The 115,343-nt window shown below is 44.0% G+C and carries 102 protein-coding genes, 5 tRNA genes and 1 pseudogene (1 of these 108 only partly in view); 51 read left to right on the forward strand and 57 right to left on the reverse strand.

Translation table 11 applies throughout. The features are described 5' to 3' along the window. Positions 1-354 precede the first annotated feature (354 nt). The gene (locus tag BK026_RS01525) at positions 355-1,155 is read left to right on the forward strand and encodes an SDR family NAD(P)-dependent oxidoreductase (RefSeq protein WP_071814198.1); all 801 of its coding nucleotides are present in this window, start codon (positions 355-357) and stop codon (positions 1,153-1,155) included. A 209-nt stretch (positions 1,156-1,364) separates the two neighbouring features. Then, complete coding sequence (locus BK026_RS01530) at positions 1,365-1,931, forward strand: cytochrome b (RefSeq protein ID WP_071814201.1); 567 nt, start codon at positions 1,365-1,367, stop codon at positions 1,929-1,931. Positions 1,932-2,203: 272 nt separating this feature from the next. Here BK026_RS01530 and BK026_RS01535 read toward each other — a convergent pair whose 3' ends face one another. From BK026_RS01535 to BK026_RS01550, 4 genes are all read right to left on the reverse strand, one after another. Beyond that, on the reverse strand, positions 2,204-3,808 hold the full coding sequence (locus BK026_RS01535) for a diguanylate cyclase domain-containing protein (RefSeq protein ID WP_071814207.1): 1,605 nt from the start codon (positions 3,806-3,808) through the stop codon (positions 2,204-2,206). Continuing rightward, the gene (locus tag BK026_RS01540; RefSeq protein ID WP_071814216.1) at positions 3,801-4,241 is read right to left on the reverse strand and encodes a hypothetical protein; all 441 of its coding nucleotides are present in this window, start codon (positions 4,239-4,241) and stop codon (positions 3,801-3,803) included. Before BK026_RS01540 ends, BK026_RS01535 begins: the two co-directional genes overlap by 8 nt. An 11-nt stretch (positions 4,242-4,252) precedes the next feature. Next, positions 4,253-5,455: a hypothetical protein gene (locus BK026_RS01545; RefSeq protein ID WP_256253923.1), complete on the reverse strand. Its 1,203-nt coding sequence runs from the start codon at positions 5,453-5,455 to the stop codon at positions 4,253-4,255. Positions 5,456-5,709: 254 nt separating this feature from the next. Continuing rightward, entirely contained in the window at positions 5,710-6,624 is a 915-nt protein-coding gene (locus BK026_RS01550) for a LysR family transcriptional regulator (protein ID WP_071814229.1), read from the reverse strand. A 213-nt stretch (positions 6,625-6,837) separates the two neighbouring features. Here BK026_RS01550 and BK026_RS01555 point away from each other — a divergent pair, with 213 nt between their 5' ends. Further along, positions 6,838-7,335, forward strand: a complete 498-nt coding sequence (locus tag BK026_RS01555) for a M48 family metallopeptidase (RefSeq protein WP_071817435.1) — start codon at positions 6,838-6,840, stop codon at positions 7,333-7,335. A gap of 135 nt (positions 7,336-7,470) precedes the next feature. After that, the gene (locus BK026_RS01560) at positions 7,471-7,890 is read left to right on the forward strand and encodes a CBS domain-containing protein (RefSeq protein ID WP_071814234.1); all 420 of its coding nucleotides are present in this window, start codon (positions 7,471-7,473) and stop codon (positions 7,888-7,890) included. A gap of 92 nt (positions 7,891-7,982) precedes the next feature. On the opposite strand, the gene BK026_RS01565 is transcribed toward BK026_RS01560, so the two are convergent. Both BK026_RS01565 and BK026_RS01570 read right to left on the reverse strand, forming a co-directional pair. Beyond that, complete coding sequence (locus tag BK026_RS01565; protein WP_071814238.1) at positions 7,983-11,030, reverse strand: efflux RND transporter permease subunit; 3,048 nt, start codon at positions 11,028-11,030, stop codon at positions 7,983-7,985. A gap of 3 nt (positions 11,031-11,033) precedes the next feature. Further along, positions 11,034-12,122, reverse strand: coding sequence for an efflux RND transporter periplasmic adaptor subunit (locus tag BK026_RS01570; protein WP_071817436.1), 1,089 nt, complete (start codon positions 12,120-12,122; stop codon positions 11,034-11,036). Positions 12,123-12,320: 198 nt separating this feature from the next. Between BK026_RS01570 and BK026_RS01575 the strand changes: the two genes are divergently transcribed. Beyond that, a complete protein-coding gene (locus BK026_RS01575; protein ID WP_071814239.1) occupies positions 12,321-12,935 on the forward strand; it encodes a TetR/AcrR family transcriptional regulator in 615 nt (204 codons plus the stop codon). Positions 12,936-13,542: 607 nt separating this feature from the next. Continuing rightward, complete coding sequence (locus BK026_RS01580) at positions 13,543-15,618, forward strand: TonB-dependent siderophore receptor (protein ID WP_071814240.1); 2,076 nt, start codon at positions 13,543-13,545, stop codon at positions 15,616-15,618. Positions 15,619-15,784: 166 nt separating this feature from the next. Here the strand turns inward: BK026_RS01580 and BK026_RS01585 are convergent, their stop codons facing one another. The 7 genes from BK026_RS01585 to BK026_RS01615 all read right to left on the reverse strand — a co-directional run bounded on the left by BK026_RS01585 (position 15,785) and on the right by BK026_RS01615 (position 25,455). Further along, complete coding sequence (locus tag BK026_RS01585; RefSeq protein ID WP_071814241.1) at positions 15,785-16,273, reverse strand: GNAT family N-acetyltransferase; 489 nt, start codon at positions 16,271-16,273, stop codon at positions 15,785-15,787. 108 nt (positions 16,274-16,381) lie between these two features. Further along, positions 16,382-19,561: an efflux RND transporter permease subunit gene (locus BK026_RS01590; RefSeq protein WP_071814242.1), complete on the reverse strand. Its 3,180-nt coding sequence runs from the start codon at positions 19,559-19,561 to the stop codon at positions 16,382-16,384. A gap of 9 nt (positions 19,562-19,570) precedes the next feature. After that, on the reverse strand, positions 19,571-20,719 hold the full coding sequence (locus BK026_RS01595; protein WP_071814243.1) for an efflux RND transporter periplasmic adaptor subunit: 1,149 nt from the start codon (positions 20,717-20,719) through the stop codon (positions 19,571-19,573). Between the two features lie 178 nt (positions 20,720-20,897). Further along, complete coding sequence (locus BK026_RS01600; protein ID WP_071814244.1) at positions 20,898-22,001, reverse strand: GGDEF domain-containing protein; 1,104 nt, start codon at positions 21,999-22,001, stop codon at positions 20,898-20,900. Between the two features lie 3 nt (positions 22,002-22,004). Then, a complete protein-coding gene (locus tag BK026_RS01605) occupies positions 22,005-22,619 on the reverse strand; it encodes a membrane integrity-associated transporter subunit PqiC (RefSeq protein ID WP_256253592.1) in 615 nt (204 codons plus the stop codon). A gap of 38 nt (positions 22,620-22,657) precedes the next feature. After that, positions 22,658-24,316 carry an intermembrane transport protein PqiB gene (gene pqiB, locus BK026_RS01610; RefSeq protein ID WP_071817438.1) on the reverse strand — a complete coding sequence of 553 codons (1,659 nt, stop codon included), beginning with the start codon at positions 24,314-24,316 and terminating at the stop codon, positions 22,658-22,660. Beyond that, complete coding sequence (locus tag BK026_RS01615; RefSeq protein ID WP_143142069.1) at positions 24,313-25,455, reverse strand: paraquat-inducible protein A; 1,143 nt, start codon at positions 25,453-25,455, stop codon at positions 24,313-24,315. The genes pqiB and BK026_RS01615 overlap by 4 nt, the downstream gene beginning before the upstream one ends. Positions 25,456-25,587: 132 nt before the next feature. Here BK026_RS01615 and BK026_RS01620 point away from each other — a divergent pair, with 132 nt between their 5' ends. Beyond that, positions 25,588-26,610, forward strand: a complete 1,023-nt coding sequence (locus BK026_RS01620; protein WP_071817440.1) for a hypothetical protein — start codon at positions 25,588-25,590, stop codon at positions 26,608-26,610. Between the two features lie 16 nt (positions 26,611-26,626). Here the strand turns inward: BK026_RS01620 and BK026_RS01625 are convergent, their stop codons facing one another. From BK026_RS01625 to BK026_RS01635, 3 genes are all read right to left on the reverse strand, one after another. Next, entirely contained in the window at positions 26,627-27,229 is a 603-nt protein-coding gene (locus tag BK026_RS01625; RefSeq protein ID WP_071814245.1) for a GNAT family N-acetyltransferase, read from the reverse strand. A 75-nt stretch (positions 27,230-27,304) separates the two neighbouring features. Further along, positions 27,305-28,015, reverse strand: coding sequence for a fibrobacter succinogenes major paralogous domain-containing protein (locus tag BK026_RS01630; protein WP_256253593.1), 711 nt, complete (start codon positions 28,013-28,015; stop codon positions 27,305-27,307). Between the two features lie 23 nt (positions 28,016-28,038). Further along, positions 28,039-28,989: an SDR family oxidoreductase gene (locus BK026_RS01635; RefSeq protein ID WP_071814246.1), complete on the reverse strand. Its 951-nt coding sequence runs from the start codon at positions 28,987-28,989 to the stop codon at positions 28,039-28,041. 200 nt (positions 28,990-29,189) lie between these two features. Here BK026_RS01635 and BK026_RS01640 point away from each other — a divergent pair, with 200 nt between their 5' ends. Next, the gene (locus BK026_RS01640; protein ID WP_071814247.1) at positions 29,190-30,089 is read left to right on the forward strand and encodes an AraC family transcriptional regulator; all 900 of its coding nucleotides are present in this window, start codon (positions 29,190-29,192) and stop codon (positions 30,087-30,089) included. A 221-nt stretch (positions 30,090-30,310) separates the two neighbouring features. On the opposite strand, the gene BK026_RS01645 is transcribed toward BK026_RS01640, so the two are convergent. Both BK026_RS01645 and asnS read right to left on the reverse strand, forming a co-directional pair. After that, complete coding sequence (locus BK026_RS01645; RefSeq protein WP_071814248.1) at positions 30,311-31,000, reverse strand: PEP-CTERM sorting domain-containing protein; 690 nt, start codon at positions 30,998-31,000, stop codon at positions 30,311-30,313. Positions 31,001-31,330: 330 nt separating this feature from the next. After that, positions 31,331-32,728: an asparagine--tRNA ligase gene (gene asnS / locus BK026_RS01650; protein WP_014948897.1), complete on the reverse strand. Its 1,398-nt coding sequence runs from the start codon at positions 32,726-32,728 to the stop codon at positions 31,331-31,333. Positions 32,729-33,045: 317 nt separating this feature from the next. Between asnS and BK026_RS01655 the strand changes: the two genes are divergently transcribed. Next, complete coding sequence (locus BK026_RS01655) at positions 33,046-33,477, forward strand: hypothetical protein (RefSeq protein ID WP_071814249.1); 432 nt, start codon at positions 33,046-33,048, stop codon at positions 33,475-33,477. 99 nt (positions 33,478-33,576) lie between these two features. Here BK026_RS01655 and BK026_RS01660 read toward each other — a convergent pair whose 3' ends face one another. Then, positions 33,577-34,545: a calcium/sodium antiporter gene (locus BK026_RS01660; protein WP_071814250.1), complete on the reverse strand. Its 969-nt coding sequence runs from the start codon at positions 34,543-34,545 to the stop codon at positions 33,577-33,579. Between the two features lie 260 nt (positions 34,546-34,805). On the opposite strand from BK026_RS01660, the gene BK026_RS01665 reads away from it, so the two are divergent. Then, complete coding sequence (locus BK026_RS01665) at positions 34,806-36,293, forward strand: RimK family protein (protein WP_071814251.1); 1,488 nt, start codon at positions 34,806-34,808, stop codon at positions 36,291-36,293. Next, on the forward strand, positions 36,290-37,564 hold the full coding sequence (locus BK026_RS01670; protein ID WP_071814252.1) for a GNAT family N-acetyltransferase/peptidase C39 family protein: 1,275 nt from the start codon (positions 36,290-36,292) through the stop codon (positions 37,562-37,564). The genes BK026_RS01665 and BK026_RS01670 overlap by 4 nt, the downstream gene beginning before the upstream one ends. A 122-nt stretch (positions 37,565-37,686) precedes the next feature. Here the strand turns inward: BK026_RS01670 and BK026_RS01675 are convergent, their stop codons facing one another. The 3 genes from BK026_RS01675 to bioA all read right to left on the reverse strand — a co-directional run bounded on the left by BK026_RS01675 (position 37,687) and on the right by bioA (position 40,362). Continuing rightward, positions 37,687-37,968, reverse strand: coding sequence for a hypothetical protein (locus BK026_RS01675; protein ID WP_170870494.1), 282 nt, complete (start codon positions 37,966-37,968; stop codon positions 37,687-37,689). A gap of 440 nt (positions 37,969-38,408) precedes the next feature. Beyond that, positions 38,409-38,930, reverse strand: a complete 522-nt coding sequence (locus tag BK026_RS01680) for a DUF2937 family protein (RefSeq protein WP_071814254.1) — start codon at positions 38,928-38,930, stop codon at positions 38,409-38,411. A gap of 166 nt (positions 38,931-39,096) precedes the next feature. Next, positions 39,097-40,362 carry an adenosylmethionine--8-amino-7-oxononanoate transaminase gene (bioA, locus tag BK026_RS01685; protein WP_071814255.1) on the reverse strand — a complete coding sequence of 422 codons (1,266 nt, stop codon included), beginning with the start codon at positions 40,360-40,362 and terminating at the stop codon, positions 39,097-39,099. A gap of 98 nt (positions 40,363-40,460) precedes the next feature. On the opposite strand from bioA, the gene bioB reads away from it, so the two are divergent. Genes bioB through bioD form a run of 4 tightly spaced genes read left to right on the forward strand, consistent with a single transcriptional unit; the run spans position 40,461 to position 44,744 of the window. Further along, complete coding sequence (bioB, locus tag BK026_RS01690) at positions 40,461-41,585, forward strand: biotin synthase BioB (protein ID WP_071814256.1); 1,125 nt, start codon at positions 40,461-40,463, stop codon at positions 41,583-41,585. Beyond that, positions 41,585-42,946 (forward strand): 8-amino-7-oxononanoate synthase, encoded by a 1,362-nt coding sequence (locus BK026_RS01695; RefSeq protein ID WP_071814257.1) that lies wholly within the window; start codon positions 41,585-41,587, stop codon positions 42,944-42,946. Before bioB ends, BK026_RS01695 begins: the two co-directional genes overlap by 1 nt. A 2-nt stretch (positions 42,947-42,948) precedes the next feature. Beyond that, positions 42,949-43,977 carry a methyltransferase domain-containing protein gene (locus BK026_RS01700; RefSeq protein ID WP_071814258.1) on the forward strand — a complete coding sequence of 343 codons (1,029 nt, stop codon included), beginning with the start codon at positions 42,949-42,951 and terminating at the stop codon, positions 43,975-43,977. After that, the gene (gene bioD / locus BK026_RS01705; protein ID WP_071814259.1) at positions 43,974-44,744 is read left to right on the forward strand and encodes a dethiobiotin synthase; all 771 of its coding nucleotides are present in this window, start codon (positions 43,974-43,976) and stop codon (positions 44,742-44,744) included. The genes BK026_RS01700 and bioD overlap by 4 nt, the downstream gene beginning before the upstream one ends. Here the strand turns inward: bioD and pepE are convergent. Then, a complete protein-coding gene (gene pepE, locus BK026_RS01710) occupies positions 44,715-45,437 on the reverse strand; it encodes a dipeptidase PepE (RefSeq protein WP_071814260.1) in 723 nt (240 codons plus the stop codon). The two genes, bioD and pepE, sit on opposite strands and share 30 nt — an antisense overlap. Positions 45,438-45,530: 93 nt before the next feature. Here pepE and BK026_RS01715 point away from each other — a divergent pair, with 93 nt between their 5' ends. Together BK026_RS01715 and BK026_RS01720 are read left to right on the forward strand one after the other, a co-directional pair. After that, entirely contained in the window at positions 45,531-46,001 is a 471-nt protein-coding gene (locus tag BK026_RS01715) for a low molecular weight protein-tyrosine-phosphatase (RefSeq protein ID WP_071814261.1), read from the forward strand. 275 nt (positions 46,002-46,276) lie between these two features. Then, positions 46,277-47,620 carry a class II 3-deoxy-7-phosphoheptulonate synthase gene (locus BK026_RS01720; protein ID WP_071814262.1) on the forward strand — a complete coding sequence of 448 codons (1,344 nt, stop codon included), beginning with the start codon at positions 46,277-46,279 and terminating at the stop codon, positions 47,618-47,620. Positions 47,621-47,695: 75 nt separating this feature from the next. On the opposite strand, the gene BK026_RS01725 is transcribed toward BK026_RS01720, so the two are convergent. The 3 genes from BK026_RS01725 to BK026_RS01735 form a co-directional block, all read right to left on the reverse strand. Continuing rightward, the gene (locus BK026_RS01725) at positions 47,696-48,013 is read right to left on the reverse strand and encodes a hypothetical protein (RefSeq protein WP_071814263.1); all 318 of its coding nucleotides are present in this window, start codon (positions 48,011-48,013) and stop codon (positions 47,696-47,698) included. A 182-nt stretch (positions 48,014-48,195) separates the two neighbouring features. Further along, on the reverse strand, positions 48,196-48,411 hold the full coding sequence (locus BK026_RS01730) for a DUF3820 family protein (RefSeq protein ID WP_071814264.1): 216 nt from the start codon (positions 48,409-48,411) through the stop codon (positions 48,196-48,198). Then, a complete protein-coding gene (locus tag BK026_RS01735; RefSeq protein WP_071814265.1) occupies positions 48,412-50,232 on the reverse strand; it encodes an ABC transporter ATP-binding protein/permease in 1,821 nt (606 codons plus the stop codon). A 301-nt stretch (positions 50,233-50,533) separates the two neighbouring features. Between BK026_RS01735 and moaA the strand changes: the two genes are divergently transcribed. Together moaA and BK026_RS01745 are read left to right on the forward strand one after the other, a co-directional pair. After that, positions 50,534-51,502: a GTP 3',8-cyclase MoaA gene (moaA, locus tag BK026_RS01740; protein ID WP_071814266.1), complete on the forward strand. Its 969-nt coding sequence runs from the start codon at positions 50,534-50,536 to the stop codon at positions 51,500-51,502. Positions 51,503-51,583: 81 nt separating this feature from the next. Continuing rightward, positions 51,584-52,114, forward strand: a complete 531-nt coding sequence (locus BK026_RS01745) for a GNAT family N-acetyltransferase (protein WP_071814267.1) — start codon at positions 51,584-51,586, stop codon at positions 52,112-52,114. A gap of 27 nt (positions 52,115-52,141) precedes the next feature. Here the strand turns inward: BK026_RS01745 and BK026_RS01750 are convergent, their stop codons facing one another. From BK026_RS01750 to BK026_RS01760, 3 genes are all read right to left on the reverse strand, one after another. Next, complete coding sequence (locus tag BK026_RS01750) at positions 52,142-53,773, reverse strand: response regulator (RefSeq protein WP_071814268.1); 1,632 nt, start codon at positions 53,771-53,773, stop codon at positions 52,142-52,144. Between the two features lie 157 nt (positions 53,774-53,930). Further along, a tRNA-Val gene (locus BK026_RS01755) sits at positions 53,931-54,006 on the reverse strand. A gap of 38 nt (positions 54,007-54,044) precedes the next feature. Then, a tRNA-Val gene (locus BK026_RS01760) sits at positions 54,045-54,120 on the reverse strand. Between the two features lie 769 nt (positions 54,121-54,889). On the opposite strand from BK026_RS01760, the gene gltX reads away from it, so the two are divergent. The 8 genes from gltX to dusC all read left to right on the forward strand — a co-directional run bounded on the left by gltX (position 54,890) and on the right by dusC (position 59,867). Further along, on the forward strand, positions 54,890-56,299 hold the full coding sequence (gltX, locus tag BK026_RS01765) for a glutamate--tRNA ligase (protein WP_071814269.1): 1,410 nt from the start codon (positions 54,890-54,892) through the stop codon (positions 56,297-56,299). Between the two features lie 85 nt (positions 56,300-56,384). After that, positions 56,385-56,460, forward strand: a tRNA-Ala gene (locus BK026_RS01770). A 92-nt stretch (positions 56,461-56,552) separates the two neighbouring features. After that, positions 56,553-56,628 (forward strand) — tRNA-Glu (locus tag BK026_RS01775). Positions 56,629-56,780: 152 nt separating this feature from the next. Further along, positions 56,781-56,856 (forward strand) — tRNA-Glu (locus BK026_RS01780). A gap of 339 nt (positions 56,857-57,195) precedes the next feature. Then, positions 57,196-58,101 carry a M14 family metallocarboxypeptidase gene (locus tag BK026_RS01785; protein WP_071814270.1) on the forward strand — a complete coding sequence of 302 codons (906 nt, stop codon included), beginning with the start codon at positions 57,196-57,198 and terminating at the stop codon, positions 58,099-58,101. A gap of 59 nt (positions 58,102-58,160) precedes the next feature. After that, complete coding sequence (locus BK026_RS01790) at positions 58,161-58,367, forward strand: hypothetical protein (protein ID WP_071814271.1); 207 nt, start codon at positions 58,161-58,163, stop codon at positions 58,365-58,367. A gap of 10 nt (positions 58,368-58,377) precedes the next feature. Further along, positions 58,378-58,554 (forward strand): DUF1289 domain-containing protein, encoded by a 177-nt coding sequence (locus BK026_RS01795; RefSeq protein WP_071814272.1) that lies wholly within the window; start codon positions 58,378-58,380, stop codon positions 58,552-58,554. 374 nt (positions 58,555-58,928) lie between these two features. Continuing rightward, entirely contained in the window at positions 58,929-59,867 is a 939-nt protein-coding gene (gene dusC / locus BK026_RS01800; protein WP_071817442.1) for a tRNA dihydrouridine(16) synthase DusC, read from the forward strand. Positions 59,868-59,898: 31 nt separating this feature from the next. Here the strand turns inward: dusC and BK026_RS01805 are convergent, their stop codons facing one another. Next, a complete protein-coding gene (locus BK026_RS01805; RefSeq protein ID WP_071814273.1) occupies positions 59,899-60,867 on the reverse strand; it encodes a transposase in 969 nt (322 codons plus the stop codon). 454 nt (positions 60,868-61,321) lie between these two features. Then, on the reverse strand, positions 61,322-61,978 hold the full coding sequence (locus BK026_RS01815; protein WP_071814275.1) for an arylesterase: 657 nt from the start codon (positions 61,976-61,978) through the stop codon (positions 61,322-61,324). A gap of 16 nt (positions 61,979-61,994) precedes the next feature. Here BK026_RS01815 and BK026_RS01820 point away from each other — a divergent pair, with 16 nt between their 5' ends. Beyond that, complete coding sequence (locus tag BK026_RS01820) at positions 61,995-62,693, forward strand: ABC transporter ATP-binding protein (RefSeq protein ID WP_071814276.1); 699 nt, start codon at positions 61,995-61,997, stop codon at positions 62,691-62,693. After that, entirely contained in the window at positions 62,694-65,216 is a 2,523-nt protein-coding gene (locus tag BK026_RS01825; RefSeq protein WP_071814277.1) for an ABC transporter permease, read from the forward strand. It begins immediately after the preceding gene. A gap of 210 nt (positions 65,217-65,426) precedes the next feature. Here BK026_RS01825 and BK026_RS01830 read toward each other — a convergent pair whose 3' ends face one another. Both BK026_RS01830 and folX read right to left on the reverse strand, forming a co-directional pair. Continuing rightward, complete coding sequence (locus tag BK026_RS01830; RefSeq protein WP_071814278.1) at positions 65,427-66,323, reverse strand: TIGR01777 family oxidoreductase; 897 nt, start codon at positions 66,321-66,323, stop codon at positions 65,427-65,429. Between the two features lie 20 nt (positions 66,324-66,343). Continuing rightward, positions 66,344-66,712, reverse strand: coding sequence for a dihydroneopterin triphosphate 2'-epimerase (gene folX, locus BK026_RS01835; RefSeq protein WP_071814279.1), 369 nt, complete (start codon positions 66,710-66,712; stop codon positions 66,344-66,346). 73 nt (positions 66,713-66,785) lie between these two features. On the opposite strand from folX, the gene BK026_RS01840 reads away from it, so the two are divergent. Further along, positions 66,786-67,817 (forward strand): AI-2E family transporter, encoded by a 1,032-nt coding sequence (locus BK026_RS01840; protein WP_071814280.1) that lies wholly within the window; start codon positions 66,786-66,788, stop codon positions 67,815-67,817. A gap of 100 nt (positions 67,818-67,917) precedes the next feature. Here BK026_RS01840 and BK026_RS19935 read toward each other — a convergent pair. After that, positions 67,918-67,989 (reverse strand): annotated as a pseudogene (locus BK026_RS19935) (IS3 family transposase); the annotation flags it as partial. Between the two features lie 802 nt (positions 67,990-68,791). Here BK026_RS19935 and BK026_RS01845 point away from each other — a divergent pair. Genes BK026_RS01845 through BK026_RS01875 form a run of 7 tightly spaced genes read left to right on the forward strand, consistent with a single transcriptional unit; the run spans position 68,792 to position 72,754 of the window. Beyond that, positions 68,792-70,288: a hypothetical protein gene (locus tag BK026_RS01845; RefSeq protein WP_071814281.1), complete on the forward strand. Its 1,497-nt coding sequence runs from the start codon at positions 68,792-68,794 to the stop codon at positions 70,286-70,288. A gap of 1 nt (position 70,289) precedes the next feature. Continuing rightward, positions 70,290-70,592 (forward strand): hypothetical protein, encoded by a 303-nt coding sequence (locus tag BK026_RS01850; protein ID WP_071814282.1) that lies wholly within the window; start codon positions 70,290-70,292, stop codon positions 70,590-70,592. 40 nt (positions 70,593-70,632) lie between these two features. Then, entirely contained in the window at positions 70,633-71,100 is a 468-nt protein-coding gene (locus BK026_RS01855) for a hypothetical protein (protein WP_071814283.1), read from the forward strand. Next, positions 71,081-71,455, forward strand: a complete 375-nt coding sequence (locus tag BK026_RS01860; RefSeq protein WP_071814284.1) for a hypothetical protein — start codon at positions 71,081-71,083, stop codon at positions 71,453-71,455. The genes BK026_RS01855 and BK026_RS01860 overlap by 20 nt, the downstream gene beginning before the upstream one ends. Before the next feature lie 29 nt (positions 71,456-71,484). Next, positions 71,485-71,730: a hypothetical protein gene (locus tag BK026_RS01865; protein WP_071814285.1), complete on the forward strand. Its 246-nt coding sequence runs from the start codon at positions 71,485-71,487 to the stop codon at positions 71,728-71,730. Positions 71,731-71,739: 9 nt separating this feature from the next. Then, entirely contained in the window at positions 71,740-72,345 is a 606-nt protein-coding gene (locus BK026_RS01870) for a cysteine peptidase family C39 domain-containing protein (protein ID WP_083574968.1), read from the forward strand. Positions 72,346-72,400: 55 nt separating this feature from the next. Then, positions 72,401-72,754: a hypothetical protein gene (locus BK026_RS01875; RefSeq protein WP_071814287.1), complete on the forward strand. Its 354-nt coding sequence runs from the start codon at positions 72,401-72,403 to the stop codon at positions 72,752-72,754. Between the two features lie 741 nt (positions 72,755-73,495). Here BK026_RS01875 and BK026_RS01880 read toward each other — a convergent pair. The 10 genes from BK026_RS01880 to BK026_RS01925 all read right to left on the reverse strand — a co-directional run bounded on the left by BK026_RS01880 (position 73,496) and on the right by BK026_RS01925 (position 83,200). Next, the gene (locus BK026_RS01880; RefSeq protein ID WP_071814288.1) at positions 73,496-74,839 is read right to left on the reverse strand and encodes an ATP-binding protein; all 1,344 of its coding nucleotides are present in this window, start codon (positions 74,837-74,839) and stop codon (positions 73,496-73,498) included. Continuing rightward, the gene (locus BK026_RS01885) at positions 74,836-75,510 is read right to left on the reverse strand and encodes a response regulator transcription factor (RefSeq protein ID WP_071814289.1); all 675 of its coding nucleotides are present in this window, start codon (positions 75,508-75,510) and stop codon (positions 74,836-74,838) included. The genes BK026_RS01880 and BK026_RS01885 overlap by 4 nt, the downstream gene beginning before the upstream one ends. A 1-nt stretch (position 75,511) precedes the next feature. Beyond that, complete coding sequence (locus tag BK026_RS01890) at positions 75,512-75,781, reverse strand: PepSY domain-containing protein (protein ID WP_071814290.1); 270 nt, start codon at positions 75,779-75,781, stop codon at positions 75,512-75,514. 372 nt (positions 75,782-76,153) lie between these two features. Further along, positions 76,154-76,453, reverse strand: coding sequence for a YciI family protein (locus BK026_RS01895; protein WP_071814291.1), 300 nt, complete (start codon positions 76,451-76,453; stop codon positions 76,154-76,156). A 4-nt stretch (positions 76,454-76,457) separates the two neighbouring features. Beyond that, positions 76,458-77,267 (reverse strand): tryptophan synthase subunit alpha, encoded by an 810-nt coding sequence (trpA, locus tag BK026_RS01900; RefSeq protein WP_071814292.1) that lies wholly within the window; start codon positions 77,265-77,267, stop codon positions 76,458-76,460. Then, positions 77,267-78,448 carry a tryptophan synthase subunit beta gene (gene trpB, locus BK026_RS01905; protein WP_014976090.1) on the reverse strand — a complete coding sequence of 394 codons (1,182 nt, stop codon included), beginning with the start codon at positions 78,446-78,448 and terminating at the stop codon, positions 77,267-77,269. The genes trpA and trpB overlap by 1 nt, the downstream gene beginning before the upstream one ends. Before the next feature lie 20 nt (positions 78,449-78,468). Beyond that, a complete protein-coding gene (trpCF, locus tag BK026_RS01910; RefSeq protein WP_071814293.1) occupies positions 78,469-79,878 on the reverse strand; it encodes a bifunctional indole-3-glycerol-phosphate synthase TrpC/phosphoribosylanthranilate isomerase TrpF in 1,410 nt (469 codons plus the stop codon). Further along, the gene (gene trpD / locus BK026_RS01915) at positions 79,871-80,902 is read right to left on the reverse strand and encodes an anthranilate phosphoribosyltransferase (RefSeq protein WP_071814294.1); all 1,032 of its coding nucleotides are present in this window, start codon (positions 80,900-80,902) and stop codon (positions 79,871-79,873) included. Before trpD ends, trpCF begins: the two co-directional genes overlap by 8 nt. After that, complete coding sequence (locus tag BK026_RS01920; protein WP_071814295.1) at positions 80,895-81,527, reverse strand: aminodeoxychorismate/anthranilate synthase component II; 633 nt, start codon at positions 81,525-81,527, stop codon at positions 80,895-80,897. The genes trpD and BK026_RS01920 overlap by 8 nt, the downstream gene beginning before the upstream one ends. Next, entirely contained in the window at positions 81,524-83,200 is a 1,677-nt protein-coding gene (locus BK026_RS01925) for an anthranilate synthase component 1 (protein ID WP_071814297.1), read from the reverse strand. The genes BK026_RS01920 and BK026_RS01925 overlap by 4 nt, the downstream gene beginning before the upstream one ends. A 279-nt stretch (positions 83,201-83,479) precedes the next feature. Here BK026_RS01925 and BK026_RS01930 point away from each other — a divergent pair, with 279 nt between their 5' ends. The 6 genes from BK026_RS01930 (at position 83,480) to dkgB (ending at position 88,854) form a co-directional block, all read left to right on the forward strand. Then, positions 83,480-84,337, forward strand: coding sequence for a PHP domain-containing protein (locus tag BK026_RS01930; protein ID WP_071814299.1), 858 nt, complete (start codon positions 83,480-83,482; stop codon positions 84,335-84,337). Between the two features lie 259 nt (positions 84,338-84,596). After that, complete coding sequence (locus BK026_RS01935) at positions 84,597-85,217, forward strand: L-threonylcarbamoyladenylate synthase (RefSeq protein ID WP_071814301.1); 621 nt, start codon at positions 84,597-84,599, stop codon at positions 85,215-85,217. A 224-nt stretch (positions 85,218-85,441) separates the two neighbouring features. After that, a complete protein-coding gene (locus tag BK026_RS01940; protein ID WP_071814302.1) occupies positions 85,442-86,305 on the forward strand; it encodes a ScpA family protein in 864 nt (287 codons plus the stop codon). Continuing rightward, complete coding sequence (gene scpB, locus BK026_RS01945) at positions 86,292-86,885, forward strand: SMC-Scp complex subunit ScpB (RefSeq protein ID WP_071814303.1); 594 nt, start codon at positions 86,292-86,294, stop codon at positions 86,883-86,885. The genes BK026_RS01940 and scpB overlap by 14 nt, the downstream gene beginning before the upstream one ends. 40 nt (positions 86,886-86,925) lie before the next feature. After that, positions 86,926-87,822 carry a 23S rRNA pseudouridine(2605) synthase RluB gene (gene rluB, locus BK026_RS01950; RefSeq protein WP_071814304.1) on the forward strand — a complete coding sequence of 299 codons (897 nt, stop codon included), beginning with the start codon at positions 86,926-86,928 and terminating at the stop codon, positions 87,820-87,822. Between the two features lie 228 nt (positions 87,823-88,050). Then, entirely contained in the window at positions 88,051-88,854 is an 804-nt protein-coding gene (dkgB, locus tag BK026_RS01955) for a 2,5-didehydrogluconate reductase DkgB (protein ID WP_071814305.1), read from the forward strand. 228 nt (positions 88,855-89,082) lie between these two features. On the opposite strand, the gene BK026_RS01960 is transcribed toward dkgB, so the two are convergent. Further along, positions 89,083-89,655 carry a sugar O-acetyltransferase gene (locus BK026_RS01960; RefSeq protein WP_071814306.1) on the reverse strand — a complete coding sequence of 191 codons (573 nt, stop codon included), beginning with the start codon at positions 89,653-89,655 and terminating at the stop codon, positions 89,083-89,085. 41 nt (positions 89,656-89,696) lie between these two features. Beyond that, positions 89,697-90,368, reverse strand: a complete 672-nt coding sequence (locus tag BK026_RS01965) for a hypothetical protein (protein WP_071814307.1) — start codon at positions 90,366-90,368, stop codon at positions 89,697-89,699. A 521-nt stretch (positions 90,369-90,889) separates the two neighbouring features. Here BK026_RS01965 and BK026_RS01970 point away from each other — a divergent pair. Together BK026_RS01970 and BK026_RS01975 are read left to right on the forward strand one after the other, a co-directional pair. After that, a complete protein-coding gene (locus tag BK026_RS01970; protein ID WP_071814308.1) occupies positions 90,890-91,384 on the forward strand; it encodes an arsenate reductase family protein in 495 nt (164 codons plus the stop codon). 11 nt (positions 91,385-91,395) lie between these two features. After that, positions 91,396-92,682, forward strand: coding sequence for a DUF445 domain-containing protein (locus tag BK026_RS01975; RefSeq protein ID WP_071814309.1), 1,287 nt, complete (start codon positions 91,396-91,398; stop codon positions 92,680-92,682). 115 nt (positions 92,683-92,797) lie between these two features. Here BK026_RS01975 and tmpT read toward each other — a convergent pair whose 3' ends face one another. From tmpT to BK026_RS02005, 6 genes are all read right to left on the reverse strand, one after another. Then, the gene (gene tmpT, locus BK026_RS01980; protein WP_071814310.1) at positions 92,798-93,451 is read right to left on the reverse strand and encodes a thiopurine S-methyltransferase; all 654 of its coding nucleotides are present in this window, start codon (positions 93,449-93,451) and stop codon (positions 92,798-92,800) included. A 101-nt stretch (positions 93,452-93,552) separates the two neighbouring features. Continuing rightward, on the reverse strand, positions 93,553-93,909 hold the full coding sequence (locus tag BK026_RS01985) for an outer membrane protein assembly factor BamE (RefSeq protein ID WP_071814311.1): 357 nt from the start codon (positions 93,907-93,909) through the stop codon (positions 93,553-93,555). A gap of 124 nt (positions 93,910-94,033) precedes the next feature. Beyond that, the gene (gene recN, locus BK026_RS01990; RefSeq protein ID WP_071814312.1) at positions 94,034-95,719 is read right to left on the reverse strand and encodes a DNA repair protein RecN; all 1,686 of its coding nucleotides are present in this window, start codon (positions 95,717-95,719) and stop codon (positions 94,034-94,036) included. Between the two features lie 426 nt (positions 95,720-96,145). Continuing rightward, positions 96,146-96,655, reverse strand: coding sequence for a DNA starvation/stationary phase protection protein Dps (gene dps / locus BK026_RS01995; protein WP_014976104.1), 510 nt, complete (start codon positions 96,653-96,655; stop codon positions 96,146-96,148). Between the two features lie 261 nt (positions 96,656-96,916). Beyond that, a complete protein-coding gene (gene nadK / locus BK026_RS02000; protein WP_071814313.1) occupies positions 96,917-97,792 on the reverse strand; it encodes an NAD(+) kinase in 876 nt (291 codons plus the stop codon). Between the two features lie 90 nt (positions 97,793-97,882). Next, positions 97,883-100,225, reverse strand: coding sequence for a fatty acid cis/trans isomerase (locus tag BK026_RS02005; protein ID WP_071817443.1), 2,343 nt, complete (start codon positions 100,223-100,225; stop codon positions 97,883-97,885). 192 nt (positions 100,226-100,417) lie between these two features. On the opposite strand from BK026_RS02005, the gene BK026_RS02010 reads away from it, so the two are divergent. Next, positions 100,418-101,605, forward strand: coding sequence for an iron-containing alcohol dehydrogenase (locus tag BK026_RS02010; protein WP_256253609.1), 1,188 nt, complete (start codon positions 100,418-100,420; stop codon positions 101,603-101,605). A 102-nt stretch (positions 101,606-101,707) separates the two neighbouring features. Here the strand turns inward: BK026_RS02010 and BK026_RS02015 are convergent, their stop codons facing one another. The 4 genes from BK026_RS02015 to BK026_RS02030 form a co-directional block, all read right to left on the reverse strand. Continuing rightward, positions 101,708-102,475, reverse strand: a complete 768-nt coding sequence (locus tag BK026_RS02015) for a 3-hydroxybutyrate dehydrogenase (RefSeq protein ID WP_071814314.1) — start codon at positions 102,473-102,475, stop codon at positions 101,708-101,710. Further along, complete coding sequence (locus tag BK026_RS02020) at positions 102,468-103,520, reverse strand: prolyl oligopeptidase family serine peptidase (protein WP_071814315.1); 1,053 nt, start codon at positions 103,518-103,520, stop codon at positions 102,468-102,470. The genes BK026_RS02015 and BK026_RS02020 overlap by 8 nt, the downstream gene beginning before the upstream one ends. After that, positions 103,517-104,776: a homoserine O-acetyltransferase gene (locus BK026_RS02025; RefSeq protein ID WP_071814316.1), complete on the reverse strand. Its 1,260-nt coding sequence runs from the start codon at positions 104,774-104,776 to the stop codon at positions 103,517-103,519. The genes BK026_RS02020 and BK026_RS02025 overlap by 4 nt, the downstream gene beginning before the upstream one ends. A 233-nt stretch (positions 104,777-105,009) precedes the next feature. After that, positions 105,010-106,305 carry a GntP family permease gene (locus tag BK026_RS02030; RefSeq protein ID WP_071814317.1) on the reverse strand — a complete coding sequence of 432 codons (1,296 nt, stop codon included), beginning with the start codon at positions 106,303-106,305 and terminating at the stop codon, positions 105,010-105,012. A gap of 264 nt (positions 106,306-106,569) precedes the next feature. On the opposite strand from BK026_RS02030, the gene BK026_RS02035 reads away from it, so the two are divergent. The 3 genes from BK026_RS02035 (at position 106,570) to BK026_RS02045 (ending at position 110,432) form a co-directional block, all read left to right on the forward strand. Continuing rightward, the gene (locus BK026_RS02035; RefSeq protein WP_083574970.1) at positions 106,570-108,945 is read left to right on the forward strand and encodes a TonB-dependent receptor; all 2,376 of its coding nucleotides are present in this window, start codon (positions 106,570-106,572) and stop codon (positions 108,943-108,945) included. Between the two features lie 112 nt (positions 108,946-109,057). Continuing rightward, positions 109,058-109,699 (forward strand): response regulator transcription factor, encoded by a 642-nt coding sequence (locus BK026_RS02040; protein ID WP_071814318.1) that lies wholly within the window; start codon positions 109,058-109,060, stop codon positions 109,697-109,699. A gap of 61 nt (positions 109,700-109,760) precedes the next feature. Beyond that, positions 109,761-110,432: a hypothetical protein gene (locus BK026_RS02045; RefSeq protein ID WP_071814319.1), complete on the forward strand. Its 672-nt coding sequence runs from the start codon at positions 109,761-109,763 to the stop codon at positions 110,430-110,432. A gap of 9 nt (positions 110,433-110,441) precedes the next feature. On the opposite strand, the gene BK026_RS02050 is transcribed toward BK026_RS02045, so the two are convergent. Continuing rightward, the gene (locus BK026_RS02050) at positions 110,442-113,942 is read right to left on the reverse strand and encodes a PAS-domain containing protein (RefSeq protein WP_071814320.1); all 3,501 of its coding nucleotides are present in this window, start codon (positions 113,940-113,942) and stop codon (positions 110,442-110,444) included. Between the two features lie 253 nt (positions 113,943-114,195). Here BK026_RS02050 and grpE point away from each other — a divergent pair, with 253 nt between their 5' ends. Together grpE and dnaK are read left to right on the forward strand one after the other, a co-directional pair. Further along, complete coding sequence (gene grpE, locus BK026_RS02055) at positions 114,196-114,819, forward strand: nucleotide exchange factor GrpE (protein ID WP_071814321.1); 624 nt, start codon at positions 114,196-114,198, stop codon at positions 114,817-114,819. Between the two features lie 119 nt (positions 114,820-114,938). Beyond that, a protein-coding gene (gene dnaK, locus BK026_RS02060) for a molecular chaperone DnaK (RefSeq protein WP_071814322.1) crosses the window boundary here: on the forward strand, positions 114,939-115,343 show its 5' end (the start). It continues 1,524 nt past the right edge of the window; only the first 405 of its 1,929 coding nucleotides appear in the window; its start codon is at positions 114,939-114,941; its stop codon lies off the right edge, out of view.

The following is a 115,343-nucleotide window of genomic DNA, read 5'->3' on the forward strand; positions in this document are numbered from 1 at the left end:
GCGTGGCACACCACTATTCAAAAGTGGTTACGAGCACCAGCGTATCCTGCATATAATGGCGAACGCCGCGATAGAATGCGAACGTAATACCTGTCGTTTCTTTTTTTTGTTCCCGCAGTCTAAGTGTTATTGAAGTCGCTGGCTAGATGGTTTTTATAAATTATCTATCGCTGATATAAGCATTTTAAACAGGATGAAAAATAAAGCTGTTGATTATATAGATTACATTGAAACTGCTTTAAGCAATCACACTATTATCAGTTTTATACTTCACTGATAATGTAACTTAAAGCAAGTTGTTCGAAATAAGCCACTTGCACTGAATTTGGGGCTTTATTAACGGCAGAGTATGAGATGAAGACGATATTGATAACTGGGGCGACTGACGGCATCGGTCTAGAAACAGCGAAAATGTTAGCCAAAGAAGGACATAAGCTTTTTTTGCACGGCAGAAGCCAAGGTAAATTGGATAATGTTAAAGGCGCATTAGAAGCACAATTTCCTAAAAGCAGCATTACTGCTTTACAGGCTGATTTATCGTTGTTCGACGACGTTAAAAAACTAGCCGTAGAGTTAAAAGAAAAAACCGATCGCTTAGACATACTTATCAATAACGCGGGTGTTTTTACCATAGAAAACCCTATTACTTCTGCAGGGCTGGATGCTCGATTCATGGTCAACACTATCGCGCCCTTTATGCTAACGGTGTCGCTTGTAGATGTCATGGATGAGCACAGTCGCGTGATAAACGTCTCTTCTGCGGCACAAGCGCCGGTGAACTTCGCTGCGCTAAGAGGAGAAACTCAACTTTCAGACGGTGCAGCTTATGCGCAGAGTAAGTTGGGTATTACCATGTGGACGGCTTATCTCGGGGAAAAGTATCAGTTAAACGGACCTAAGATGGTTTCAGTGAACCCCAAGTCTTTATTAGGGAGTAAAATGGTTAAAGATGCCTATGGCATTGCTGGTGGTGACTTAAAAGAAGGCGCTAAGATTTTAGTTGAAGCCGCGCTCTCTGACCGTTTTAATAGTGTGGCAGGAGACTATTTTGATAATGACCATGACACGTTCGCTGCTCCTCATCCGTTTGCTGGCTATTCCACTAATAAGGAAGCGTTGGTTATAGAGATGGAAGAAATCATTTCTGCTCACTGATAGAAATATTGTGTTCAAATTTGCGGTACTTCATGCACATTTTTAACGTCATTTTTATTTCGCGAGAAATTTGTCAGTTTTTAATGATCGGCCCTAAACTTGCTTGTTTTTCTATTATCATCCCTCACTAATGTAAGGGGTGTTGAATTGCCGAGATGCTGTTTATGGAAAACGTAGTTCTTGGTAAGAAAAAATAAAGTGAGGAAAGCATGCATTACGATAGCCATAAAAAATTTGCTACCACTACGGTAATTCTGCATTGGCTGGTGGGGTTAACCATTATAGGGTTACTTGCTACCGGTATTTACATGACCGAGAACAATGTCTACGAGCTATTTAGTTGGCATAAGGCATTTGGTTTTCTTGTGCTAATAGTCGCGATAGCCCGCGTTTTCTGGCGAATGAAAAATGGTTGGCCCAGCCCTGCATCGAACTATAAGCGAATTGAACATAACCTTGCATCTATCGTCCATTGGGTTTTGATCATCGCTACCTTATTGATGCCTATTTCAGGGTTGATGACATCGGTATTGGGTGGTCACGGCCTATCCGTATTCGGATTAGAAGTATTTGCTCAAAACTTTAGCGTAGATGACCCAGAAAAAACCTTACCGATTAATTATGAGTTATCGAAGTTAGGAGGCACTATTCACTTCTATCTTGGCTACACTGTTATTGTTGCTTTATTGCTACACATTGCTGGCGCACTTAAGCACCACATTATTGATAAAGACGGTACGTTAAAGCGTATGCTGGGCAAAACAATTAATGAATAAAGTGTCACGCGCTCAAATTCTTCTTTATAGCGCAGCATTGAGTTAGAAACTTGAAGCGAAAAGGAAAGCCGGGTTAATAAGCAACTCGGCTTTTTTCGTATTAGAAAGGTGCAAAACCATCTTTAGGCGTGTTGGGAACTGTCCACCTCGATTTAGCATCAGCTTTCGACGTTGGCAATACGTCTCGTGGTATTTGCATACTATCGCCGTATAGCTATAGCACCATGTTAGTTCTACTGCCGCCAGTAATGGGCTGCGCGGCGTGGGGTAAGCTAGCTCATATCTTCATCATCTAGCCTGCATTGGTCAGCAAAAATAAGGTAGTCGTCTGGTGCCGATACTTTATTTTGTTTCGCTTTATACATGGCAATGTCAGCTTGCTTGACCAGAGCATGCAAATTGCGACTTGTCTCAGGATAAAACGCCACGCCGACACTCATTGAAACCACTGTCGGCTTTGTCTCGTTGTTGAAGTAAAAAGGTTGCTTAACTCCTGTATTTACTTTTTCTACCACTCTTTGCACAGATTTTTCGTCATCGGCTTGAAGTAGCAACATAAATTCGTCGCCGCCCCAACGTATAGCGACATCGTTTTTCCGTATTTTTTCTCTCAACTGGTCAGCAACAAAAACGAGAACTTCGTCGCCCGCATCATGACCGTAAATATCGTTTACTGCCTTGAATCCGTTAAGATCGATTAGTGCCAAAGCAAACTGATGTTCTTTTCTCATAAGCTTAGCGATGAGCTTTTCACCGCCATTTCTATTATAAATGCCCGTTAACGCATCAAAGTCTGCTTGTAACGCAAGCTTTTGTAACTCTTGTCTACGACTTGATATATCATTTAACGTTAGTTGATAATACCGTTCGCCTTCCTCGGTTAATAAAGGGCTAGCGATAAGTTGGATCCATACAGTATTGCCATCTGTTTTGCCCTTCAGTTGATATTCTCCCGTGGCAAATTCATTTCTCGCAAACGCTTCTGTGATGGCAGACTTCATCGCAGCTGGTGTTTCGAATAGTTCTTCTAATAGCTCTCCGTAGCCTTGCTTTATTCCAATTCCAATTTTTTCAACTAAATCATTAAAAGCTTTATTTCTAAGCTCAATAGTGCCATTTTCTGCCATTAACACAGTGGCCGACTTAGCGTTCTCGAACAACATTCTAAATCGCTTTTCCAAGAACTCGATTTCTTCTCTAAGCTGGCGCTCTTGAGTGAATTGCTCTTCAACTTTGTTTAGCAGTTGATTGGTATCATTTACCAATGCGCCAATCTCACTTTTAGTGTGGTATTCGGGTATATCAATCCGCTCATTCGTTCCCGGCGTGATCTTGTGCAGCGAGCGCCCAACTCGTAGCATTGGTGCAATAATAATGTAGTAAGTGATAATTAAAGCGACGGTGCCAACAACCAGGGCTTCAACGTAAAGAGAGTAGTTATTATCGGTACTGATTTTTTCTGCTTGATTTATGATATGGTCAAAGTTGGGGTACACCTTAACCTCGGCAAGCGACTCTTCTGGTATAAACGGGTGCCTGACAACAAATATGCGCGGCGTTGTACTCTTGTTTATCGCATTTTCTACGTTTACTTGGTAATACAATGCTTCACTTTTTATCGACGCTGCGAGAATTTTTTCAGTTTTAACTAATCCGTTAATCGCTTCTTTAGCAAGGTCCTCATCTTCCAAAAAGGCCGCTATCGAGGCGGTAGCTGCCACTGTTTGATAGAGTTCTTGAATATCATTATTCGCTTCACTAATTTCATTCTCATACGTTGCGCGATAAAAAAACTCAGCGGTAGTAAACACCACTAGCACTGAGGCAGCGATTAGAAATAACGAAAAGCGAAAACCCAGACCATAAATGTTAATCAAAACGATACACTACCTTCATATTCTCAGTAACACTGGTTGCATAGACATAGGCTAATGCAGAACTATCATTTTCAATCCTCTGCTTTACGTCATCTAGCGTTTGTTCAACTGCGGGCGGCTTTGCTCGTCCAGAGAATTTAAGCCGAGACCAATACGCGTTAACGCGCGCAAGTGGCAGGCCTACTAAAGCTTTGTAAAATTGTGCCCGGAGATCTGTGTTTGTTGCAACATCGATAGGTGTTGCTTGTTGTCCGTTAGGGAATGCTGAATATTTGCCCATATACAGGTCAATTAACCCTTTTTTATCGATAACGTTTATTTCATTATTGAGACTTGTAACAACAACGAGTTGTTCAGTGGCGAATGCCCCAATTGGCACACCACAGCACATCATCAAAAACAAAACATAAATGGTAGAGCGTCTAAAATTCATTATCCGCCCCCTTAAAAGCTGAAGCTCAAAGCAAGGAACAGTGTATGTGCTGTACCGTCTTCAGAAGTGGCTATTAATCCGTCTCTTGCTCTAAGGCCACCACCGCGCGCTTCAATGTCCGTGCGTTCTAACTGTACTTTGAAAGCCAGGTTCTCTTTTAAGTCCCAGCGCCAACCAACGGACACGGTTTGCTGATTATGCGCAAGCGAGTTTGCAACCTCATCAACAAACAAGGCTAATTCAGCAGTTGCAGCATTGATGGGAAAGCCCGGTTCCTCTTGTGCAAGAAAATAAGCATCTGCGTTGGCAAAGGAATACATCGCGTAGAAGGTGTGCGCGCCGTAGAAGTAGCTTGCATTTAGAAAACCGTTGATGGAGTGACGAAGAGCGATGGAATTTGAGTCTATATGGGCTACTTCCCCGGAAAACTCCCAGTCGTGCCATAAGCGGTTAAAATAGAAAGATGTATAATGGATATCAGCACCACGCAGCGTGATCTTATCTGCGAATGCACTGGCGCCGCTCCAGAGTGGCTGCAGTTGGGCTACTGCGGGAGCGATAAAGGCCGCGTCCGGACTGTCATCACTTGCTTCTGTTTGGGTGTGTTTAAGCGAGACACTCCAGTCAAACGAAACTAATTCAACACCGATAGTGCTTAGGTTTTTAAAGGTGATGGGGCGGTAAGCATTACTGGTAAAATCACTTTCCCCCTGGCCCCAAAAGCCTTTGATTGAAAGGTTGAAATTTTCAAATGGCTTCAAATAGCTTACGTCAGTTCCATCAAAGCTTCTCGCTGGTACAATGCCGTATACTTCAGTGGGGACTTTCACCCATGGATAGGCGATGGAAACGTCTCTCGTGTCGCTGAAGTGAAAAATGTCGGCTGCAACACGGCCCGCTCTTAACTGCCAAGAGGGGGATATTTCATACCGCAAAAACGCCATTTGCGTGACGGAATCGATATTCTGCCTATCTTGCTCCCGATAGACAAATTGCCCTACGAAATCAAGCCGATCGGTAAAACGATAATCAACCTGAAGGCCTAATAAACTTAGTGGTTTAAATGCAAATCCATCTTTTTTAGCGAGTGCCGCTTGTGAGCGGTCGGTTCTAAATTGATAAGTGCTTGTATCGGCAGTGGCTGTTGCTAGCGTTCCAAAACCACTCACTTTTAATTTGTCTTGCTTTGCTGATGCGGTATTGTGCAAAAGCACGCTTACGAGGGCGACCAAAACACACATCGATTTACACATATTACAGGTATACCTAAGTCCAGTCATAAATTTTGCGAAATAAAAAAATTCAAATCTTGTCGATAGTTACTATGATAGTAAATAAAATTAAAAACGACTGAAAAAACTGTCATTTTTTGTATGTGGGCGAGTACGGCGTAGCGTGAAAATGGCTTTCGGTAAATGTCGCCATTATTTACATGTCTTGTATGCCATAGAGACCGCAGGTAGAGCCTTTAAGCCAAAATATTGCAGAGTTTTTTGTCCCAGTAGGGCGTGCCACTGAAGCGCTTGGCTAAAAAATCAATAAAGGCGCGAACCTTGGGTGCCAGTAAACGATTGCTGGGGTATACTGCCCATAGTGCACAGTCTGTGGCTAAGGGATAGTCTTGTAGTATTTGAACTAGTTCGCCGCTTTCTAGGTGAGGGTAGCTGCACCAGGTAGCAGTCAAGGTAATGCCACAGCCTTGAATACAGGCATCGCGCACCGCTTCGCCGTTATCCATTCGCAAATAGTTAGGCGTTTTTACTGAAGTAACCCCATGAGACCCTTTGAATTCCCATACCTCTAGTCCGGTAAGATTAACTACCTTGTGATTTTTTAGGTCGGATGGTGTTTCAGGGGCGCCGTATTTGTTGATGTAACTTTTAGAAGCGACAATGATGCGTCTGTCATCAGCAAGTTTTTTTGCATGTAGATTGGAGTCTTTCAATTCTGCATCGCGAATGGCGACGTCGAATCCTCCTTCTACCACATCTAAAATACTGTCGCTAAACCTGAAATCGATGTTCAGTTTTGGGAATTGCTCTAAAAATTCAGGGAGCGCAGGAATTAAATGCATTCGACCAAATGAAGCCGGGGCTGTTACTCGCAATGTGCCCTGCGGCGTTTGAGCAGCGCTGCCAACAGCAGCTTGTGCCGTTTCGATGCTGTCTAACACTTCTTGAGCATGGGGGAGAAACAGCTTTCCATCATCGGTAAGCGATACTTTCCGAGTGGTTCTATGAATTAACCGCACACCTAGTGTTTCTTCTAGTTTACTAATATGTGCGCTGGCAACAGCGGGCGAAATGTTGAGCTCACGGCCAGCTAAACTAATGTTCGTAGTGCTGGCAATACGCACAAAAAGTTTAAGGTGTTCTATGTTCATTTCGATTATCAACAAAAACTAAAAACTGTATGCCTTTATACTCTAATTTTCATCTGAAGTCCTAGTGTTTATACAACTTCCCGTAGTGCTTCCCTTAGCTCGTTTTTGGCGCGGTAACCTTCGTTATTGCACTGGAACTGATTATATAGAAAAGACAGCGCTGTCTACACCATTCAAATGTTTTATAATTCTTCGCGCAGAGGAGAAATAAACGTGAATGAATATGCTCGATATTTTAATGGCTACCCCTCAACCATTGTAGAACAGGCCCTTCAGCTCATCTCGAATAACCGGCTGCAAAGCTACTTGTTAAAGAAATACCCAGAGGCCCATGAAATTACAAACGACAAATTGTTGTATCAGTATGCGACCGAATTAAAAAAGCAATATTTAAAAAATGCGCCACCATTTGGGCGGGCTGCGTTTAGAAAACAAGGGGACATGATAACCAACGCGTTAGGTACGCATACTTACCGTATGCAGGGAAAAACCCGTAAACACGATTTAGCTATTAACAACGATTTACTCTATGCGCCGGAGCCTTTGCTTAAAGCGCTGGTAGTACATGAATTAGCGCACTTTAAAGAGAAAGAGCACAACAAAGCCTTTTACAAACTTTGCTGTTATATGGAGCCTGACTACCATCAGCTTGAATTGGATTTACGGCTGTTCTGTGTAGCCGTTGCTATGGGAGATAATCCATACGTTTAGCGCTAATTCACGACTGCTGACGAGTTAAAATGATAAAGGGCTAATGTCTATAGTTGGGGTGTCTTCTATAGTAGTTAAATCAATACTGTCAATTAGTGGCTAAAACGAAAAATATTGAGTGAATAAGGAGTATGGATGAGCATTGCGAAAATTATGTCTACGCGGGTGGTTAGCGTGCACATGGATGACAGCCTACAGTCATTACGCGAGCTCTTTGCTGCCACGGGCTTTCATCACTTAGTTGTTGTTCACGACAACAAACTGCAAGGCATTATATCTGACAGAGACTTATTGAAATCGATTAGCCCTTTTGTAGATACCCTAAGCGAACGGAAGCTTGATCGCGCTACATTGGATAGAAAAGCGCACCAAATCATGACCCGTGAGGTCATCACACTTAACCCAAGTGACTCTGTTTATTCGGCCATTGAGCTTTTTAATACCCACAAAATTTCCTGCATTCCTATTATCGACACGAATAGGCACCCGGTAGGCGTGGTATCGTGGCGCGATGTAATGAAATTTATGCAAAGTAGGGTAGAGGCAAAGCGTTAGTTTTGCGCACTTTAATCGTATTAAACCGGCGAAAGACAAGAGACGTCTCTACCAGATTCCATAGGTCTTCTGGTAGAGCGCTTTTTGACATATCAGTGCTGAGCGTTGCGATAGCTCACTTTAAACAATAGGCTGTAAAGTACGGGTACTGCAATAAGTGTTAGTACTGTGGCAAATGCCAATCCACCCATAATAGTCACTGCCATGTCAGCGAAGAAAGGGTCGAACAGTAGCGGCGCCATGCCTAAAATGGTAGTAACCGCAGCAAGTGAGACAGGGCGAACACGACTGATAGTGGCGTCAACGATTGCTTGTCGAATGGCTAAGCCTTCCTCTATTTGAAGATCAATTTCTTCAATAAGCACAATGGCATTCTTTATAAGCATACCGAACAGGCTTAAAAAGCCCAAAAGCGACATAAAGCCAAACGGCATATCGGTACTTAATAAACCAGTGACTACACCCACGATAGCCATAGGTACCACAAGCCAGATAATTAATGGCTGGCGAGCATGACCGAATAGCAATACTGAAATAATGAACATTACTAAAAAGCCTGCAGGTAAGCCTGCCCCAAGCGCTTTTTGCGCATCGCTAGAGCTTTCAAACTCGCCGCCCCACTCTAATGCGTAACCGGCTGGTAGTTCGATTTCTTCAATAAGCGGGCGTATTCTCGCCAATGCTTTTGCGGCGGTCTCACTATCACCAGGCTCTGCTTCAACAGTAATGGTGCGTACGCGGTCGCGACGGTGGATACGCGTTTCTTCGGTCATTAACTCTAAGCCTTGAGATACCTGTGTGAAAGGCACGTACTGGCGCTGTTGTGTAGACCAAACTTGTGATTCGCGTATCGATTGAAGCTCGGTATCTTCTGCCTTGCCCATCTTGGCAATAATGTTGTAGGCGTAATCACCATCTTGCACCGTACCTAGCTGAACGCCGCTACTGGCATACTGTATGGTTTGGCTAAAGTCACTGTGCGACACGCCAGCTATGCCTGCGTTGTAGTTGTCAAACTGCGTATTAATGGCAAAGCCTTTTTCACGCCAGTTGTGCCGTATGTCTTTCACTTGTCCGTCAGCAAAAAGCAGTGCTTTAGCCTTTTCTGCCAGTTCGCGAAGCACTTCGGTGTCTGGGCCAGAAAAACGCGCCTCGAGCTTTGCGCCAGAGCCAGGACCAAACTGCATTCGCTCCATATAAAAGCTAGCGTCAAAGTCTAGATCGGTGAGCTTTTCTGCAAGTGCGCTTTGAATAGCAGGAATATTGTCTAGTTCATTAGCGCGAACCATGAAAAAGGCATAGTTTTCATTGGCGCTTTTAGGCGCATATGTGAGCGTAAAGCGGTCTGCACCTTGGCCAATAAAGGTGGTAACAGCTGTCACGTTATCCATGCCTAAAATCCGTGCCTCCGTTTCTTTTGCGATAACTTCCGTGGCGCGAATATCTCTGTCTTGCGGGCCCCAATAATGAACAAAGAAAAGCGGTGCGTTTGAAGGAGGGAAGAACCCTTGTTTTACCATGCCAAAGCTGCCATACGCCACAATAGTGATGACGAAAAGTGCACCAATAGTAACCCATCGTTGTTTAAGTGCACCAACTAATATGCCTTTGAACCAACGTTGAGAGTTAGACAGTTCGTTACCCGCAGCGTTGCCAATACCTTTGCGGTAGAAATAGGCCCCTAGTACTGGTACCAAGGTCACTGCTAACACCCAGCTGATCATTAGCGAGACTAGAACAACGGCAAACAGAGAGTAAAGAAACTCACCGGTGGCATCATTTGAAAGCCCAATACCTGAAAACGCTGCAATTCCTATCACCGTAGCGCCAAGTAGAGGCCATTGGGTACGTTTAACAATGAAGCTGGCTGACGCCTTTGCTGTTGAGCCTGTAGCCATGCGAAGCATCATGCCCTCGGCAACGACAATTGCATTGTCTACCAGCATACCCATAGCAATAACCATGGCGCCAAGTGATATCCGCTGAAGCTGAATGTTCATCAGCCACATAATGAGGATTGTCCCAAGAACGGTAACAAGCAGCACAGAGCCAACCACCACACCCGAGCGCCACCCCATAAACAAACAAAGCGTTAACGTAACTACAGCTACGGACATAACGAGATTATTAATAAAGCCAGTTACCGACTCATCAACAACCGTAGCTTGATCGTATATAGGTGTAAGCGTAATACCCACTGGCAATTCTTGAAGCAGCTTTTCCACCTTCGCGTTAACTTTTTCGCCCACATCAACTATGTTAACGTCGGTCAACGCTGATACAGAAAGCGTCAGTGCCTCTTCGCCGTTATAGCGTACGTAAACTGGCTGAATGTCGGCGGGTTCTAATTTTAACGTTGCAATATCGGCTACCCTTAGTGAACGATTAGTTCCTGGGACCACGACAGACAGATTAGATATTTCTTCAAGTCTGTCTGGTGCACGCTCTACAATTAGCCGTACATTTTTTTCATCGACCTTAACACGGCCGCCATTAAACGGACGAAGATTATCCTCAAAAAGGGCGGCGAGATCGGGAAATGAAATGCCTAATCCGGCCAGCTGGTAGGGGTTGATATACGCCACTATTTGCTCTTTTTGAATCCCAGTGACATTAACTTTGGCAACGCCTTCTGTGGTAAGCAGGTCACGACGAATAATACGTGCAAATTCTCGCAACTCCCGCGTATCAAAATCAGGTGCACTTAGCGCATAATAAAGTCCGAATACGTCTCCAAAGTCGTCAAAGACAATGGGGGCTTGTGCGCCGGTGGGTAATGAGTTTGCTGTGTCGCGAAGTCGCTTTCTTAACTCATCCCAAATCTGGGGCAAGAGATCACTATCGTACGTACTTTTTACTTCAACAGTTATTTCAGAAAGGCCAGGCGATGAAACTGAGGTGACTTTTTTCAACTGGGGCATCTGCTGTATCGCAATTTCTAAGCGCTCGGTGACTTCTCGTTCTACCTTTTCAGCACTTGCGCCGGGATAATTGGTGTATACCTTTACCTGTTTAATGGTAAATGCAGGGTCTTCTAAACGGCCAATTTTGCTCATCGCTAAAATGCCGCCTAAAAGCAATATGACAACCATTAGCCAAATATTGACGGGTTTATCAATTGAATAGCGTGCAATATCCATAAATTATTTCTCTCCCTTGTATGGGAGTACTTTCATGCCAGCACGCATTTGTGTTGCGCCAGCAGCAACGACTTGTTGGCCAAGTGAAATGTCGCCTTGGCGTTTTCCTTCAATAATCGCTAAATTGTTTTCGATGTGCTTTACATCGACAGACTGCATGCTTACCGAACTTGTTTCGCTATCATACAGCCACACCGCAAAACCGGAGTCTTTGTCGCCAACCAGTGATCTGACAGGCACGACAAACCCATCGGTATACACGCTGCCCTGTAGGCTTACTTTAACCACTGCGCGCGCTCCTGGCGTAAGCGGCAGTTCTTTACGAGGCGCCATGGCGAACACCACTTCATAGGTTTGGGAGACAGGGTCGGGTTGAGTAGAGTGCTCTACATAATTAACGGGATACCATTCACTGCGGTTGGTGGCTAACGTAGCGCTGGCTTGCTTTATTCCACGGCCAATATTAGCAGTAAGCAAACGCTCAGGTACATTAATGTTGAAGTAAATTTTAGACACGTCTTGCAGTCTGGCAATGGGGGTGCCAGCAGCTACAAAGCTATTGTTTTCAACAAGGCGTTGAGACACTTTTGCGTTAAAAGGCGCATATAGTTGGGTATAGCTTAAATCTTGCTCTGCATTCTTTAAGTCGATAACGGCGAGTTCGTAAGACGTTTTTGCAGTATCCAGTGAACTTTGTGCAACTAACTTTTGCTCAAACATTCTTTCGATTCTGTCGAGTTCACGTTTGGCTTGATCTAAGCGTGTTTTTGATTCTTCAACGCGACGTTCAAATGGCGTTCGATCGATTGTGGCGAGCAGTTTTCCCTTATTGATGTCGCTACCCGTGGTCAAGTCGGTTTGAATAAGCCGGCCTGACACTTCAAAACTCAAATCTACCGTTTTAACGGCCGACACAACGGCAGGAAAGGTGAACTCGTCAAAATCCGGAATGTTACTGACAGTGGCTAATTTAACGTAACGAGGTTGTACGCTTGACTGCTGTTCGACAGCCTCTTCCGAAGAACATGCACTCAGGGTTAAAACTGATAAAGCGCTTAAAAATAGAATGTGAGTAAATCGCATTACGGACATAGGTGTGTAATCCATTGTCAAGGTAAATAAAGTAGGAATGTGTGAATTTTAGGTAGCGTGTTCGTTTAATGCCAATAAGAAATGGCCGCCTAAAGTAAACTGGTGAGTGCATTTTAGTGTGGTCACATTGAAAAGTAAACTGTTCGGTGTAAAATGATTAGAGTAATGTAATGGGTAACTAATTTCGAGAAATTCCCTATGGTAAGCAATACACGTACGCGTAGTGATATAAAACGCGAAGCTATTATTCAGGCGGCAACACAAGCTTTTCAAGAGTTTGGCGTAAAGGGCACAAGTATGGATAAGCTGGCTGAACTAGCAAATGTGTCTAAACGCACCGTGTACAACCACTTTTCTACGAAAGAAGAGTTGGTGATGCATTTAGTTACGCAGCAATGGCAATCTGCAATGCTTGGAAAAAACAAAGCCTACGATGATGCGCTTGAGTTAGATGGGCAACTTGAAGACCTGATTTTACAAGACATTGAGTTTATGATGAGTGAATCGCACCTCGATTTAGCGCGCGTAGCCATCGGGCACTTCTTTTACGAACCAGAAAAACTTAAAGATGAAGTTGCGCAGCTAAAAGCTCAAGAAACGGCAATGCACCGCTTTTTAAAAGATGCTAAAGCCGCTAACAAACTTGCCTTTGATGATGTAGACCGAGTTGTTGAGGAAATCGATAGCCTTGTCAAAGGGCAGTGCTTTTGGCCTCAGCTTTTTAAAATCGAAGATGCGCTCAGCAATAAAGAGAAAAAATGCTTGGCGAAAAACACTGCTGCGCTCATCCTTAGTCGTTATGCAGCTGTCTGATCGGCTCGCTATCGATTAAAACGCGCTCTAGCTTATATGTGTATTAAATGCATGTGTTCGCTGCTGTTAGTTTTTCTAACAGCTTGTCATCCTTCCTCCTCACAGCATTAGCCGCCTGTCATGTGCTGATAGGTGCGTTCTAATAGTTCTATCGCAAAGTCAATAATCGGCACGCGAGCTCACTCACATTTTCATTTATCGAACACGCCAACATCTTTTCTATATAAAAGGATACATGTTGATTTCTTCACATTATGTTGCCTTTCCCCACCTTTTATAGAACGAGAACAACAGGTAGTAACACCTTAAACCAACATAGGTATGGAACCTCCCAAATCATCATCTATGTGGGCTGATGTCACTTGGTTGTTTAAAAAATGTTCTGATCGGCTGTTTTTTGCAAGATTGATTAAGAAAATTTATAAAGAGTTTTCAAATTTTACTGTTTTGGGTCTCGTCATCTCGCCATTTTTTCTATATTATCCAAACCATAAATAACAACTATTATTATTTGCAATTGCATGAGGCTCTCAGTCAGAGGCTGAGAAGCAAATGTGAATAGTTGAAAAATATCCACACCACATAAAAGAACACTTGGAGAGCAATTTTGAAATTCAAACTTACGAGTATTGCTACTGCGATAATGTTAAGTCCAGTTGTAGTTGCTGCTGATATGGAAGATATTGAGAGATTGACGGTAGAGGGCAAGTACCTTTCTGTTAATCAGTCGAACTCAATTAAGAGCCCAACACCAATTATTGACGTGCCACAAAGTCTATCGATTATCACAGCAGAAGAAATTACCGCTCGCGGTATCACAAGTGTTGGTCAAATTATCGATTACACGCCAGGTGTTAATACGTCTCAAGGCGAAGGTCACCGTGACTCTGTGGTATTCCGTGGTGTACGTTCAACTGCTGATTTCTATTTAGACGGCAACCGTGATGATGTTCAATACTACCGCGCACTTTATAATGTGGAGCAAGTTGAGATCCTTCGCGGCCCCAACGCACTACTTTTCGGCCGAGGCGGTACAGGCGGTATTTTAAACCGTGTATCTAAAAAGGCGAAAACGGGCGAAAAATTCGTAAACTATAACGTATCTGCTAACACCTTTGGTGCCTATAACCTTCAATTAGACACAAACGTTGATACAGGCGACAAATCTGCACTTCGTATTAATGCAATGTACGAAAGCTTAGATAACCATCGTGATTTCTTCTACGGCGATCGCTATGGCTTTAACCCAACGGCACGTTTTGAAGTGAGCGACGATACTATTGTTGATGTGTCATACGAATATATCGATCACGAGCGCTTCATTGACCGTGGTGTGCCAACGGCAAACGGCGAGCCTGTTGAAGCATTCGAAAACATCGTATTTGGCGATCCTGACAGCAATTACCAAACGCTAGGCGCTGACGTGTTCCGTGCAAACGTAGAGCACACCTTCTCTGATAACTTAAAAGGTAACTTCAATGCTTTTTACGGTGATTATGACAAGGTTTATTCAAACTTCTATGCGGCGGCTTACAACGCCGACACTGAAGTAGTAACTCTCGATGGTTATGTAGATACTACGCAGCGTGAAAACCTGATTTTGTCTTCAAACTTAGTTGGCGAGTTCGCGACGGGCAGCATTGAGCATACGGTTATTTTTGGTGGCGAAGTTATCAATACAAAGTCTAACCAAGATCGTTTTAACCCAGTTTTTGATTCTACAGACGGCGATAGAGAAGCATTCAACATATCTCGCCCTCTGAGTTTTAGAGGCCTAACCGGCACTAACGCAGACGGTGAAACGGTAACGGCAACATTCACTGATATTAACGACGATACCCATGTAGACCTCGATGTTTACTCTTTCTATGTGCAAGACGAAATTGCACTATCAGAGAATTTCGACTTGGTATTAGGTGCGCGCTTTGACAGCTTCGATATTGAGGTGTTTAACGTTGTTGCGGCTGAGACGCGCAACAGAAAAGATGAAGAAGTGTCGCCGCGAGCTGGTCTTGTGTACAAGCCACAAGAAAATATCTCAATTTATGCAAGCTACAGCGAGTCATTCCTACCGCGCAGTGGCGAGCAATATGCAAATATAAACGGTGATGCCGACGCTCTTGACCCAGACACCTTTACTAACCAAGAAATTGGTATTAAATGGGATTTCAATGACAGCATGAGTTTTACCGCTGCCATCTTTGAAAATGAGCAAACATCGCTTGATAACGATCCTAACGACATTGAAAGCTTCATAGAAGTGGATTCAGATGTATCTGGTTTTGAGCTTCAGCTGCAAGGTTATATTACGGATAAATGGTATATCACGGCTAACTACAGCAATCTTGACGGTGAAGATGCAAGCGGTGTTGAGTTACGCGAATTACCTGAAAACACCATGTCGGTATGGACAACATATGATGTGAATGATGTATTTGGTTTCGGTATTGGCGCAACATACCAAGACGAAAGCAAAGTATCGACAAGTGCTTCATCACCAGTACTACCTAGCTATACCCGAGTTGATGCATCAGCATACTATACATTGAGCGACAAAATGCGTCTTCAGCTTAATGTAGAAAACCTGACTGATACGCTTTACTTCCCTAATGCACACTCTACGCATCAGGTAACAGTCGGTGCACCAATTAACGCTCGTTTATCTTTAATTGGTTCTTTCTAGACAAAGAAAAAACTTTTAATTAATGTTCAAAAGCCATTCGTGACAGCGAATGGCTTTTTTTGTTTATGATACCGTATAGTGTATGAGGTAGTTTGTGACAAACAAAGTTAGTGGTGTTGGTGTAATACCTACTATTAGCGCTTTATTAATACTGAGTAAGTCAGTGTTACCCCTGGTTGGCAAAGTCTAGTAGTGTCTGTCCATCCATGCGATAGCCCAGCCATTCAGTTTTCGGTTTAGCGCCGAGTGATTCATAGAAATCGATAGCAGGCTTGTTCCAATCTAAGACACTCCACTCAAAACGCCCACAATCGTTTTCTACCGCTGTTTTAGCAAGATACTGCAACAAGGCTTTACCCGCGCCCAACCCTCTGGATTTAGGTGAAACGTACAGGTCTTCAAGATAAAGTCCATTGCGACCTTGCCACGTGGAATAATTAAAGAAATATACAGCGAAGCCAATAGGGGCGCCTCCGTTTTCACATATTACGCAATGCGCTGTTGCGCCTTCACCAAATAATGTGTTTGTAAGCATCTCTTCAGAAGCTTCTACTTCATGTTCGGCTTTTTCGTAAATAGCGAGCTCTAGAATGAACTGACGGATTTGAGAAATATCGTCAGGCGTTGCAGATCTTATAGTAATAGAATTGCTCATGATGTCTCTCTCAATATACTCGAAAAAAATGAGCCCGAAGGGCTCATTTTTATACTCAGCGTGTACTTTGAACAGGTCGTTTATTATGTTACACCTATTGAACGTAAGCTAGTCTGCCGAGCCCGCAGGTTGAGGGCTATGAGGATCCGACATTCCGTTTTTCCCCTCGCTTTGGCTGGACTTTTTACGCTTGAACTTGCTCTTTATATACGAAAATGGGCCGTGTAAGTCGAGCAGGATCAAATACAAGCAAGGCACCAAAATTAAGGTGACTAAAGTGGCGTAGAGTACAGCAAAACCCAGTGCCACCGCCATAGGAACAACAAACGCTGCCTGTAAGCTTGTTTCAAACATTATTGGAAGCACGCCCACGAAGGTAGTTATTGATGTAAGCGTGATCGCTCTGAAACGTGCGGTTCCTGCTTCAGTTACTGCTTCTTTTACGCTGTAACCCTGCGCCCTTCGTTGATTAACAAAATCAGTCATGACCAGCGAGTCGTTGATCACTACGCCTGCAGCCGCAATTAATCCAAAGTTTGACATCATAGAGAGGTCTAAACCTAGAATAAAGTGGCCAAATACCGCGCCGGTGAAGCTAAACGGAATAACTGACATTATGATAAGAGGCTGACCATAACTTTTCAGTGGCACTGCAAGAAGAATGTAAACCATAATCATCGCAGCTAAGAAGAACAATATTTGTTCATTTTGCTGCGCTTGTTGCTCCTCGATATCGCCGCCGAGCTCCGTCATTACTGATGGGAAAGTCTCTTTCAATTGAGGAAGCAGTTTTTCCTTTATTTCGTCTACAATTTCGTTTGGCTCGACTTGCTCTTCATCGATATTGCCCCATACGTAAACACTGCGATAGCCACCTTCGCGACGAATGTAGCTAATGCCAGGTTTTTCTTCTAATGCCACGACATCGCCAAGCATCACTTCTTGCCCAGAGGGTGTGGTAATAAGCGAGTATTTAAGGTCGGCAAAGCGTTCTCGAGTAAGCTCAGGGTAGCGAACCATGACCTTGACCTCTTCACCATTGCGAATAACACGCTGCGCTTCACCACCGTAAAAGCCTGCGCCAACTTGCGATGCAATGCTAGATAAGGTGAGCCCCAGATCGTATGCAACAGGAAGTAATGTCATTTGAACTTCTTTGCTCGGAGGGTCAATTGTTGAACTTACATCAAACAACCCGTCTTGCTGTTGTAACATTTCAATGAATTTGAGACCTGCTGCATTAAGCGTATCGATATCTGGGCCAAAAAGTAGATAGCCAAATTCACCGTCGTCACCATCTCCGTTAACATCATCGATAACGGTAAATGACTTCATACCGGTAATTTCTGGAATAGCTTCTCTCCAACGTCTCGCTAGCTCAAACGTATCAATAGGACGGTCTTCTTCATTAACTAACGGTGCTAATATACGACCTTCGGTTCGATCTTCATTAAACGCTAGGCGGTCTCTAATCATGCCTCGCCCAAATTCGTCAATGATCTGTTGCTCAACATTAAGAATCGTATTTTCAACAATTTTGAGGGCGTTTATTGTTGTTAAATCAGAGACATTTTCGTTCATCTCTATTTTAACGCTTGGAAAGTCATGAGGTACTTTGGGGTTCGGCACCATGCGTACATAGTTAGCACTGATAAGACCCATACTTAACATCAGCATTGCGATAAAAAGCATAAATACAGCCCATCGCCATTCAATGGCTTTTTCTACCGTACGCTTGTACGGGCCATTTACAAACGAGAAGAAACCACGATTAAAACGCGCTCGCCAACTGTCTTGTTTGACTGGCGAAAATGTTGTGTGCGCAAGATGAGCTGGAAGTATAAGCTTAGATTCTATCAAGCTGAAGGCTAAGCAAAGAATAACAACAACTGCAATGTTGTAGAAGAATGCTCCTTCTGGACCGCTACTAAGCGTAAATGGCGCAAATACAGCGATAGTTGTGAGCACGCCGAACGTCGCTGGCGTAGCAACCCGTTTAGCGCCGCGCACGACATTGTCTACGCCGCCCCCTTTACTTTCTATCTCGGTATAAGCACTTTCACCAATGACAATGGCATCATCAACGACGATCCCCAACACCATAATAAATGCAAATAATGAGAGAATGTTGATACTGACGCCGAAAACAGGCATTAACATCATTGCGCCCAAGAAGCATACTGGAAGGCCAACCATGACCCAAAGGGCCAACCTAAAGCGCAAGAATAGCGTTAACATTAGAGCGACAAGTATTGACCCCTGCACCAAATTTGACAGCATCATGTCTAACCTGGCATTGAGGTAGTATGTCATATCGACTAACACTTCTAGACTGACACCTTGAGGAAGGGTTTCGTTCTTTTGTTCAATATATGTTTTTACAGTTTCAGCAACCGGGATGGTATTCTGAGTTTTCGTTGCCTTAACGGCGATATAAATGGCATTTTTACCGTTGTACTTGAAATAGCGTTCGCCTTCTACGAAACCATCGGTAATTAACGCAACGTCACCAAGTGTCACCTTGGCACCACCGGCACCAATTTTTACAGGGATCTGTTTGAACTCTTCACCGCTGTAATATTGATTTTCTACTCGCACAGATACGATACCTGAATTAGTTCGTAGTTGTCCGGCAGAAATATTAGCCGAATAGCTGTTGATAGCTTGGGTAATTTCACCAATAGTCAGGTCATATTTTCTTAGCGTATCGGGCTTAATTTCTACAGCTATTTCGTCATTTGGCGTATTGGCTTGAACCAGTGAAATTGACCCAAGCTGTAGCAACTCATCTTCTACTTCTTTTGCCAGTATTTTTAGTTCTGAGAGAGGAAGGTCTCCCACAATTGGCATTTCAATAACTTGTTGCTGGAACTCAACTTGCGATACATTGACAGGCTCCATGCCTGCGGGGAAGGTTGCAATACTGTCTACGCGAAGTTTGACCTTATCTAGCACATCGGTGAGTTCTGATTTGGTGTCAACCTCTAGCGTTACCGCCCCCCCGCCTCTGAAAGCTCGAGAAACCACGCGCTTAATTTCAGTAATGTCTTTTACCGCTTCTTCGACTTTAATAAAAATGCTTTCTTCAATTTCTTGAGGTGATGCACCTGGATAGGTTGCATTAACGGTAATGTAGTTTATCTCGATATTGGGAAACATCTGGCGTTGAATAGTCAGGTAGCTCGCTATCCCCATAATGATGATAAACACCATTAAAAGGTTTGCGGCTACAGAATTTCTCGCAAACCAAGAAATGATGCCGCTTTGTGTGTCGTTTTGTTTATCCATGACAGCCCCTTAATTCGCTTTAGCTGTCACAAGTTCGCTGGTGGGTTTAATCACCTTAACTGACATACCGTTTTGAGGATATTCAGGCAAGCTCATCACGACCTTGTTAGCATCAAAGCTCCCCTGAATTAAAAAATCACCGCTTTCTTCACGAACTACCGTTACTTTTTGCGACTTCAACTTATCGTCTTCATCGAGCGTCCACAATAAGCGATTGGTAACAAGTTCCTGTGGAACGCGATAAACATCACTGAGTGTTTTACCCTCAAACGATATCGTGCTGTAAGCGCCAAATTTCACTACAGGCTTGATTGAATTGATAGCGTAGGGATCTTCTATACGCGCTACGAAATAGCGCATGCGTGTGGTGTTATCGATAACGCCGGTGTCTCTGTGGATCACGCCTTTTACCGAAACGCCTTGAACATCGTCAATTTCTATAGCTACTTCGCTACCAACTGTGGCTTCACTTAAAAAGACGCTATCAAAACCGGCTACTGGAAAAGTCACCTCAGCAAATTCAATGTTATTAAGCACGGCTACTGGAGAACCCTGCGTCACATAATCACCGGTGCTAATATCACGTGAGACGACTAATGCATCGTAGGGGGCTTTAACTTTACAATTTTCTAGGTCTCTTTGCGCTATTTTAAGTTGCGCTTCAGCCGACTTAACACCTGCTTGTGCACTCATCACTTGCGGTTTTCGAAGGTAAAGATCTGTTACCCTTGCGTTAGGCATTGTTTTGGCTTCTTTAGCTGCAACATCTGCTTGGGCTTGTTCTTGAATGAGTTGTGCTTTGGCGCTGGCCAAGTTGGCTTCGGCAAGCAGAAACGCTGCCTCATATGCATCGGATTCTATTTCAAATAGAACCTCGTTGCGCCTGATTAGACCACCGCTTACGAATTTCGGGTTCCACTTTTCTACTTCGCCAGAAACTTGAGCAGCCAAATTAGTCGTTTCAAGGGGCGTAATTTCACCGTAAGAGTGTAGCTGAACGCGAACATTTTCTGGCGTGAGGGACTCGACGGTGACAGTAGGGCGAGTGTCGACTTCTTCTTGAATTGCTGAGTCGGACGCTGATGCCTCGATTCCTTTCATCCCCATGTAGCCTACTAGCAGAACACCAATAGGTAATGCAATTTTCATCCATTTCATAGCTTAGTCTACTTTTATAACGAATACTTGGCTTAGTGTAGCGCTAAAGTGTTTCAGTAATACAGTTCAAATGTAACTAAACATGAGTCAATTTTTTGTAAAGAGTGGTGTTCGGTGTAAATCGCGAGAAATATTTGGTCTTAAAACCATTGATACCAACGTGGAAATCGACGTGGAGTTAGCTTTGTTGCGTTACAGAAGATATTGAGCAGACCTTGTCTCTTCCGTTTTCTTTAGCAAAATAGAGGGCTTTGTCGGCCTGTTTGATTGCCGAAGCAACACTGTTGCTTGGATTTACCTCACTGACGCCAAAACTACTCGTGACGTGTAACGCTTGGTCGCCAATATTAAGTGGGCTACTATTTAGCGCAGCTTTAATCTGTTCGAGAGCATGCACTGCCCCAGATTCATCAGTATTTGGGAAGATAAACATAAATTCTTCGCCGCCCCAGCGAGCTAAGACATCTTGTCCTCTTAATCGATCGCTAAATACCTTCGATATTTTTTTTAAGACTTCATCACCTTGCTCATGGCCAAGCGTATCGTTAATGCTTTTAAAGCGGTCAATGTCGGCTATAGCGATTGAAAAGACTTGATTATCGCGCTTCATTCTGGCGTATTCTTTCTCGAGGCTTTGCTGTGCGCCTCGGCGGTTAAGTAGCTGAGTGAGGTGGTCGTGCTTTGCTTGTCTTTCAAATTGCTCACTTAGATAAAGCGCCGTTTCATAGCTTTTTTGACGACTAAATTCATAAAAAGCAGAGAGAAAAGAGACAGTAAGAAATGAGTAAAGCAGGCGAGATTTAAACGCGTAGCTGTACGTTGTCATCAGTAGTTTTTCGTCGAAGCCAAAAAGAATAACAGCACAAGTAACGGTATACGCGATAAGTGCAAGCAGACCGCGTACAAATCCCGCAAAAAACATCGTCACCGGAGGAACCAGATAAATCCACAGTGGGCCAGTATTATCTTTCCCTCCAGAAACAAGGAGCAGTAACGTAAGTATCATTAGGCAACTTATTAGTAGCGTTATCGAAACGGTACGCGCTTTCGGCGTGCCGTATCTGACCTGTATTTGTTGCGACAATGCAAACGCGATACTAGAAATTAATAAGAGGGTAGAGAGCGGGTATTCTCCACCGAATAACGCTCTGACACCTAGCGTAAATGTTATAAACATACCCACGGCGGTGAAGAGGTTAACCACCATAATGCGGCGATTAGTCTCGTCCTTATAATGACGACTAACACCGCTCAGAACATATTGTTTAATTGCGCTGATCATAAGCTAAGCGTTCGTAGCAGTAATGATTATCTCGGCCAGTTGTCTCACATTTTCTCGCATCGCTATGATGCTGTGTGAATACCCGTCATTTATTAGTGAAGAGCGCAGAGCAAATCGCTTTACCACTGGTGATCCCGTGCTTTTTGCTATTGCAACATGACCATTTAAGATCACTTCGCCGTTATAAGTGCTCACAAAATCATCGATATGCAGGGTAACTCTCAGATCTGGACCACCCTGATAATCGCCTGTGCTGGTGAGAAGGATATTATGCTTTGACAAAACAGAAGAAAGTGCTTTAGTCAGCCCTTCATCGACGGGCTCTGCCCATAAATGGCGAGTCGAAATATGCAAGTTTGTATCGCTTGTTTGATAAACTAACCCCCTGTGTTTTAAATATTCAGGCAGCACTAAGCGTTCAATTTCTATCACGGTTAATGCTTCCTCTGAAGTTGGCGTTGCTGACACTTCTGACGTGGAATGAAGTAAATAATAAGTCAGTGATGTGGGTGTGCTGGTGCACGCAGAAAGTGTCAGCAGGGCAAACACGATGATAAACACGGATGATATGACGGTGCGTAGCATATGCTTCAGTGGTTTCAACGTTACTGTCATCATTTTATTCCTTACTTCAATAATCGGCCTAGCGAGACGTTTTACTGCTTGGCTTTAGGTTGAATGTCCGTGTCGTTATTATCTGAAAAAATGAGACTATTGGGTGACTGATTAAGTTTTAACAGTAATGGCTGAATATTGCGCATAGTCTCCTGTAACGCATCAACGGTCTCTTTGATCTCAGATTGGTTAAAGCCACCATCGCTGTAATTTTTTAATAACCCGTCCAAACTTACAAGCACTTGATTTAAGTTACTGTTAAGGGCCTTTGCATCGACCTCGGCAATCAAGGCATCGAAATCGTTGCTTGCGGCCTCTACCGATGCTGCAGCAGCCTGCATGTCTGATACCGCTAACTGCACATTCTCTACCATTTCTTTGAGAGGTAACTGGTTGATTTTGTCAAGAATTGCATCGGCCTTTTGCGTAAGCTGTGTAAACTCGTTGCTGACGGTTGGGATCACTTCATAGCCGTTTATCACGTCAATTTTGCCACGGGAATTTGCGTCAGGTACATGCTGTAAATCAACATATAACCCACCGGTAAGAACATTACCCATACGCAACGATGCGCGAAGGTCTCGCGACAACCAGTTGCGGATAGTTTGCTTTATGGCACTTAATCCTTCTTCGGTATCAGGCTGCCTTGCTTTGCCAGGGTAGATGTTGATTAACACTGGAATGGGGTAGTCGCGCTCGAGAATGTTACCCTCTACTGCAGGAAAAGAGTTGATAGCGGTTACATTACCAATTTCTATACCTCGATATTCTACTGGTGCACCTACGGTAAGCCCACGTACGCTTTCGTCAATTAAAAGTAAGTATTCGGCGGCCACTTTAAAGCGTGCGTCAGATGCTGATGTACTGTCTTCAAAAATAGTAAAAAATGCGTTTTCAACGACTTGCTCTCCCTTTGGTACTCCCTCTGGAATGCCAAAAGTAACGCCATTTGCTAGCAGTGTTTCTAAGCTCCCCGTTTGGACGCTCACGCCACTGGACTCAAGTAACAACTTTACGCCGCTAACGTCCCAAAAGCGTGTATTTTGTGTTATCAGTTTATGATAAGGCGCCTCAATAAAGGCATCGTAATACACTACACGTTCTTCGATATCGAACGTAGCGTCTTCAAATTCCCCAACTTTGAAACCTTTGTAAATTATCGGGTCGCCAGGCTTATAAGCAAACTCATCGTCACTTTTAAGCATAACGTGCAAACCAGGGGTGCCCGACGGCGTCACAGGAGGCCGCTCTAGAGCGGTGAAATGCAATTGCTCCTGGCCTTTATCACGCGCAGACATTGCAATGTAGCTTCCTGAAAGCAACGTATTTAGCCCCGATACTTCGGAAAAGCTGATCCGCGGTGCCACTACCCAGAACTCTGCATTCTCGTTTAACAGATGCGCTGCGCTTGCATCAATACGCGCGGTAACCAGTACACCGTTAAGGTCAGGTTTTAGGGTAATTTTCTTTACCTGACCAATATCCAAGTCACGAACTTTGATAGGCGTTTTGTTAATTTCAATCCCTGTTGCGGAGTTGAGCTCGATGGTAATAAGTGGCCCTTGGTTTTTCCATTGGTAATAGACCATCCAGCCGCCAATAACAATAACCAAGATAGGAATTATCCAAATACGAGATACCGATGATGTCGGTTTTACATTTGCTTCATTTATATTGGGATCATCAAGCTTGTCGTTCATGATAACTGCTTCCATTGCTGCCAGATTAGTCGCGAATCAAACGTCATTGCGGCAACCATTGTTACAAATACGACGGCACAAAATGCGAGTGCCGCTTGGCCTGGAAATATGGACATGGTATTGCCCATTTGAATAAGTGCAACAAGCACTGCTACAACGAAAACGTCTATCATAGACCAGCGACCTATAGCTTCGGTTATACGGTAATAGCGAATTCTGGTTTTCCGAGAGGTGGTTTTCTGCCGTTGAACCGAATAATTTAACCACGCAAGTATTACTATTTTCGCAACCGGCACAATAACACTTGCCAGCAAAATAATGAGTGCTACCGGGTAAGATCCCGATTCCCACAAAGAAATTACACCACCTATGATCGTATTGGGGGTTTCTTGCCCAAAGAATTCAGTATACATAATTGGCAGAATATTAGCAGGAATATATAAAATACAGGCGGTTAACAGCAATGCCCACGTACGCTGTATACTTCTTCTCGCTTGTTTCTCGCAAAGTGGTTTTGGTGCTGGTGGTTCTCCATCGGCCAACCACATCGCATATCGCGTGGTGTCAAACTGTGAAATACACAGTGCTGTGAGGGCAGAAAACCCTACGAACGCATAGAACGACAGCCCTATCGCAACATCAGCCAATTCAGTTATTTTTATTAAACTCACTAGCGTTCCAACGAGAAATATTTCAGCCATACTCCATGGAACGAGCGCCTTTACAATGGCAAAAAGCCTTGGCAAATAAAAAGGTTTCTGCTGTTTGAGCTGGGCAAGCGAAAGTACGATAAACCCCAGAATAACGATGCCGGGCAGTAATACTGTAGCTAAGCTTGTGACGATAGCAAGTGACAGGTAGTCATGCTCGATAAGAATGGTGATACCTGAGGGAAGGTCGATACTGTGCTTTTGCCCGCTTGCTTTGAAAGTTAAAAAATTAAAAGGTAATGAAAGTAATAAAAAGATCAAAGCGCTTAACGACAGCGCGAGCAGTTTTTCGCTTGCTTGATTTCTCTGTGAAAGAAGCGTGTGATTGCAAACTGGGCAAATGGCTCTTTGTCGATGAGATAAAGCAGGGATGCGAATTTGGCTGTGGCATTGTTCACACACCAAAAGTAAGCTAGAAGTTCGCGTCATAAATAGTCGTTTCTTGCATAATGTTTATGATATATAACCTTTTAAAATTACGAACTAACAGCATAGCGTATTGTTTGAAACGCTAAAAGCATAGCGTTTCGGTCTTCAGACATCTTAATGAGTGGCGAAAAAATGGAAAGATTCAGTCTAATTTGTGCATTATATGAAGAAGGCAAGCGCTATGGACGTCGCCTGGTCTCTAAAAAGCGCATTGGTGCGGTGCGTTTCTGGAGAAGCCTGTCATTCGCTCAGCGTTGCTACTGCATTGCAACCGTATTGCTGGTGCTTTATTTGTTTTTAGATATAAACAGCAGTGTATTTGAGCTTACTATGTTTGGGTTCGCCATGGCAGGCATAACAAACGAAATATGGCCGAGATTTATTACACTCTGGAATAGTTTGCCAGGCAAGGCTCTTATCCTTTTTGTTTATGCTGTTATTGCAAATTTTGCGTTAGCGTTCGCAAGTGGCTTGGTGAATACCGTGACAGGCGTGTCTGCCGATGCGCTGCCGTATAGCCACAATTTTGCGCTTATCTTGTCCTTACCAACGTGGTTTTTTGCTACAACTATTGCTGCTCTCATCCTTGTAACCCTGTTTATGCCGGCCTATCTCTTTATATTGATATGTTTAAAACCCTTTGGTAGAGAACGTTTGTGGCACGCAAAGCACTATCGTTTTGTGCTATCTACAGCCTTAATTCGATATATCTGGACTTTCGCGATTGCTGTTCAACTTGTTGTGTTGTCGAGCCAAATTGGTTTTTTAGATTTGTTCAGTAGTGATGAGGGAACGCCTCTGATTACTGTAGAACGAACATGGAAAGGCAATTCAGATCGTAACGACGTCCCGCGTGAGAGCGCAAACGTAGATGATAACGAACAGCTAGAAGCGGATTTAACCGCGCTTTTAGATGACGCCGAGCAGAAAAGCCTTAGATTTAGCAAAGCACAGCGCGACTTACTTGCGGCATTTATCTATCGATTTGAAGCAGATAGCCGCTCTCGGTGCGCTCATCCGCAGCAAACACGGGTGATTGAACTCAACGACTATGAAATTTTACAAATAGCCGTGTCGCCAGAAAGTGAAAATGGCTATACATATTCTGTTCAACCATGCCGTTCGGCGGCCATTGGAGGTGATGAAAATAGCTAATGTGTTTTTAGAAACGTCAGCGAGGTTTATTCAATTGGAAATGTAGATGCGCCTTAACAGCACACCATTCGCTGTTAATGATCGAGAAAACGACAGTGTCGCGATAACCGCCGTTTCGCAGCTTCTGATGATTGCGTAATACACCGTCTTGTTTTGCACCAAGTCGAGCGATGGCTTGTCGCGAACCGTGATTATGCCAACTGGTTCTAAACTCAACGGCTATTGTATTTAGCGTTTCAAACGCATGCGTCAGCAATAACAGCTTACTCTCAGTGTTTACCGCAGTTTTCTGTACACGTTTGGCATACCATGTATAGCCTATTTCGACGCGGTGGTTGTTTGCATCGGCATTACAAAAGCGAGTCGAACCAATGACCGTGCCCGTGGATTTTTCAATTACGACGAATGGCAAAGCCACCCCTTCATCTTTCTGTCTCAATGCTTCTTGCACATAATCTTCAATAGTGTCAACGCTTGGAACTTGAGTAAACCATAAGTTCCATAGTTCACCATCACTAGCGGCTTCAAGTAAAGGTGCAATGTGAGAATGTGTTAGCGGAGCAAGCGTAATTGTCTTGGCATCTAGCTGTACATCTGTTAGCCACGTGTTACTTTCCATTTTGATTTTCTCGTCGTTCTAGTCAAGGTCCCTCTTGCTTCAAACCATACCATAGGCAACGAAATAATGCTTTACTTAGCGTGGACCTCTGACGCAACGAACGCTAAACATATAGTCTTTGTTTAGCTTAGCCCTTCTAATTTCGCCTTTATGTGAGTTCCACCACGAATAGGCTAGGGTACGAGCGTAAGCCTCTTTGTCGGTGGCGCTCGTACTTGTCCAAAATTCAGTGTACATTCCCTGCGTTATGTACCAGTTACCTATCTTTACGCCCGCTGCCGTTGCGCCAAATTGAAATTGATTAACTTTAGCCTGATCGAATTTTTTAAACAGGCTATTAGGCTGCTCCGCTTTTAGCGTAATAGCAATGTCGTTGCTTCCGCGCCAGCCTTCTTGTGCCAGCTCGCTTTGTGCTACACCAATAGCGCGTTCCATTTCCTGCCAATCAGCGTCGGTCGCTATGCGCCATCCAGCAGGACACAGCTTTCGCTCGTCGTTTACGTCTTGCCAGTGATAAAGCCGTCCATATTTTAGTAGGTTCTTCTCGTCGTCTTTTGGAATAAACCCAGAACCAACAGGGCTTCCATCTTGAAACGTAGTAGCGCGAAGGTTTTCTGCAAACCACTCAAGTTTCCCTATTTTTACGGTTTTATAGCGATTACCTTCCACGTCTTGAAAAGTATTCTGGCTGCCATCAAACGCCAGATTTGAAGTGTTCATAGAAGCTGGAACTGAGGGCGAAGAGGTCATCATAAAAAATCCTAAAATAAAAACGGCTTTTCTCATTTCATCAACATTCAATTTAGCAATTAAAACGACCAGGTAAAGTCTGTCGCTTCTTCTGATACGGCCCAAAGTTTTGTTAGCACTTCTTTGTCTACAGCAAACTCCTCCAATTTACCCTCTCCAACAGGGCCGCCAAAATTCATTAACCCTGTCGGTCCATAATAGGCACGCTGTTTAAGGTTATTTTCGGTGGCACACATCACTTCAGGATAGGCGCCTTTCTCGGCAGACTGCGCCAGCCCTATTTTCACCATAAAGGACCAAGAAATACGGGTTACCCAGTTAGCACTTTCTCGTATAAGGGTGGTGTTCGACGCTCCGGGGTGACACACAAACACCTGCACGTGTTTGTTATGTGCTTTTACTTTGTCTTGTAGTTCGTACGCAAACATCATTTGCGCCAGTTTACTTTGGCTGTATACCTTATTGGGGTTGTAATTTTTGTCCCAGTTCATGTCATTAAACTGCATGGTTCTTAGGCCCATTTTATGCCCTTCACTGGCAACGACTACAATGCGTCCTTTCGACTCATTGATACGATCGAATAACAAACCACACAGTAAAAAGTGACCGTAATGGTTTACGCCTAATTGGCTTTCAAAACCATCCTCGGTTAATTGTTGCGTTGATATTTGTGCAATAGCAGCATTACAAATTAGCGCGTCGATAGTAGGAACTTGAGATAAGATTTCTTTTGCTGACTGTCTCACAGCGCTAAGGCTGCTTAGGTCAAGGCGTATATAGCTGACATTGGCCTCGTTACCAAACTCTTGCTTCAACGTAGCAATAGCGTCATGGGATTTGCTCGGGCTTCGGTTCAACATAACGACTTTCGCACCTTTGGAAAGTAGAATACGTGTAGCCTCAAACCCAGCGCCCGTATTTGCGCCTGTTATTAAAAACGTCTTACCGTTTGCGCTTTCAATACGAGATGGCGTCCAACCGCCTTTTCCAAATAGATTACTCTTTGTCATCAGCTTCACACCTTTTGCTACTAAATTTGTATACTTGTAATATAATGACTAATGGTTGGGTAAAGTAGGCGAAAAACTCTTAAAAACTTGCCTAATCGTATCGCCTTGTTGTTTAGGGTGAAGTTTGCTGCTAGATTACATAACGCAAAAAATCAAAGAGCACGGCGTAAATAAAAGATGAGGTAGTGGTTTAAAACGCTATGAGCAAAGCACTAATAAAGCAGTTAATTGAAGAGAAAGTGGAAAGCAGCGGCTTATACGATACCGGGATCGACGGTGTTCAACTTTTTAAAATAACACAGCCCATCGAATGTGCTCCTGTAGTATACGAACCGTCACTAACTGCTATTGTTCACGGTGGTAAAGAAGCCATTTTGAATGGAGATAAGCATACCTTTAACTCCAGCAAATATACTTGCTGCACCATGTCTATGCCTGTAGAGGCGGGCATTCCCGATGCTTCTGAGGAGAGCCCACTGCTGGGGGTTTATATTTCTTTAAATAGCAGATTGATGACCGATTTAGCTATTGAGTTTGAAAGTGTAGGCGGTAATTTCAGTCAATCGTCAGCTTCGTCTGCACCCTCGGGCATTGCTTCAGCCCGCTGGGATGCTGATTTTACCGATGCCCTATATCGCTTACTTCTTCTCACTGATAATGCTACCGATATTGCTATGTTAGCCAGTACGCGTTTGCGCGAGTTGTATTACTCGGTATTAAAAGGAGAAGCGGGTAGCACAGTAAGAGGTAGTTTTGGCGTAGGCAATGCCATAGGACGGGCTATTGAGTACCTGGCCTCCCATGTAAATGAAAACGTCACTATTGATGATATGGCCAGTAAGATAGGTATGAGTAAGGCCGTATTTCATCGTAAATTTAAACAAGCCACTACTATGTCGCCTATTCAGTTTGTTAAATCGATGCGGTTGAATAACGCAGCCAAACGAATAGCTGAGGGCACAAACGTAAGTGTTGCAGCAATGGATGTTGGCTATATGAGCTCGTCGCAATTTAGTCGAGATTTTAAGCGAATGTATGGCTTATCGCCGAAGCAATGGGAAAAACAAAATAAAGCAAAAGCTACGGCCATGTTGCAATAGTTTTGAGTCACCGAAATTTTGCGATTCTAGTCGTAAGAAGGCTTTTTATATTACGTCATCACTTTCATTATCGCACAGAGCCCTGACCGACTTGACGCACTTTGTTTGGCCGACCTCACTTTGGTAAAAGAAGGTTTAGGCAGCGTGATTAATAAAACCACGCTAAGGTAATTTGTCATGGCTTGTAGTTTGCGCACCTAAGCTTGCAAGAGTAGAGCGAGTTATTCTCGTTTTAGCCTTCTAACTGTAAAGGCAAGCAGTGCCAAACTAAGTATAGCGAAAGTTGAAGGTTCTGGAACAGTTTCAATACTTTTAATTGGAGTGGCTATCCTACTTATAAATGAAACATCATAAGCGCTTTGGTAGCGTTGGTTTACCCCATCTCTGTAATAAAAGCTGATATCGCTAAAGAAGCTGGAACTAGGAAGGGTAACAAGGTGAATCCCTGTAAATGAGACCTTGTCGGTATCAATCTTTATAATTTCTTCACCTGCTGTGTGTGCTTCTGATTGTCGACGGTACTGTGCGTAAGATTGTTTATCATAAAAGTTAAACCCGTCACCTTCCATCTGGGCTTGATCAAATAAGCGCCAAAAAGAGTCTAGAGCGACATTATCTATCATCAATACATCGTTCGAAGTATCGGTGCAACCATCCCCACCTCTAGCGGAGCCAGAGCAAAACTTCTTAATCTTGTTTCCCGATTCAAAATCTGCGATCTCCGAAGCATCGTCGAAATCAAACGTCAGTGAAAGCGTTTCCCCGACTTTCTTAGTCAGATAGTCACCTCTTACATTAGTAACTTCGAATGTCCATGTTTCTGAAATGAGCCCGGCATGAGCGGTGGTGAACACAAAGGTAGTAGCAAAAAGTACCCATGCTTTTATAGTATTTAAAGTCTTAAACTTCATGAAATATTCCTTTTTTATTTTTATCATATTAAGCAAAATACAAGCGGTGAGCTGAAAGCAAAAAATATGCCTTAGAAATTAAAAGCTTGCACGATGGGTGTTGAGCTTGGTCAACTGTTATTTCTTACAGACTACTGTAAAAAAAGCTGACATTTTTGCTGTGGCTTATAAGCGCTGTTTTCTTTTCACAATACGCTTTTTCAAAACGATTGCGGTATTTTACAGGTAATATTTACGCTTCAAAAAAATGTTGTTTTAAAAAATAGAAATGCAAAAAAGCTCGCGACAGCAAACTGTGGCGAGCTTTTTATTTATTGATACAGCAACCGCTTAGAAGCTAGCGTTGCCTGGTGTACGTGGGAATGGGATCACGTCACGTACGTTTTGCATGCCGGTTACGTATGCTACAAGACGCTCGAAACCAAGACCGAAACCTGAGTGAGGTACGGTGCCGTAGCGGCGAAGGTCGCGGTACCATGCGTAGTCTTCTTTCGATAGACCCATTTCGTCAAGGCGAGCATCGAAAACGTCCAGGCGCTCTTCACGCTGTGAACCACCGATGATTTCACCAATGCCAGGTGCAAGTACATCCATTGCCGCAACGGTCTTACCGTCATCGTTAATGCGCATGTAGAACGCTTTAATATCTTTCGGGTAGTTCTGCATGATAATTGGCGCACCAACGTGCTCTTCTGCAAGATAGCGCTCATGCTCAGAAGATAAATCGATACCCCATTCAACAGGGAATTCGAATTCTTTGCCGCAGTTTTGCAGAATTTCGATAGCGTCTGTGTAGTCCATGCGAACAAAGTCAGAGCTTACTAACTTTTCTAAACGCTCAATGGCGTCTTTCTTAATACGCTGAGCAAAGAACGCCATGTCGTCAGGCAGTTCTTCAAGCACGGCTTTACATACATATTTCAGCATGTCTTCAGCAAGCTGTGCTACATCTTTCAATTCAGCAAACGCCACTTCAGGCTCAATCATCCAAAATTCGGCAAGGTGGCGAGACGTGTTTGAGTTCTCTGCCCGGAATGTAGGCCCGAAGGTGTACACCTTAGACATAGCTGTACAGTAAGTTTCAACGTTAAGCTGACCCGATACCGTAAGGTAGGTTTCTTTGCCGAAGAAATCTTCTGAGTAGTCAACATTACCTTTGTCGTCGCGTGGAAGGTTCATCATATCAAGCGTTGATACGCGGAACATTTCACCTGCACCTTCTGTATCGCTAGCCGTTAGAATAGGTGTAGAGATCCAGAAGTATCCTTTTTCGTGGAAGAAACGGTGAATAGCCTGCGACAAACAGTTGCGTACGCGGGTTACCGCGCCGATAACGTTCGTGCGTGGGCGAAGGTGCGCATATTCGCGAAGGTACTCAATGCTGTGGCGCTTAGCGGCCATTGGGTAGGTATCAGGGTTTTCTACCCAACCTAAAACTTCAACGTCAGTCGCGTCAATTTCAACAGCTTGGCCTTGGCCTTGAGACTCTTTCACTGTACCGGTAACCGACAGTGAGCAGCCCGCTGTCAAGCGTTGGATATCGGCATAATTTGACAGAGAATTGAGCGCAATAACTTGTACAGGATCGAAGCAACTACCGTCGTGTAGTGCAATAAATGATAATCCCGCTTTAGAGTCGCGGCGTGTTCTCACCCAACCCTTTACGGTTACCGATTCGCCAACGGCGTACTTCCCTTTAAGTACGTCAACTACGGGCGCATGCGTCATGTTAATTTCTCCGTCTTACTAGTGTTATGTTGCTGCCGACTTTCGGTTCGCTGTCAACAGCACAGTGCATTGCATTATCAATAAAAAGTGCACGTTAAATTTGTTTATGGTCAATGTTTTTGGACTGTCATGCCGATAACAAGAATACTAACGAAAACGATATAGCGTTTTTGCTTAACTTTACGTGTTATTGTGATAAATACTGGGCAATGCCATTGTGTCCAATAGCACGGTAGTATACCCAACATAATGTGGGATGCCAGAGAACTGAGTGACAAATAGGAAATAAAAATGTCGATTTACTGGGTTAAGTACCAATGAACGCCCCTGAAGCTGAAAAAAATGCGCAATCAAATTCGCGAGACAGTGTAATAACCTACGAAAAACTCGCAGAAAGGCGTTCTACGCCTAGAGATAAAACCCCCTTTTTCAGGGTGATGTTGGCGCTAAACATCTTGGGATGGGTGGGGTTAGTCGTTGCTTTACTGCTGTTCCACTATGCCCGGCCAGATTTTGTTAGCGGTGTTCAATCGTATTGGGGTATAGAAGGTGATACCAGTTGGTCACAAACGCATTTGTCGGCTATGACAATAATGCTGCAAATATGCTTAGTGCTAAGTTTGATAAGTATTGTTATGAGAGCTAGACGAAATCGAAGACAATCTGATAATTTCGGCGTTAACCTCTTTGTGCTGCTTGCTATCGTCATTATTAGCCTAATAACGCTAGCGACAACGCTGGGGTTTTGATTGTCTATGCCCGCTGGCATTTTGATACAGTGCTGGTTTGTCATGGGGCGGTGTCTGTAGGAGAAAATACGCCATATTGACACCGCTAGTTAAGCACTTTTATATAAACGCAGCTTGAATCAGCCAGTATGTATATATCGCGTATGCAAGTAAAAAGGCACCGCCTTCCAAACGGTTTAATCGACCCTGGCGTTTTATGCCTATACAGAAAATAAACAAAGCGACTGTTGAAGCAAGCATAACTACCACGTCACGGTACAAAAAGTCTGCGGCAACCGACATGGGTTGAATTGTGCCCGCAATACCTACAACCGCTAGTGTATTAAACATATTTGAGCCAATAACGTTACCTATTGCTAAGTCGTGTTCTCCCTTTTTCACGGCGACCAACGATGAGGCAAGTTCTGGTAGGGAAGTGCCGATTGCAATGACGGTTAATCCTATAATGGTATCACTGACGCCAAAATAGGACGCCACCTCTACCGCGCCCCAAACAAGCATTCGTGAGCTAGCAACAAGAAGAAGAAGCCCTGCTATTAACCAGACTACATGAGTTTTCACTGTGCCCTCAGCGGCATTGATTTCGTCACTGTATTCGTCGGCGAGGGCGTCTTTATCACCTTTCATACCAGTGTAAATGCTCCAAGAAATAAGCAGTACAAACAGTCCTAATAATGAAAAAGCATCATCTTTAGAGACGCGTTGATCTAATACTTGCCAACCTGCAAAAAAAGTAATGCCGAGAAGAACAGGCAGCTCTTTTTTGATAATTTCAGATTTAACAGCAATGGGGCTTATAACAGCTGTCAGTCCTAGAATGAGCATAATGTTGGCGATATTTGAACCGTAAGCATTGCCCAAAGCAATACCTGAATTGCCCTGCATTGCAGCAAATATTGATACGATAATTTCAGGGGCTGAGGTACCAAAGCCAATAATCAGCATACCAATTAGGAGAGGAGAAACGCCAAAGTGGTTGGCTACAGATGCAGAACCTCCAACAAATTTTTCCGCACTCCATAGCAGAACAGGTAAGCCGATAAGAATAGCCAACGTGGCTAATAACATAGTTTCTCCTTAGGACGTTGTATACACGAGATATTCGTTACACTCGTTCACGATACTTACAATTTTAAACACGGGGCATCGGTTATTTATTTGTGCAAACACATCAGTTTTTGTTGTCATAACGATGAAAAAAAGCCGTGCTGATATCACTTTGCAAATCGCACATTAAGCGTAAACTCTTCTCAAAATTTGCCCGCGTTCACGTTTTATACACTCTCGGGTAATTGTAACCGACTACACATTTTTTAGAAGCGAATTACATGCACAATACACTGATTGTTACAGATGATGTTACGTCTTTTCGTAACACAGCTTTAACCGTGTTAACTTTTCAAGACTATTTGGCTGAGTTTCCAAAGTTGAATGAACCCAAAACACGGGTGATAAATATATGCGATACCACCCGGTATTTAAGCGAAGGGTACTATTGTTCACTCTTGGCTCAAGCACGTAATCACTCTGTATTGCCTTCGGTAAATACCATTAACGATTTGCGTATGGCTGAAGAGAAAAGTATTGATCGTATCGTCTTCTCTTTGTCGGTATCTCAAGATAATACGGAAATTACTGATGAACCTTTATTAGTACTTTTCGGCGAAGTGAAAGATCAGCGCTTTAAGCGTTTGGCCCGCCAGGCGTTTGAAAAATACCCATACCCAGTTTTGGTGTTAAGCCCAACGGTTACCGATACAAAAGTGTCGCCTAAAGCCACGGGTAAAGTGCAGATTGAAGGCTTTGCAAGCGTACAGGCAAAAGCGTTTAAAGACTTAAATGCCAAGCAACAAGCGCGTTTCATTGAGCACCTAGAAGCACACACCAAAATTCAGTGGAAAGCTGGTAAAACGAGCAAACGTACTCGTTGGGATATGGCCATTTTGGTTAACCCAGAAGAGAGCACGCCGCCTAGTGATGAACGCGCCATTAAAAACTTTGTGAAAGCCGCTGAAAAGGTAGGCTTTCGCGCAGATGTGGTGAGTCGCTTGTCGCTAGAAGAATTGGGGCATTATGATGCATTGTTCATTCGTGAAACGACAGCGATTGACCATCATACTTACCGCTTAGCCCGTGCCGCAGAGCGAGAAGGGATCGTGGTTATGGACGATACACAATCAATTCTGCGCTGCTGTAACAAAGTGTACCTGCAGGACGCGTTTGCTTATCAGAAAGTGCCAGCGCCAAAAGCGACCTTTGTATCGAGCGCAACCGATGAAGTATGCGAAAAGCTCATTGCTGACTTTGGTTTGCCGCTGGTGTTAAAACTGCCAGAAAGCTCGTTTTCTCGCGGTGTACACAAGGCTGAAAATAAAGAAGCCTTAAAAACGCGCTTAGAACAAATGCTGGCTGAATCGGCACTTGTTTTGGTTCAGGAATATATATTCACTGAATTCGACTGGCGAATTGGTGTACTAGGTGGCAAACCTATTTACGCTTGCCAATACTTTATGGTGCGCAACCATTGGCAAATTTACAACCATCAGGGAGACCGGTTCTCTTCGGGTGGATTTGCCACAATGCCAACGTTTGAAGTACCTAAGCCGGTATTACAAGCTGCAATTAAGGCCGCTAAAGCAGTGGGCGACGGCTTGTATGGCGTAGATATAAAGCAAACCGGCAATGCGGTTTATGTTATTGAAGTGAACGACAACCCAAGTATCGACTCGGGCGTTGAAGATAAATATTTAGGCAAAGAGCTGTACGAATTAATTATGCAGGAGTTTGCTGACAGGTTGGAGCAAAGAGGGCGATGATCACATCGGCTGAGCGAGTAACTGAAGTAAATAGTGAAAGTCCATTGAAAAGTGTAAATAGCGCACCTGATGTTACAGAGAATGCGTTGATGACTGAACCGACAAAAGATGTAAGTGGGTCTTCAACGCAGTCGAAAGTAGTGCTGCGTGTGGCAACGTTACACGACCTTGCCTCGCTTCAGCATATTGAGCAAACCTGTTTCACAACCGACAGGCTCAGTAAAAGCCGTTTCAAATTTTATATTGATGCCCAGCACGCAGAGCTTATTGTAGCCGAGCGTGAGCCTGTGAGTGCCCATTCGAAGCACGACAAGAACAAGCAAGGTGTAAATAGCATAATAGGCTACGGACTATTGCTGCTGCGTCGTGGTACGCAGCTCACTCGGCTGTATTCTATTGCGGTATTGCCAGAAGCGCGTGGGCTAGGTGTTGCTGAAAAGCTTATAAATAGCTTGGGGGAGCGGGCGCTGTTGCGGGGAAAGCGATTTATGCGCCTGGAAGTGGCAGTAGGTAATGCTGGCGCCATTGCTTTATATAAAAAGTTAGGGTTTAGTCAGTTCGGTATGTATACCGATTACTACGACGATCACACCGATGCATTGCGTATGCAGAAAGTGTTGGTGCCGAGTAAATCGGTTAAGCCAGAGGTATATCCGTGGTACCAACAGACCACTGATTTTACCTGCGGCCCGTCGGCATTAATGATGGCAATGTGTGCGCTAAATAATCGCTATGACATGACACAAGAAAAAGAATTATCGTTGTGGCGTATCGCTACCACGATATTTATGATGTCAGGCCACGGTGGTTGTCACCCTGTAGGGTTAGCCCTTGCTGCGGTAAACGAAGGTTATGCAGCAAAAGTAGTTATTAATCAGGATGTCCCGCTTTTTGTTGATGGTGTTAGAGACACTAACAAGAAAGCGATAGTCGAAAATGTTGAATCGCAGTTTATGGCAGAGGCACGTAGAAAAGGTATTTCTGTTGAAATCTCTGACTGGCGGACTGATGTTATTGATCAAACACTTAAAGCTGGTGGGGCAGTATTATGTTTAATCAGCACATACGCGTTCGATAAGAAAAAAGTACCCCATTGGGTAGCGGTGACTAGCTGCGATCCTCATTGCTACTATTTGCACGATCCAGATGCGAGTGAAGGCCAGCCCGTTGAGTATCAACATATTCCCGTTGCCCGCGAAGACTTTCTAAGGCTTGCCAGTTATGGCACGCGTAAAGTAAGAACACTGGTGCTTCTTAAAAATAAAAAGTAACACAAATTTTTGCTTAGGCCTTAGGCGCTGAGAATGCTTGAGGCCTTACACTAGTCCGCATCAATAAATACCCACTCAGTAAAACATTAAATAGTTGTAACCGTGGCATGTTACCGAGGGTATTAGTGATGCACCTGTGTAACGTTAACTTTTTTATTTAGTGTCTTAAGCTGCTTCACTAACTGAGAAAGTTCTTTCACCGAACCTGAATAATCAATGTGCTTATTCATTTCCTGGCCTTTTACAGCACTTCTATACAGCGCCTCGCTTTCGAAACACGCAGTTTGCTCATTTAACGTGTTCCATTCCGCTTTTAGGTCGCTTGGAATACAGTGACGTTTTGCAATAATTTTGTCTTTTATTTGCAACACTTTCCCGATTAATAATTGTGCATCTGTTGGCATAAAAATATCTCCTGTATAGCTTTTTGTGTTTAAGTTGCTGTTTATCAAAGGTATTAAGTGTTTACTTTGATAGGCGTAATGTAAATTCAGCAACATCTCAACACACACTCATAATAAGTGTTGCAGCAAAGATGCCAACTCTTACTCGATGATGACTTAGAACACGCCAAATGTGCCTAAATGCGGATCGCAACTGTTGAGGCTCACTAAAGCGAGAAAAAGAGAGCGAGAAAGCTAAATCGAAAAATAGCGAAGCCGACTGACGGATAGAGAAAAAGCCCGAGCGATTTTAGTGCATGGCTTGCATGACCCCCTAAATCTCAGGCCACGAAATATCATAGCATGCAGCTCATTTAGATCTAATGTGTTGGTTTAGTGGGACTGGTAGAAGTGGCTTATTAAAAAAAATAAACCACGTACTAACAAGATAAACCCAAGTGCTATTTGTAAGCGTAGCGCTTGGGTTTATGTTTGATTTTCTTAACCTGACAATAGCAAAAGTGCGGCGTCCAAATTAACAGGTTCAGCAATATAGCGGTAACAAGGCTAAACACAATTGACGAAGGCGTGAGTGGGACTGAAGGGCTGAAATTATCTAACACGCGCTTTAACGTACCATACTGAGAAGGCGAGGCCATAAATACAAGCTTTTCGAAGTAATGACCGTGTTCTAGCTTTCTCATGCCTTGTTCTAGTGTAGTGATCTGCGCAAAACGCGACGCTTTCATTGACGCGTTTTCGCGTACAACCGGCTCGTCGTTTTTCTGCAGGCTTTCTAGCATTGCTTCAACTGATGAAAAGCCATGCTGCTTGGCAAGCGCTGATGAGCTAGACACCTCATCTCTTAGTGCATCGTAATAGCCGCTAAGGTATTGACGATAGTGGTCTGCTAAAATAGGGACTTGTAGTGTAATGATAAACAAAACTGCAAATACAACTTTATCTAAAACACGTACTATCATTCAAATCTCGCTATAAACACTCTGTATTAATAATCCGATTGGTGACCCGCTTGAATATTCACTTTTTTGGAAAAGTTACTTCAACCTGCTGACCGCTTTCAACGGTCGATTTTTCAAAAAGTCACCGTTCCCGAAAAGTAAGGTTCAAGCGTAACAACCTCTCGCACTATTTCAAGGCTGTGTAAATGGCGTGGGTCAGCTTACTTAATTGTTCGGACGATATAATGTAGGGAGGCATAATGTATACCAGTTTCCCAAATGGCCTTATCCACACGCCATGTTTCACAAAATGGCGTTGAATTTCGGCTACATTGACGGGATTTACTGTTTCAACCACACCTATCGCACCTAACACTCTTACGTCATTGACTCGAGGCAAGTCTGCACATTTTGCCAATTCGGTTTGTAATTGTTTCTCAATGGCAGGAACTTGTTGCTGCCAATGATTTTCGTTAATTAGCGATAGACTAGCATTAGCCACCGCGCAGGCTAACGGGTTGCCCATGTATGTTGGACCGTGCATAAAGACGCCGGGGTCCCCTTGGCAAACTCCTAAAGCCACATCTTCGGTACACAGTGTTGCGGCAAGGGTCATGTAACCACCGGTGATCGCTTTACCCAAACACATGATGTCAGGTGAAATACCCGCATGCTCGCAAGCGAAGAGCTTACCTGTGCGGCCGAAGCCAGTAGCAATTTCATCGCAAATTAAAAGTACGTCGTAGGTATCGCAAAGCTGTCGGCAGCGCTTTAAGTATTCGGGGTGATAAATACGCATGCCGCCTGCGCCTTGAACAACGGGTTCTAGTATAAGAGCGGCCATGGTGTGGTGATGTTTTTCAAAAATCTCTTCAAGTGGAAGAATGTCATCTTCACTAAACGTTTGCCCAAAGCGAGTTTGAGGGGCGGGCGCAAAAATCTGCTTGCTCAGTACACCCTCAAATAAACTATGCATACCGTTAACAGGATCGCATACGCTCATTGCGGCAAAGGTGTCGCCGTGGTAGCCATTGCGCGGTGCGACAATGCGCGACTTCTCTGAGCGCCCTTGGCACGCCCAATACTGAATCGCCATTTTTATCGCTACTTCAACAGATACTGAGCCAGAGTCTGCCAAAAATACACGCTCTAAACCTGCCGGCACCATGTTAAGTAACGATTTACACAAATCCACCGCCGGCTGGTGGGTAATACCGCCAAACATAACGTGAGAAAATGCGTCAATTTGCTTGTGCGCAGCATCGTTGAGCACAGGGTGGTTATAACCGTGAATAGCTGCCCACCAGCTAGACATACCGTCTACTAGCACTTCACCGGTGGCCAAGGTAAGTTCAGCACCTTTCGCACCAACTACTTCATAGCAGGGAAGGGGATTAACCGCCGAGGTATAGGGGTGCCAAATGTGTTGTTTATCAAATTCTATATTGTTCACAAATTAACCATTGGTAAATGTTATTAATTGGTCAGAGTTGACAACTCGATATTGGGGCATAGACTAAGCCAGCAATAATAATTAGTAAAGGACAGTCAATGACGCTGGCTAGTGCGCTTTCTGCGCAAACGACAACTATTCGAAACGATTGGACCAAAGCCGAAGTCGAAGCTTTGTTTACCATGCCATTTAACGATTTACTGTTTAATGCCCAAGTAGTGCATAGACAGCATTTTAATCCGAATGAAGTGCAGGTTAGCACGCTTTTGTCGATTAAAACCGGTGCGTGCCCTGAAGACTGTAAGTATTGCCCGCAAAGTGCCCGTTATGATACGGGCCTTGAAAAAGAGCGCCTGCTAGAAATTGAAAAGGTTATCCAGCGTGCGAAAGAGGCAAAGCAAGTGGGTTCTACCCGTTTTTGTATGGGTGCCGCATGGCGAAACCCGCGCGACAGAGACATGCCTTACATTTTGAAAATGGTTGAAGAGGTGAAAAGCTTAGGGTTAGAAACCTGCATGACGCTGGGTATGTTAACCCGCGATCAAGCCGTAGCGTTAAAGCAAGCGGGCCTTGATTATTATAATCACAACCTTGATACCTCACCGGAATACTACGGCGATATTATCACGACCCGTACTTACCAAGACCGATTGAATACGTTAGAAAACGTGCGTGCTGCAGGCATGAACGTTTGCTCTGGGGGAATTGTTGGCATGGGAGAAACGGTGAGCGATCGCGCTAGTATGTTAGTGCAATTAGCAAACCTTCCTGAGCAGCCTCAAAGTGTGCCTATTAACATGCTGGTTAAAGTAAAAGGTACGCCCCTCGATAGCGTAGAAGACTTGGACTATTTTGAGTTTATCCGCACTATCGCCGTTGCTCGCATCATGATGCCTAAGTCACATGTGCGCTTGTCGGCAGGCCGTGAAGCTATGAATGAACAAATGCAGGCCCTTTGTTTTATGGCAGGCGCGAATTCCATTTTCTATGGCTGCAAGCTATTAACCACGTCAAACCCAGATACCCATGAAGACGTAATGTTGTTCAAAAAGCTTGGTATTAACACCGAACGCACGAGGGATTACTCAGACGAAGCACATCAACAAGTGTTAGAAGAAGAAATTGCCCAGCAACAAGAGCGAGGCGACGACAGTAACGACTTGTTCATTGATGCAACCAAGCCTAAGGTAGCGCCAAAGAAACAGCATTTAACGGAGGCGTAATGGCCTTTCACTGGTTAGACGATTCGCTGAGCGCGCGTGCCGAGCAAGGCTTGCTGCGCCAGCGCCACTGCCAACAATACGAAAAAGACAGCATTATTTGTATAAACGGTGAGCACTATCTTAACTTTTCAAGCAATGACTACTTAGGCATGCGCCAGCATGAGGGGGTATTGCAAAGTTGGGTTGAGGGGCTAGCGCAGTTTGGTGGTGGCAGTGGTGCATCGCCTTTGGTAACTGGGCACACACAGGCTCATTTGGCGCTAGAAAGCTACATTGCCGATGGTTTAAACCGAGAAGCTACGCTGTTGTTTAACTCTGGCTTTGCCGCCAATCAGGCACTGTGCATGGCACTTTTTCCTCACATGTCTCACCCTAATAAAAACGCGAGAGCAGGGCACATTATTGCTGATAAGCTCATGCACGCTTCGTTTTTAGAGGGCGCGCAATGCGTATCTGACAGCGCTAAGCTTCGCCGTTTTAAGCATAACGATCTAAGCCATTTAGAGAGCGTGCTATCAAACGTCTATCACAGCCAGTTATCCGATGAAGTTGGTAATTCTGATGCAAACCTGCAAGATATTCTGATTGCCAGTGAAGGCGTGTTTAGTATGGACGGTGACGTAGCGCCTTGCGAGGGTATTGCTGAACTGGCCGCTAAATATAATGCATGGTTCATGTTAGACGATGCACACGGTATGGGGGTATTGGGTGAAAGCGGCTTCGGCACAGCAGAAGCACTAAACTTAAGCCAGCAACAAGCGCCTATTGTTATGGGAACATTTGGCAAAGCAGTGGGCACAGCCGGCGCCTTTATTGCGGGAAGCCAAACCCTAATTGATTATCTGGTGAATTTTTCTAAACATTACGTATATTCCACTGCCATGCCACCAGCGCAAGCGGTCGCGACGCTGTACTCTCTCACTCATATCGCCAGTGATATTGCCCGCCGTGAGACGCTACAAACCAATATCACCTATTTCAGAGACTCGTTTCAAAAACGCTTTGGACAGACACTTAATTCAGGCGAGAAAGACAAAGCACCAATTGAAATCACGTTAGGGCAATCACAAAGTGCAATTCAGCCTATTATTGTTGGTAGCCCAGAACGTGCAGTTGCACTAAGTGAGGGGCTAAAGCAGCGCGGTATCTGGGCAACGGCTATCAGGCAGCCTACTGTACCGAAAAACCAAGACAGGCTGCGTATTACGCTTACGTCAAATCATTCATCACAAGATATTGACGTATTGCTTGATGCCCTAGAGCTTTCACTTAATAACTTGCCATTAAGTGAGACTTCAGAAAAAAGAGGATCAGAAAGCGCTATGTGTGTTTCTGGCTCTGTACGTAAACAAGAGATGTAACCATGTCACTAAGTCCCGCTATAAAAGCTGCTATGTTGGCAGAATCGAGAAGTGTCTTCGACGGTAAGCTGTCGCGTGACGCGGCGCAGGCGGCTTTTAAGGCAAACGGGGCTTTTTCGTCCGAGACATCATTTGAATCTGAGAGGGCGACCAACGCTAAAGGGACGCTTACAGTTAAAAGTGCTTACCCTTCTGATTGCTCCTCAAAAGCTGAGGCCAATATGAATGCCGAGGAGAAGGCAAAAGCTGAACGCAATGATACTGCTTCAGGAATTAACGAGCAGGACGTGGCACATCGTTTTTCAAAAGCGGCAGTGCAGTACAACAGTATTGCGAGTGTTCAGCGCATTATTGCTAAGCAGGCATTAGCGAACTTACCTATAGACTTACAGGGTACGGCTCTTGATATTGGCTGTGGTACAGGCATTCATACCCAAACGCTTGCAAGTAAAGGTGCAGCTGCAACTGGCGTAGACATTGCCGAGGGCATGTTGGCGCAGGCCAGAAAAATGTACTCTGGCCCCATTTTCGTAGAAGGTAGTGCTGTTGACTTGCCTTTCTTTGATAGCCAATTTTCAACCGTATTTTCATCTATGGCGCTTCAGTGGGTTAGCGATACTAACCTTGTTGCTAATGAGATAGCGCGAGTGCTTGAAAAGAGTGGTATTGCCGAGCTGGCGATTATGGTGGCGGGTTCATTTACTGAACTTAAAACGGCGCGCAAAGTAGCGCAGCTTCCACAGGCCGAAACTTACATGCCAACAACCGCACAATGGGTAAATGGCTTCAAGCAGTCGGGCCTCTCTTTGCAGCGGGTGATTACTAAAGATTATGTCGATACTCACTGCGATATTATGTCGCTATTACGCTCTGTGAAGGGAGTTGGGGCAGGTGAGACCGGCCGAAAACAACCGCCGCTCACCCGTCGAGATATTAAAAAATTAGCCATGGCTTACAGCAATATGAGCGGTGTAGAAAGTAAGTTACCGCTTACCTACCGCGTGAGTCATTTTAGATTGGAAAAACGATGAAGCAGTATTTCATTACCGGTACCGACACCGAAGTAGGTAAAACCTATGTTACCTGCCAACTACTACAAGCTGCGCAAAAAGCCTCGTTAAGCGCCATCGGCTACAAGCCTATTGCAGCCGGATGCGAACAGATTGATGGCGAGTGGGTAAACGAAGATGCGCTAAATATTCAGAAAGCGTGCTCCAAAATACGCGCAAATAAAGCCATTAAAATTACAGACAATAACGAGCTAAAAAGCGTAAATGAAAACAACGAAGAAAGTGGACAGACACTTCCTTTGCATCAAATAAACCCAATTGCACTAAGAGCGGCTATAGCGCCACATATCGCTGCCCTTGAAGAGGGCGTGGCGTTAACGTTTGACGAAATTGCAAAAGGGCTTGATGAACTGAACGCCTATCAACCCGATCTTCTGTTAATGGAAGGGGCAGGTGGGTGGCGTTTACCGCTAACGGTTGGTGATGAGTATACGCCCACTTACTATCTTTCAGATGTCGTGAAAGTTCTCAAAATGGACGTGATTTTAGTTGTAGGCATGCGACTAGGTTGCTTAAATCATGCGCTATTAACCGCAGAAGCAATTCGTGCTGATGGACTTACCATTAAAGGATGGGTTGCGAACGACATCACAGGTAACATGGCCCGATACCAAGAAAATCTGCACTCTCTTAAAGCCATGTTACCCGAGCCGCTACTGGCAGAAATTCCTTACCAGGTAGCGCCCAACGATGAAGTGCTATTCGCCGCTATCAAGCAAATAAGTTAAATCATCACCTGAATGAATTGGCGTTTTTTCTTCACCTAGAAAGATAAAACCGTCCTTTTCACCAACTAGGCTAAGTTGGTTATTTGTAAGGCGCAGCGCTGTACCTTCGCGAATAGCAACTACTGGCGTTGTTGGATTAAGCGCGGTGAACTCCGCCAAACGTTGGTCGCGGGTTTCGCCATTATGACCCGGCGGCTGATAATCGGTGTAATGCGGGTTTAACTGAAACGGCACGATATCTAGCGCATCAAAACTCGGCGGCTCTATGATGGGCATGTCATTAGTGGTTCTAATTGATTGACCACATATATTCGAACCCGCACTCCAGCCAATATAAGCCGTACAATCGGCGATGGCGTGTTTCATTGGCACAATAAGCGCGTTTGCATAAAGGGTAGAAAGCAGGTGAAAGGTGTTGCCACCACCTACAACAATTGCTTGGCCGTTTTTCTTTGCGTTATTTACCGCGGCAACCGGATCGTCAACGGAATGTAGCCCAGTAACCTTGCACTCTGGCAGGGCCGTAGCAACGGCGTCTACATAGCTATCGTATGTTTGAGTGACGGCGGCATAAGGAACAAATAGAAGGTCGCGAATTTCGCCTAAGTGTGCAAAAATAAGCGCTCTAGCGTGCTCTAAGTAAGCCTCGTCGCCTTGACGTGAGCTACTTAGCATAAGTACGTGTGCGGTCATACTAACTCCACAATTTTTCTGACGGCGTATCATACGTGAAACTAGACATAAAGTTTAGTCACGCTCCGTCACTGCGTTGAAATAGGATTTTGAATGAAACAATCTACATCGGTGTTGTTCGTGTGCTTGGGGAATATTTGCCGTTCTCCTACTGCAGAAGCCGTTTTTAGACATAAAGCTGAATTAGCAGGGTTAGATATTCAAATAGATTCCGCTGGCACACATGGATATCACATAGGCAAGCAACCTGATAACAGGTCGCAAAGTGCAGGAATTGAAAGGGGCTACAGTTTCAAAGGGCTGAAATGCCGCCGCGTAGACGAAAGTGATTTCACAAAATTCGACTACATTTTGGCGATGGATCGCAGCAATCTTGAAAACTTACGAGGCATGGCACCTGTACAAACTCATGAGAAAATTAAGCTGTTTTTAGACTTTGCTGATACAGAAGATGAAGAGGTGCCTGATCCTTATTATGGAGGGAAGCGGGGCTTTGAACTTGTACTCGACTTAATTGAACTCGCGTCTGACGGTTTAATCGCTCATATCAACAAACAGCAATAACTTGTGTTACGCGCTTGCTCAATAACGCCTCATGACGCGCAAGCGCAGTTTGGACGAAGCTTATCGGAAGATGCTTTTTTGCTATAAGCAAGCATGATTACTTTCTATAATTTCAAGCGCACGTGTCTATTTCATAGCGTTAAGTATGGTAAAGTGCATCGCGAACGGCACATTTCATATTTTTCAAATTAGATTGATAGAAAAAAATCGTTTTGTATCAGTCGATTTTTTCAGTAAAACGTTTGCCCCACGTTTACATTTTCAGGAGAACACCTTTGAGTAATTGGCAAGTAGACAGTTGGAGAAGTAAACCAATTCTTCAGCAACCAGAGTACGAAGACAAAGTACGGTTAAAAGAAGTTGAGCAAACCCTCAGTACTTATCCTCCCCTGGTGTTTGCCGCTGAAGCGAGGGAACTTCGCAGGCAGCTTGGTGAAGTCAGTCTTGGTAAGGGTTTTCTTCTGCAGGGTGGCGATTGCGCTGAATCTTTCGATGAGTTTAATGCGCCAAAAATTCGCGATACATTTAAAGTCATTCTTCAAATGGCTATTGTACTTACCTTTGCTGGTCGTTGCCCGGTAACCAAGGTTGCCCGTATGGCAGGCCAGTACGCCAAGCCGCGCTCTTCTGATTTTGAAACTCGCGATGGCGTAACCTTGCCAAGCTATCGTGGTGATATCATCAATAACTTCGAATTTACCGAAGCGGCCCGCCGACCAGATCCTGATCGTTTGTTGGAGGCCTACCATCGCAGTGCGTCAACATTGAATTTACTTCGCGCGTTTGCGCAAGGTGGTCTGGCTGACTTACATGAAGTCAACCGCTGGAACATGGCGTTTGTAGAGAACAACCCTCTTAAAGAACGTTACGCTGATATGGCGAATAGAATTCAAGATACGCTTGAGTTTATGGATGTTATCGGCATCAACGCACAAACTAGCTCTACGCTGCACGAAACGTCGCTATTTACGTCGCATGAAGCATTGCTGTTGAACTACGAGCAGGCGCTAACACGTATCGACACGCTTACCGGTAAGCCTTACGATTGTTCTGCTCACATGGTGTGGATTGGCGAGCGTACCCGTCAACTTGACCATGCGCACGTTGAGTTTTTCCGAGGTATTCACAACCCCATTGGTGTGAAAGTGGGGCCAAGTATGCAGGAAGACGAGCTTATTCGTTTAATTGATGCGCTTAACCCGCTAAATGACCCGGGTCGCTTAACGCTTATTACTCGCATGGGCGCCGATAACTTAGCCGATAATTTGCCACGCTTATTACGTAAAGTGAAAGCTGAAGGCAGACACGTAGTGTGGAGTTCTGACCCGATGCACGGCAACACGTTCTCGGCATCTAGCGGCTATAAAACCCGTAACTTCGATGCAATTTTGAAAGAAATTAAGCAGTTCTTTCAAGCTCACGAAGCAGAAGGTACTCACGCTGGTGGTATTCACCTTGAAATGACTGGCCAGCACGTAACGGAGTGTACTGGCGGTGCTTATGAAATTAGCGATGAAGACTTAGCGCAAGCCTACAAAACGCAATGCGATCCGCGCTTAAACGCAGACCAAGTGCTTGAGATGGCATTTTTGGTGGCTGATCATTTACGTAATGCGTAATAGTTAATACCAATCCCTAAACGAACATCGTATTAGAATCATAAACGGGCAGCGAAATAAACGCTGTCCGTTTATTTACAGCAGTTGCTCTCTTTCTTGTTCGCTCAATATGCCCGTGAAAATAGTCTCTCGCCTTAAGTTAGCGGTGCGCTCATCATCGGCTAATAACAGGGCTTTAAATACGTCAGGCTCATGGCGGGCCTCTATAATCCCCTTCCAAAGTAGGTAGCTACCGTAACGCATCATTTTGTTTTGATAACGCATTTCCAAGGTTTGTTCAACTTGCTCAAAAAGTTCGGGATGAGACATCAGCTTGTCTGCTATTGCACTGTGGATGGTTTTAATACGTTGGTTAACGTCATATCGACGTTGTTTTCTGGGTCTTGCAAACATAAATTTTCTGGCGTTTTTACTATATAAATAAAATGTATAGGCTTGTTGAAAGAGAAATTTCGCAAACTGCGACGTTCGCGCACTTTTATTACACTATCTCTTAATGTGGCGAGATGACGCCGTTTAAACGAAAAAAGGTAGTTAATCAAGTTCTAGGCTTGAGTGCATGGAGCGAAATAAAATCAATCTTCATTTAATAGCGGTTCTACAACAGACTCTAAGCCGTTTAGCTTAATTTCATACATTAAAGCGAGCTGTTCACCAAGCTTGTTGTCTGGAAAGCCTTGCTTGTGAAACCAGACCAAATAGGGTTCAGGTAAATGGAATAGGCGTCTCCCAGCGTATTTGCCAAAGGGCATCACTTGGTTAATAGCGGATTTGATAAGCGTTGGATCCATTTACTGATTACCTTTTGTTTTGGAATTTTCGTTGAGGACCTCATCTTCACGTTGCTGTGCTTGCCATAGTGCTGCGTATTCACCACCTTGCTCAAGCAAATAAGTGTGTGTCCCTTCCTCTACAATGGTACCGTTTTTAAGTACAAGGATCTTGTCGGCATCAACAATTGTGGACAGTCTATGGGCGATGACTAAACTAGTGTGTCCCTTAGCTGCGTCGCGAAGGGCCGCTAATATTGCACGTTCTGACGTGCTGTCTAACGAGCTTGTGGCTTCATCAAAAATCATAATTGGCGCACCTTTGAGTAAGGCTCTTGCTATAGATACGCGTTGCTTTTCGCCACCAGATAGCTTTAGGCCTCGCTCACCAACCGTTGTTTCTAGCTTTTCAGGTAGACTTTCTACAAATGCTTCAAGATGCGCGAGTTTGATAACTTGTTTAATGTCTTCATCGCTGGCATCAGGGTTACCGTAGCGAATGTTCTCCAGCAAGGTAGTGTTGAACAGCACCGTATCCTGAGGGACAATGCCGATATGTGAACGCAAACTTTGTTGCGTAACCGATGCGATGTCTTTTCCATCAATAGTGATGTTACCTTGTTGAGGCTCATAAAACCGAAAGAGTAGTTTCATCAGCGTTGACTTTCCTGCGCCGCTTTCACCTACCACCGCTACTTTCGAGCCTGGTGGTACATCAAAGCTTAAGCCGTTAAGTATTTGTCGATTTTCGGTGTATGCAAAATGCACATTGTTAAATCGTAGTGCGGGGTTCGCACAGGTCAATTCTGTAGCGTCGTTGGCATCTTTTATGGCCGGAGTTTGGGCGAGAAGGTCAAACAACTTATCGATATTCGCAAGGCTCCCACGAATTTCACGGTACACAAAACCCAAGAAATTTAGCGGCATAAAAATTTGCATGGTGAACGCGTTTATCAATACAAAATCACCTATGGTCATCTCGCCATTTATGACGCCAAAGGCGGCGTTTGCCATCATAGATGTCATGGCGATAGCGATAATGGCAGCTTGGCCGCCATTCAATGCAAATAACGACAAGCGGTTTTTTCTTCGTGCCTTTTCCCATGCAGCTAAATCCGTGTCGTAGCGATTGGCTTCAAAGGATTCGTTGTTAAAGTATTTAACGGTTTCAAAATTTAGCAGGCTGTCTACTGCCCGTGAATTGGTGGTCGAGTCAGCTTCATTCATCTGAGTAACAAAGCGAGTGCGCCAATCCGTCGCTTTCATCGAAAAGCTAATGTAAGCCACCACGCTAAGTACAATAATTAACGCAAAAGATACGCCAAACTGAAACAAGAGTAAGCCTACAACAAGCGCGATCTCTAATAGGGTGGGAACAATATTAAACACCATAAAACGCATGAGGAAACTAACGCCGTTGGTACCGCGCTCTATATCTCGTGACAACCCGCCTGTGCGTCGATTTAAATGAAAGCCTAAGTCTAAGTTGTGCAAATGTTTGAAGACTTTTAAGCCAAGGCGGCGCATGGCACGCTCTGTAACCCGCCCAAATAGTGTATCGCGTACTTCGCCGAGCAAAACATTCAGTAAGCGCAGTGTTCCGTAGGCAACGATAAGGCTGATAGGTACAGCTAATGCAAGCGTGGTTAGGTCGCCATTTAAACTGTCGACGGTGTATTTCAACACGTAGGGTAGGCCGATACTGGCAAGCTTTGCTGCTACTAGGCACAGTAGAGCAAGAAATACACGGTGCTTGAACTCTAGGAGATAAGGCCAAAGCTGTGAGAGAACGTGCCATTTAACAGGTTCGTCGACGTTGGAAGGAAAACGGTTTTTTCTCATTTTATATTATGAACTCACAGGTCTTCTTGTGTGTAAACGCGATTAAGCGTTTACAAGCGTTAAGATCTTTACAAAAACTGCAGAGATGTTACGTATGGATATGGGTTAGAGATTAATTCGATCTTAATTATAGCGATACAAGTCTTTAAATATAACGCTTTCAAGCATAAACTACGAGGTGGTTTATATTTGTTACCTTGTATGCTCGGTTGTTGAAGGTTACTATGACATAGCTTTGTGGTTTTGAATCAAAAGCAAAGTCGATAACGTATATTGATAAAAATGTTCACGAGGAGTTGGTTTGTTAGAAGATAGTTTCGGTAGACAGTTTCACTATTTGCGTTTGTCGGTGACCGAAGCATGTAATTTTCGTTGCCAATATTGCCTTCCTGATGGATATGATGGCCCATCAAGTGATGAATTTATGTCACTGACAGAAATTGATACGCTACTGAAAGCTTTTGCAACACTAGGAACGTCGAAAGTGCGTCTTACTGGCGGTGAACCAACGTTGCGTCGAGACTTTTTAGATATTTTAAAGTTAACTGCCGAAACGCCAGGAATCCAACGCGTGGCGATGACGACTCATGGCGGTCGAATGGAAAAATTTGCTTCACAGTGGAAAGAGGCTGGGTTACACCAAGTCAACGTGAGCATTGATAGCTTAGATCCTAGACAGTTCGCTGCAATTACAGGACAAGACAAGCTAAAGGCGGTGCTGCGCGGCCTTGACGCTGCTATCGAAGCTGGCTTAGATGTAAAAGTGAATTCGGTGTTATTGAATGACTTCTCAGATAAGCGTCTTCACCGATTCCTTGAGTGGCTTAAAACAATGCCCGTGACGCTGCGTTTTATTGAGTTAATGGAAACCGGAGACCTTTCCCAGTTTTTTGCAAATCAACATCAAAGTGGCTCGCCGCTAAAAACAGCCCTATTAGAAATGGGGTGGCAGCCTTTGCTACGCAGAAAAGATGCGGGGCCGGCACAAGAGTTTTATCATCCCGATTATGTGGGAAAAATTGGTCTTATCATGCCGTATAGTAAGGACTTCTGTAAAACGTGCAATAGACTTCGCGTTTCGGCCCCTGGAAAATTACATCTCTGCTTATTCAGTGAAAATGGTATTGATATGCGCGATTTATTGCGAGCAGGTGATGTTGACCAAGTAGTTCATTTTTTGCGAGAAGTGCTTGGGCAAAAACACGAAACACATTATTTACACGAAGGTAAGACAGGCGCTACAAAACATCTTGCGATGCTAGGCGGTTAAATTCATTTGGTTGTTTGGTTTGTTGTAAATTTAAGCTATAGTCTGGCATAGACCAAAAAAAAAAGATGTGAAAGGAAGTTTATGCAGATCATGGATAGTGAGCGGTTATCCTACCACTACATTACAGAGAGAGACGCCCACTTTCTCTGGGAACTAGATCAAGACCAACAGGTGATGAAATACATCAATGGTGGTGAAAAATCATCTAAAGAAGATATAGACAATATTTTTGTTCCGCGTTTTTTAGCTTATTCAAATCCGGCACTTGGCTGGGGTCTTTGGCGTGTTGAAACGCTTAAAGAAAAAGAAAGTATAGGTTGGATCCTCGTTCGTCCATTTGGCTTTTTTACCCAGGCCCCAGAAAGCGACAACATGGAATTAGGTTGGCGTTTTAAGCAGCGTTATTGGGGCCAAGGATATGCAACAGAAGCAGCTCTGACGGTTAAACAATCGCTGTACGACATTGGTGTTGAAAAGTTTTCAGCTATCGCAAATCCTGAAAACCATGCATCAATTAATATAATGAAGAAGCTCGGGATGACATATAGCCACGAATTGGAATACAAGGATAAGGTATTTCATGAAACAGTGGTGGTATATACGTCGCAATAAAGAGCAAGCCCCAAGCGTTGCATGCATTTACAACGTGTTCTGATTGGCGAGTATCTGTTTTACCGAGCTATAGCGCTCCGTTTGCTCTTTAGAAAGTGTTGCCGACTCTAGTGTTTCTCTACAACGTTTAATAGCGTCTTTTATTTTTGGTTCTAATGCGTCTCCAGATGTCCGCGCTCTAATAATGGCCTGCAAATAGTTTAGTGCAATAGACGCATTTTTGGGCATAACGCGAAATGCCTGAGAAAAGGTAGTAAACGATTGTTCAATATTGCCGCGTTTATATTGTGTGACAGCTGTATTGTTGAGGGTTTTGGGACTTAACGTGATTGCGGCTTTCTCAGTTTTCTCTTGGTTAATATAGGCGTAAAAAACCTCGTCACCTTCGCCGTGGTTTACATTTCTTGCTGCTAACGAGTCTAAAATTTTTAGTGATTCTTTCTGCATTCCGACTTCATGTAGTGCTTTTGCGCGGTCTAGAAGGGCTTCGTCCGTGTGATGCTGTGCGAGATCAAGATGAAAATCACTGAGGAGTGACTGCGCCTTTACCATATCATCTTTAAGGTAATGTAACCTTGCATTAATAACTGCCAACTCATCACTTATTGCAGCTTTCGGGTGCGATTTGCGTAATTGACGCAGATATTCATTAGTTTGCTTTACAATACTATTGACCAACTCAGGTTCCGCTGTCATCGCAAAATCAACGCCGCTTCGCGCGGCAGCTAGATAAATATCAGGTGTATCATGAAGCGAGCCTTTCGCGTAACGAACGACTTTTTTTGCGCTTTTAAATTGGCTTTCATAATCGTGGATAATTCTTGCTAGATGAAGCGCGCGTTGATGCCTTGCAATGTTGTGTGGCGAAATGTTACATGCCAGTGATGTGCATTCAAAAGCATCATCAAAGGCGGATTGGCGAACTTGAATTTTACTAAGTAGATCATAGGCATAAAGCGCAGAGTCTGGCCGCATGGCAAGTTGAATCGTCTCTCTTTCCGCATCATCTAGTTCGCCCAGCTCTAACAAACACTTAGCAATGCCAAACTTGGCCCAACTGAAATCTTGTACATTGATGATGGATTGATAAAAAGCGACGGCTTGTTCGAACCTACCTTCCAGAAAAAGTAGATCTCCTTTTATTTTTAAAGCAAGAGGGAAGTGTTCAGAGTTCTCGGGTTGAAGAAGAAAGTGCTCAATTTCGTGGAGGGCTTTGTCGTATGCTTTCTGTTCCATAAAAGCATATACGTTTTTCAATGCCCTTTTTCGGGAAAGTACTTTTGTAAGTCGTCTATCTAAATCGTTTACGGAAAAGGGCTTAGCAATAAATTCATCGGGTTGCAGTTCAATAATTGCATGAACGACCTCGGTCGAGGTGTCGGCGCTTGTAAAGATAAAAGCGCTTGTTAGAGAAAGAGAACGCTCTTCATGAAGTTGTTCAAGTAAGTAGTATCCGCCTTGTTCTGAACGGAGGTTATAAGAACAAATTATTGCGTCATACTCATTTTGCTGAATGGCAGAAAGTGCGTGACTTGGTTTATCAACATAGTCCATGTTGCGAAAGCCTAATTGCTCCAAAGCATAGTGCATATGGCTTTTAGCCAGCACATGATCTTCAGCAATTAACAACTTAGATTGTTTAGCTAAGTGTAGCTTCATAAAATCTCATCCCGAGAAATAACACGTGTAGTACGCTTTTCGTATACTGCACAACTACGAGAGGCTGTAGATATTCTGATGATACTAAGTTTTATCGTAGAAAATGAAGCAAAACTTTAGCATTATCGATAAAAGGAAGAAAAATAACTTAAGAAAGTGGTGGACGCTACTGGGCTTGAACCAGTGACCCTCGCCTTGTAAGGGCGATGCTCTCCCAACTGAGCTAAGCGTCCAAATTGTATTGCATCACTGTTTAGCCACTGTGAAGAAGTGGTGGACGCTACTGGGCTTGAACCAGTGACCCTCGCCTTGTAAGGGCGATGCTCTCCCAACTGAGCTAAGCGTCCATATTGTTCAAACCTTGCCGAAGCAAGTGGGGCGGTATTATAGAGTCGGTTCTGTTAGTGTCAACAATAAAATTAAAGAAAAATGACTGGGTGCCCGATTTTTAGTCACTCTGGCTGTATCTTAACTAAATTGATGAAAAGAACAGCGTTTTGATGGCTTGTACTAATTTCTGGAATGATAGTTAAAGTGAATGTTCTCTAGCATTCAGCTATTTTCTAAAGTCAGGAAATAAAGGATGTTAAAGCGCTAAAAAAAAGGTTAAATCGGACAGGCACTGAGAGGGAAAACGTTAAATCGGACAGACACTGAGAGGGAACAAAGTGGACACACACTCAAATTTTTGAGCTATAGCCCGTTCTTGCAAATCATACCCCTAGTGTTCCGTAAGGCTTATTCAAGTGTGTGTCCACTTCAGGGAAGCGTTAAATCGAAACGTTAAATCGGACAAACGTTAAATCGGACAGACACTCAGAGGAAACAAAGTGGACACACACTCAAATTTTTGAGTTATAGCCCGTTCTTGCAATCATAGCCCTAGTGTTCCGTAAGGCTTATTTAAGTGTGTGTCCACTTCAGCAAGAAACGAGTATTGAAAAAGAGAGCTCCAACAATAAGTGTGTGTCCCCTTTATTTCATTTTATTTACTTAATATCTGGCTAGGTGTTTTTCTGCTTTTCCAAGGTTCTACAATTAACTTACTTTTGAAGTCGCGCGGACACTGGTAGAATGCGCCCAACTTTAGAAATACATTAACAATAGAGAGTGACCATGTCGGTTGTTACACGATTTGCACCCAGCCCAACAGGCTACCTTCACGTTGGCGGCGCGCGAACTGCGCTTTATTCCTGGCTTCTTGCTAAAAGCAAAGGCGGCGAGTTTGTTCTTCGCATTGAAGATACAGATATCGAACGTTCAACTGAAGAAGCTAAGCAGGCCATTCTAGACGGAATGCAATGGTTAGGTTTAACGTGGGATACGGGTCCAATTTATCAAACTGAGCGTTTCGGTAGATATAAAGAACTTATTCAACAGCTTTTGGATGAAGGTAAAGCGTATAAATGCTTCATGAGCTCTGAAGAGTTAGATGCAATTCGTGAAGCGCAAAAAGAACGTGGTGAGAAGCCTCGTTACCCTGGTACGTGGAGAGACAGAACTGATCATCCAGAAGGTCAACCTTTTGTTATCCGCTTCAAAAACCCTCTAGAAGGCAAAGTGGTAATTAACGATCACGTGCGCGGAAAAATCGAGATTAGCAATACTGAGCTAGACGATCTTATTATTCAGCGCTCTGACGGTACCCCTACATATAACTTCTGTGTAGTTGTTGATGATTGGGATATGGGGATCACTCATGTAGTTCGTGGTGAAGACCATATCAATAACACGCCACGTCAAATCAATATTCTTGAAGCGCTTGGTGCACCTGTTCCAGAGTATGCTCACGTTTCTATGATTTTGGGTGATGACGGCAAGAAGTTATCAAAGCGCCACGGTGCAGTTAGTGTAATGCAATATCGCGATGACGGTTTCTTACCGCAAGCTGTTCTTAATTACCTTGTAAGGTTGGGGTGGTCTCACGGTGACCAAGAAATTTTCTCAGTTGATGAAATGATTGAGAAATTCAGCCTAGATGCTATAGGCCAGTCTGCTTCCGCATTTAACACAGAAAAGCTAATTTGGTTGAATCAACACTACATCAAGACATTGCCAGCCAGTGAAGTTGCGTCACACGCTAAATGGCACTTTGAAGCGTTGAATGTTGATTTAACGGCAGGCCCAGCGCTCGAATCTATTATCGCTATTCAGGCCGATAGAGTAAAAACGCTTAAAGAATTAGCTGAGATTTCTACATACTTTTATCAAGACTATGAAGATTTTGATGCGAACGCCGCGAAAAAACACCTTCGTCCAGTCGCTCGCGGCCCATTAGAGCTTGCTAAAGATAAATTAATGGCAATCGAAGAGTGGAACCCGGAAAATATTCAGGCTGCTATAAATACTACAGCCGAAGAATTGGAAGTAGGCATGGGTAAAGTAGGTATGCCGCTGCGTGTAGCTGTGACAGGTGGTGGTAATTCACCGTCATTAGATATCACGTTGAATCTTATCTCAAAAGAGAAAATTGGCGAGAGAATCGACAAAGCGCTTACTTTTATAGCAAACAGAGAAAATTCATAAAAAAAGCGTTGACATGACAGGGGGGGATGCCTAGAATGCGCCCCGCTGTCACGGAACAGTCACACAAAATGACTGGTACCATGATGGGGCCATAGCTCAGCTGGGAGAGCGCCTGCATGGCATGCAGGAGGTCGGCGGTTCGATCCCGCCTGGCTCCACCAAGTCACATTGAGATGTGGTTTGATATAGGCTGAAGTTGTTAACGCAGCTTCGGACTGAAAATTCGAAAATATAGTTTCGAAGAAAGAATTCAGTCCCCTTCGTCTAGAGGCCTAGGACACCGCCCTTTCACGGCGGTAACAGGGGTTCGAATCCCCTAGGGGACGCCATTTTATCGCGTCACAGTCGATTAAAACTGTGAAATAGGCTGGAGTTTTTAACTTCGGACGGAAATTTCAGTAAGGATAAGGTCGCTCGATTCGCAGAGCTCATCTCACCTTACAGAAATTTAGTGAAGCTTCGCTTCACTAGCAAAATTTCTGTCCCCTTCGTCTAGAGGCCTAGGACACCGCCCTTTCACGGCGGTAACAGGGGTTCGAATCCCCTAGGGGACGCCATATCGAAAAAACCAGCCATCCGGCTGGTTTTTTTGTTTCAGGCTTAAAACTTTGTGGACAGACACTTCAATTGAATAAGCCTAAAGCCACTTAAAGAAACTTTCGATGGACAGACACTCTTCTATCTCTCGTTGAGTCATCAACCTACCTAGGTATGTTCCGATCATTTTCATCGGAATTTGCAATGATTATCAAATAGACATCAACGTCTTCGCCAAATACTTTTCAAAGCTCCAATGCGTAAAGAACTTATGTCACAATCGTTTATGAAACTTTTGTGGGATGGATACGTAAGCTTGTTGAACTGATATGATCTTTGAAATTCATGAGAGGTGTTATATGCAGAATTATCCAATAGGAACGTCGGGTGAGCCGTGGGGCGAAGAAGAAAAAGCCCAATGGAAAGCACAGCAGACTGTAAAAAGAAGTTATCGAGAAGAAGTACTGAATAAACTCTTCAACATTATCCCTGAGGGTTTTGAGTTAAAGCAGTATGGCGCGCTTCCTTATGATACAGCGCGTTACCCACTATATGTTGTCATTCCAAAGAGTTTTGACGCTGAAAAGCCGTCTGCACTCGTTACAGGCGGAGTTCATGGCTATGAAACCAGTGGTGTACAAGGTGCGCTACAATTTATTGAAACAAAGCTCGCTCAGTACGAGGAGCAAGTAAATATAGTTGTTGTGCCATGTGTAAGTCCCTGGGGCTACGAAACTATAAATCGATGGAATCCGCTGGCGTTAGATCCAAACCGCTCGTTTTACGAAGATTCGCCAGCCCCTGAGTCTGCTCAGCTTATGAAGTTAGTGTCGGATTTAGCGTTACCTCTTACGCTCCATATTGATTTACATGAAACAACCGATACCGACAATAGTGAGTTTAGACCAGCACTGGCTGCGCGGGATGGGGTGACCCATGATAACTGGAACATTCCTGATGGTTTTTATACGGTTGCTAACACGCCAAGCCCTCAAATAGAGTTTCAAAAAGCGGTTATAGATGCTGTAAAAAAAGTAACGCATATCGCTCCAGCCGATGAAAACGGAAAGATTATCGGCGCAGACGTGGTGAGTGAAGGTGTAATTTGTTATGACAAGAAAGCGTTGTATCTTTGTGGGGGCATGACGGACGCTAAATACGTCACAACGACGGAAGTTTATCCTGATAGTGATAACGCGACACCCGAAAATTGCAACGATGCTCAGGTGGCCGCGATTTGTGCAGCACTCAGTTATTTATTATAGACGCTTGAACGTTTAGACGTCTAGATGTATATTAAGGCCTCTTTTACAGGAGGCTTTTAGTGTTTACTTATTCTGCAGTTATTTTCGACGGCAAAAAACAAAGCTTAGTGAGATACGAATGTGGGACAGACACTGAATTTACTTCGTATCTCGAGTCACGCTTTGGTTGCCATGTTCGTTTGTGGTCTGATAAAGAGTTGTCAGAAAACACACTGGCAGCGATCGCAGCTTCACAAAAGCAGAGTAAAAAAGAAAATTTTAATTAGAAAAAACTTTATGAATCCAGAATCTCCATGTATCGCATTGTGTAAATTAACTGATGATGGCACATGCGCTGGTTGCAAACGTACAATAGATGAAATTGTTAATTGGCGGACATACACTGATATTGAGAGAAATGCTGTTTTTGCTCGGCTCCAGAGCCTAGGTAAGGATACGCCAGCTCAGTCATAATCTGATTAAGAGGCTGAACGTTGTTTTGCCGATACGGGATACAACACTGATTATCAGTGCCAAATTTGTAAAGAATAAAGAAAGCTTAGAAAGACAGGGAGTCTCGGTTGTCTTATTTAACATCGAATGTATAGAACCCACACTCCTAACAGTGAGTCACTTTGATGTAACAAAGCCTACAACTTTTCAATGTCATCGCAATGTCATCGGACAGTCGCCTATCGAATTACAACGGACAGTCGCTTATCGTATGTACGGACTTTATTCAGAACGCCCTTGAAGTTTAAAAACGTACCGCCAACTCTGGCTGATAGAATCGCTTTTTGCTACACTCCCGCGCCGATTTTATAATCTATTAACTTGAGATGTTTGCAATGAAAGTAATGCTTGCCCCTATGGAGGGCGTTGTCGACCACTTAATGAGGGATATGCTTACTCGCGTGGGTGGTTTTGATCAGTGCGTTACTGAATTTGTTAGGGTCGTCGATCAAAAGTTACCAAAGAAAACGTTTTATAGACTCTGCCCTGAGCTTCACAACGGCGGGAAAACACCGTCTGGCGTGCCAGTTCGCGTACAATTGTTAGGTCAACACCCTCAATGGCTTGCAGAGAACGCACAAACAGCTATAGAGCTTGGCTCTCCAGGCGTTGATTTAAATTTTGGATGCCCTGCCAAAACAGTTAATAAGAGTAAAGGTGGGGCAGTGTTATTGAAAGAGACTCAAACCCTCTACAACATTGTGAAAGCCGTTAGAGACGCAGTTCCTGCAGAAATCCCTGTCTCTGCCAAAATCAGACTAGGTTTTGAAGACAAATCTTTAGCAATCGATAATGCAATCGCCATCACTGAAGCGGGCGCCTCTGAGTTAGTCGTTCATGCACGAACTAAAACAGAAGGCTACAAGCCTCCAGCTTACTGGGACTGGATAGCCAAGATTAAACAACATACCAAAATTCCATTGGTAGCCAATGGTGAAATTTGGAGTGCTGAAGACGCTAAGCGCTGCCAGAGCCAATCCACATGTACGAATCTAATGATAGGAAGAGGCGCGTTGGCTATGCCTAACCTGGCACTCAGTATAAAAGAGGGTAAAGCACCCATGCCATGGTCCGAATTAGCCGCATTGTTAATACAGTATTCTGGCTATGAAATTTTTGGAGATAAAGGTAAGTATTATCCCAACCGAATTAAGCAGTGGTGCGGCTACCTCAAGAGACAATATCCTGAAGCCGATGTTTTATTTAATGACATAAGGCGCCTTACGAAGTCCCAGGATATTGTTGATGTACTTGCTAGACAGGTCGAAGCCTAGCAAAACCCTTTTGTAATGAAGCGTTCTACATTCACGAGAGATACCTCTGAGCATTAGTAACGTTTGGCCGACATGAACGTTGGCAGCCTCTAGCAAAATCCTCCATCCTTTCGGGGCAACCGACAGGACCGGTAAAAAGTGCTTCAAAGTTACAGGCTACTGCTTGCCAGTCCTCGGCTTTCATTCCTAGTTCATTGAGCAACTGGCTAGAAAACTTCGAAGTTTTGTCAGTAACACTTTCTGCGTGCATAGTTTCAGTAACAAGTTGCAAATAATCGGAGAATGCGAACGGCAGAAGCCCCGTTCCATCGCGGTCGTTATCATTAAAGGGCATTAAAAACTTTGGCGCTTTGTTCACGCGTTTTGCGTTTAAGCGATATTGAATACTGGTGAAGTTGGAGTTATATAGCGTCGTCGCAATCTTTGCCCTGATGGGGTTCAGATCAACATACGCCATCACGGTGGCTAACGCTTTCTCATCAAGTATGGCTTGAGATTTAAATCTTCTTTCCCAAAAATAGCCCTTGCAATTATCTTCTTTATTGGCTTTTCGCGCTATGTATTCATTGAGCATTCGCATAAACCAGCTAATGCTTTGAAGGCGCTCTCGATAAGTATTGGATAAAGACTTAAGCTCTATAAATTCTTCCGGTGTTACTGAATCAAAGTTTTCCAAGTATCGCCTTACGATAGGTGGGCATTTATAGAACATTCTCCATCGTAGTAAAACTTCATCCATTGTCCAGCCTTCCGCTTTACTTTTTGCTATGTGCAGTACCACGTGTATATGGTTGTGCATGACTGCGTAAGCGCACAAATCGATAGCAAAAGCCTGCGATAGCTTGTGCAGTCTTTCTTGGATCCATTTTCTTCTGTGTTCATAACTTTTACCAGTACGTTTATCGCGGCCACACAAAAAAGACTGCCTTACGCAGCGGGAAAAGCAGTGATAAAAAGGAGTAACATCAGTATTTATTTGTTTGTAACGAGGTAAAGGCATATCCGTATCCCTGAGCTGTTTATCAGTATTATGAGATTTACGGCGATAAAGTTAAGTGGTCTTTAGGACAGTTTTGATGATGCTTGCTTCTAAGAAGAACTGACTGAGTGAATTATTGGAGAGTTTTGGACAGCCACTTAAGTATTTTTAATTAGCCAGAAACAAAGGACAGACACACGGATTAAATGAGTGTCTGTCCACAGCAGCCTTCCTTAAAAGGGGAATTAGACAAAAATATTCACTCTGGAGCCTACACGCCCGTCCGTGGAGCTGGGAGATTGTTGAGTGCTCTGCAGAGGCTGAGTCTCTCGGCTTTCTTGCCCATTACGAGGTTCAACTTGTTGAGTGGGTCGCTGTGGCGACTCTAAAACAGTGGAAACGGGCGAAGAATTGACAGAAGAAACGTCCATAAACAAACCTCACATTTAAACTACTTTATAAAATAATAGCACAATTATTGAGCATCAAGAATTAAACTTCTCAAGTGTCTGTCCATAAAATTAGCGATTATAGGTTGTGCCTCTTTATTCGGATGGATACCGTCGTTTTGCATTAAGTCTTTTTTTAGTGCTATCTCTTCAAGAAAAAAGGGAATCTTTTGCACATCCTGAGCTTTCGCTATTTTAGTGAAGTTTTGCGTGAACATCTGTGTATAACGCTTACCGTAATTTGAGGGAATTTGCATTTCTTGTAGAAACACTACGGCATTACTCTCTTTTGCAACACTGACCAGCGAATTTAAATTATCTCTAATCTTACCAATATTGTGGCCTTGAAGGCCGTCATTACCGCCTAGTTCAATTAATACGTGGGTGGGATTGTGTTGCTTTAACAAACGGGGAAATCGGGCTAAACCACCGTCAGTGGTCTCTCCGCTCACCGCAGCATTTACAATATCAATCGGAATGTTGTCGTCTTGCCACATCTTTTGTAACAAACTGACCCAGCCCTCATGTTGCTGTAATCCATAAGCCGCGGATAAACTATCACCTAAGATAAGTAAAACCGCATTTTCGCTTGTATCGCTCTGCTCGGCTTGATCTGATAGCGCTTGAAAGGGTATTAAAAGAATAAGTAACAAAGCGAAAAAATTACGAAATTTAACAAACACGAATTGATGACCTCTTATGATAAAAGCTAATGCTGTAACCAAAGTAGTGGATACGAGTGAAGGTTCACTGCAGATCCTTCGTCCTATTTCTTTTGAAGTCAAGTCTGGTGAGTCCGTTGCCATTATTGGCGCGTCAGGCTCGGGAAAGTCAACCCTTTTGGGCTTATTAGCAGGGCTTGACCAAGTTACGGAAGGGGAAATCTTCTTAGATGGTGAAGCACTGCATAACATGAACGAAGAAGAGCGTGCAGTTTTAAGAGGAAATAAAGTGGGCTTCATTTTTCAAAGTTTCATGTTGGTCCAAAGCTTAACAGCTCTTGAGAACGTAATGTTGCCGGCAGAAATTGCGGGGCTTAATAATCCGAAAGCGCTTGCTTTAAATATTCTTGAGCAAGTGGGTTTAAAACATCGTGCTCATCACTTTCCTAATCAGTTATCGGGGGGCGAGCAGCAGCGCGTTGCCATAGCGCGTGCATTTATTACTTCTCCTAAAATACTATTCGCCGATGAGCCAACCGGTAACTTGGACGCCAAAAACAGTGAAAAAATAGAATCATTGTTGTTTGATATGAACAGAGATAAAGGCACCACTCTTATTCTCGTTACTCACGATAATGAGCTTGCAGAACACTGTGACAGACAACTTACAATGAGTGCTGGCGAACTAATTGAAACGACATGCGCGAACACTGTAAATAAGAAAGAGGCGGTTTAGATGTCAACGTCTTTTAATTTAGCTTGGCGGCTGTTCAAGCATGAGGCTAGGCGTGGTGAGCTCACCATTATATTGCTCGCTATTGTGTTATCTGTTGCAGCGGTGTTGTCGCTTTCACTCTTTAGTGAGCGTTTACAGGGGGCGCTTAAATCGCGTTCAGCGGCATTCATTGCTGCAGATGCTCAGCTGCGCTCAGATGAGCCAATAAACGAGGAGTGGCTAGTTAAGGCACAAGAAGAAGGACTTGCAACGGCAAAGCAAGTTGCTACGCGCTCAATGGTGTTTAAGGGCGATAAAATGTCACTTGTAGACCTTCGTGCTGTAAATGATGCTTACCCATTGAAAGGCACCGTTAACGTCACTGATCAACCTTTTGGAGCGAAACAAATTGCGTATGAGTTACCCCAGTCAGGTGAAGCATGGGTGCAATCTAGACTTTTCCAAAGTTTAGGGCTTTCTATAGGCGACAAGATTGAAATTGGCGATGGCACCTTCACAGTTACGCATGTGCTAGTGGATATACCCGATGCGGGGTTTAGCGTGTTTAATACCGACCCCATTGCGCTTATTAATTTAGATGACCTTGAGACTACGGCTATTACCGGGCCAGGGAGTCGTGCACGCTATGTTGGCTTTTTTGCCGGTGACGCTCGCGATGTCCAAAACTTTAACGATTGGTTAAGGCCACAGCTTAGTGATGACTTACACTCTTGGCGAACGGTTGAGGATGATGAGTCTGCAATCGGAAGCTCTGTTGCACGCGCAGAACGCTATTTTTTATTGGCAAGTCTTTTAGCTATAGTGCTAGCTGCCGTCTCTATCGCTGTTGCAGCACAGCGATATGCACAACGTCATTTTGACCCTGTCGCAATAATGAAAACGTTAGGGGCGACAAGTAGCACTATTCGAAAAGTTTATTTGTTTCAAATCCTGTTTATCACTGCTCTTGGCATCTTTATAGGGCTTGTACTTGGTTTTATTGGTCAGCAAATTGTTGCTTCACTTGTAGCCAACAGAGTTGAAGTGTCTCTTGATGTGTGGCACTGGCGACCACTTATGATAGCAATAGCTACAGGTGCTACATGCGCTTTACTTTTTTCTTTATATCCTTTGTTGCAACTTTTTTCTGTACCCCCACTTCGTGTGTTGCGCAAAGATATTTCGACTAACCTTCGTTCAAGAAGTATTCAGTTTGCCGCCTCGGGTGGAGCAATATTCTCCCTAATGTGGATGTATAGCGGAGACCTGAAGATCAGCGCTATCTTGTTTTTGTCAGGAATCGTGCTCGTGTTAAGCCTACTTGGAGCCACCTACGTTCTTATTGCGTTAGGGCGTAAACTTGGAAGTGGCAGAATGGGCGCATGGCAGCTAGCGTGGGCGCGAATTAAGCGACGGGCAATGGATAATAGCGTTCAATTAATAAGCTTCTCGATAACCATCATGCTGTTGCTAGTTGTTTTAGTCATGCGTAACGATATGGTTTCACAATGGCGCTCGCAATTACCTGAGGGCACACCGAACTACTTCCTGATAAACATTACATCGGAAATTCAACCCGAGTTGGACAGACACTTCGCTACAAATGGTGTAGATATCGAGGAATTTTACCCTGTCATTAGAGGCAGGTTTGTTTCGGTTAACGGCGAAGGGGTAAATACTGAAGTTTCAAAAGAGGATGAGCCGAAGAGAGAAGGTCGAAGAGGTTTAGGAAGAGAAGCAAACCTAACTTGGAGCAATACGCTACAAAAGGAAAACGAAGTTATTGATGGAAGTTGGCATGGCGAAGAGGAAAAGCAATACCGCGAAGGATGGTTCCCAGTTTCCGTTGAAGAAGGTGTTGCTGAGAGATTAAATATTAAAATGGGTGACCGGCTCACTTTCAATGTAGGTAGCGAGATTGTCGAGACGAAGGTTACAAGCCTTCGTAAGGTGAATTGGCAGTCTATGCAGCCTAATTTTTTCTTCGTTATACATCCAGATGCAATGGCAGCGTTCAGTCCAACGTACATTACTAGCTTTTATCTACCTACGGAAAGAAAAGCTGAGTTGACTAATCTTTTAAAGCCTTTTGCGTCAATAACCATGTTTGACGTCGATGCTCGTATAAACCAGTTGAGGGAAATTGTTGAACAGGTTTCTGTTGCTGTTGAGTTTATTTTAGTATTGGTTTTGTTAGCAGGAAGTCTAGTACTGATTGCCCAAGTACAGGCAAGTATGGATGAGCGACGTCAGGAAATCGCCATACTTCGCACGCTCGGTGCCGAAGGTGCTTTGATAAGAAAAAGTGTTATTTTTGAATTTGTTATTATTGGTATTGTGGCTGGGTTGATGGCGGCGTTCACCAATGAGCTCAGTCTATATTTGTTGCAGACTTCAGTTTTCCAAATGGAAGCAAGTTTACATCCTGAATACTGGGCAATAGCACCGAGTGTAGGCGCCATTATTGTTGGGATTCTAGGTGCGTTTGGGTGCTGGCGTTTGCTTACACTCAATACCAGTCAGATGCTGAGAAATATGGTTTAAGTGTTAAGCGTTAATCTAAAACGGACGGACACTTGAATCTAAAACGAATCCAAAACGGACAGACACTTGAACAAGTATTGTTGAATAAGTTTTGCAGCGGACAGTCACTTACTAGAAGTGAGTGACTGTCCACTATTAGGTGTTAGGTGAGATTTGAGTGACTGTCCACTGTTAGGTGCGAGTGTCTGTCCACATTTCCTTAGATTATGATTAAGCGCTATATATGTCGCTTAGAGCATCATCGATGGCAGGATATTCAAATGTAAATCCGGAAGACGTAAGTTTCTCGGGAATAACTCTTTGACCTTCCAAGATCATCGTTGAGGATTCGCCCATCGCTACCTTCATAAGAAAACTAGGTACATTAAACAGACAGGGACGGCCAAGCGATTTAGCGAGAGCTTTAGAGAACACTTTGTTTGTTACAGGTGCCGGAGCTGTTAGGTTAAACGCGCCAGAACAAACTTCTTTTTCGAGTAAAAACGCAATGCCACGTACCATATCCTGAAGATGGATCCAGGCTAAGTACTGACTCCCACTCCCCAATGTACCTCCTACCCCCAATTTAAACGGCAGTGCCATCTTCCCTAATGCGCCACCTTTTTCGGATAGAACTACGCCAGTACGCAGTGTTACTACGCGTGTTTTAGTTTGATCTACGCTTTGGGCAATAGCTTCCCATTTTGCGCAAAGTTCATGGGTAAATTCGTTATGAGGTGAGGTATCTTCAGTTACAACCTTGTCTTTTTGATTGCCGTAAAAACCAATTGCAGAGCCCGATAAGAAAACTGGCGGCGGCCTGTCACAACTGTTTATCTTGGACACTAGCGCAGAGGTGATATCCCAACGACTATCGCAAATTGCTCTCTTTTGAGTGTCTGTCCAACGCTTATCGGCGATAGGTTCTCCAGCTAAATTAATTATCGCGTCAAAACGTTCAAAACTCTCTATCGACGAAACGTTCTCAACGACTCTAACGTGATTTCCTAACTTACTTTGTGCACTAGCAACGTTACGAGAAACTACAGTAAACTCGTGATCACGCGAATATTGGTGAATAAATTCGCTACCAATTAGCCCTGTTCCACCGGTCATTAGAATATTCACAATTCACTCCTTAGGCGCGCTTATCCCGTCTTATTGCAGGATAGCGTGAGAGACACTGAGTCAGAAAACCTCAGTGCGTGTGGCTTATCTACTTCAACCTCAGCATAACGTACTGAAGAGTGCTCTGCTGCAATACTTAGCACATCGGCGGTAAGCTTCTCTAACAGAGAAAAGCGGTTGTCTTCTACAAGTTTAATTATCGCTTTTGTGATTGTTTTATAATTTAGTGCATCGCTCATGTTGTCAGTATTGGTTGCTTTTTCTGCGTCGTAATCGATTTTAACGTTAACGACAACGTCCTGTTTGTTCTTTATTTCATCTTCATTGATGCCAATGTATGTGCGTAGTCTTAAGTTTTTAATTTTAATAGTGGCAAGATTAAAGTTCATTGAAGTCTCTTGTTTGTAGTTGTTTATAAGTCGTTGTAAAGTATTGTCGTTTCAGTCAGGAATGTAGCACAAAATGTCAATGGAACTACGCTCGCCAACAGCAAAAATGCTCATAGTATTAGCATGTTTAATCGTGGTGATGGCCGGTATTAAAGCGGCCAGCACAATAATGGTACCGTTCTTTCTCTCTATTTTTATAGCGATCGCGTGCAGTCCAATAATACGTTGGACGTCAAAATTTGGGGTGCCAAAATGGCTCTCTATAACTTTTGTTATACTGCTTATTGTTGTTTTTGGTTTTCTTTTGGCTGGCTTGGTTGGTCAGTCAATGACCGAGTTTAGAGAAAATCTGCCTGAATACAGAAGTAAGCTTGATACTGAGTTTGCTTGGGTCGTGACTAAACTGGCTGAATATAATATTCACATCAATAGAGAGTTAATTGCTTCCCACCTCGACCCAGCAACAGCTATGTCTGTAGCCACAAATTTTATAAGCGGGATGGGCGGTGTACTCTCAAACCTCTTTCTAATTCTCCTCACTGTTATTTTTATGCTTTTTGAAGCAGATAGTATTCCTCGCAGACTACACATCGCGTTATCAGACCCTGATATGAAGTTAAAACACATCGACAGGTTTATACGCTCTGTGAATAGCTATCTTGCTATCAAAACAGTGGTGAGCCTGGGGACTGGACTAATCATTGGGTTATGGCTTTATATTATGGGCGTTGATCACTTTATGCTATGGGCTGTGCTTGCTTTCATGCTTAACTTTATTCCCAATATTGGTTCAATAATTGCGGCAGTCCCGGCTGTACTTATTGCTTTTGTGCAATTAGGGCCAGCGTCTGCGGGTTTTGCTGCTTTAGGCTTTGTAATGGTTAACACTATCATGGGAAATATGGTTGAGCCTCGGTTAATGGGAAAAGGCATGGGGCTTTCGACGTTGGTTGTTTTTCTCTCGTTAATATTTTGGGGTTGGTTGTTAGGCACAGTAGGCATGCTATTGTCAGTGCCCTTGACGATGGTTGTAAAAATTGCACTAGAATCAAGAGACGAGAGTAAATGGCTTGCCGTACTGCTTTCAAGCGAAGGTAGTAAATAAAGCGATTAGTAGTAGGTGTTAAGTAGCAGGCGCCAGAACTGCGAGATTGAAGCCCAACAACCTCGGTAAGTGAAGTTGCCCCATTAAGTAGGACTCATTTTTAAGCGGCAACTAAGGCCTGATTTCGATGTTGTATCGGACTCAGGCTTTTTAACTTAATACGTTCGCTGTTGAATGCGAGCCTGTTTTAAGCCAGTATTGAGTCACGATTGAGAGTGTGCAATTAAAAGCTGTCGAAATTTACGTGTTTGTCCACTGACTCCGCTTGTCAGAAGGTAAGTGGTTGTCTGCTGACGAAGTGGTGTTTTTTGCGCAAAAACAGTTTAAAAGGCAGATTGTAAGAACGGCTGAGAAGTGTCTAGGTTATTTGTGTCGATTCAGTTGCGGGAATTGCTACAATTGTATTTATCCTTCAATTTACAACAATTGGACATCAAAGTATTACTCCGTGCGATATTGCTATATCTCCTCTGTGTGTAAATTAAATAAATTACCTCCAGTAATAATGAAGAGTTATCTATTGAGGACCTTTCCTATACCGACCTCGTTTGCTTGGCGGAGCATTTTGCGAGAAAAGAGGACTGGCAACAGTAACGCAAAATTAACTCACTACATCGAAAAAAGGTTTCCGGCGAATGTTAGCAAGGATTCATGAGCCTATTCATCAGAATTATGCTCATCAATAGCTCCCGAATTCCGTCACTTCTGATAAAAAACAAAAAAATTTAACCCCACTTTTCTACCAGACTCGTCTAATAGATAAACTCGATCACATTTGTGTTCTGTTACAACTAGAGACGACACTAAATAAAGCGTCAAAAGCTATGGGGAAAAACAATTATTTCTATAGTGCTTTGTAGGCCAAATTCACTTTATATTCTATAAGGCTAGAAGTTTGAAGATTTGTCCTCGTTTCATACGAGTTTCTTTCATCAGTTAAAATTAGATATGAGGTTAGTAAGGAAATTAGAATAATGGAAAAAAACAATTTTCAAGCCATTCTGTCTACTTATTTTGTTTGTGTCCATTTCAGGAATGCTGTTTTGAAAAGAAAGACTCTCGATGCAAAGACAACTTCAATCTTATGTTTTCTGACTCTAGCACTGGCTCTTTTCTTTTCCATTGAGTTACAAGCCAAAGAAAAAGAAGATTACTTTGATGAAAGAGCCGGTTACTTCAAAGTTTTGTATTCTAAAACTAATTATCTAACAACGCTTGCCGTCTATCGTGTCGGAAAGCCTTCATATAATATCCTTACTAATGCTAATGATAAGTTACTTGACATTGGTACTGGCCTCAAAATTGGTGGTCCAAAGGGGGCGCTTGCTTCACTGATAGTAAATCAAGGTAGAAAGGGCGGTTTGGCGTTGCTTAGTGCCTATCTTGAGACTCCACAACAAGTTACATATGAATACGCTGCAGCCTTCATGAAGGAAGGGCTCGAAAAGTATAAAGTCAATTATAGTTTATATAGAAAAGGTCTTGGGAATTTATCAGCTGACGAGGAAAAAAGATTTAGAGAGAATCAAGCGTTTGTTGACTTGTTGGGTGACGCTAAAGAACTTTATCTTTCAAGTAAAGACGCGAAGCAAGCGCCACTTGTTTACGAAGATGGTGGGGACCTTTTGTCATCGGTAGAATCTGTTTTTACGAAAAATGCACATATGAGCAAGACGCTGCTCACTTTGAAAATCGCCGATATTCTAATTGCAACTACAGTCAATTTAAATGACTACGAGCCTTTCGTTTCGTTCAATCAACAATTCGAACGCAGCGTTTTAATTAATTCGGGGGATGAAAAAACGACTACTAATAAAGTAAATGCTAGCTCCACATTCTCACCACTAAATCTAAATTTTACATTTGATAACTATAGGACCCGAAATGATTTTGAAGCCGACTTTTTATTAATTAGAAATCCTTCGATTAGTATAGTGAGAAGAAAAGAAACAGATAGAAATGTTCTTGACGTTAAAGAGGTGAAGAAGTGTGAATCATCTATTCGCTTGACTTCGCTAATTACGTTACAGGGCGAAACATCGATTGGCATCGATCTCCACACCGTAAACTACTCTAAAAGTCGCAATAACAATTCAAAAGCCAATATAGGTCTTGCATTAGCTCCTAAAGGAGCTGGATGCGAAATGTTTATTCCAATTATCAGCGCCGAAAGCACAGGAATGCCTGAATTAGAATTTAGTGATGGTACTGTCGCTACCGTAGGAGACCCCATGGCATGGATAAATATAGAGATGAACATTTTTCCAAGTGGTCAGATTGACTACAAGTGGGGCCATGCAAAAGAGAACAAAAATATAAACAAAAGATTTAGAAAACGCGCAAAAGCTTCGTTTGACGCGAATCGAGAATATGAGTTGGTTATATATGGGCACGCTGAGAGTTCAACTCGTGCTTGGGTCGACAACATCGTTATCAAGCAGTGGAAGCAAAAAAAGATTAATAGAAAATAAAATGAAAAAAATCATATTAGCGTTAACTGTGGTGATATCAAATTACGCGGGTGCAACCTCTGGATGCATTAGTACTACAGAGAACGGAAAACAGTATTGTTCAAAAGTTATGTCTTTCAGCAGTTGCCAAATGACACGCAACTCAGCCACTTTGATAAATGACTTAAAGGTCATTAAAAAAGAACTTGCAGTTATCAAGCAAAATCCAACAACACGACAAAAGCATAGGATCTGTGTTGGGAGAGACATAGGCGAAGTCGTAGGCTATGAGTCAGGCAAAGTTCTAAGTAGCCAACAAAGTTAAAGGCTCGAACAAAATCTAGTAACAGAGCCTAAGCGATGCGATGGCGATAGATACTGGCAAGTATTTGGTTCATGCGCGGATAAATGTGGAATCGGACATAGGACCGTTACATGTAGCAATAGCGCTAAATGTCAATGCTTTGATAGGCGCAGGTCTAGGGAAGGATGTATGTAAAGGGATGTTTAAAATAACGATATTTTTGAAAGGTATGATTATGAAAATAAATAAAATCACAAGGCCTCTCGCATATTTTGCTCTGTTGTTTGCTTCTGTTTTTCTTGCAGGATGTCAAACATGGGGCTGGGTTGAAACAGTTGATAGAAAAGTCGAACAAATTGACAAAAGAAATAAAGGTTATGAAGAAAGTGTAGGGATCTGCAAAGTATACGATAAGAATGGCTCGTTGAAAGCTTGCCTACACAATCCAAGAGACTTTTGCAACTCATTAAGCTCTGGAAAGGATATTGAAAGAGTTGCATGGGAAGCGAATGGCAGCTGTTATAGATAGTATAAAAACAGCTTTTTTATATGTTATACGAGGAACTAATATGTCAAAAAAACTAAAAAAAATTTTGTCAACTATTTTACTGAGTGGGGGCATGAGTCTTTTTTGTCTGAATGCGCATGCAAACTCAAATAAAGTAGAGCCATTATCAATGTGTAAATCTGTTTTTAAAGTCGATGATTCCAAAACTGAAATATTAAAGTCGGATTACTTGTCTGAATCAGATTTAACAGAACTTCAAATACTTGAAGAGTGCACTGATGTGAGTGCAGTTGAAGGTGGTGGGATGATGAAAAATACAGTTTATGGTTTGGCTTTGGGCGGGCTTATCATTCTTATTATTGGTGCTAGTGCATAAGAATCTTTTGTTAAATATAGAGGTGGGTCATGGAAAAAATTATTAAGAATCTGTGTTGCGTAACTATGTTGTCATTGAGCTTTTCAAGCTTAGCTGATGAAAAATTAGCTATCACTGAAGACGGAGTTCAGCTGTCAAAAGAAGATTTGATGTTACTAAGAGAATCTGAATCTGAAGATGTACTAGAAGTGAAAGGAGGTAAAAGCCAGCAAGAGTATATTTTAAATATTGCCGCTGGTGTTATAGCAGCAGGTGTGATACTTGCTGCCGGTTGAGCAAAAAAAATGCTTAATATGAAATTTTTGTTAATTTTGATTGCCGTAAACTCGCTGGCAGGGTGCGCAGGTATACGGCATATCACGAATGAAAATAACGCCAAATCAATACCATTTTTTGAGCAATCAGATAGGACGACTTGTGGGGCAGCTTTGTTAAGTTCTGTGATGCATTTTTACAATAAGCCTCTTTCGGAAAAATCCATTCTCTCGACTTATCCCATGAGTGATTTAGAAGCTGGCTATTCAATTGGCGAGTTGAAATTTATTGCTTCAGAATCAGGGTTTCAGGCATTTGCGATAGAAGGCAATGAGGTGATTCTTGAAAGAATGCTCAACAAGAACCTACCTGTCATTATTGCAATCAGGAAACATATATATGATGACCTCTATATGACGGTACTGAGTGACCATTTTTTGGTGGACTTTATGTTTGGTGACAAGCTTGATTATGGCCATTACATTGCAGTTTTGGAGGAAGGTGAGAATGAGTACACGGTTCTTGATCCAGCAAAAGGTTACGGTGTTGTTCATAAAGGTTGGTTAATGGAGCGTTGGGGAAGCAAGTTAAATGCAATGCTTGTTTTAGTACCCTTAAAAAATTCGGTTAATTGAAAGCGCTGAAACAGTTTTGTTCTAATAATCTTACAGCTAAATAAGGAATACCATAATGAAAAAAAGACTAGTAAGTGTTCTGTTGTGTGGTGTAATTACTTTTCCTGCTCTATCGGGTCAGGTCAGCATACCTGCATGCGACGCTAGAAGTGGAAACGCAACTGTGGTGCTAGCTGGTGTCAAAGGTAAATGGGTTGGGTTTTCAGCTCGTGCTGGGAGTGGTGAAATCATCGACCTGCCACCTGAGAAAGTGAAGGGTTTTGCTAGTTTCGGTTCAGGATCCAAAATCTTCCATTTTGGAGGTAATAAAGGAGTAACTTCAGTTCGTGCTTCTACTTGGGCAGATTTCGACAAAAAGAAAAATCTAATGGAAGATAGGAAAGATGATAGTGGTTGGGTCTCATGTTAAAAGGTTCATGTAGCTACCTCTGGCCGGTGAAAAACGATTAATTGCATGAAGAAGCTAATCAGATTGAGGGCTTATGCAACATTAAGAGGTATTGTTTATGCAGAATATTTTAAAGATAGTTTTTGCTAGTTGCAATGACGGAGTATGTAGTGACGTGCAAGTAGTCGTGGCTTCGAATTTGACTGTTTAAGTTATCGAATCGAATAGCCCGATTTCGCTTGCAAAGATTAGTTATGAAAACGAACGATTTCCTTAACAACTAAAAGGCACTACATCGCAGTCTGGTAGAGCCTTTTTGTCATTCAATACGCTTCCTTTTGGCAACTCAAGTAAAGATTTTCATCAATTACGGTAAGTAAATAAAAAGGTAGACCTTTTGAATCAGAATGCAGTTTGAGCGTGTCAGCCAATGTTATCAATCTTTATCAGGGAAGTGACGTTGTACAAAATTACCTATTCAACTGGTCAAAAAAGATGGGACAATAGTGCACACGTTTCGCTCAGAAACGCTTCAGGAAGAAACTTTTTTTGAGACGATCAACTTCGCGAAATAGCGATGCTGGGGCGAGGAACACAGAAACTTCTGTAAAAGTCACAGTGAATCTAACGTTAATAGATACACCAAAAGCTGAAGATGCAAGCATTATAGATGCATACTTAATTATCAAAGGAGCAAATTCGTACTACAAGAATTCTGAGATATATTGTAAGAATTAAAACGCTAATAGGTTTTTGTAATTCCTACTTTTCAATTTGCGCCTGATTAGGAAACTGTAGCGTGATCAAAGCACCCCCAAGGTCGCTATCCCCAATTTGCATTCTTCCCTCATAAATAGAGACCAAATCAGCGACGAGAGCCATACCGATACCTTGACCTTCCGCGTAAGTATCAAGCCGTGTACCTCTCTCAAGTAGCACGTTCTTTTTACTCTCTGGAATGCCTGGCCCATCATCTTCAACCGTGATTACAAGCCATTTGCTTGATGTGGATCCAGAGATAATCACGCGTGTTTTTGCAGCTTTACAGGCATTGTCGAGTACATTTCCGCACAATTCCATGAGATCCGTTTCGTCACCTTTAAATGAAAGGTTTTCCGAAACATCAAGTTCTATAGCTAGCGTTTTTTCTTGGTATACCTTGTCCATAGCATCAGCAAGTTTACTGAGCACGCCGAAAACATTTATCGACTGCTGCCAAGCCGTTTTTCCTGCGCTGGCGCGTTTCAGTTGACGGTTAATTATCCGGTCGATTTGCTCAAGTGCTTCTGTAACCTCACTTGGTAAACTGCGATTTCCTGATGCTACCGCAAGTGGTGTTTTGAGGCTATGAGCCAGGTCACCTAAACTATTTTTATAACGAGTACGCTGTGCTGCCTCTGTCGTCAAAAGGGTGTTTATCGAGTCTTTTAAAGAGTCAAATTCAGCGGGGTATCGGGTATCTAGCTGATGTTTTTTACCCGCCGAAGCAAGAGATATTTCCTCTATTAACTTTCTGACTGGCGTGAGAACCAAGCTAATGCCGACTACTATGAAAATAAGTAAAGCAATACTTAACGTTACAATCCATTGCCATGTTGTGTTTAAAAACGCGGTTCGCTCTTCTTCAAAGCCTTCTCTGTTGTTAAATATATAGAATCGCACTGGCTCAAAGTCATTACTTGAAGCAAATTCGGCAGTAAAGGCATAAGTGAAGTACGTTTCACTTGGCTCAAAGTCAGGCCTTGAAGTTTCGACAAACAACTCATTGCCAACTGGTACCTGTAAACCAGGAGGTTTAAAGGTATATTCTAGTGCTGATGCTGATTGCCAAATTACTTGACCGCGAAATACGATAACACCCAAGTAACCAGAGCCCGGTAAGTTTAGCTGTTCTTCATACAATATTTCTGGCATGTACGGCATATCGCCGTCCAGTTCAAACGCTGATAAAAGGCCAAGATTCATTAGCCTCAACTCATTCATTTTTGCTTGAGTGAGGCTGTCTGTGTATGCTTCAACCAGAATGAATATTGTGAAAGGTGCGAATAAAGCAAGCAGTAGCACCGCTAGAAATACGCTTCGCAGTCGAAGAGATAACTGCCTCATAGACTTCGGTTTATTCTGTATCCACGCCCGCGCAGCGTCTCGATGGGTTTTAAACTTCCCTCAGGATCAAGTTTTTTGCGTAACCTACCAACAAAAACCTCTATAACATTGCTATCTAAATCGAAGTCTTGATCATAGATATGTTCAGTTAACTCTGTTTTTGAAATAACTTTCTGTGGATTTAACATTAAGTATTCCATCACTTTATACTCATAGGCTGTTAAATCTAGAGGTTTGTCATGTAACAAAAGCTCTTCGCTGACGGTGTTCAAAGAGATTGGTCCAAACTGGATAGTAGGGTTTGCTTGCCCAGACGAACGCCTGATCAATGCTTTTGTTCTTGCCAAAAGCTCTTCGTTATGAAACGGTTTGGTAAGATAATCATCGGCACCTGCGTCCAACCCTTCAACTTTTTCCTGCCACCTGTCGCGCGCAGTCAATATCAGTATTGGACAAGATACATCCGCTTGGCGCGCTTTTCGAATAACTTCAAAACCATCAAGTTTCGGCATTCCAATATCTACAATGGCAAGGTCGTAATCATACTCTTTGATCAAAAAGAGCGCGTGTTCCCCGTTATCTGCCAAGTCAACGCTATAACTATTTTGCTGTAAAAGAGTATCAAGTTGAGTAAGTAATCTGCTATCGTCTTCAGCAATGAGTATACGCATGTTATTCCTTATCTTTGGTGCTTTTTACTTTTCCAGAGCGTTTGTCGACATCAACTGATACCACGCGCCCCGATTTTTTTAGCACTTTCACGCGATATTTTTTAGAGGTTTGCTCCACTTTTAATACTCGCCCGTTTTCAGCATTTCGAGCTCGTTCCGCTGCTTCGCTTTTTGATATGTCACCACTTGAGCTTTGTAATGCCATAGCGTTATTCGCGCCAGAAAGCGCTAAAACAAGTGTTAAAATGGCAACTCGAAGCGATAATGTCATACAACCTCACAATAAATCCGCTCAGGTTAAATCAAAGCTAAGTATAACTTTGTAAACTGAACTCATTCTGAATTAGCACTAGTCTACATTGTAGCTTTTGAACTGTATATAAAAGGCAGTCAACATCAACTAAATTGGCGCTCTTTGGAGAGAAGGTTTTTAAAGGCACATAAATCAGAAAAAGGGCGATAAGCAACAGGTCGCCAAAAAAATAAAAAAGTGAATAAAAAAGTGGACAGTCACTTTCTCGCCCTATGGGGAGCCAACGAATGACTGTCCGTTTAATGCATGGGGAGCCAACGAGTGACTGTCCACTTTGTGCACTCATTAATAAAGCAGGTCTTTTTGAATTTTGTTCACGAGTGACATCGTTTACGGCAAGACTTTTTTGTACGGTTTGACTATAACGCTTTCATAAACACCAGCCTCAATATACGGGTCGGCATCTGCCCATGCTTGGGCTGCTTCTAGCGAATGAAACTCCGCGACTACTAGTGAGCCTGTAAATCCGGCCGGGCCAGGATCTGGGCTATCTACAGCAGGGAAGGGGCCTGCCATAACTAAACGGCCCGCATCTTTGAGCGCGTTCAAACGTTCAAGGTGAGCAGGGCGCGCCGCTAGTCTTTTTTCTAGACTGCCCGCCACATCGGTTGCACAAATCATATATAGCATGTGCTTATCCCTTAGCCGTAGCGGCTTTCATGCTTTCAACAAAGCTGCCAAGTTCACTGATCATTTTGTGACTGTCCGATAAATTAGCTGCAATGATGTTTACCGTCGCCGAGCCTGAAATTGCGCCAGCGGCACCTGCGTCAATAGCAGATTTAACCTGTTCAGGTGTAGAAATACCAAAACCTAATAATGCTGGCGCTGCTTTATGCTTGTTTAAGCGTTCGATAAGCTCTGAAGCAGGCACGTTTGCAGCCGTTTCTGCGCCGGTAACACCCGCACGGCCTAACAGGTATGTATAGCCTTTTGAGTATTCCCCGATTTTTTCCATGGTTTCTTCGGTGGCATTCGGCGGTGCTATCAAAATCTGAGAGATACCTGTTGCTTCTGCAGCTTTTTGGAAAGGTGCTGCTTCGCGAATAGGAACGTCAGCAACCAAAATTGAATCAACGCCTGCTTCTTGCGCTTTACCGTAGAAGCTCTCAACACCTTGGGCCATAACCAAGTTACTGTAAAGCAACAAACCAATTGGAACATCAGGGTATTTCGCGCGAACCCGAGAAATAACACCTAAGCAATCTGCTACCGTTACCTTATTGTTCAATGCGCGAATGGCCGATGCTTGGATCGTAGGGCCATCAGCGATAGGGTCAGAGTAGGGTATGCCCAACTCAAGTGCGTCAGCACCGCTTTCTACAAGCTGGCAAATAATGGCTTCAGATTGCGCTAAATCGGGGTCACCTACCATTACGAAAGGTACGAATGCGCCTTGGTTCTTTTCATCAAGGCCTGCAAACATTTGTGCATATCTATCCATTATAAATCGTCCCCTAAAATGTTGATGACGTGTGCTAAATCTTTGTCGCCACGACCTGATAAGTTAACTACGATGATGGTTTCTTCTTCCGCTTCATCTGCCATATTTAGCGCGTGCGCTAAGGCATGCGACGATTCAAGGGCAGGAATAATACCTTCTTTTCTTGCAAGCAATTGGAATGCGTTCAGCGCTTCTTCGTCGGTGGCGGCCACGTATTCCGCTCGGCCAATGTCGTGAAGATAAGCATGCTGAGGGCCAACAGCAGGGTAGTCGAGACCAGCAGATACTGAGTAGCTCTCTTCAATCTGGCCTTCTTTGTCTTGCATAATGAAGGTGTAAGCGCCGTGAAGAATACCTTTTGTACCCGTCACGATAGTTGCGCCGTGCTCTTTGGTGTGCACACCTTTACCCGCAGGCTCAACGCCCACCAAGCGCACAGAAGGCTCATCAATAAAGTCTGCAAACATACCGATAGCGTTTGAGCCTCCGCCCACACATGCTACTACAGCGTCAGGTAAGCGACCTTCTTTTTCCATAATTTGTGCGCGAGTTTCTTCACCAATCATACGGTGATATTCACGAACAATAGTCGGGAACGGGTGTGGGCCCGCGGCTGTGCCTAACAAATAGTGCGCTTTATCATAGTTTGCCGACCAGTCGCGCATGGCTTCGTTTACGGCATCTTTAAGCGTACCTGAGCCTGCGTTTACAGGGATAACCTCTGCGCCCATAAGCTTCATTCGGAACACGTTTGGCGCTTGACGCTCAACATCTTTCGCACCCATATAAATACGTGCTTTTAGCCCCAACAATGCACATGCTAACGCGGTGGCAACACCGTGTTGGCCCGCGCCTGTTTCGGCGATAACTTCTTTTTTACCCATGCGCTTGGTAAGTAGCGCTTGGCCTAGCACCTGGTTAGTTTTGTGTGCACCACCGTGTAGTAAGTCTTCACGCTTTAGGTATAACTTTACCTTTGGGTTACTTACCAGATTGCGAGTTAACGTCATTGACGTTGGGCGACCGGCATAGTCTTTTAACAGAGATAAAAACTCTTCGTTAAATGTCGGGTCGTCCTTAGCATCCAAAAATGCTTTTTCCAGTTGGTCTAGTGCTGGAATAAGTAGCTCGGGCACGTACATGCCACCAAATTCACCAAATTTTGTATCTAACTGGTTCATTACGTTGTCCTGTATTTAAATTAGTAACGGCGGCAAATGGCAAAGAGCGCGAGGAGTTTTTCTTCGCTTTTCACGCCGGGTGCGGTTTCTACGCCTGAATTCACATCAATAGCACCACAGCCGGTTGCAATAGCTTCTGCAACATTCTGGGCGTTAATACCGCCAGCAAGCACTAACTTATGCTTCGCTTCGATATCGTTTAATAGCTGCCAGTTGAACGCTTCGCCTGTACCGCCTTTTGCATCGCCTACCTGGCAATCCAAAAGAACTCGGCTTACAAGGCTATTATTTAAGTGTCTGTCCACTGCTTCTGGTAGTTCGTCTGAAGAGGTTGCTTTAACACCTTCGACTTTCCAAATTTCACAACCTTCTGGAAGCTTGGCTGCAAGCGCTGAAATGTAAGCTTCATCTTCATTGCCGTGAAGCTGTACGGCAAAAAGGTTAAGCGAGGCGGCGAGTGATGCCACTTTATCAATGTCGTGATTAACGAACACACCAACAAAAGCCCCGTCAACGCTTTGCGTTATGGCCAACGCCTGTGCTTCGCTCACACAGCGTGGCGATTTATCTGCGAAGATAAGGCCGCCGAAGCTTGCGCCTTTATCAAACGCCATTTGCGCTTGCTCGGGGCTAGTAATTCCGCATATTTTAACGGCGCCATTCACTAGCGTTTTCACTGCGCGCGGTAGGTCAGCCTCTGCCATTAATGCGCTGCCCACCAAAAAGCCTTGGGATACAGGCGCTAAACGAAGCACGTCTTGGTGGGTGTATATACCTGACTCCGAAATAACCACGTAGTCATGACTAGCTTTTTCAAGCATGGGCACAAGGCGTTCAGTTGTCGCTAAATCGGTAGAAAGGTCGCGTAAATCACGGTTGTTAATACCAATGATATTGGCTTCAAGCGCAATAGCGCGCTCCATCTCTTCTTCATTACTTACTTCGGTGAGAATATCTAACGACAGAGAATTCGCAACGTTTGCCAACTCGCGATATTCATCGTCATTTAGCACGCTTAGCATTAACAACACCGCATCGGCATTGTAGTGACGGGCTAAATACACTTGATAGGTCTCAACGAAAAAATCTTTGTTAAGTACAGGCTGAGCAACACGTTCGGTGACGTAAGCCAAATACTCAAATTTACCTTGGAAGTACTTCTCGTCTGTCAGTACAGAAATGCCGGCAGCATAAGGCGTGTACGCGGCTAAGATTTCGTCTAAATCGAAGTGCTCTCGAATAAGGCCCTTTGAGGGCGATGCTTTTTTGCATTCGAAGATAAAGCCTGCATTTGGCTCACTAAGCGCTGCAAATAAACTCTTCTGAGAAGGCTCCAAGTTAGCTTTAAAGCTTTCTAGCGGCAATGCCTCTTTGCGTGCGGCCACTTCTTCTCGTTTGTCAGCAACAATTTTCTCAAGCACATTAGCCATTCGTGCTTACCTCCTGAGTAATTTTAGCAACCTTCGTTAATAGCTGCATGGGTAACCCTTCGCTCATAGCGTTCATCGCCATTTCTGCGCCTTCTTTAAACGTTGAGGCTTTGCCGGTTACTTTCAACAGCGCTCCGCAGTTCATGGCAATGGCAGCACGGTGCGCTTCTTTGCCTTCGCCGTTTAGCGCAGCTTCAACAAACTGCCGGTTTTCTTCTGGTTCGCCACCTTCAATCGCCGAAAGGGGATAGCGAGGCAAGCCGAAGTCTCCAGCAGCGACAGTAAGCTTACGAATGTCGCCATGTTCAAGGTCGTATATTGTTGATTCACCGTGAAGTGCTAATTCGTCTAAGCCATCGCCGTGCACAATCATTGCGCGATGTTGGCCGAGCAGCATAAGGGTTTTTGCATAAGGTTCAAGCAATTCAGGAGAGTATACGCCGAAAATACCGTGAGTTGGACCCGCAGGATTCGCCAAAGGCCCCAGTATGTTAAACAAGGTTCTAGTCTTCATCGCAGCACGCACGGGCGCTGCGTAGCGCATACCGGCATGATAGACCGGTGCAAAAAGAAATGTGAAATTTGCTTCATCTAAGCATTTGCGCGATGTTTCAGGGCTTATTTCTAAATTAAGTCCAAATTGGCGAAACAAGTCAGCAGAGCCTGATTTGCTTGATACACTGCGGTTACCGTGTTTTGCGACTTTTACGCCACACGACGCTGCTACAACACCCGCAGCACTAGAAATATTAATGGTATTGTGGCCATCACCGCCGGTACCAACGATGTCAGCAAATTCATACGATGGTGTAGGGAAGGGCAACGCGTTTGCAACCATAGCACTCGCTGCACCTGCAATTTCACTCGGTGACTCTTTTTTCATTTTAAGCGCAGTAAGCACAGAGGCAATCATCACCTCGCTTTGCTCGCCGTGCATGATGCTGTTAAACAAGCTGTACGCTTCGGTTTGCGACAGCGATTCTCGCAGCATTATTTGCTCGAGTAGAGGGCCTGCGTTAAGCATGGTTCGCTCCCTGTAACGTTAAATAGTCAATACTTTGCTTTAACAGCAAACTGCCGTGGGCTGTTAAAATAGATTCTGGGTGAAATTGAAAACCCAACATGCGATCTTCGCTATTGTAAACTGCCATTACGGCCTCGCTGCCGTCATCGTTTATAGTAGATGCACAAACGGTGAGGTTTTCAGGCAGTGTGTGTGCTACTAAAGAGTGGTAGCGTGCAACGTGTAAAGGCTGCTGTAAGCCTTCGAACATGGCATCTTCAGAATGGGTGATGGCAGAAGACTTACCGTGCATAACTTGGCTGGCACGACCTACGGTGCCGCCGTAATGCTCAACAATAGCTTGATGGCCTAAGCAAATGCCGATCACGGGGAATACACCGTGTACCTTTTTTAGTAGCTCAGGCATACAGCCCGCTTCACTTGGTGCGCCTGGACCCGGTGATAGCATAAGAAGCACAGGCCCTTTGGTTGCTTGTTCCTGCATTCTTTCAAACAACGCATCTGCTGAAACCGTGTTGCGATATACCTTGATGTCTAGGTTTAAAGTACGTAGTTCATCTACAAGGTTGTAGGTAAATGAGTCTACATTGTCGAGCAAAAATAGGGTGGTCAATTGCTGATTCATGCGTTGCCTCCTTTATTTAACGCAACGTTGATACTTTCAGCTTCTTCTTGTAGCGCGGCTTTAACTGCGCCAATCACTGCTTGTGCTTTAGCACGGGTTTCATCAGCTTCAGCTTGAGGAACTGAGTCATATACTACACCTGCACCCGCTTGAATATAGGCCGTACCGTTTTTTACAAATGCTGAGCGAATGACAATACAGGTGTCCATATCGCCTTGACCATTCAAGTAGCCAACCGCGCCGCCATAACTTCCGCGGCGCTTTTTTTCAACTTCGCGAATTAACGTCGCTGCGCTTACTTTAGGTGCGCCAACTAGCGTGCCCATATTCATACAGGCTTGATAGGCGTGCAGTGGATCCAAATCGTCACGTAGCTGGCCAACCACACGTGACACCAAGTGCATGACGTGAGAGTAACGGTCGACTTTAAGCAAGTCTTTCACATAGCGTGTACCAGGGCGACTCACCTTTGCCACATCGTTTCGGGCAAGATCAACCAGCATAATGTGCTCAGACTTTTCTTTGGTGTCTTCGCGCAGGTTTAATTCAATACGGCTGTCTAAGTCTCTGTCGATACTGCCATCACGGCGCTTGCCGCGTGGACGGGTACCAGCGATAGGGTAGATTTCTACCTGATTGCTTTCTCTTTCGTATTTAAGCGCTGATTCAGGAGAGGCGCCAAATATGCTGAAAGCACCATCTTGCATGTAAAACATGTAAGGGCTTGGGTTTGATTCTTTAAGTTTAGCGTAAGCAAGTAACGGCGACGGGCAGGGGAGAGAGAATGTGCGCGAGGGCACAACCTGAAAAATGTCGCCGGCTAAAATATGTTGTTTTAAGTCCAGCACATGGTTGCAAAACTGTTCATCACTTAAATCAACACGAACTTCAACGTTTGGATCAAAAGAAGAAAGTGACTGTCCACTTTGTGCTTCTGTTTTATTGGCTGCATTTGTGCTTGTTATCACAGGCTCGGCAGGCATATCGTGTAGCTGCTGATGAATGGCTTCTAAGCGCTGTGCAATGGCAAAGTATTGCTGGGCAACGTCTTGCCCGCTAAAAACACTACCGATTAAATGCGTCTCGCGGGTTTGGTGGTCAACAGTTATTAAGGTCTCTGCAAGGTAAAACACAAAATCTGGACAGTCATTTTCACCTTCTGCTACGTTAGGCAATTTTTCAAAGCCCGCAAGCATGTCGTAGGCAAAAACACCACCTAAGAAAACGGCGTGGGGATGCTGGCGAATTGGCGTTATCTTATTGATAACAATGCGAAGCGCGTCCATTACGCTTGCGGCCTTTAAGCGACTGTCTTCATCGAGTTCACCATCAGCTTCATCACACACTATCGCAATTGAAGTGTCTGTCTTTTCTTTGATGTGTAGACCTTCAGGGGCATGTTCAACAAACAAAGGCAAAACGGAAGCGCCATTGGCCGTTAGCGCATTGATTTCAACGCGATTACCTCGGCATTCCATGCGAAGTGCTGCATCAACCATAAGCAGGCTTTGTAAATCGTCTTTTGAATCGATTTCTGCTGACTCTAACAGCAGCGCGTTGCTTTTCTCACCACACAGATGGGCAAATGCAGCAAGTGGGTCTTCAATGTAATGACCTGCTTGCTCAATTGTTTCTACCTTGCCCGGGGAAGTGCCCAGTTCCGCTAAACTCATTTTTTGCTACTCTCCAACTGCAAAAAGATAAAAAAAAGGCCCGTATAAACGGGCCTTTATGTGTATTCATTCACGCACCAAAGTGCACACCGCCCGTTAAGTTAGGGAGTGCCACCACCAAGCTGCAACTGTCATTACTGTTGAGATATTGTATGAATGCATGAATTACTCGTTGTTTTTACAAACTTCAATAGGATTTGAAGCCGTTAGTACGTATACTTCGTGCATATAGAAGAAAACAATTTGCCCTTCGTGTCAACCTAAAATTTGCATAAGACATTGAAAATAGATCTACATAGTCATACAAAATTCTCTGATGGCCACTTAACGCCGGAAGAACTAATCCTTCGCGCGCACACCATGCAGGTGGATGCGCTTGCCGTTACTGACCACGATACCGTTGCCGGTCTAGAAGAAGCCCACGCTACCCAATCGAAGCAAAAACGTGCATTAACCATTATTGATGGTGTTGAAATTTCCACCACTTGGCACAGTTTCGATATTCATATCGTTGGATTAAATGTGGACAGACATTGCCCAACGTTTCTTGAACGGTTACAAGGCCAGTCAAAGACTCGTGAAGCTCGGGCTGAAAAAATTGCCGATAAGCTGGAAAAGTGTGGGTTTGAGGGGGTTCTAGCGCGAGCAAAAGCGCTAGCGGGTGTTGGTCAGGTGACGCGGGCGCACTTTGCAAGAGTACTGGTAAACAATTATGGTGTGTCTAGTATGGACGCCGCGTTTAAAAAGTATTTAGGGAAAGGTAAACGCGCGGCAGTTAAAGCTGAGTGGCCAAGCATTGAGACAGCTATCGAGTGGATCCACGATGCAGGTGGCCAAGCTGTATTGGCGCATCCTGCCCATTACGACATGACAGCGAAATGGTTGCGGCGCTTGGTGGTGCTGTTTGAACAAGCCGGTGGCGATGCCATTGAAACCGCGTTTCCCGGTATCAACAAAACCAAACAAGAACTGATTAACGAGCTTGCACAAACCCATCAACTTTTGGCATCAGCTGGTTCAGATTTTCATTTTCCATCTCGATGGACTGAGTTGGGTAAGAACCTCGGTATTAGCAGTAAACTCACACCCATATGGCATGATTGGAAGCAGTTTGAAGGGCAGATGACGGAAAGCTAGTATATCTAGTTACTATGCTTCCGGTTTAAATGGGTGATGTAGGGCAAATGGTTAACAGAAGTTTGATGAGTGCTATCGTTAATTGATATGCCGAAAGTTGGTTATTAGAAATCCCAAAAGCGGATTAACAAGTGGACAGTCACTCACTCTGCTGGCAAAGCAGGAGCGAATTAACAAGTGCGAAGGAATGGACAGTCACTCAACTATTTATGGATTGCAGCTCTATCGATCTGCGTTTTTATTGGAATAGGAAGTATTTATGAGTCAATTTTTCTATGTGCACCCCGACAACCCGCAAAAACGTCTAATTAGTCAGGCTTGTGAATTAATTCGAGAGGGTGCGGTGGTTGTGTATCCGACAGACTCAGGTTATGCCATTGGCTGTCAAATGGAAGACAAAAAGGCGCTTGAGCAGCTGTGTCGTATTCGACAAATTGATAAAGACCACAACTTTACCCTTATGTGTCGCGATATGTCTGAGCTATCAATTTACGCAAAGGTAGACAATACGGCGTTCAGGCAAATTAAAAACAATACGCCGGGGCGTTACACCTTCGTCTTGAAAGCGACCCGCGAAGTACCAAAACGTTTGCAAAACCCTAAACGTAAAACCATAGGAATTCGCGTGCCCGACAACGCTATTGCACTTGCATTATTGGAAGAACTAGGCGAGCCGTTGATGTCTACATCTTTGATTTTGCCAGGTAACGCCATGGCCGAATCAGATCCAGATGTCATTCGCGATAATTTGGAGAAGCAAGTAGGGCTTATTATTCACGGTGGTTACATTGGTGAGCAGCCTACTACCGTGGTTGATTTGTCGGAAGACACGCCAGTCATTGTACGTCATGGCACGGGCGATCCGTCTCCCTTTGAGTAACTTTCGTTATGCTGACTTTTTGAAAACACTGGTTTTAATAGGTTATTTTAAATAGCTTCTTTTGCTAGCTGCAGGTGGGAGTTATAGTAGGAAACCTTAAGCTAAGTTTCTAAGGCCTGTTGAGCGTTGGTGTACAGCAAAATTCAACAGGTCCTCGCATTAACGCGTAAATAATAATATCAATAATCGCCGCTTTGTAAGCGCGCAAAAACGGTTGTGGAACTGTGTCTGAGCTTGTTGAAGAGAATAAAAACGATAATAAAGCCTCTGTTGAGAAAGGGCTTTCGGCACCTGTTCAACAGCCGTTGCCACTGGCGTTCATTAATGGTGAAGCGCTGATAGAAAAACCTGAAGATCTTTTCATTCCCCCAGACGCGCTAGAAGTTATTTTAGAAACCTTCGAAGGGCCTCTCGACTTACTGCTTTATCTAATTAGAAAACAAAAGTTTGATATCACTACACTGCCCATCGCTGATGTTACCAAGCAGTATATGGAATATGTGGATGCCATGATGTCGCTAAAATTAGAGTTGGCGGCAGAGTATTTGCTGATGGCAGCCATATTGGCAGAAATTAAGTCCAGGCTTCTACTACCTAAACGCAGCGACGATCCCGACGAAGAAGAAGATCCTCGCGCAGCGCTTATTCGTCGACTACAAGAATACGAGCTAGTTAAGCAAGCCGCAGAAGATTTAGATAGTCAGCCTAGGCTTGAAAGAGATGTTTTCACCACTCACGTTGAATTAAGTGAGAGCGTGACACCCATTCGCATTGAACCCGACGTGTCGTTAGCAGAAATTGTATTGGCCTTTAGTGCTGCCATGAAGCGCGCCGAAGCGTTTGAACACCATACCATTGCACGGGAAGCACTGAGCACGCGAGAGCGCATGTCGCTCATATTGTCATTGCTTACGACATCAGAATATACGCCGCTTGAACGTCTGTTTACTATTGATGAAGGTAAAGCTGGCGTAGTGGTTTGCTTCTTGGCAATTTTAGAATTAGTAAAAGAACAGCTAATTTTATGCATTCAGGCAGGTCCTTATGCAAAAATTCATGTAAAATTAGGTGCCCATGAAGAAAATTAACACGGCACAGCTTAAACAATTGGTTGAGGCAGCAATATTTGTAGCCGACAAACCTATTTCAAAGCAGCATTTAAAAGACACGGTACTCAATGAGTTTACCGTCGCTGATAGAACCTTGAGTAAGGTGATTAACGAGCTAAAGTTAGACTATCAGCCAAGAGGCATTCAACTGGTGGAAGTAGCAAGTGGCTATCGCTTTCAGTCGTTAGATGCGTTAAGCCCGTGGTTAAGCAAATTGTGGCAGGAAAATGCGCCAAAGTATTCTAGAGCACTGCTCGAAACGTTGGCACTCATTGCCTATCGTCAACCTATAACCCGTGGAGAAATTGAGCAAGTCAGGGGCGTGGCGGTAAGCAGTAATATTATAAAGACACTCACAGAACGAGACTGGGTAAAGGTAGTAGGCCACAAAGAAGTGCCTGGGCGACCAGCGCTTTATGCAACTACCAAAGGCTTTTTGGACTATTTTTCGATGACGTCGTTGAGCGATTTGCCCAATGCTGACGCTTTCGAAAATATGGCAGAAAGTATTGCGTCAGACTCGCCGCTTAAGGTGTTAAATGAGGCACCGTCAAAATAGACCGTGCGACCGTAAACAAGCAATTAAAGAGTGAAAACCCATGACTGAAAAGTTGCAAAAAGTACTGGCTAACCAAGGGCTAGGCTCGCGACGAGAAATGGAACGTTGGATTGAAGAAGGCCGAGTATCGGTCGATGGCACCAAAGCAACATTAGGAGATAGAGTCGACCATACCGCACAAATTCGTGTTGATGGTCATTTGCTATCTCGTCAAACAGAACAGCCAATCTGCCGCGTGTTGATGTACAACAAACCCGAAGGTGAATTGTGTAGCCGTCACGACCCTGAAGGTCGCGATACGGTTTTTGACCGTCTTCCCGCGATTCGATTAGGGCGCTGGATCACAGTGGGTCGTCTAGACATGAACACCAGTGGCCTGCTGTTATTCACCAACGATGGTGAATTGGCAAACCGCCTAATGCACCCTAAGTGCGAAGTTGAGCGCGAATACGCAGTGCGTGTATTTGGTGAAGTTACGGGTAAAACGCTACATACGCTTCAAAAGGGTGTGGAGCTGGAAGATGGTGAAGCAAAGTTCCTGACAATTTCAGGTACGCCTACGCCGCAGCATGCTGAAGATGAAAGCATGAACCGTTGGTATAATGTGACGTTGAAAGAAGGACGTAACCGCGAAGTGCGTCGTCTTTGGGAGTCGCAAGGCGTGCAGGTTAGCCGTTTGATACGTGTTAAGTATGGCCCAATTGAATTGCAAAAGCGTCTACCGCAAGGTGCGTGGGTAGAGCTTGGGTTAGAAGACGTGAACGCGCTTCGTAGCCACGTTCAACTGCCAGATGAAACGCAAACTATGGTTAATGTACGCCAGGGTAAACTGGACCACGCGCGTTTAAGTCGCATGCGTCGCTCTGTTAAAAAGCATAAAGTGCGTAAGCAACAAGGGTTGAATAAACGTGCTGGGCGTCCTGCCAAACGTAAGTAAAATCAAATTTATCCATCACATGTAAGTGAATACTCATAGCCGCTAGCGCACGTTAGCGGCTTTTTTATTTCAGCGACGTGCATTCTTCAACGTAATCACTAAGTTTGTCTCCCATTTAATTCTGATTTCAGTCTCGATGATTACGATCTTCTTTCTAAGCGATGGCGTAGCAAAGTGTGAAGCTGCTACGTCAAGTACGGTAAGACCAACACGGAAAAGGAGAAAGTAATGAAAGATATGCCTCAGTTAGGAATGGGAACGTTTCGATTGAAAGATGACGAGGCCCGTGAATCAGTCAGTAAAGCGCTAGAGGTTGGTTTCAGACACATTGACACCGCACAATTTTATGACAATGAAGCACAAGTTGGCGACGCCATAAAAACCAGCGGTCTTGATAGAAACGAACTGTTTGTCACCACCAAGGTGTGGCACGAGTCATTGAGCGATGCTCATTTTATTCCAAGTGTTCACGAAAGCTTAGAAAAGCTGAAGCTAGAATATGTTGATTTGCTTCTTATCCATTGGCCATATCCTGGCAATGATATTTCACTCGAAAGTTACTTAGGCAATCTTGCGAAGGCAAAAGAGCAAGGGCTTACTCGTCATATTGGTGTATCTAATTTCACTATTGATTTGCTAGATAAGGCCGAAAAGGTTCTTGGTAAAGGCGAGATTTACACCAACCAAATTGAAATCCATCCTTTCATGCAAAATAAGAAGGTTGTTGAAGCGTGTAAGGAAAAAGGCATAAAAGCGACCGCATATATGCCATTTGCTGTCGGAAAAGTAATGAAGGACGAAACGTTATTGCGAATTGCGCAAAGCCACGATGCGACGCCAGCGCAAGTTGTTCTGGCGTGGATGGAAAAACGTCACATTTATGCCATTCCTTCATCAACCAGTAAAGTACACTTGGCGGAGAATTTAGCTTACGGTGGTGTAAATTTAACTGATCCAGAGCTTACGCTAATTGATGATCTTGATAACGGTGAGCGTATTGTTAACCCTGACTTTGCGCCTAATTGGGATTAACGTAAAGCTATATTCGTTCATCTTCTACGTAGGGGAGCTTGCGCTAGAATCAACACAGCTTTGTGTATTATGTCAATTTAATTAGGCCGCCTAAATATTCTACTGGCGGCCTTTGGAAATGGTTTAAACTTATCTTCTGGGCTATACGCGCTATAGTAAAATTGATAGACGAGAATAGCAGGGGTCTCATATGAACACATATGCTTAGAGAGTGATAGTGATGAAGCGTCACATGCGCTGTTCGGTTTGCTCTATTTCTTTTATTATCTTGGCGGGATTCCCACCTATAACCACATTGTTTCCAAAAGACTTAGTTACCACCGCGCCAGAGGCCACAACCACATTGTCTCCCAATGTCACGCCAGGGTTTATGACCGCCATGCCACCAATCCAGCAGTTGTCGCCAATCGTAATGGGTTTGGCGAACTCGATGCCGGTTGCCCTTTGTATGGGATCTAGCGGGTGCGTAGCGGTGTACAAACCGACTTGAGGCGCAATCATGCAGTTATCACCTATTGTCACCTTCGCTGCATCTAGAATGACACAATTGAAATTAGCGAAGAAATTTTCGCCTACATGGATATTTTCGCCATAATCACATTTGAATGAAGACTCGATGTAAAGCCTTTTCCCAGTACTACCAAACAGCTGTTTTAGTAACCTAGTACGCTTTTTGTGGTCGCTTTGGCAGGTCGCATTGAGCTCGTCTACTTGAATTCGGCACTGCTTGCGCAATGCCGTTAATGTTTTATCTGACGGAAAATATAAATCGCCAGCAAGCATCTTTTCTTGTTCAGTCATGTCATTTTGAAACGTTAGGCTTTGATATTCGAGCCAGTACGTTACTGTGCACCAGTATAACTTACAACGACTTTTTGCTTTAATGCATCGTTTTCAAGGTCCAGATTGACAGGGCGCTTCAAAATGATGTTGCCATCTACAATGACCGAAGCACTAATTGACAGCGTCGGTTTACTATCTGACGTGTTTCCCCATGATTTTTCAGTCTCGTTATAAATGATATCGCCTAAAACATGGGATGAACCTGATAAAGTAATATCGCCGTTTAACGTTTCAATATGTTGTTTTATGGTTGTGTCAACGCCGGTTATGTCACCATTTACGGTTTCAACACTACCGCCAATTATACTTTGTGTGGGAAGCGTAACATTTCCATTTACTGTTTCTATGCCATTAAGCACATTTAGGTATGAAGCTGCGCTAACATCGCCGTTTACAATATCAATATTTCGGACAGACACATGGTTGCCCATCTCAAGATTACCATTAACAATGCTGACTTCATCGGCACCGCCATTATCGCCAATTTCCACATTACCGTTAACAGAAGATATATCTCCCGCATGCTTCCCTTCTGCTATGTCAATATTGCCCAGAATAGAGCTAAAGCTGCTCCCTTCTAATGCACTGGCGTTGCCGACATGGATAACGCAGCCAGTAAGTAGAGAGGCTGTAAGCAACATGGCTGCACTAGCAATAAAAGACTTTTTCATATTTTTTATATCCTTGACTGTTCTTAAATTTTTTAAATTACACGCATAAATTGCGTTGTTACTGAACACAAATAATAATGTGCATGTGTAAAGTCATTATCATTTATCATGCCATTCTCTAAAAATTAATAAAAACAATGGGTTAGTGTTTTTTGTGGGCGAGAGTAAAAAGCTTGATGGCGTGATGATTAATTTTATAGTTGCATCTGCCAATGGGTGGCTAAATTGACCACATTGCATCAATGGACCAAAGGACTGAAGTGGACACACACTCAACCTTAATAGACGCCTTTTAGTCACAAGCACCTTTATTTTAAGTGTGTGTCCAGCGATTTCACAGCGATTTCAATCCAGCGATTTCAGGTAAGTTTTTAATTAGTGTGAGTGTCTGTCCTCGAGTTTATTTAATTAGTGTGAGTGTCTGTCCTCGAGTTTACTTGAGTGTCTGTCCTCGAGTTACTCGAGTTAAACTAGTATGTGGGTATTTGTAATTTTTACCTTTTTAGTGAGGATAGGTGACGATGATAAAGATTTATCACAATCCGGAGTGCGGTACGTCCAGAAATGTACTGGCGGTGATCAAGGCTGCTGGGTATGAAGTGCAAGTTATCGAGTATTTACATGTTGGGTGGGAACGTGAACAACTCACTTATTTATTAAATGCAGCTAACCTTAGCCCTCGACAGGCGCTTCGCACATCCAAGTCACCTGCTGCTGAATTGGGGTTACTTGATGAGGCTGTGAGTAACGAAACCATTTTTGAGATGATGCTAAAACATCCAATATTAGTGAATAGGCCTATTGTTTGCATTCCTCAAGATGAATATGAACACTCAGCTTCTTTGACCGAACAGCTCAAGAAGGGAAAGACGGTTTCTAATAACCTTAAAGAAACAGTAAAGCTATGCCGCCCAAGTGAGGTAGTACTGGATATTTTACCTATATGGCCACAAGGCCCTTTTGCTAAAGAAGACGGCACATCACTTATAGACCAGTACGGTAGACGAGTAATTTAAACGGAGCAGTTATGCAGGAAAAGTACACGCAGTTAAATAAGGCTAAAAGGCTCGCATTGGCCTGTTTGATTGTTGCCGCAAGTGTATTCGTCTTAACCGTATTACTCCCCAAATTTTATACGGGTTTGCAAGGTGTGTGGTGGTTAGGGCTTATTAAGATGGCGAGTGAAGCTGCCCTTATTGGTGGTCTTGCTGACTGGTTTGCTGTGACGGCCTTATTTAAGCCCATTCCTGCGCAGTACCCTATTCCTCACACCAATATCGTGGCTAGCAACAAATCCGTTATTGCTAATAACTTGTCATTGTTCGTTAAAGAGAAGTTCTTTCACCCCGAGGCAATAGAGAAGCTAATTCGGGATAGCGACCCTGCTAAGGGCGCTGGAAGGTGGTTGTCACAGGACAAAAACGCTACCCGTTTAAGCCGCTTTTTATGTGATGCTTTTGCAGGTGTTCTGCGCGTGCTTGATGATAAACCGGTAAAAGCATTTATCGCTAAAACCGCCCAAAAGGGCATTAACCAACTCGATCTTAGGCAATTAATGGCTACTTCGTTAGGCGCTGTAACAAAGGAGCGTCAGCACCAGGTCGTACTTGATAGGGTATTAGGGAAACTAGCAAAACTGCTCGCAGAGCCAGAAACCCAAATTTACATAGCAGATACGTTAGTGGTCTGGCTGAAAACCGAATACAGTAGAATTGAAAAGTTACTTCCTTCTAGCTGGCTAAGTGAGCAGGGTGCACTGATTGCTGTTAAAGCGGTTTCGAGTATTTTAGACGACATATACGAAGATGAGCATCACCCCATACGCCACGCATTTGACGAGCAAGTGCATGAGTTCCTATATGAGTTACAACATAGCCCGTTAATGGAGAAAAAAGTTAACAGCTATCGAGAAAAAATCACTAATGACCCAGCGCTAAACGCGTATGTTCAGCAATCCTGGTCTAACTTTCATCAATGGCTCTTAAAATCCCTTGAAGAACAAAATGGTAAAGCAGAATCAAAGGTGTCGGGCCTTCTAAAAGATTTGGGCACTACGTTGACCCAAGACAGTGAATTAGCCATGGCGTTCAACAAACACATAGGCGAAGCAGCTAAATATATGGCACCTGAATTGGCTGAGTTTCTAACCCGTCACATACGCGACACCATAAATAGCTGGGATGAACGCGAAATGGCTGAGCAGGTGGAATTAAATATCGGTCGCGACCTTCAAAAAGTACGAATTAATGGCACAATTGTAGGTGGACTAATAGGTGCGTTGTTGTTTGGCGTAGAGGCGCTGCTTGGCCTCTAATCGATATGTAACGCACTGCTTTACCGAGTTGCTTGAGAGGTACTTTGTGAATTAAGGTTGTAACTTGAACACCTTCTTTAACGATGTTTGTTTGCAGCAAGCATCAGCAAAATGTCTATTTCGCCGTAAGCGCAAAGACCAAATTGTCAGCATCTACTTTGCCTTTTAACCCGCCTTCAAGTGTAGAGCGCTCAAGCCTTTTAATGTTGTAAGCCGCTGAGTAAAGATCATCTACGGTTTTTTCATTCACACTAAAAGGCGGGCCCGCCATTTCGTTCTGGTCATATTCAAAAGAAATAATAAGCTGCGGCGCACATTTCGTGATAGCCATAAGGTGAGCCGCGTATTTTTCGCGAAGCGGGGCGGGTAACGCTACTAATGCGGCTCTATCGTAAACACCCGAAACGTCGCCGACATCGCTAGACGTTAGTTTAAAAATATCACCAACGTAAACGGTTAAACCGTCTTTTGTATAAACTTTACCATTGGCAGAGGTAGTAACAGTAGGAGTGACACCTAGCTCTTCAAATAGCTGTATAATCGCAATTTCACTAAGTTCAGCACCGACGACTTCGCAACCTTGCGAGAGTAGCCAACTTATATCACGGGTTTTCCCACACAGCGGAACGAAAACACGCGTTAACGATGAGCTTGCGCAATTGTGGCTAAGCAGAGAAGACGCATACTTCATCAGCAGCGTATTTCCAGCAGGTTCATGAAATCCAATTTCATTTTTTTGCCATTTACTATGCCAAAAACTATGCTCCATTTAGACCTCTACAATAAGTAAAAAGCTTCGAAAAATAAGTGTTTTAGTAAAAGCTATAGATACAAAAAAGGTAGCCTGAGCTTGCTACCTTTTCTCTGCTACTAGTTATCGATTGGCGTATTGAAGTCTTCAGATAATTCGAAGTCACCTTCAACCGTCGTTACTTTGTCGTCTACGAAGTTGATTATCATTTGCTTCTGAAAGTCTTCGCCGCGCTTTTTCATACCGCGCTTCATATCGTAAACGTAGTACCACGTGTCATTATCAAATGAATCTTGAACTACTGGGTTCCCCAAAACATAGATAACTTGCTCTTTCGTCATCCCAACACGAAGCTTTTCAACGTCGCGTTGATCTAGAAAGTTACCTTGCGGAACATCGATTCGATAAATCCAATTCGAGCAAGCAGTTGATGTAAGTGTGATACCAAGAATTACTAATAAGTGTTGCAACTTCATGCGTTAATTTGTCCAGTATTGCCTTTGTTAGTGCCTACGAATGTCGATAGTGCGAATTTCGAGACTGTTTTATTGCAAGCGCGAAGGCATGCTACATTGACAACTAGGACCAATCAACTGCATTTTAGTTCGATGCTGCGCTTTTAAGCAGTTCTTTCGCATTAGCTAAGGCAGATTTGGTTATTTTGTCGCCAGCCAGTAGCCTTGCCAGCTCGTCAATTCTGTCTTGCTTAGTCAATGCAAGCATCTGTGTTTCTGTACTTTCTCCATCTGTGATTTTGGTAACAAATAATTGGTTATGCGCCTGCGCCGCTACTTGTGGTAGATGAGTTACACACATAACTTGCGATTGTTTGCCTAATTTCCGAAGGAGCCCACCAACAATTGATGCAGTAGGGCCACTAATTCCTGTATCCACTTCATCAAAAATCATCGTCGGTGTTGCGTGATTGTCGCTTGCAATAACTTGTATAGCCAAACCGATACGAGATAGTTCACCACCTGATACCACTCTTTCTAGCTTATCTGCGTCTTGACCAGGGTTAGTCGACACCCTAAATTCAATGGCATCTAGTCCTGTGCTTACGGGTTTTTTGAGTTCGTCGTACTGAATCTTTATGTCCACGCTTGCGTGCGGCATATTCATCTGGCGAATTTGAACTTCAATGTCGGCACTTAACTTATCCGCAGCCCGTTTCCTGCTCTCTGAAAGGCCTCTAGTTGCTGTTAGGTAAGCTGCCCGAGCATTTTCGACTTCCCCTTCAAGCGTGCCTAACAGTGTTTCCTGATCTGACAAAGCATCGAATTCAGCGGACAATTCTTGGTGATGCTGATAGAGACCTTCAGGCATTACGGTGTGTTTTCGGGCAAGTTCCATTGCTTTGCCATAGCGCGCCTCAACTTGTTGTAAGCGAAGAGGATCGATTTCAAGGTGATCGCAGTAGCTACGTAGCTCTCCTGCCGCTTCTTCTACCTGAATTGCCGCATCATTAAGCATGGCAATGATTGGCGTAAGACTTGCGTCATGAGCTTCTAATTCGCCTAAACGCTCAATGCTGCTTTGGATCACCGACAATGCGTTGCCCTCATCGCTTTCATACAAATTATACACGCTGGTCTGGGCGTGCTCTAAAAGGCTCTGGCCATTGCTTAGGCGCTTGTGCTCTATTTCTAACTCTTCAAATTCACCCTCTTCAATGGCAAATTCATCGAGCTCTTGCACTTGGTAAGTTAACAATTGAATTCTGTCTTCACGCTGTTGGGCTTGCTCTTGAAGCGCTTTCAACGTTCGCTGCTTGTCGTGCCAAATAGCATAGGTTTCTTTAACTTGCGTTAACAGTTCATCGTGCTTTGCGTATCCATCAACTAATTCCCTTTGATGGTCCTCTTTTAACAGTTGCAGGTGAGTATTTTGACCGTGAATGGCTAATAAAAATTGACCTAAACCCTTCAGCTGCTGAAGCGAAGCTGGAATGCCGTTGATGAAAGCTTTTGAACGGCCTTCCTTCGAGATAACTCTACGAACAAAGCAGCTATTTTCGTCTTCGTCTGAGGTAAGCTCATGCTCGTCGAGAAAGGCTTTAGCTAATGCATTTCCGCTTAAAGAGAAGTGAGCAATTATTTCGGCTTTCGCGCTCCCTTTACGCACCGCATTTGCATCAGCGCGCTCGCCTAAGCACAAACTTAAAGCATCAATGGCAATAGATTTACCTGCACCGGTTTCACCGGTTATAGCAGTCAACCCGTTTTCCAGTTGAACTGATAATTGTTTTACAACAGCAAAATTAGAAATAGAAAGATGCGCTAACATAACCACACTCGAAAAAGTTGAACATGATGATATATACAGTAACTGATAATATATACAGTATTTTGGTGGTGTAAAGTTAAGTCGCAAAATATTTACGCAAGAATCGACGGAAATAAAAATAAAGCCAATAATATCAATTGCATATATTCTTTTTTACGAAGATGGGTTATGAGTAACCTATAACTAGCGTCACAGTAGAGGAAGAATTTACAGGACGCTTTACAAGGCGTAAGTTAAGTACAGTAGCGGAGTACTGAAGTATTCTATTGTTGTAGCGTGAGATATTTTGAATGCGCCAAGCAGTTTGCTGCTGTGCTTTTCACTCAAGTAAACGTCAAAAAGGAGAGCACAAGCTCTCCTTCATATAATAACTGTAATCTATTGTAGATAGTATACATAACAGCTTTGAATTTCGGTGTTAACCTATTACTGTTGCAACTCACCGCTGCCAGACTCAATGTGTGCGCGCACAAACCACTGGAACTGTTCTAAGTCAGCAAGTTGACCGGTGATCATATCTTCCGATACTGGGTCAATTTCACCTAAAAGCTCTAATGCTTTTCTATGGTCACCATTTACACCGTCGTATACGGCATCGAGCGCCTTAAGGTGGTCAAGTACTAAACCTTTACCCAATTCATAATCGTTCCAGCTGCGGCCTTCAACAATGGCTTTTGGTGTACCTTTCGGTACGCCACCTAATGTAGCAATTCGCTCTGCAATTGTGTCGGTCATTTCGCGTACCGCATCTACCTGCGGATCCAACATCTCATGCACACCGATGAAGTTTGGTCCTACTACGTTCCAGTGAATGTGCTTCAACGTTAACTGTAAATCTAATAGTGCAACCAATCGCTGATCCAATACCTTGATTGTTTTGGCAGCTGCATCGTTATCCATTCCTGGGGCTGTAAATTTGATATTGGTGTTACTCATGATATCTCCTATTGAATGCAAACAAGTCAGCACGGTATTCATTACTCATAAGGTCAGCGCGTCACTGACCATGTGCCGACGGCTTACTTCAATAGTTGCAACAGATATGCCGCAATATGAAATTGCTATAACTACAGGTTTTCGCTAAGGAAATCTTATAAAATTAAAAAATCTTTATTTTTCAAGCCTGTAGCAACCAAGAAAATGCTACAGACTTATGTAATAAATGCACGTGGGACAAATAAAATAGAGCAGGGGGGCTCAGTAAAGTTTACTGCCCCAACCTAACTTTTTACGAAGAACGTTGAAGTAGCTGTAGCCCTTGGGATGAACAAGGTGAAGTTTGTCTGCGCTCTTATTAATACGTATTTCATCGCCGGGTAACACGGGTAGAACGATGTGGCTATCACAGCTCACTTGTAGCGAGTCACTGTTAACCTTCGATACTTTCATCGATACCTGACTGTCAGCATCAACAACGATAGGTCGGCTGCTAAGGGTATGGGGAAACATGGGGACTAACGTAAGTGCATCTAGCTTTGGCATTATAATGGGGCCGCCCGCTGATAGAGAGTAAGCGGTTGACCCCGTTGGTGTAGCTACTATTAATCCGTCGCTACGCTGACTAAATACAAATTGCTCATCAATGTAAATTTCAAATTCCATCATATGGGCAACTTTGCCGTGGTGCAGCACCACTTCGTTTACGGCAGAGTTGTTGCTTTTAAGCTTTTCATGTCGATAAACCTCTACCTCAAGTAAGAAGCGTTCTTCCACCACGCATTCACCGTTAAAGATAAGATCAAGTTGTTGAACAATATCATCAGGGTGGATATCTGTTAAAAAGCCGAGATTACCGCGGTTTACGCCGACTACGTGAATGTCAAAACGTGCAAGCACACGAGCTGCGCCAAGCATGCTGCCGTCTCCACCTACTACCACGGCAAGATCGGCCTCTTTTCCAATAGTGACAAGGTTACAGCTTTTAAAATTTTCGGTTTCAAGCTCTTCAGCAATACTTTCCTCAACCAATAACTTACAGCCTTTCGCTAGTAAATAATCGGCAAGAATGTTCAAGCTGTCATGAGTGGCAGCGTGCTGAGGTTTTCCAATTAAAGCAACGGTTTGATAGGGCATGGAATGCTAATGTCCTCTCATTTCCAATGATTGGACATTAGCACAGGTATTTTGCAAAAGAAAAGCGTAAAACGCTGTTAAGATGGAGGTTTAGCGATCTTCTAACCGATTATAGTCGAGAAGACCGCCTTCAATAGGATAGCGTTCGCTAGACCATTGCATTAATTTATCACTGAAGGCCCAAAAGTCAGGGTTGGTTCTGCGCATGCCTACATCGTCGAGCAGAGCTTTGTATTCGGTTTCGCTTTTAATTAACTTTAGCGCCTCAACAGACGACGTTACTTCCGACGCATTGATATACCAAAACGCGTCAGGGTAACTACCTAACACACCATGTACCAGCGTGATTGAATCTTTAGAAGGCTCTCGGTTTTCCTCCTCTTCAAACAGGCTATTTACATTGTAATGCGCGCTATTTCGAAGGGCAGTGAATACATCAATATTGTCTGGGTCTTTGTCATCTCGTATCACAATCATGGTAGTTTCTGGCATCAAGGTCGCTTGTTGAGCAGGAAGCGAATCTAAGCGCTTTAATGCTTCGAACTGTTCAGCTGATAGCAAACGTTTATTGTAGGTTGAGGCATTCGGTTGAACTTTAGCCAAGTATTGCGATAACAATTGATAAAGTTCTTGTTGAGGATTATCTGTTTCGAACGCTATGCCAGATGGTTGTTCGTAACTGTTGATATCACCTTCCAAGTAATCCGTCAGCTCTGGGCTAGCTTTTTGATACCAAGCGTTGAGAAGCGTGTGGCGGGTGGTAGGCGGTAGTAGATTAAGAAAGTTCGACTCACCCTCCATACGTAAGAAATCCATATACAAACGGGTCATTAATTGGTGCCCATAGTTGCCGTAAACATCAAAGCCCGCCACGAGTAAATAATGAATTCGCTCTAGTAAAGCATAGTCAATCACCCATGCCGTTTTAGGTGGGTTGCCCACCATACCTTTAACGACAGTAGCATTATCGAAGTGACGGAAGACGGTTAAGCTTGCATTGGTGTTACTGCCGTCGCCATCCCAAATGCTTGATATATTGAGGTGCGCTCCGTCTTCAAATTCACTATTTAAAAAGGTTGTTCTCGCGCGCATATAGTCGCCTTGGCGCTTTGCATATTTAACCCAGTTTACCGCAAGGGCTGAGCTATCTTTTTCAGCTGGTAAGTGAAGGTTTTCTTTTTGAGAGGCGTAGAAAGCGTTCACTTTGCCAGATGTGGCAATGTCTGGATCGACAAAGAAAACCCAGAATCGGTCATTAATCACGTTGAGCGCTACTTGGCCTCGGCACACTGGCCCCTTGATATATCCCATAATGGTGTTTTGTGCGCGCTCAAGCATAAACCTGTACCGACTTTCTACTGGCAACAGAGTAAAAGCCGTTAGTGGATTGGCTGCCACTTCAGGTTTGTATGAAGGCAATGCTTCTACAGAAAACTCTGCATCGACAAACCACGATTGCCACTTATCCATTAGTGCTTCGTTAATAGCGTACGCTTGATGTGTTTTACTCACAATCGTCGAATGTACGGGCTGTAGACGATAGTAAACGCGCTCGACTTCAGGATCATCGAAGGGCCTGCGAGTAGCGATGATATCTAACGCTTGTCCGGGTGGGGTACGCGAGCGCACGAGATTAAAAAACTGAGGCGTTTTACCTTTTTCTGAAATATCTTCGAAATAAAGGTGAGACGTAAACAAGTGTTCGTAAATATAACGTGCGGAAAGCTGCATTTTATTGCTATCGCCATTTAGCCACGCTTCTAAGGCAGATGCTTTCTCATTCAGTTCTCGTGAAAGCGCTTTGGGTGAAGGTTGCGGAGCACCATGGTTTAACCATTGAATGAGTGTAGTATGTTCAGCGTCCGATAGCGCTGGCAGGGCGTAGGGCATGCCTCCTAAAGGCTGACCTGCGATATATTCGCCCATTTCATCTATGGTTGGGCATTGGTTTTGTCGGCTTAAGCTTACATCGAAACTGTCACCTAAATGAGCGGTATTGGGTAAGGGGTACTGTTTTTTTAGCAAAAGCATTTGCGCTAGCACCGACGATTGTGTTGGCAAACTGTTGTTATCTTCTCTTGTTGGCAATACATCGAAAAAGCCTCGTTCGCGCCATCCATCTACGCCGTGAGCGTCGAGAAACATCCTGTTTGGCTGGGCAGCGGTAAGTCGCGTACCTTCATACACTTTTTCTTTGCTAGCACCTCGGGCTAAGCCTTCTGGGGATGACATCTTTAGTTGGCATGGCGCATCGTAACAAGCGTGGCAGACAACGCAGCGCTGCGTTAGTACAGGGTTAACTTGAGTATCAAAGAAATTGTCGGGTAAATTCTCCATGGCGGGCATGGCGCTGTTTGACGAAAGTAAAGGCGCATCAGGTTTCGGCCATTGCCATATCGCTATAGCGGTAATTGCTACAAGCACCGAAATCATACCGAGTTTTTTCATAGTTGTCGTCCACTGAAAGGCTTTGTCCTGCCTGCAACTTATACCAGAGCGCTAATGTCTAAAACATGTAATTTCAAAAATAAACAATACGGTCGTATTTACATAAAAGGTCAAATCAAAAAACGTTAACATTATTGTTACATTGTCATTGCTTTGGGTGCTGTACTAGGTATGCTGATGAAAAGAATTCGCAGCGAGGGAAACATGTCTCATCAAATTATTCTGCCAAGAGTGGTGCACATTGGGAGAGGGGCGAGTCAGCGGGTTGCTGAAACGCTAAAAGGACTCAACTGCCATAAACCTTTACTTGTGACCGATAAGGTAATGGTTGAGTTGGGATATAGTGCAGCCATAGTGCAAGTGTTGGAGGAGGCAGGAATAAGGGCCGATGTATTTTTAGATACGGTGCCAGAGCCTACGGTGAGCTCTATTGATCGCGGCGTGGATGCCTTCAAAGCCCACGCTTATGACAGCATTATTGCTTTAGGTGGTGGAAGCCCCATCGATAGCGCAAAGGCTATAGCCATACTTGGTAAATACGGCGGCGAAATGCGAGACTACAAATTCCCGAGGGTTGTAGATGAAGCGGGACTGCCGATCATTGCTATTCCCACAACGGCGGGAACGGGCTCAGAAGCAACCCGATTTACCATTATCACCGACGAAGACACCACAGAAAAAATGTTGTGTGTTGGTCTTGGGTTTATGCCAACGGCAGCCTTAGTCGATTATTCATTAACGCAAAGTTTGCCTGCCCGCGTGACAGCCGATACAGGCATTGATGCGCTTACTCACGCTATTGAAGCGTTTGTTAGCCGTAAAGCCAATCTTTACAGTGATGCACAGGCGTTATCAGCCATGGCGTTAATTGCGCCGAATCTGCGCACTGTATTTGCAGACCCTTCGAATGAAACAGCAAGAGAGTCGATGATGTTGGGCTCAACGCTCGCAGGTATTGCCTTTTCAAATGCTTCAGTGGCCCTTGTTCACGGAATGAGCAGGCCTATCGGGGCAGCCTTTCATGTGCCTCATGGGTTGTCGAATGCCATGTTATTGCCTGCGGTTACCGCTTTCTCTATTCCAAGCGCATCGGTGCGATATGCACAATGTGCTCGCGCCATGGGTGTTGCTATGCAAAGTGATTCGGACGAAGTGGCGAACCAAAAGCTTATCACCGAACTAAAAGCGCTTAATGCCGATTTGCAGGTGCCTACGCCTGCCGATTTTGGTATTGATAAGGAAGCATTTTTTGCTTTGACATCAACAATGGCAGAACAGGCTTTGGCATCAGGCTCTCCTGGCAATAATCCGCGTATACCTACCATTGAGGAAATGGTTGCTATTTATGTATCGCTTTGGGAATAACGCTTTTGCGAAAACATTAAACGAAAAAAGGCTGCTTATTGCAGCCTTTTTTATGTGAAAAGAAATATTGTATAAAAAGCTAAGCGTTAAAAAGCTCACGGGTTATCTTGCCGTCCAGCCCCCATCAAGCACCATGGTTTGCCCTGTTATATTACGGGCACTAGGCGACATTAAGAAGCTTGCGGTATCTGCAAGTTCCTCAACGCTCACAAATTGCTTTTTAGGCATGGGCTCTAACATTATTTTTGTTATTACCTCTTCCTCGGTAAGGTTATTCTCTTTTGCCTGCGCTGCAATTTGTTTCTCCACCAATGGTGTTTTCACATAGGCAGGGCAAAGGGTATTGATAGTTACATCGCAATCCCCTGTTTCAAGGGCGATGGTTTTTGCGAACCCTAACAGGCCGTGCTTCGCTGCTACATAAGCCGACTTATACGGCGAGGCTACCAACGAGTGAATAGATCCTACATTGATAATGCGCCCGTAATTTTGCTTACGCATGGCAGGTAAAAACGCTTGGGTTAACAGAGCAGGGCCAACAAGCATGATATTTATAAGCTGCTGCCACGTATCTGCAGGAAAGTCCTCTATACGTGAAACGTGCTGAATACCTGCATTATTTATAAGCACATCAACGGTGTATTTTCCAAGTACGTCAGGTAGCGCCGCAACTTGTTTTGCGTTGCACACATCTACGGCCACTGCGCTGGCCGAACCGTCTAAATGTGCAAGTTTGGTCACGGCTTCTTTTGCTGCCAGTTCGTTTATGTCAGCGATGATCACATGGTGCCCGTGTTTCATCATTGACTCGGCAATGCCAAAGCCAATGCCGCTTGCTCCACCCGTGATAAATATTGTGCGCTTAGCCATTGTTACTTCCGTTGGATTTATTTAATGAGAACAGCAGCTGTTTTACTGCGTTTATTTGTGTGCCCTCTCTGTTAGCGTAATTGTTATCCGCATAGCCCCACCAATCCCAACAGCCTTGTGGATTTAACGGCATGAATAACGACTTCTTAGTTTGCGGATATAGCACAACAATATGGTTGTCATCAGCCCATTCATTCAGCCCTGTTTGGGTAGTGTAGGCATCGCCAACGGCATCGGCATACTGGTTACAGCCGTGGAAACTAATATGGGCTCTGCACGGCTCGCCTTGTGCACAGCTTTCAGGCACATACACAAAACCTTCGCTTGCTAATGTTTTGGCATCGCTACCGGCTATTTTTTGTTGATCAATTGAATGAATTTGCCCTGATAGTGACTCGTCGGGTGTCGAAACATCTTCAACAAGATGAGAGAGCATGGCACCTGCTGCATCGTAGTCGCAGTTCCCGATGAAGGGACTTTCTGATTTCATGCAGTTAACCCCATTGTTTTTGGTGGGAAAAAGGTGAGCCATTGGTTTGTCATTGATATAGGCAATATTTTGTGTGTCTGTCCACAATTTGTATTGCTCAAATAATAAATCGCTCACGGGTGCAATCACTCTGGTGTCTTGCGTACCGTGAAAAAGCCAGACTTTTGCGTCTTTCATATTGGAAAGCGACGCAATTTTTCCTTCAGTTTCATACTGTTTAGCTTTTTCATTTAGCGCTTCAAGGTTAATTTCTCCCTCTACCTTACTCACGCATTGTGCAAGGGCAGTGGTTATATCACCTTGTGCACAGTAGTACGGGCCGCCAGCAATAACGCCAACGCCTTTTACCCAGTCGCTATGTGCTAAATGAAATTGTGTTGCCATGTAACCGCCTGATGATAAGCCAGATACGGTAACGTTCTTTAAATCGAGGGTGAGCGAAGGGAGGGCGTCTTGCGCCGATGACTCGTCACCGAAGGCCGTTACACTAACGGAAAGTGCGCTTAATACAGACAGACAAAGCGCGTGGCGTAAAAAGGAGGTAGATTTTATCATTGCATTGCTGCCTTATCATTTTCTAAAAATTGGCGAATAGCCTTAGCTTGAGCGGATACATTCGTCACGCCTTCCAAATGGCCCAATTGGCCATTTAGCGTAACTAATGTGCTGTCCTTGTTCATTGAGGTTAAACCTTGGTGTGCACTTTGCGACAAGTAGGGCATAAGAAGCAAATCAGTTTGGGCTGGAATAAACAGCGTTTTCGCCTTTATCGACGCCAGCCCTTGCTCAAGAGTACCTTGATGCCCAGCAACAAAAAGCTGGCAGGCTCGAACCAAATACAAAAGGTGGTTGGCGTCCATGGTTTTGGCCCGAGCCTTTGCTCGCTCGCGCAGCCAGTTCACAATACTGTGTGATTGACGTATATCATTAAGCGGCGCCGACTCAACATTTTGATACCCTAACGTGTTGCCGGTTTGGTTGAAAAAGGAAGGAGTAAGGGCATTTTGTGTAATTAACATAAGTGAGGCAGCTAGGCCATCAAGGGGGGCTTGCGCTTTGGTGTAAGTGCCGTTGTTCCAGTTCTGGTCGAGGACAATCGGCGTAGCCCAGTGCTCTAATGCCGCGGTAGTCCAAGCATCGCTTTGACCTGCGCCGATAACTGAAATCATGCGTTCAACCCAGTCTGAGTAAGCGCTCGCCCAGTCTATAGCCTGCATAGAGCCCATAGAAGGCCCAATAACCGCATACAGTTTGCTAATACCTAAGCTTTCGAGAAGTGCTTTTTGAACATTGACAAAGTCACGTATTGTCACGACCGGAAAGTCTAAGCCATAGGGTTTACCTGTATCTGGATTTATTGACGTAGGGCCGGTTGTAATAACGTGGGGGTCGTAAGCGTTTAAATTGGCCAGCGTATCAACGCTTATTACATAAAAGCGGTCTGTATCAATCGCCTTGCCGGGGCCGATAATACTATCCCAGTAACCTGGCGCTGGATCGCTTTCATCGTACTTCCCCGCTGCATGAGAAGAACCAGAAAAATAATGCGTTATAAGGATCACGTTAGTTTTGGTGTCATTTGGTGTTCCATATGCCTCCCAGCCAACTTTTACATTTTTTATTTGTTTGCCGCTAAATGTCGTGAAGTGTGGCATTTCAAACACCTTTTTTTCTACTATCAGCGAATCTTTTTGCTCAATCTCATTTGCCACTACCTGAAAATGCAAGGTTATAAAAAGCGACGCAAACACCTTCAAAAGAGCGTGTAACTTCTTGGTTATATGTAAGCCGAATGGTGTGGATGAAGTCATGTGTTTTGGTCTCGTCAAAATGCATGACTCTCTCAATTGCTTTCTGTTGTGCTTGCTCTTGCTCCAAGTTAACCGCGGCGTTCGCTTAGTTTTCCAGTTCATTTTCTTTAATCCTCAATCCTTTATCACGGCGCTATTTTTCTTCAAAAGAGTCTGTATGTAACAGGGCTTACGCTATGGCCTTCTAAGGGCTTAGCCTTTGCGTGCCTTCGTTTTAATCGGCAAAGCCCATGCTATATAAAGCTAAACAAGCCAATTGCCATTGCCAATCCAATAACTGGTACCACTACAGTCAGCGCACCAACCGCCCAGTAGGCTGCTTGATGGGTTTCGTTACAGATGGCGCGTATAGTCGTTACTACGTAACCATTGTGGGGTAACGAATCCAGTGCGCCTGAAGATATGGATACAATCCTATGCAGCTGGTCTGGCTCTACGCCTTGGTCTAGGTAGTGAGGGCCCACTAAGGGTAAAGCGATGGCTTGTCCGCCAGATGCACTACCTGTTAATCCTGCAATTACGCTTACAGCAATAGCGGCACCAATAAGCTCGTTACCAGGAATTTGAGTCATTAGCGAAACCGTTGTCTGAAACGCTTCAGTGTTTTTGGCAATGGAACCAAAGCCCACTACAGCCGCAGTGTTGCCTATAGCGATCAATGCACCGGTGGTTCCTGCATTAACGGCAACAGGTAAACTGTGAAAATGCTTGTAGTTAATAGCCAGCAAACACAGTACGCCGCCGCCTAACGCCAGAATAAGCGCAAGCTGAGCGAGTTCTTCATGGAATAGAAACGAAATGACTAACACCACGACTAACGGCACAATTCCGGTAAGCGGGTGGGGGAGCGCTCTGTCTCGCACTTCAGGGTCGCTTGCTCTGGCTTCAAACACCTCGCCGTTATTAACGGCTTTTCTGATCATCTTAGCAAGCCACCAGTAACCGAAACATGCCATGAAAATAGCGACGATAAGACTAACTTCCCATGCGGCAAAAGGAGAGGTGCCTAAATACTTTATAGGGATCCAGTTTTGGATTTCTGGCGAGCCCGCCGAGGTCATCGTAAATGTTACTGACCCAAATGCCATGGCTGCAGGTATGAAGCGACGGGGTAAATTGGCATCTTTAAACAAACTCACCGCCATAGGATAAACAGAGAACGCTACCACAAACACGCTTACACCACCGTAGGTCAAAATAGCGCAAGCTAGCACAACAGCTAATACGGCACGCTTGTAACCAATTTTGGTGATGATCCAGCGAGAAACAGCATCTGCTGCCCCTGAGTCTTCCATGAATTTACCAAACAACGCACCAAGTAAAAACATGAAAAACCAAGAAGCAATAAAACCAGAGAAGCCACTCATATAGGTTTGAACGAAATTCACGTCGCCGGTGAAAACGCCGATATTATTGGTGATGGCAACCACAAGCGCACATAAAGGTGCAGCAATAAACAGGTTCATTCCGCGTATTGTTAAAACAATAAGCAACAACAGACCGCCTACTAAGCCAATCATACTTAACATAGTTATTATTCCTTAAAAAATCTGTGACCGCAGATGATCCGAAACAGTTAAGTCGATTAAAGATTTGCCCACACCTATAACCATAAAGTGTATACAAATCAGATAAAAAGCGTTCATTACAGATATAAAGTGTGACGTTACTTTTATCAAAATCCCATAGTACGATGGTACTACATACTATTAACAATTAATTAACTAAAGTAATTTTTGACCGTAGGCAATACATCCGGCAGTGACCAGAACTTAGAACAACAAGGACTCACTATGTCTCAATCAATACACTCACATGGCTTGGTTTCACCCTACCAACCACATTCAGCCGATGATAAAACGGAACAACGCAAAAAAGCGCAAGGTAGCCACATGCAAAGCCTATGTGCAATGGCGGTGGCAAGCGTTTTAAGTACCGCGCCAGCATTTGCTCAGGTTAATGACGCTAATGCCGATGCTGAGGGCGAAAAAGGAAAGCTAGAACGTATCGAAGTGACCGCACGCAGAACCGTAGAGTCGCTTCAAGAGACGCCGGTAGCTATAACCTCAATTGGCGCTGCTGAACTTGGCGAAAAAGGGATAAGCGTGCTGACTGAAGTACAGCAGTTTTCGCCCAATACAACGCTGCAAACCAGTCGGGGCACCAATTCAACCCTAACAGCGTTTATTCGCGGGCTGGGTCAACAAGATCCGCTCTGGGGTTATGAACCAGGTGTTGGGATTTACGTTGATGATGTTTATATTGCTCGCCCACAAGGGGCTGTGCTTGACCTGCTAGACGTGCAGCGTATTGAGGTATTACGCGGCCCACAAGGAACGCTTTACGGAAAGAATACAATTGGTGGTGCGGTTAAATACGTTACCAAGGAGATGACCGGCGATACACAAATGAACGTTGAAGCTACAGTAGGTAGCTACAGTCAGCGAGACATTAAAGTAACGGGTCAAATACCATTGGTTGACGATACGGTGTACCTTGGCGTGGGCTATGCCAATTTAAACCGTGACGGTTTCGGCGAATACTTGGTAAGTGCATTGCCTAATCAAAACAAAGAAAACTATAACAAAGACCTTTGGGCTGCTCGGGTTTCGCTTGAGGTACACCCAAATGAAGATTTGTTTTTCCGCATTGGATGGGATAAGACCGAGGATACATCAAACGCAAAGGGCGGCTATCGTTTAATTCCTAGTATTTTGACTGATGCGCCCGTGCCTGACTCAGTTTTCGATTCTTACACCAGTTTACCGACATGGAATAAAGTCGAACTGGAGGGCTATAACTGGCTGGCGCGATACTATGTAAGTGAAAATTTAACACTAAAATATATCGGCTCACATCGAGAAAGTTATTCACCGACCAACATTGATTTTGACAACACGCCTTTGCCCATTTTTGATGTACCGGCAGAATACGATGACAGTAACGACACGCACGAGATCCAAGCGAACTATACCGGAAACGGATTTAGTTTAGTGTCGGGGCTTTATTTTTACGATGGTGAAAGCTGCGGTAACTTTGATGCCATTTTAGGTGTGTTAGGTCAGTCGCTGGGTGCGCCAGGTCTGACACGCGAGGTGGCAGGCTGTAACAACTCAGAAAGCTGGGCTGCCTATGCGCAAATGAGTTACGACATTACCGACAAGTTATCGCTTTCGCTTGGTGCCCGCTATACCGATGAAGAAAAGACCGCATTTGTAAACAACGGTTTAGTATTCGACAATGTTTATCCTTATACCGATTGGATAGACGGTTACGTGCGGCCCGATGGGCAATTAGTGCCTCAAGTACTTGGGACAGACACAGATGGGGATGATGTGGTAGATGCACCAGCGGTTGAAAGCTGGTCTCGCTTTACCCCGCGGGTAGGCGTGGAGTATCAAATGAACCGCGATACCATGTTCTTCGCAAGCTATTCACAAGGCTTTAAATCGGGCACCTTTAATCCTCGCGCTCAAACGAATGAACCTGGTGTAAGGCCTGAAGTAGTAGACAGCTTCGAGGTGGGGGTAAAGAGTGACTTGACCGATGCATTTCGTATGAATATCACATTGTTCTCTTACGACCACAAAGATCGTCAATATATTGGTATAGAAGGGGATTTATCTGATCCAACAGCCTTAGACCAGCGACTGCGCAACGCTGCGGAAACTGCCGCAAAAGGTGCAGAGTTGGAGATGACGTGGGTAGCTTCAGATAATCTTCAATTTGACGCTGCCTATGGTTATATTGACTTCGAAATTAAGAAAAACAATGCAATTCCTCCATTGATTGGACTAGCAAGTACGCCTGAGAATACCTTTAATTTTAACGCTAACTACTTATTAGAAACACGCTTTGGAGATATTACTTTCAACGCCAACTACTACTACCGCGACGATTACCTTATTTTTGAAACGAGCGATCTTATCCAACAAGATGCCTACGGTAAGGTGAATTTAAGCGCGCGTTGGGAAAGCACAGAAGGCGATTGGTATGCAGGACTGCACGTTAAAAACCTGACCGACGAAGAGTATCTGGTTGGCGGCTATGACTTTGTTACACAAGACGATGACGGTAACTTTGGTCCGGGTCTCGGTGGCGATACAACCCTTATTGGGTATTATGGTGACCCACGTACTGTCCACTTAACAGTAGGATATCGTTTTTAGTAAACAACGCCCGCAGCATTCAAGCAGTGCTTCGGGCGTAACTTCACACTGCTTATTTCTTGCTAACATGGTACCATTTCAATTAACAATATAGTAACAAACTCAAAATGCTATGCCTGTAAAAATTCTCATTGCCGACGATCACCCTCTTTTTCGTGCCGCTATGTGTCACGCGCTTAGTGGAGTTGACAATATCGCGTTAGTTGAGGCGTCTACATTTCCCGAAACGCTCAGCATTTTAAGCTCAACGCCCGACATTGAAGTGGTTTTCTTAGATTTAACTATGCCAGGCAATGAGGGGTTAACAGGGGTTTCACACTTACAATCGTCGTTTCCCGATGTACTGGTGGTCGTAGTAACTGCGCTTGAAGAACCGGCGATTGTACAGCGAGCATTGGCCTTGGGGGCAAGCGGCTTTGTACCGAAGTCTGCGTCAGTTGATAGCATTGTAGATGCTGTTGAGAGTGTGCTAGACGGTGAGGTTTGGGTTCCTCAAAACGTTGCAATAAATAACCACGCTAGTGACTGCGAAGATGATTTTTTATTCAAGCTGAAATTGTTGACTCCACACCAACTGAAGGTGTTACAAATGGTGTCAGATGGCTTACTCAATAAACAAATAGCCTATGAACTTGCTATTTCAGAGTCGACAGTGAAACAGCATGTTTCGGCGGTGCTTAAAAAGCTAGGTGTTATCAATAGAACAAAGGCAGGCATTGCATTTAAAAATGCAATGCACGTTAACACAAGCTAATCCGATAGCGGTAAAGTAACGTAAAAATAAGCACTGTAAAAAAGCAAAAAGTGTTGTTGCTGTGCTATCCAAACTTTTCAGAAATATACGTGCTCAAAAAGAGAATGCGTCACTGTCTAGACGTCGGGACAACCACGCTGTATCTGTGTGGCACGACACGGGGCAAGTTTATTATTTAGAAAACACGCTTAAACTTACGTATCAGTCTAAAAGTGGGCCTATCACCATAGAGAAGCTGTCGTTGAATGCGATAGCTGAAGTACTTACACAACTTCAGGCGTTGGATGCGTCGTCCCCTTTATCACGGCAGGAAGTTGCTAATCAGACTGACGCATTTAACATCAGTATTTGTGGCGTCACATGGCAAAAAAGCAGTGACGGTTCCAGTACGCGAATAAAAGCTTTACCCGAGGCTGCACTTTTGCGAAGTCCAACCGCCTGTTTTAGTAAGTCACAAGCGGTGTTTAAACATGCATTTTTACTAGAACACGATGACTTGCTAACTCCAACGACGTCATCTGGTCGCGCGGGTGTTTTTACCTATAATCGGATTTCGATTGCCGAATTCACTCAACAGATTGCTGCCGCAAATGCACGGTTGTCCGGTAAAGATAAGCCTGCAATTACCGTAGGTTTTGACAATTTCAACACAGCTTTTACTGAACACGAACAACAAACAATCGAGGCGATTATAGGCACACAGCACGACAATGAAAGCTTGGAGAACAAATAGCAAGTGGTACTATGCTAACAAATCACGCCTACCCTTTTTAAGCATGCGTTTTAACGCCGACTGCTTTACTGGCTTGGGTAAGTACATAAATTGCTTCGCGGCTGCCTCTTCCCTGATGGTGTCGCTTCGGTTAGCCGTTATCAGTATTTTTTGGGCAAAACGCGCGCCTTTTGCTTCTAGCCACTGAGTGACATTAAAGCCAGTGTCTTTGTTTTGAAGGTGATAGTCAGCAATAAGTATGTCAAAGGTTTTTGTACGTAAAAGCGCTGTTTGGTCTCGCCCCTTTATCCATGTTACCAGCGCTCCCCAATCTGTAAGCAGCGTTTTCATCGCACTGGCCACTTGTTCATCATTTTCAATCAGCAGTATTTGTTTACGGGTGAGAAAACGCGCCGAGGCCTCTTTGTCTTTTGTGCAAGTTACCTGATTGCTGACATTAAGCGTTTGGTTTTCTTCGCGCATTGCCAGTGTATCAGGGCGATCACACCGTTCGACTTCCACACAAAAAACGCTCCCTTGGTTCGGCGTTGATTTAAGAGACAATGAATGGTCTAACAAGCGGCATATCTTATCTACAATGGTGAGCCCTAACCCAAGCCCCTCGTTGCCTTGACTTACGTTAAGCTGATGGAATTCAGCAAAAATATCTTCCTGCTGATGCGGGGCAATCCCCATCCCCGTATCGTATACACAAACCGTAACAAAGGGCGAGACGTCGTTTGCGTCGCGCCAACTGGAGGGCGCATTAACTTTACGTCGAACGCCCACTAACACTTTTCCCGTTTCCGTATAGCGCACAGCATTAGAAATGAGGTTTTGCAAAACTCGTCGTAACAAGTGTTTGTCGGAATAAACGTAAACCGAGCTGTTTACATAGGTAAGTTGTATACCTTTTTGGTGCGCGATAACACTAAATTCTTGAGTTAACGAAGCCAAGATGTCGTTTAAGCAAAAAACGGATTTTTGCGGAGTAAAATGGCCCGAATCTAAACGGGTCATATCTAAGAGTGTTGAGAGCAAGTTTTGTGCGCTGTGTAATGAACTCACAACACCTTCGGAAAGACTTGCTAGCGGCGTTTTTTCGGTTTTTCGTTTGAGCATTTCTGCAAATAAGGTTGCCGCGTTAAAGGGTTGCATTAAATCGTGCCCCGCGGCAGCAAGAAATTTTGTTTTGCTTTCATTGGCCTTGTCGGCTTGTGACTTAGCCTCGACGAGTTCGGCTGTTCTTTTGGCTACACGGGCTTCAAGTTCGGTCTTGGCGGTCTCTAATGCCTGCTGAATCGACATATACTCAGTAATATCGCTATAGGTAGTTACATAGCCCCCGCCTGGCAGCGGTGCGCCGTTAACTTCGATAACGCGACCGTCATTCTGTTGCCTGATATGTTTATAGCGATTGCCCGCTGTAATATGCGCTATGCGTTTTGAAATTTCATCACTCATAGCGCCTTCTACCGCCGCCGAATAGGTTATATTGTGTTGATGATTGTGAGAACTCGACTGCGCCATATTAAATAAACCGCGCTTGGCGTTAAATGCCAAAATATCGGCAATTGGCATGCCTGCTTTTAAAAAACCTTTTGGGTAGTTAAACAGTTCTATGTATCTATCGTTCCATGCTAGAAGCTGCAATTTATCATCGAGCACACTAATCCCTTGCTCGATATTTTGCACAGAAGATTGGAGTACTTCGTGGTTAAACTGAAATGATTGAGAAGCTTCTTCAACCCAATCCACAAGCTCTGGCAACGGATCATTGCCGGTATCAGCAATAGCGCCAATCAGTATTTTCGCGCTAGGGGCACCAACCTGTGCCGACAGCAGTTTATCAACACGCTCAATGAGAGATTGACTCGCATAGCCCGTTAAACCGGTGCGTTGGATATCCACTGAAAGCTGCTGCGTAAGCTGAAGTTGTGTGGTGTTTTCAAGTACACGTTCAGTGAGCGACAGCAAATCGCGTACCTTGATCATTAATTGAGGAAGGGAAGTGGGTTGCCCTTGAGAAGTCGTAGTTCGGGCCATATTTTTGTGTGTTACAAGCGACACTAAAGCAAATGTCACGCAATTAGCGATAAGCGCACTAACGAAACCAACGCCCATTTCATAATCAGAAGGTACCGGGTCAAAGTAATAACTAGAGAGCAAACTGGGATATAAAAGCAATATAAACCAAGTGGTAAGTCCAACCAGTAGGGCACAAATGGCGGCTGACGTCGTGCTTTTTTTCCAATACAGCCCAAACATAAGAATGGGCAAGCATTGCCCTAGAAGGGCTATAGCAATAACACCGCTTTTGGCTAAAGGGGCTGCTTGACTGATATTTAGGTGATACCAAAGTGCGATACTTATAACAACGAAAACCGTTAAACGCCTGATGGTCAGAATTTTTGACGGCGCCATGGAATTGTTGGGCGCTGTTTTAAGCCTTGCTTTTAACCACAATGGGGTGACTACATTGTTTGAAATCATTATCCCCATAGCCAGCGTGGCCACAATGACCATGCTTGTTGTCGCAGACAGCCCTCCTAAGAATGCAAGCGAAGACAAACCTGGGTTTTGTGCGTAAAGAGGAAGCGCAATAACATATGTATCTGAACTAATACTGGGTGACAGCAGAAGTTTCCCTGCAAGTGCAATAGGAATTAAAAATACCGTCATGCCAAGAAGGTAAAGCGGAAACAACCAGCGGGCAGTGCGTAATTCACCTTCACCGTTTTGCTCAACAAAATTCATTTGAAACTGTCTTGGCAAAACAAACATTGCGCAGATGCCTAATAAAACGTGAGAAAAATATACCCACGGCGCCCCATCTGCTTTTAAAACTGCCGCAGCTTCAGTATGGTTGGCAGCCTTGGTGACTACGTCAAAGAGGCCATCAAACATAACATAGCAAACGAAAATACCGACGGCCCAAAGTGCAATAAGCTTAACTAATGATTCAAATGCAATGGTTAACAACAATCCGGGGTGTTTATCAGTGAGGTTTAGCGAGCGCGTACCAAATATTATGGCAAACACTGCCATCAGGCCTGCTACATAGACACTGACTTGGGCGTTGTTTGCAGCGGTGTCCGCTGTTATTAAGTTGATGGACTTGGTAATCGCATCTAATTGCAATGCAATGTAGGGAATAACGCCTATGAAGCACAGCAGCGTAACGAATGCAGCAATAAGGTGAGAATGTTTGTATTTTAAGGCGATGAGATCTGCAAGCGAACTAATATTATGCTGTTGACAAAGGCGGCTAATATGCAACAAAACGGGGAAGGCAAAAGCCATTGTTAGCATTATCCCTAAGTAAGTAGGAATAATAGCCCAGCCGTATTGAGCCGCTTGCGATGTGGTACCAAAAAACGCCCAAGACGTGCAGTGAACTCCCAAGCCCAAGCTATAAAGAATAGGGTGTTGCTGATTATCGCGTAGCCGTTTATCTCCCCAAAAAGCAATAGCGAATAGCAGTAATAGGTATAAGGCGACCAATGTCCCTACAGTCCATATACTCAGCATAGAAGCCCTATAAAATCAGTTAACTAGCAATGCTTAGGTTAACATGGTTTTTACAAGTCGTCGCCGTAATGCGTGCGCGTTTGTACAGTACGATAGTACTGTTTGAAAGATTTTTAGCATTCATCCACAAAAATATTGTGGATACCCTTGAACACCTTAAATCAAGCCCCATAAATAAGCGCAACAGACTTATTCCCAGTAATTTTAGTATTGTTGGGCAATGCCTAATTAAGAAAAACGTTTGGAGGTAGGCATGAGCGATAATCGCGACGTGCAGGCAGAACAAGAAAATGCAGTTGAACAAACTGTTCAAAATGCTGAAGAAGCGCAAGTTGAAGCGCCAGAAACAGAAGGTGTAGAGCTTGATGAAAATGCACAACGCATTTACGAGCTAGAAACAGCGCTTTCTGAGGCGCAAGCAACAATCAAAGAACAGCAAGATGGTGTACTTCGTGCCAGAGCCGACGCTGAAAATGCCCGTCGTCGTGCTGAAGGTGAAGTAGAAAAGGCGCGTAAATTTGCCCTTGAGCGCTTCGCTGGTGAGTTGCTACCGGTTATCGACAACTTAGAACGTGCTATCGAAATGACCGATGCTGACAATGAAGCGGTTAAGCCGCTTTTAGAAGGTGTGGAAATGACCCACAAAACTTTCTTAAGCACTATTGAGAAATTCGGATTAAGCCTTATTGATCCGCAGGGCGAAACCTTCAACCCTGACTTGCATCAGGCGATGTCGATGCAAGAAAGTGCAGACCACGAGCCAAATACGGTGATGGCGGTTATGCAAAAAGGTTATCAAATTAACGGCCGCTTGTTACGCCCTGCCATGGTTATGGTATCGCGTGCGCCAAGTGGTGGTGTGGACACGCAAGCGTAAGTCACGCTTTTTGCGATAAACACACAAAAATGTCAGTTTTTTTACTGACATCTATTGAAAAGGTCGGGGAATAACCCCACTAAAAGTACAGAATTAAGAAACTTTTTCGGAGACACGAAATGGGTAGAATCATTGGTATCGACTTAGGTACAACGAATTCATGTGTCGCAGTTCTAGACGGCGACAAACCTCGCGTAATTGAAAACGCGGAAGGCGATCGTACAACCCCTTCAATCATCGCTTACACAAACGATGGTGAAACACTTGTAGGTCAATCAGCGAAGCGTCAGGCGGTAACAAACCCTGAAAACACTTTATTCGCTATCAAGCGTTTAATTGGTCGTCGCTTCCAAGACAAAGAAGTACAGCGTGACATCGACATCATGCCTTTCAAAATTGTAGGTGCTGATAACGGTGATGCGTGGGTAGAAGCGAAAGGCGAGAAAATGGCGCCACCGCAGATCTCTGCTGAAGTACTTAAGAAAATGAAGAAGACTGCTGAAGACTATCTTGGCGAAGAAGTG

Origin of the sequence: Alteromonas sp. V450 (genome assembly GCF_001885075.1) — a bacterium.
Taxonomy (GTDB): Bacteria; Pseudomonadota; Gammaproteobacteria; order Enterobacterales; family Alteromonadaceae; genus Alteromonas.

What these genes read in the sequence shown, in the direction of transcription:
- BK026_RS01935 (WP_071814301.1), top strand. Translation starts at nt 84,597, where the DNA reads ATGAGTCAATTTTTCTATGTGCACCCCGACAACCCGCAAAAACGTCTA.
- BK026_RS01820 (WP_071814276.1), top strand. Translation starts at nt 61,995, where the DNA reads ATGATAAAAGCTAATGCTGTAACCAAAGTAGTGGATACGAGTGAAGGT.
- BK026_RS02025 (WP_071814316.1), bottom strand. Translation starts at nt 104,776, where the DNA reads ATGACTTCATCCACACCATTCGGCTTACATATAACCAAGAAGTTACAC.
- BK026_RS01645 (WP_071814248.1), bottom strand. Translation starts at nt 31,000, where the DNA reads ATGAAGTTTAAGACTTTAAATACTATAAAAGCATGGGTACTTTTTGCT.
- BK026_RS01570 (WP_071817436.1), bottom strand. Translation starts at nt 12,122, where the DNA reads ATGTCCGTAATGCGATTTACTCACATTCTATTTTTAAGCGCTTTATCA.
- nadK (WP_071814313.1), bottom strand. Translation starts at nt 97,792, where the DNA reads ATGCCCTATCAAACCGTTGCTTTAATTGGAAAACCTCAGCACGCTGCC.
- BK026_RS01575 (WP_071814239.1), top strand. Translation starts at nt 12,321, where the DNA reads ATGGTAAGCAATACACGTACGCGTAGTGATATAAAACGCGAAGCTATT.
- dkgB (WP_071814305.1), top strand. Translation starts at nt 88,051, where the DNA reads ATGAAAGATATGCCTCAGTTAGGAATGGGAACGTTTCGATTGAAAGAT.
- BK026_RS01925 (WP_071814297.1), bottom strand. Translation starts at nt 83,200, where the DNA reads ATGAGTTTAGCGGAACTGGGCACTTCCCCGGGCAAGGTAGAAACAATT.
- BK026_RS01680 (WP_071814254.1), bottom strand. Translation starts at nt 38,930, where the DNA reads ATGATAGTACGTGTTTTAGATAAAGTTGTATTTGCAGTTTTGTTTATC.
- BK026_RS01845 (WP_071814281.1), top strand. Translation starts at nt 68,792, where the DNA reads ATGGAAAAAAACAATTTTCAAGCCATTCTGTCTACTTATTTTGTTTGT.
- BK026_RS01615 (WP_143142069.1), bottom strand. Translation starts at nt 25,455, where the DNA reads ATGACGCGAACTTCTAGCTTACTTTTGGTGTGTGAACAATGCCACAGC.
- BK026_RS01670 (WP_071814252.1), top strand. Translation starts at nt 36,290, where the DNA reads ATGATCACATCGGCTGAGCGAGTAACTGAAGTAAATAGTGAAAGTCCA.
- BK026_RS02040 (WP_071814318.1), top strand. Translation starts at nt 109,058, where the DNA reads ATGCCTGTAAAAATTCTCATTGCCGACGATCACCCTCTTTTTCGTGCC.
- BK026_RS01695 (WP_071814257.1), top strand. Translation starts at nt 41,585, where the DNA reads ATGGCCTTTCACTGGTTAGACGATTCGCTGAGCGCGCGTGCCGAGCAA.
- trpD (WP_071814294.1), bottom strand. Translation starts at nt 80,902, where the DNA reads ATGCTTAACGCAGGCCCTCTACTCGAGCAAATAATGCTGCGAGAATCG.
- BK026_RS01970 (WP_071814308.1), top strand. Translation starts at nt 90,890, where the DNA reads ATGATAAAGATTTATCACAATCCGGAGTGCGGTACGTCCAGAAATGTA.
- BK026_RS01660 (WP_071814250.1), bottom strand. Translation starts at nt 34,545, where the DNA reads ATGTTATTAGCCACGTTGGCTATTCTTATCGGCTTACCTGTTCTGCTA.
- BK026_RS01855 (WP_071814283.1), top strand. Translation starts at nt 70,633, where the DNA reads ATGGCGATAGATACTGGCAAGTATTTGGTTCATGCGCGGATAAATGTG.
- BK026_RS01865 (WP_071814285.1), top strand. Translation starts at nt 71,485, where the DNA reads ATGGAAAAAATTATTAAGAATCTGTGTTGCGTAACTATGTTGTCATTG.
- BK026_RS01885 (WP_071814289.1), bottom strand. Translation starts at nt 75,510, where the DNA reads ATGCGTATACTCATTGCTGAAGACGATAGCAGATTACTTACTCAACTT.
- BK026_RS01825 (WP_071814277.1), top strand. Translation starts at nt 62,694, where the DNA reads ATGTCAACGTCTTTTAATTTAGCTTGGCGGCTGTTCAAGCATGAGGCT.
- BK026_RS01560 (WP_071814234.1), top strand. Translation starts at nt 7,471, where the DNA reads ATGAGCATTGCGAAAATTATGTCTACGCGGGTGGTTAGCGTGCACATG.
- rluB (WP_071814304.1), top strand. Translation starts at nt 86,926, where the DNA reads ATGACTGAAAAGTTGCAAAAAGTACTGGCTAACCAAGGGCTAGGCTCG.
- BK026_RS01795 (WP_071814272.1), top strand. Translation starts at nt 58,378, where the DNA reads ATGAATCCAGAATCTCCATGTATCGCATTGTGTAAATTAACTGATGAT.
- BK026_RS01655 (WP_071814249.1), top strand. Translation starts at nt 33,046, where the DNA reads ATGAACGCCCCTGAAGCTGAAAAAAATGCGCAATCAAATTCGCGAGAC.
- BK026_RS02030 (WP_071814317.1), bottom strand. Translation starts at nt 106,305, where the DNA reads ATGTTAAGTATGATTGGCTTAGTAGGCGGTCTGTTGTTGCTTATTGTT.
- BK026_RS01605 (WP_256253592.1), bottom strand. Translation starts at nt 22,619, where the DNA reads ATGATGACAGTAACGTTGAAACCACTGAAGCATATGCTACGCACCGTC.
- BK026_RS01700 (WP_071814258.1), top strand. Translation starts at nt 42,949, where the DNA reads ATGTCACTAAGTCCCGCTATAAAAGCTGCTATGTTGGCAGAATCGAGA.
- BK026_RS01920 (WP_071814295.1), bottom strand. Translation starts at nt 81,527, where the DNA reads ATGAATCAGCAATTGACCACCCTATTTTTGCTCGACAATGTAGACTCA.
- BK026_RS02005 (WP_071817443.1), bottom strand. Translation starts at nt 100,225, where the DNA reads ATGATTTCGGTGCTTGTAGCAATTACCGCTATAGCGATATGGCAATGG.
- BK026_RS02015 (WP_071814314.1), bottom strand. Translation starts at nt 102,475, where the DNA reads ATGGCTAAGCGCACAATATTTATCACGGGTGGAGCAAGCGGCATTGGC.
- trpCF (WP_071814293.1), bottom strand. Translation starts at nt 79,878, where the DNA reads ATGGCTAATGTGCTTGAGAAAATTGTTGCTGACAAACGAGAAGAAGTG.
- scpB (WP_071814303.1), top strand. Translation starts at nt 86,292, where the DNA reads ATGAAGAAAATTAACACGGCACAGCTTAAACAATTGGTTGAGGCAGCA.
- BK026_RS01590 (WP_071814242.1), bottom strand. Translation starts at nt 19,561, where the DNA reads ATGGATAAACAAAACGACACACAAAGCGGCATCATTTCTTGGTTTGCG.
- BK026_RS01595 (WP_071814243.1), bottom strand. Translation starts at nt 20,719, where the DNA reads ATGAAATGGATGAAAATTGCATTACCTATTGGTGTTCTGCTAGTAGGC.
- BK026_RS01550 (WP_071814229.1), bottom strand. Translation starts at nt 6,624, where the DNA reads ATGAACATAGAACACCTTAAACTTTTTGTGCGTATTGCCAGCACTACG.
- BK026_RS01600 (WP_071814244.1), bottom strand. Translation starts at nt 22,001, where the DNA reads ATGATCAGCGCAATTAAACAATATGTTCTGAGCGGTGTTAGTCGTCAT.
- BK026_RS02020 (WP_071814315.1), bottom strand. Translation starts at nt 103,520, where the DNA reads ATGATAAAATCTACCTCCTTTTTACGCCACGCGCTTTGTCTGTCTGTA.
- BK026_RS01725 (WP_071814263.1), bottom strand. Translation starts at nt 48,013, where the DNA reads ATGTTTGCAAGACCCAGAAAACAACGTCGATATGACGTTAACCAACGT.
- dps (WP_014976104.1), bottom strand. Translation starts at nt 96,655, where the DNA reads ATGAGTAACACCAATATCAAATTTACAGCCCCAGGAATGGATAACGAT.
- BK026_RS01540 (WP_071814216.1), bottom strand. Translation starts at nt 4,241, where the DNA reads ATGAATTTTAGACGCTCTACCATTTATGTTTTGTTTTTGATGATGTGC.
- grpE (WP_071814321.1), top strand. Translation starts at nt 114,196, where the DNA reads ATGAGCGATAATCGCGACGTGCAGGCAGAACAAGAAAATGCAGTTGAA.
- dusC (WP_071817442.1), top strand. Translation starts at nt 58,929, where the DNA reads ATGAAAGTAATGCTTGCCCCTATGGAGGGCGTTGTCGACCACTTAATG.
- pepE (WP_071814260.1), bottom strand. Translation starts at nt 45,437, where the DNA reads ATGACCGCACACGTACTTATGCTAAGTAGCTCACGTCAAGGCGACGAG.
- bioB (WP_071814256.1), top strand. Translation starts at nt 40,461, where the DNA reads ATGACGCTGGCTAGTGCGCTTTCTGCGCAAACGACAACTATTCGAAAC.
- BK026_RS01750 (WP_071814268.1), bottom strand. Translation starts at nt 53,773, where the DNA reads ATGAAGCTACACTTAGCTAAACAATCTAAGTTGTTAATTGCTGAAGAT.
- asnS (WP_014948897.1), bottom strand. Translation starts at nt 32,728, where the DNA reads ATGACGCATGCGCCCGTAGTTGACGTACTTAAAGGGAAGTACGCCGTT.
- BK026_RS01640 (WP_071814247.1), top strand. Translation starts at nt 29,190, where the DNA reads ATGAGCAAAGCACTAATAAAGCAGTTAATTGAAGAGAAAGTGGAAAGC.
- BK026_RS01870 (WP_083574968.1), top strand. Translation starts at nt 71,740, where the DNA reads ATGCTTAATATGAAATTTTTGTTAATTTTGATTGCCGTAAACTCGCTG.
- BK026_RS01745 (WP_071814267.1), top strand. Translation starts at nt 51,584, where the DNA reads ATGCAGATCATGGATAGTGAGCGGTTATCCTACCACTACATTACAGAG.
- BK026_RS01895 (WP_071814291.1), bottom strand. Translation starts at nt 76,453, where the DNA reads ATGCTATATATGATTTGTGCAACCGATGTGGCGGGCAGTCTAGAAAAA.
- gltX (WP_071814269.1), top strand. Translation starts at nt 54,890, where the DNA reads ATGTCGGTTGTTACACGATTTGCACCCAGCCCAACAGGCTACCTTCAC.
- BK026_RS01730 (WP_071814264.1), bottom strand. Translation starts at nt 48,411, where the DNA reads ATGGATCCAACGCTTATCAAATCCGCTATTAACCAAGTGATGCCCTTT.
- BK026_RS01565 (WP_071814238.1), bottom strand. Translation starts at nt 11,030, where the DNA reads ATGGATATTGCACGCTATTCAATTGATAAACCCGTCAATATTTGGCTA.
- BK026_RS01525 (WP_071814198.1), top strand. Translation starts at nt 355, where the DNA reads ATGAAGACGATATTGATAACTGGGGCGACTGACGGCATCGGTCTAGAA.
- BK026_RS01735 (WP_071814265.1), bottom strand. Translation starts at nt 50,232, where the DNA reads ATGAGAAAAAACCGTTTTCCTTCCAACGTCGACGAACCTGTTAAATGG.
- BK026_RS01975 (WP_071814309.1), top strand. Translation starts at nt 91,396, where the DNA reads ATGCAGGAAAAGTACACGCAGTTAAATAAGGCTAAAAGGCTCGCATTG.
- BK026_RS01860 (WP_071814284.1), top strand. Translation starts at nt 71,081, where the DNA reads ATGGCAGCTGTTATAGATAGTATAAAAACAGCTTTTTTATATGTTATA.
- BK026_RS01890 (WP_071814290.1), bottom strand. Translation starts at nt 75,781, where the DNA reads ATGACATTATCGCTTCGAGTTGCCATTTTAACACTTGTTTTAGCGCTT.
- BK026_RS01965 (WP_071814307.1), bottom strand. Translation starts at nt 90,368, where the DNA reads ATGAAAAAGTCTTTTATTGCTAGTGCAGCCATGTTGCTTACAGCCTCT.
- BK026_RS01675 (WP_170870494.1), bottom strand. Translation starts at nt 37,968, where the DNA reads ATGCCAACAGATGCACAATTATTAATCGGGAAAGTGTTGCAAATAAAA.
- BK026_RS02035 (WP_083574970.1), top strand. Translation starts at nt 106,570, where the DNA reads ATGTCTCAATCAATACACTCACATGGCTTGGTTTCACCCTACCAACCA.
- BK026_RS01530 (WP_071814201.1), top strand. Translation starts at nt 1,365, where the DNA reads ATGCATTACGATAGCCATAAAAAATTTGCTACCACTACGGTAATTCTG.
- trpA (WP_071814292.1), bottom strand. Translation starts at nt 77,267, where the DNA reads ATGGATAGATATGCACAAATGTTTGCAGGCCTTGATGAAAAGAACCAA.
- BK026_RS01840 (WP_071814280.1), top strand. Translation starts at nt 66,786, where the DNA reads ATGTCAATGGAACTACGCTCGCCAACAGCAAAAATGCTCATAGTATTA.
- folX (WP_071814279.1), bottom strand. Translation starts at nt 66,712, where the DNA reads ATGAACTTTAATCTTGCCACTATTAAAATTAAAAACTTAAGACTACGC.
- BK026_RS01625 (WP_071814245.1), bottom strand. Translation starts at nt 27,229, where the DNA reads ATGGAAAGTAACACGTGGCTAACAGATGTACAGCTAGATGCCAAGACA.
- BK026_RS01620 (WP_071817440.1), top strand. Translation starts at nt 25,588, where the DNA reads ATGGAAAGATTCAGTCTAATTTGTGCATTATATGAAGAAGGCAAGCGC.
- BK026_RS01880 (WP_071814288.1), bottom strand. Translation starts at nt 74,839, where the DNA reads ATGAGGCAGTTATCTCTTCGACTGCGAAGCGTATTTCTAGCGGTGCTA.
- BK026_RS01585 (WP_071814241.1), bottom strand. Translation starts at nt 16,273, where the DNA reads ATGAGCAATTCTATTACTATAAGATCTGCAACGCCTGACGATATTTCT.
- BK026_RS01715 (WP_071814261.1), top strand. Translation starts at nt 45,531, where the DNA reads ATGAAACAATCTACATCGGTGTTGTTCGTGTGCTTGGGGAATATTTGC.
- BK026_RS01805 (WP_071814273.1), bottom strand. Translation starts at nt 60,867, where the DNA reads ATGCCTTTACCTCGTTACAAACAAATAAATACTGATGTTACTCCTTTT.
- BK026_RS01985 (WP_071814311.1), bottom strand. Translation starts at nt 93,909, where the DNA reads ATGAAGTTGCAACACTTATTAGTAATTCTTGGTATCACACTTACATCA.
- BK026_RS02010 (WP_256253609.1), top strand. Translation starts at nt 100,418, where the DNA reads ATGAAAAGAATTCGCAGCGAGGGAAACATGTCTCATCAAATTATTCTG.
- BK026_RS01635 (WP_071814246.1), bottom strand. Translation starts at nt 28,989, where the DNA reads ATGACAAAGAGTAATCTATTTGGAAAAGGCGGTTGGACGCCATCTCGT.
- trpB (WP_014976090.1), bottom strand. Translation starts at nt 78,448, where the DNA reads ATGAACCAGTTAGATACAAAATTTGGTGAATTTGGTGGCATGTACGTG.
- BK026_RS01630 (WP_256253593.1), bottom strand. Translation starts at nt 28,015, where the DNA reads ATGAGAAAAGCCGTTTTTATTTTAGGATTTTTTATGATGACCTCTTCG.
- BK026_RS01785 (WP_071814270.1), top strand. Translation starts at nt 57,196, where the DNA reads ATGCAGAATTATCCAATAGGAACGTCGGGTGAGCCGTGGGGCGAAGAA.
- tmpT (WP_071814310.1), bottom strand. Translation starts at nt 93,451, where the DNA reads ATGGAGCATAGTTTTTGGCATAGTAAATGGCAAAAAAATGAAATTGGA.
- bioD (WP_071814259.1), top strand. Translation starts at nt 43,974, where the DNA reads ATGAAGCAGTATTTCATTACCGGTACCGACACCGAAGTAGGTAAAACC.
- pqiB (WP_071817438.1), bottom strand. Translation starts at nt 24,316, where the DNA reads ATGAACGACAAGCTTGATGATCCCAATATAAATGAAGCAAATGTAAAA.
- BK026_RS01850 (WP_071814282.1), top strand. Translation starts at nt 70,290, where the DNA reads ATGAAAAAAATCATATTAGCGTTAACTGTGGTGATATCAAATTACGCG.
- BK026_RS02050 (WP_071814320.1), bottom strand. Translation starts at nt 113,942, where the DNA reads ATGCTGAGTATATGGACTGTAGGGACATTGGTCGCCTTATACCTATTA.
- BK026_RS01665 (WP_071814251.1), top strand. Translation starts at nt 34,806, where the DNA reads ATGCACAATACACTGATTGTTACAGATGATGTTACGTCTTTTCGTAAC.
- BK026_RS01960 (WP_071814306.1), bottom strand. Translation starts at nt 89,655, where the DNA reads ATGACTGAACAAGAAAAGATGCTTGCTGGCGATTTATATTTTCCGTCA.
- BK026_RS01875 (WP_071814287.1), top strand. Translation starts at nt 72,401, where the DNA reads ATGAAAAAAAGACTAGTAAGTGTTCTGTTGTGTGGTGTAATTACTTTT.
- recN (WP_071814312.1), bottom strand. Translation starts at nt 95,719, where the DNA reads ATGTTAGCGCATCTTTCTATTTCTAATTTTGCTGTTGTAAAACAATTA.